The 115,343-nt window shown below is 37.3% G+C and carries 105 protein-coding genes, 7 pseudogenes and 1 CRISPR repeat array (2 of these 113 only partly in view); of the genes and pseudogenes, 25 read left to right on the top strand and 87 right to left on the bottom strand.

All coding sequences use genetic code 11. The features are described 5' to 3' along the window. From murD to RDY04_RS01240, 7 genes are all read right to left on the bottom strand, one after another. On the bottom strand, window positions 1–174 hold the 5' end (the start) of the coding sequence (murD, locus tag RDY04_RS01270; RefSeq protein WP_303953012.1) for a UDP-N-acetylmuramoyl-L-alanine--D-glutamate ligase. 1,179 nt of this gene lie to the left of the window's left edge; 174 of the gene's 1,353 nt are visible here — the first part of the coding sequence; the start codon lies at window positions 172–174; the stop codon falls past the left edge of the window. A gap of 127 nt (window positions 175–301) precedes the next feature. Continuing rightward, window positions 302–571 (bottom strand): DUF3165 family protein, encoded by a 270-nt coding sequence (locus tag RDY04_RS01265; protein ID WP_303953009.1) that lies wholly within the window; start codon window positions 569–571, stop codon window positions 302–304. A 19-nt stretch (window positions 572–590) separates the two neighbouring features. Continuing rightward, entirely contained in the window at window positions 591–2,441 is a 1,851-nt protein-coding gene (typA, locus tag RDY04_RS01260) for a translational GTPase TypA (protein WP_117646873.1), read from the bottom strand. Between the two features lie 138 nt (window positions 2,442–2,579). Continuing rightward, window positions 2,580–3,548 (bottom strand): ROK family glucokinase, encoded by a 969-nt coding sequence (locus tag RDY04_RS01255; protein ID WP_278628632.1) that lies wholly within the window; start codon window positions 3,546–3,548, stop codon window positions 2,580–2,582. Then, a complete protein-coding gene (locus RDY04_RS01250) occupies window positions 3,541–3,747 on the bottom strand; it encodes a YqgQ family protein (protein WP_039976413.1) in 207 nt (68 codons plus the stop codon). The genes RDY04_RS01255 and RDY04_RS01250 overlap by 8 nt, the downstream gene beginning before the upstream one ends. Window positions 3,748–3,928: 181 nt before the next feature. Further along, on the bottom strand, window positions 3,929–4,366 hold the full coding sequence (locus tag RDY04_RS01245; protein ID WP_295495771.1) for a Fur family transcriptional regulator: 438 nt from the start codon (window positions 4,364–4,366) through the stop codon (window positions 3,929–3,931). An 88-nt stretch (window positions 4,367–4,454) separates the two neighbouring features. After that, a complete protein-coding gene (locus RDY04_RS01240) occupies window positions 4,455–4,976 on the bottom strand; it encodes a Dps family protein (protein WP_295495774.1) in 522 nt (173 codons plus the stop codon). Between the two features lie 108 nt (window positions 4,977–5,084). Here RDY04_RS01240 and RDY04_RS01235 point away from each other — a divergent pair, with 108 nt between their 5' ends. Further along, window positions 5,085–5,732 (top strand): A24 family peptidase, encoded by a 648-nt coding sequence (locus RDY04_RS01235; protein ID WP_303953002.1) that lies wholly within the window; start codon window positions 5,085–5,087, stop codon window positions 5,730–5,732. A 40-nt stretch (window positions 5,733–5,772) separates the two neighbouring features. Here RDY04_RS01235 and RDY04_RS01230 read toward each other — a convergent pair whose 3' ends face one another. The 19 genes from RDY04_RS01230 to RDY04_RS01140 form a co-directional block, all read right to left on the bottom strand. After that, window positions 5,773–7,134 (bottom strand): serine hydrolase, encoded by a 1,362-nt coding sequence (locus RDY04_RS01230; protein WP_374110357.1) that lies wholly within the window; start codon window positions 7,132–7,134, stop codon window positions 5,773–5,775. A 96-nt stretch (window positions 7,135–7,230) separates the two neighbouring features. Further along, window positions 7,231–7,836, bottom strand: a complete 606-nt coding sequence (gene sodA / locus RDY04_RS01225) for a superoxide dismutase SodA (protein ID WP_303952999.1) — start codon at window positions 7,834–7,836, stop codon at window positions 7,231–7,233. Between the two features lie 94 nt (window positions 7,837–7,930). Further along, a complete protein-coding gene (holA, locus tag RDY04_RS01220) occupies window positions 7,931–8,965 on the bottom strand; it encodes a DNA polymerase III subunit delta (protein ID WP_303952996.1) in 1,035 nt (344 codons plus the stop codon). 67 nt (window positions 8,966–9,032) lie between these two features. Beyond that, a complete protein-coding gene (ppc, locus tag RDY04_RS01215) occupies window positions 9,033–11,855 on the bottom strand; it encodes a phosphoenolpyruvate carboxylase (protein ID WP_295494768.1) in 2,823 nt (940 codons plus the stop codon). 174 nt (window positions 11,856–12,029) lie between these two features. Next, window positions 12,030–12,425: a DUF4430 domain-containing protein gene (locus RDY04_RS01210; RefSeq protein WP_303952993.1), complete on the bottom strand. Its 396-nt coding sequence runs from the start codon at window positions 12,423–12,425 to the stop codon at window positions 12,030–12,032. Beyond that, window positions 12,422–12,895: a hypothetical protein gene (locus tag RDY04_RS01205; RefSeq protein WP_295494762.1), complete on the bottom strand. Its 474-nt coding sequence runs from the start codon at window positions 12,893–12,895 to the stop codon at window positions 12,422–12,424. Before RDY04_RS01205 ends, RDY04_RS01210 begins: the two co-directional genes overlap by 4 nt. 117 nt (window positions 12,896–13,012) lie before the next feature. Continuing rightward, complete coding sequence (gene htpX, locus RDY04_RS01200; RefSeq protein WP_303952990.1) at window positions 13,013–13,912, bottom strand: zinc metalloprotease HtpX; 900 nt, start codon at window positions 13,910–13,912, stop codon at window positions 13,013–13,015. 1 nt (window position 13,913) lies between these two features. After that, window positions 13,914–14,474, bottom strand: a complete 561-nt coding sequence (locus tag RDY04_RS01195; protein ID WP_002884070.1) for a LemA family protein — start codon at window positions 14,472–14,474, stop codon at window positions 13,914–13,916. Between the two features lie 148 nt (window positions 14,475–14,622). Further along, complete coding sequence (locus tag RDY04_RS01190) at window positions 14,623–15,627, bottom strand: DNA/RNA non-specific endonuclease (protein ID WP_303952985.1); 1,005 nt, start codon at window positions 15,625–15,627, stop codon at window positions 14,623–14,625. A gap of 247 nt (window positions 15,628–15,874) precedes the next feature. Next, window positions 15,875–16,810: an Rpn family recombination-promoting nuclease/putative transposase gene (locus tag RDY04_RS01185; RefSeq protein WP_303952982.1), complete on the bottom strand. Its 936-nt coding sequence runs from the start codon at window positions 16,808–16,810 to the stop codon at window positions 15,875–15,877. 77 nt (window positions 16,811–16,887) lie between these two features. Further along, window positions 16,888–18,492 (bottom strand): type I restriction-modification system subunit M, encoded by a 1,605-nt coding sequence (locus RDY04_RS01180; protein ID WP_303952979.1) that lies wholly within the window; start codon window positions 18,490–18,492, stop codon window positions 16,888–16,890. A 63-nt stretch (window positions 18,493–18,555) separates the two neighbouring features. Then, the gene (locus RDY04_RS01175; RefSeq protein ID WP_303952976.1) at window positions 18,556–19,761 is read right to left on the bottom strand and encodes a restriction endonuclease subunit S; all 1,206 of its coding nucleotides are present in this window, start codon (window positions 19,759–19,761) and stop codon (window positions 18,556–18,558) included. Continuing rightward, window positions 19,745–20,959, bottom strand: coding sequence for an RNA-binding domain-containing protein (locus tag RDY04_RS01170; protein ID WP_374110356.1), 1,215 nt, complete (start codon window positions 20,957–20,959; stop codon window positions 19,745–19,747). Before RDY04_RS01170 ends, RDY04_RS01175 begins: the two co-directional genes overlap by 17 nt. Window positions 20,960–21,096: 137 nt before the next feature. Continuing rightward, window positions 21,097–22,941: an ATP-binding protein gene (locus RDY04_RS01165; RefSeq protein WP_303952969.1), complete on the bottom strand. Its 1,845-nt coding sequence runs from the start codon at window positions 22,939–22,941 to the stop codon at window positions 21,097–21,099. Between the two features lie 8 nt (window positions 22,942–22,949). Then, window positions 22,950–24,011, bottom strand: a complete 1,062-nt coding sequence (locus RDY04_RS01160; protein WP_303952964.1) for an SIR2 family protein — start codon at window positions 24,009–24,011, stop codon at window positions 22,950–22,952. A 15-nt stretch (window positions 24,012–24,026) separates the two neighbouring features. After that, on the bottom strand, window positions 24,027–27,017 hold the full coding sequence (locus RDY04_RS01155; RefSeq protein WP_303952962.1) for a type I restriction endonuclease subunit R: 2,991 nt from the start codon (window positions 27,015–27,017) through the stop codon (window positions 24,027–24,029). Window positions 27,018–27,132: 115 nt separating this feature from the next. Continuing rightward, window positions 27,133–27,264, bottom strand: coding sequence for a hypothetical protein (locus RDY04_RS01150; protein WP_303952959.1), 132 nt, complete (start codon window positions 27,262–27,264; stop codon window positions 27,133–27,135). A 9-nt stretch (window positions 27,265–27,273) separates the two neighbouring features. Further along, entirely contained in the window at window positions 27,274–28,041 is a 768-nt protein-coding gene (locus RDY04_RS01145; RefSeq protein WP_303952956.1) for an SDR family NAD(P)-dependent oxidoreductase, read from the bottom strand. Between the two features lie 31 nt (window positions 28,042–28,072). Further along, window positions 28,073–29,230 carry an Mbeg1-like protein gene (locus RDY04_RS01140; protein ID WP_303952954.1) on the bottom strand — a complete coding sequence of 386 codons (1,158 nt, stop codon included), beginning with the start codon at window positions 29,228–29,230 and terminating at the stop codon, window positions 28,073–28,075. A 109-nt stretch (window positions 29,231–29,339) separates the two neighbouring features. Between RDY04_RS01140 and RDY04_RS01135 the strand changes: the two genes are divergently transcribed. After that, window positions 29,340–29,966: a Pr6Pr family membrane protein gene (locus RDY04_RS01135; protein WP_303952951.1), complete on the top strand. Its 627-nt coding sequence runs from the start codon at window positions 29,340–29,342 to the stop codon at window positions 29,964–29,966. A gap of 36 nt (window positions 29,967–30,002) precedes the next feature. Here the strand turns inward: RDY04_RS01135 and RDY04_RS01130 are convergent, their stop codons facing one another. Continuing rightward, window positions 30,003–30,845 (bottom strand): HAD family hydrolase, encoded by an 843-nt coding sequence (locus tag RDY04_RS01130; protein WP_303952948.1) that lies wholly within the window; start codon window positions 30,843–30,845, stop codon window positions 30,003–30,005. Between the two features lie 151 nt (window positions 30,846–30,996). Here RDY04_RS01130 and RDY04_RS01125 point away from each other — a divergent pair, with 151 nt between their 5' ends. From RDY04_RS01125 to RDY04_RS01110, 4 genes are all read left to right on the top strand, one after another. Then, entirely contained in the window at window positions 30,997–31,392 is a 396-nt protein-coding gene (locus RDY04_RS01125; RefSeq protein ID WP_302545620.1) for a sodium transporter, read from the top strand. Between the two features lie 191 nt (window positions 31,393–31,583). Continuing rightward, window positions 31,584–32,486 carry a glycoside hydrolase family 25 protein gene (locus RDY04_RS01120; protein WP_247918294.1) on the top strand — a complete coding sequence of 301 codons (903 nt, stop codon included), beginning with the start codon at window positions 31,584–31,586 and terminating at the stop codon, window positions 32,484–32,486. A 114-nt stretch (window positions 32,487–32,600) separates the two neighbouring features. Further along, entirely contained in the window at window positions 32,601–33,074 is a 474-nt protein-coding gene (locus RDY04_RS01115) for an aminoacyl-tRNA deacylase (RefSeq protein WP_303952942.1), read from the top strand. A 2-nt stretch (window positions 33,075–33,076) separates the two neighbouring features. After that, window positions 33,077–33,715 carry a histidine phosphatase family protein gene (locus tag RDY04_RS01110; RefSeq protein ID WP_295496973.1) on the top strand — a complete coding sequence of 213 codons (639 nt, stop codon included), beginning with the start codon at window positions 33,077–33,079 and terminating at the stop codon, window positions 33,713–33,715. A 345-nt stretch (window positions 33,716–34,060) separates the two neighbouring features. Here the strand turns inward: RDY04_RS01110 and RDY04_RS01105 are convergent, their stop codons facing one another. Beyond that, window positions 34,061–34,225 carry a hypothetical protein gene (locus tag RDY04_RS01105; protein ID WP_303952938.1) on the bottom strand — a complete coding sequence of 55 codons (165 nt, stop codon included), beginning with the start codon at window positions 34,223–34,225 and terminating at the stop codon, window positions 34,061–34,063. Between the two features lie 281 nt (window positions 34,226–34,506). Between RDY04_RS01105 and RDY04_RS01100 the strand changes: the two are divergent. Beyond that, window positions 34,507–34,653: pseudogene (locus RDY04_RS01100) on the top strand (transposase); the annotation flags it as partial. 38 nt (window positions 34,654–34,691) lie between these two features. On the opposite strand, the gene RDY04_RS01095 reads toward RDY04_RS01100, so the two are convergent. From RDY04_RS01095 to RDY04_RS01085, 3 genes are all read right to left on the bottom strand, one after another. After that, the gene (locus tag RDY04_RS01095) at window positions 34,692–35,594 is read right to left on the bottom strand and encodes an HAD family hydrolase (RefSeq protein WP_303952935.1); all 903 of its coding nucleotides are present in this window, start codon (window positions 35,592–35,594) and stop codon (window positions 34,692–34,694) included. 323 nt (window positions 35,595–35,917) lie between these two features. Continuing rightward, the gene (locus RDY04_RS01090) at window positions 35,918–36,397 is read right to left on the bottom strand and encodes a hypothetical protein (RefSeq protein WP_303952933.1); all 480 of its coding nucleotides are present in this window, start codon (window positions 36,395–36,397) and stop codon (window positions 35,918–35,920) included. Window positions 36,398–36,410: 13 nt separating this feature from the next. Next, window positions 36,411–37,754, bottom strand: coding sequence for a LysM domain-containing protein (locus tag RDY04_RS01085; protein WP_303952931.1), 1,344 nt, complete (start codon window positions 37,752–37,754; stop codon window positions 36,411–36,413). A gap of 226 nt (window positions 37,755–37,980) precedes the next feature. Between RDY04_RS01085 and lysS the strand changes: the two genes are divergently transcribed. From lysS to RDY04_RS01065, 4 genes are all read left to right on the top strand, one after another. Continuing rightward, window positions 37,981–39,471, top strand: coding sequence for a lysine--tRNA ligase (gene lysS, locus RDY04_RS01080; RefSeq protein ID WP_303952928.1), 1,491 nt, complete (start codon window positions 37,981–37,983; stop codon window positions 39,469–39,471). Between the two features lie 52 nt (window positions 39,472–39,523). Then, a complete protein-coding gene (locus RDY04_RS01075; protein WP_303952926.1) occupies window positions 39,524–39,781 on the top strand; it encodes a hypothetical protein in 258 nt (85 codons plus the stop codon). A gap of 161 nt (window positions 39,782–39,942) precedes the next feature. Next, window positions 39,943–40,068 (top strand): hypothetical protein, encoded by a 126-nt coding sequence (locus RDY04_RS01070; protein ID WP_295495571.1) that lies wholly within the window; start codon window positions 39,943–39,945, stop codon window positions 40,066–40,068. Window positions 40,069–40,515: 447 nt separating this feature from the next. Next, entirely contained in the window at window positions 40,516–41,850 is a 1,335-nt protein-coding gene (locus tag RDY04_RS01065; RefSeq protein ID WP_303952921.1) for an Nramp family divalent metal transporter, read from the top strand. A 36-nt stretch (window positions 41,851–41,886) separates the two neighbouring features. Here the strand turns inward: RDY04_RS01065 and RDY04_RS01060 are convergent, their stop codons facing one another. Next, a complete protein-coding gene (locus RDY04_RS01060; protein ID WP_002886106.1) occupies window positions 41,887–42,099 on the bottom strand; it encodes a YdbC family protein in 213 nt (70 codons plus the stop codon). 124 nt (window positions 42,100–42,223) lie between these two features. On the opposite strand from RDY04_RS01060, the gene RDY04_RS01055 reads away from it, so the two are divergent. Continuing rightward, window positions 42,224–42,508 (top strand): hypothetical protein, encoded by a 285-nt coding sequence (locus tag RDY04_RS01055; RefSeq protein WP_303952906.1) that lies wholly within the window; start codon window positions 42,224–42,226, stop codon window positions 42,506–42,508. A 94-nt stretch (window positions 42,509–42,602) separates the two neighbouring features. Further along, a complete protein-coding gene (locus RDY04_RS01050; protein ID WP_303952903.1) occupies window positions 42,603–43,142 on the top strand; it encodes a biotin transporter BioY in 540 nt (179 codons plus the stop codon). 45 nt (window positions 43,143–43,187) lie between these two features. Here RDY04_RS01050 and RDY04_RS01045 read toward each other — a convergent pair whose 3' ends face one another. The 3 genes from RDY04_RS01045 to RDY04_RS01035 form a co-directional block, all read right to left on the bottom strand. Then, the gene (locus tag RDY04_RS01045; protein ID WP_303952900.1) at window positions 43,188–43,505 is read right to left on the bottom strand and encodes a CHY zinc finger protein; all 318 of its coding nucleotides are present in this window, start codon (window positions 43,503–43,505) and stop codon (window positions 43,188–43,190) included. Next, window positions 43,505–44,791: a U32 family peptidase gene (locus RDY04_RS01040; RefSeq protein ID WP_004182776.1), complete on the bottom strand. Its 1,287-nt coding sequence runs from the start codon at window positions 44,789–44,791 to the stop codon at window positions 43,505–43,507. Before RDY04_RS01040 ends, RDY04_RS01045 begins: the two co-directional genes overlap by 1 nt. A 95-nt stretch (window positions 44,792–44,886) precedes the next feature. Then, window positions 44,887–45,816 (bottom strand): peptidase U32 family protein, encoded by a 930-nt coding sequence (locus RDY04_RS01035; protein ID WP_247914043.1) that lies wholly within the window; start codon window positions 45,814–45,816, stop codon window positions 44,887–44,889. Between the two features lie 239 nt (window positions 45,817–46,055). Here RDY04_RS01035 and RDY04_RS01030 point away from each other — a divergent pair, with 239 nt between their 5' ends. Further along, window positions 46,056–46,352, top strand: a complete 297-nt coding sequence (locus RDY04_RS01030) for a DUF3270 domain-containing protein (RefSeq protein WP_303952895.1) — start codon at window positions 46,056–46,058, stop codon at window positions 46,350–46,352. Between the two features lie 52 nt (window positions 46,353–46,404). Here the strand turns inward: RDY04_RS01030 and RDY04_RS01025 are convergent, their stop codons facing one another. The 7 genes from RDY04_RS01025 to RDY04_RS00995 all read right to left on the bottom strand — a co-directional run bounded on the left by RDY04_RS01025 (window position 46,405) and on the right by RDY04_RS00995 (window position 52,113). Next, window positions 46,405–46,845 (bottom strand): YtxH domain-containing protein, encoded by a 441-nt coding sequence (locus RDY04_RS01025; RefSeq protein ID WP_303952892.1) that lies wholly within the window; start codon window positions 46,843–46,845, stop codon window positions 46,405–46,407. Window positions 46,846–46,857: 12 nt separating this feature from the next. Continuing rightward, window positions 46,858–47,256: a DUF948 domain-containing protein gene (locus tag RDY04_RS01020; RefSeq protein ID WP_154864644.1), complete on the bottom strand. Its 399-nt coding sequence runs from the start codon at window positions 47,254–47,256 to the stop codon at window positions 46,858–46,860. A gap of 121 nt (window positions 47,257–47,377) precedes the next feature. Next, window positions 47,378–48,169 (bottom strand): prolipoprotein diacylglyceryl transferase, encoded by a 792-nt coding sequence (gene lgt / locus RDY04_RS01015; RefSeq protein WP_303952886.1) that lies wholly within the window; start codon window positions 48,167–48,169, stop codon window positions 47,378–47,380. Beyond that, complete coding sequence (gene hprK / locus RDY04_RS01010; protein WP_303952884.1) at window positions 48,169–49,098, bottom strand: HPr(Ser) kinase/phosphatase; 930 nt, start codon at window positions 49,096–49,098, stop codon at window positions 48,169–48,171. The genes lgt and hprK overlap by 1 nt, the downstream gene beginning before the upstream one ends. 126 nt (window positions 49,099–49,224) lie before the next feature. Then, the gene (locus RDY04_RS01005) at window positions 49,225–49,488 is read right to left on the bottom strand and encodes a PspC domain-containing protein (protein WP_002885986.1); all 264 of its coding nucleotides are present in this window, start codon (window positions 49,486–49,488) and stop codon (window positions 49,225–49,227) included. Window positions 49,489–49,553: 65 nt separating this feature from the next. Then, window positions 49,554–49,994 (bottom strand): SprT family protein, encoded by a 441-nt coding sequence (locus RDY04_RS01000; RefSeq protein WP_303952881.1) that lies wholly within the window; start codon window positions 49,992–49,994, stop codon window positions 49,554–49,556. Then, window positions 49,981–52,113: a Tex family protein gene (locus RDY04_RS00995; protein WP_303952878.1), complete on the bottom strand. Its 2,133-nt coding sequence runs from the start codon at window positions 52,111–52,113 to the stop codon at window positions 49,981–49,983. Before RDY04_RS00995 ends, RDY04_RS01000 begins: the two co-directional genes overlap by 14 nt. A gap of 278 nt (window positions 52,114–52,391) precedes the next feature. On the opposite strand from RDY04_RS00995, the gene RDY04_RS00990 reads away from it, so the two are divergent. Genes RDY04_RS00990 through RDY04_RS00980 form a run of 3 tightly spaced genes read left to right on the top strand, consistent with a single transcriptional unit; the run spans window position 52,392 to window position 54,246 of the window. Then, window positions 52,392–52,523 carry an SPJ_0845 family protein gene (locus RDY04_RS00990; protein WP_002885949.1) on the top strand — a complete coding sequence of 44 codons (132 nt, stop codon included), beginning with the start codon at window positions 52,392–52,394 and terminating at the stop codon, window positions 52,521–52,523. A gap of 5 nt (window positions 52,524–52,528) precedes the next feature. After that, complete coding sequence (locus RDY04_RS00985; protein WP_303952871.1) at window positions 52,529–53,431, top strand: permease; 903 nt, start codon at window positions 52,529–52,531, stop codon at window positions 53,429–53,431. Further along, window positions 53,431–54,246 (top strand): TIGR03943 family protein, encoded by an 816-nt coding sequence (locus RDY04_RS00980; RefSeq protein WP_303952869.1) that lies wholly within the window; start codon window positions 53,431–53,433, stop codon window positions 54,244–54,246. Before RDY04_RS00985 ends, RDY04_RS00980 begins: the two co-directional genes overlap by 1 nt. Before the next feature lie 41 nt (window positions 54,247–54,287). After that, a CRISPR array of direct repeats spans window positions 54,288–55,312; the repeat unit is 34 nt; unit sequence TGTACAGTTACTTAAATCTTGAGAGTACAAAAAC. A 63-nt stretch (window positions 55,313–55,375) separates the two neighbouring features. Here the strand turns inward: RDY04_RS00980 and csn2-St are convergent. From csn2-St to RDY04_RS00955, 5 genes are all read right to left on the bottom strand, one after another. Further along, a complete protein-coding gene (gene csn2-St, locus RDY04_RS00975; protein ID WP_303952866.1) occupies window positions 55,376–56,428 on the bottom strand; it encodes a CRISPR-associated protein Csn2-St in 1,053 nt (350 codons plus the stop codon). Next, window positions 56,425–56,748 (bottom strand): CRISPR-associated endonuclease Cas2, encoded by a 324-nt coding sequence (gene cas2 / locus RDY04_RS00970; protein WP_002946754.1) that lies wholly within the window; start codon window positions 56,746–56,748, stop codon window positions 56,425–56,427. Before cas2 ends, csn2-St begins: the two co-directional genes overlap by 4 nt. Before the next feature lies 1 nt (window position 56,749). After that, window positions 56,750–57,661 carry a type II CRISPR-associated endonuclease Cas1 gene (gene cas1 / locus RDY04_RS00965; protein ID WP_295495118.1) on the bottom strand — a complete coding sequence of 304 codons (912 nt, stop codon included), beginning with the start codon at window positions 57,659–57,661 and terminating at the stop codon, window positions 56,750–56,752. Window positions 57,662–57,837: 176 nt separating this feature from the next. Then, on the bottom strand, window positions 57,838–61,221 hold the full coding sequence (cas9, locus tag RDY04_RS00960; RefSeq protein WP_303952847.1) for a type II CRISPR RNA-guided endonuclease Cas9: 3,384 nt from the start codon (window positions 61,219–61,221) through the stop codon (window positions 57,838–57,840). Between the two features lie 252 nt (window positions 61,222–61,473). Further along, window positions 61,474–62,088, bottom strand: coding sequence for a DUF2140 domain-containing protein (locus tag RDY04_RS00955; RefSeq protein WP_303952844.1), 615 nt, complete (start codon window positions 62,086–62,088; stop codon window positions 61,474–61,476). Window positions 62,089–62,782: 694 nt separating this feature from the next. On the opposite strand from RDY04_RS00955, the gene RDY04_RS00950 reads away from it, so the two are divergent. The 3 genes and pseudogenes from RDY04_RS00950 to RDY04_RS00940 all read left to right on the top strand — a co-directional run bounded on the left by RDY04_RS00950 (window position 62,783) and on the right by RDY04_RS00940 (window position 64,283). Then, complete coding sequence (locus tag RDY04_RS00950; RefSeq protein ID WP_374110355.1) at window positions 62,783–63,364, top strand: PBECR4 domain-containing protein; 582 nt, start codon at window positions 62,783–62,785, stop codon at window positions 63,362–63,364. 200 nt (window positions 63,365–63,564) lie between these two features. Further along, window positions 63,565–63,984 carry an SP_0198 family lipoprotein gene (locus tag RDY04_RS00945; RefSeq protein ID WP_303952841.1) on the top strand — a complete coding sequence of 140 codons (420 nt, stop codon included), beginning with the start codon at window positions 63,565–63,567 and terminating at the stop codon, window positions 63,982–63,984. Between the two features lie 102 nt (window positions 63,985–64,086). Further along, a pseudogene (locus RDY04_RS00940) lies at window positions 64,087–64,283 on the top strand (bacteriocin immunity protein). A 51-nt stretch (window positions 64,284–64,334) separates the two neighbouring features. Here the strand turns inward: RDY04_RS00940 and RDY04_RS00935 are convergent. The 3 genes and pseudogenes from RDY04_RS00935 to RDY04_RS00925 all read right to left on the bottom strand — a co-directional run. Beyond that, complete coding sequence (locus RDY04_RS00935) at window positions 64,335–64,646, bottom strand: hypothetical protein (protein ID WP_303952839.1); 312 nt, start codon at window positions 64,644–64,646, stop codon at window positions 64,335–64,337. Between the two features lie 141 nt (window positions 64,647–64,787). Continuing rightward, window positions 64,788–65,627, bottom strand: coding sequence for a DUF4300 family protein (locus RDY04_RS00930; RefSeq protein WP_303952837.1), 840 nt, complete (start codon window positions 65,625–65,627; stop codon window positions 64,788–64,790). 133 nt (window positions 65,628–65,760) lie between these two features. Then, a pseudogene (locus RDY04_RS00925) lies at window positions 65,761–65,967 on the bottom strand (DUF4767 domain-containing protein); the annotation flags it as partial. Here RDY04_RS00925 and RDY04_RS00920 point away from each other — a divergent pair. After that, a pseudogene (locus RDY04_RS00920) lies at window positions 65,954–66,694 on the top strand (MFS transporter); the annotation flags it as partial. The pseudogenes RDY04_RS00925 and RDY04_RS00920 overlap by 14 nt on opposite strands. 142 nt (window positions 66,695–66,836) lie before the next feature. Here the strand turns inward: RDY04_RS00920 and RDY04_RS00915 are convergent. From RDY04_RS00915 to RDY04_RS00870, 10 genes are all read right to left on the bottom strand, one after another. Further along, window positions 66,837–67,574, bottom strand: coding sequence for a DUF4336 domain-containing protein (locus RDY04_RS00915; protein ID WP_303952831.1), 738 nt, complete (start codon window positions 67,572–67,574; stop codon window positions 66,837–66,839). 32 nt (window positions 67,575–67,606) lie between these two features. Continuing rightward, complete coding sequence (locus tag RDY04_RS00910; protein WP_303952828.1) at window positions 67,607–68,383, bottom strand: alpha/beta hydrolase; 777 nt, start codon at window positions 68,381–68,383, stop codon at window positions 67,607–67,609. Window positions 68,384–68,452: 69 nt separating this feature from the next. After that, on the bottom strand, window positions 68,453–69,814 hold the full coding sequence (locus RDY04_RS00905) for a hypothetical protein (protein WP_303952825.1): 1,362 nt from the start codon (window positions 69,812–69,814) through the stop codon (window positions 68,453–68,455). Beyond that, on the bottom strand, window positions 69,814–70,341 hold the full coding sequence (locus tag RDY04_RS00900) for a hypothetical protein (RefSeq protein ID WP_303952824.1): 528 nt from the start codon (window positions 70,339–70,341) through the stop codon (window positions 69,814–69,816). The genes RDY04_RS00905 and RDY04_RS00900 overlap by 1 nt, the downstream gene beginning before the upstream one ends. A 324-nt stretch (window positions 70,342–70,665) precedes the next feature. Then, window positions 70,666–71,208, bottom strand: a complete 543-nt coding sequence (locus RDY04_RS00895) for a GNAT family N-acetyltransferase (RefSeq protein WP_303952821.1) — start codon at window positions 71,206–71,208, stop codon at window positions 70,666–70,668. A 165-nt stretch (window positions 71,209–71,373) separates the two neighbouring features. After that, the gene (locus RDY04_RS00890) at window positions 71,374–72,669 is read right to left on the bottom strand and encodes a hypothetical protein (RefSeq protein WP_303952819.1); all 1,296 of its coding nucleotides are present in this window, start codon (window positions 72,667–72,669) and stop codon (window positions 71,374–71,376) included. Between the two features lie 50 nt (window positions 72,670–72,719). Further along, the gene (locus RDY04_RS00885) at window positions 72,720–73,082 is read right to left on the bottom strand and encodes a hypothetical protein (RefSeq protein WP_303952816.1); all 363 of its coding nucleotides are present in this window, start codon (window positions 73,080–73,082) and stop codon (window positions 72,720–72,722) included. A 695-nt stretch (window positions 73,083–73,777) separates the two neighbouring features. Beyond that, window positions 73,778–75,532 (bottom strand): recombinase family protein, encoded by a 1,755-nt coding sequence (locus RDY04_RS00880; protein ID WP_303952814.1) that lies wholly within the window; start codon window positions 75,530–75,532, stop codon window positions 73,778–73,780. A 53-nt stretch (window positions 75,533–75,585) separates the two neighbouring features. Further along, entirely contained in the window at window positions 75,586–75,783 is a 198-nt protein-coding gene (locus RDY04_RS00875) for a hypothetical protein (RefSeq protein WP_303952811.1), read from the bottom strand. A gap of 205 nt (window positions 75,784–75,988) precedes the next feature. Then, window positions 75,989–76,192 carry a helix-turn-helix domain-containing protein gene (locus RDY04_RS00870; RefSeq protein WP_303952808.1) on the bottom strand — a complete coding sequence of 68 codons (204 nt, stop codon included), beginning with the start codon at window positions 76,190–76,192 and terminating at the stop codon, window positions 75,989–75,991. Window positions 76,193–77,042: 850 nt separating this feature from the next. On the opposite strand from RDY04_RS00870, the pseudogene RDY04_RS00865 reads away from it, so the two are divergent. The 4 genes and pseudogenes from RDY04_RS00865 to RDY04_RS00855 form a co-directional block, all read left to right on the top strand. Then, a pseudogene (locus tag RDY04_RS00865) lies at window positions 77,043–78,299 on the top strand (ISL3 family transposase); the annotation flags it as partial. Window positions 78,300–78,332: 33 nt separating this feature from the next. Continuing rightward, a pseudogene (locus tag RDY04_RS00860) lies at window positions 78,333–78,527 on the top strand (hypothetical protein); the annotation flags it as partial. A gap of 474 nt (window positions 78,528–79,001) precedes the next feature. Continuing rightward, window positions 79,002–79,121 carry a class III lanthipeptide gene (locus tag RDY04_RS09515; RefSeq protein WP_369683904.1) on the top strand — a complete coding sequence of 40 codons (120 nt, stop codon included), beginning with the start codon at window positions 79,002–79,004 and terminating at the stop codon, window positions 79,119–79,121. A gap of 58 nt (window positions 79,122–79,179) precedes the next feature. Then, on the top strand, window positions 79,180–79,317 hold the full coding sequence (locus RDY04_RS00855; protein ID WP_303952805.1) for a class III lanthipeptide: 138 nt from the start codon (window positions 79,180–79,182) through the stop codon (window positions 79,315–79,317). A gap of 132 nt (window positions 79,318–79,449) precedes the next feature. Here the strand turns inward: RDY04_RS00855 and RDY04_RS00850 are convergent. From RDY04_RS00850 to RDY04_RS00730, 27 genes and pseudogenes are all read right to left on the bottom strand, one after another. Beyond that, window positions 79,450–80,699 (bottom strand): annotated as a pseudogene (locus RDY04_RS00850) (ISL3 family transposase). 188 nt (window positions 80,700–80,887) lie between these two features. Then, window positions 80,888–81,340 (bottom strand): hypothetical protein, encoded by a 453-nt coding sequence (locus tag RDY04_RS00845; RefSeq protein ID WP_303952803.1) that lies wholly within the window; start codon window positions 81,338–81,340, stop codon window positions 80,888–80,890. Next, window positions 81,330–81,557 carry a helix-turn-helix transcriptional regulator gene (locus tag RDY04_RS00840; RefSeq protein ID WP_021145509.1) on the bottom strand — a complete coding sequence of 76 codons (228 nt, stop codon included), beginning with the start codon at window positions 81,555–81,557 and terminating at the stop codon, window positions 81,330–81,332. Before RDY04_RS00840 ends, RDY04_RS00845 begins: the two co-directional genes overlap by 11 nt. 1,078 nt (window positions 81,558–82,635) lie before the next feature. Next, on the bottom strand, window positions 82,636–84,360 hold the full coding sequence (locus RDY04_RS00835; protein ID WP_303952798.1) for an ABC transporter ATP-binding protein: 1,725 nt from the start codon (window positions 84,358–84,360) through the stop codon (window positions 82,636–82,638). An 89-nt stretch (window positions 84,361–84,449) separates the two neighbouring features. Beyond that, the gene (locus RDY04_RS09510) at window positions 84,450–84,563 is read right to left on the bottom strand and encodes a class III lanthipeptide (protein ID WP_369683903.1); all 114 of its coding nucleotides are present in this window, start codon (window positions 84,561–84,563) and stop codon (window positions 84,450–84,452) included. A 59-nt stretch (window positions 84,564–84,622) separates the two neighbouring features. Further along, window positions 84,623–84,742 (bottom strand): class III lanthipeptide, encoded by a 120-nt coding sequence (locus tag RDY04_RS09505; RefSeq protein ID WP_201448057.1) that lies wholly within the window; start codon window positions 84,740–84,742, stop codon window positions 84,623–84,625. A gap of 128 nt (window positions 84,743–84,870) precedes the next feature. Further along, window positions 84,871–87,432, bottom strand: a complete 2,562-nt coding sequence (gene lanKC / locus RDY04_RS00830) for a class III lanthionine synthetase LanKC (RefSeq protein ID WP_303952796.1) — start codon at window positions 87,430–87,432, stop codon at window positions 84,871–84,873. Window positions 87,433–87,447: 15 nt separating this feature from the next. Next, complete coding sequence (locus RDY04_RS00825) at window positions 87,448–88,131, bottom strand: serine protease (RefSeq protein WP_302683607.1); 684 nt, start codon at window positions 88,129–88,131, stop codon at window positions 87,448–87,450. 224 nt (window positions 88,132–88,355) lie between these two features. Continuing rightward, window positions 88,356–90,236, bottom strand: coding sequence for an SAG1250 family conjugative relaxase (locus RDY04_RS00820; protein ID WP_303952792.1), 1,881 nt, complete (start codon window positions 90,234–90,236; stop codon window positions 88,356–88,358). Beyond that, window positions 90,223–90,588: a MobC family plasmid mobilization relaxosome protein gene (locus tag RDY04_RS00815; RefSeq protein WP_303952790.1), complete on the bottom strand. Its 366-nt coding sequence runs from the start codon at window positions 90,586–90,588 to the stop codon at window positions 90,223–90,225. Before RDY04_RS00815 ends, RDY04_RS00820 begins: the two co-directional genes overlap by 14 nt. 9 nt (window positions 90,589–90,597) lie before the next feature. Then, window positions 90,598–90,957 (bottom strand): SAG1252 family conjugative relaxosome accessory protein, encoded by a 360-nt coding sequence (locus tag RDY04_RS00810; RefSeq protein WP_003093349.1) that lies wholly within the window; start codon window positions 90,955–90,957, stop codon window positions 90,598–90,600. 332 nt (window positions 90,958–91,289) lie between these two features. Beyond that, window positions 91,290–93,308, bottom strand: coding sequence for a UvrD-helicase domain-containing protein (locus tag RDY04_RS00805; protein ID WP_303952785.1), 2,019 nt, complete (start codon window positions 93,306–93,308; stop codon window positions 91,290–91,292). 3 nt (window positions 93,309–93,311) lie between these two features. Beyond that, window positions 93,312–95,570, bottom strand: coding sequence for an AAA family ATPase (locus RDY04_RS00800; protein ID WP_303952783.1), 2,259 nt, complete (start codon window positions 95,568–95,570; stop codon window positions 93,312–93,314). Window positions 95,571–95,583: 13 nt separating this feature from the next. Then, the gene (gene pezT / locus RDY04_RS00795; RefSeq protein WP_303952780.1) at window positions 95,584–96,354 is read right to left on the bottom strand and encodes a type II toxin-antitoxin system toxin PezT; all 771 of its coding nucleotides are present in this window, start codon (window positions 96,352–96,354) and stop codon (window positions 95,584–95,586) included. Next, the gene (pezA, locus tag RDY04_RS00790; protein WP_003093543.1) at window positions 96,354–96,830 is read right to left on the bottom strand and encodes a type II toxin-antitoxin system antitoxin PezA; all 477 of its coding nucleotides are present in this window, start codon (window positions 96,828–96,830) and stop codon (window positions 96,354–96,356) included. Before pezA ends, pezT begins: the two co-directional genes overlap by 1 nt. A gap of 69 nt (window positions 96,831–96,899) precedes the next feature. Beyond that, the gene (locus tag RDY04_RS00785; RefSeq protein ID WP_003093843.1) at window positions 96,900–97,184 is read right to left on the bottom strand and encodes a hypothetical protein; all 285 of its coding nucleotides are present in this window, start codon (window positions 97,182–97,184) and stop codon (window positions 96,900–96,902) included. Between the two features lie 44 nt (window positions 97,185–97,228). After that, complete coding sequence (locus RDY04_RS00780; RefSeq protein WP_003093683.1) at window positions 97,229–97,624, bottom strand: DUF5945 family protein; 396 nt, start codon at window positions 97,622–97,624, stop codon at window positions 97,229–97,231. A gap of 3 nt (window positions 97,625–97,627) precedes the next feature. Then, window positions 97,628–97,852 carry a DUF5965 family protein gene (locus RDY04_RS00775; protein ID WP_303952774.1) on the bottom strand — a complete coding sequence of 75 codons (225 nt, stop codon included), beginning with the start codon at window positions 97,850–97,852 and terminating at the stop codon, window positions 97,628–97,630. 53 nt (window positions 97,853–97,905) lie between these two features. Beyond that, the gene (locus RDY04_RS00770; protein WP_303952771.1) at window positions 97,906–98,994 is read right to left on the bottom strand and encodes a toprim domain-containing protein; all 1,089 of its coding nucleotides are present in this window, start codon (window positions 98,992–98,994) and stop codon (window positions 97,906–97,908) included. A gap of 39 nt (window positions 98,995–99,033) precedes the next feature. Next, on the bottom strand, window positions 99,034–99,672 hold the full coding sequence (locus RDY04_RS00765) for a peptidylprolyl isomerase (RefSeq protein ID WP_303953215.1): 639 nt from the start codon (window positions 99,670–99,672) through the stop codon (window positions 99,034–99,036). A gap of 140 nt (window positions 99,673–99,812) precedes the next feature. Continuing rightward, window positions 99,813–102,389: a hypothetical protein gene (locus RDY04_RS00760; protein ID WP_303952769.1), complete on the bottom strand. Its 2,577-nt coding sequence runs from the start codon at window positions 102,387–102,389 to the stop codon at window positions 99,813–99,815. A 224-nt stretch (window positions 102,390–102,613) separates the two neighbouring features. Beyond that, complete coding sequence (locus RDY04_RS00755; RefSeq protein ID WP_303952766.1) at window positions 102,614–102,904, bottom strand: DUF5966 family protein; 291 nt, start codon at window positions 102,902–102,904, stop codon at window positions 102,614–102,616. A 15-nt stretch (window positions 102,905–102,919) separates the two neighbouring features. Further along, the gene (locus RDY04_RS00750; RefSeq protein WP_003094641.1) at window positions 102,920–103,219 is read right to left on the bottom strand and encodes a DUF5962 family protein; all 300 of its coding nucleotides are present in this window, start codon (window positions 103,217–103,219) and stop codon (window positions 102,920–102,922) included. Between the two features lie 70 nt (window positions 103,220–103,289). Continuing rightward, entirely contained in the window at window positions 103,290–110,111 is a 6,822-nt protein-coding gene (locus RDY04_RS00745; protein ID WP_303952763.1) for a DEAD/DEAH box helicase family protein, read from the bottom strand. A 50-nt stretch (window positions 110,112–110,161) separates the two neighbouring features. Continuing rightward, the gene (locus RDY04_RS00740; protein WP_003094751.1) at window positions 110,162–110,713 is read right to left on the bottom strand and encodes a hypothetical protein; all 552 of its coding nucleotides are present in this window, start codon (window positions 110,711–110,713) and stop codon (window positions 110,162–110,164) included. After that, window positions 110,697–110,888, bottom strand: coding sequence for a thrombospondin type 3 repeat-containing protein (locus RDY04_RS00735; RefSeq protein ID WP_003093624.1), 192 nt, complete (start codon window positions 110,886–110,888; stop codon window positions 110,697–110,699). Before RDY04_RS00735 ends, RDY04_RS00740 begins: the two co-directional genes overlap by 17 nt. Beyond that, window positions 110,889–115,343: the 3' portion of an SspB-related isopeptide-forming adhesin gene (locus RDY04_RS00730; protein ID WP_303952757.1), read on the bottom strand. Its footprint extends 450 nt past the window's final position; the window shows 4,455 of its 4,905 coding nt (coding positions 451–4,905); its start codon lies off the right edge, out of view; its stop codon occupies window positions 110,889–110,891.

Below are 115,343 nucleotides of genomic sequence, written 5' to 3'. Positions count from 1 at the left end.
CTTAATCCCTTCTTCAAGAAGCGCCTGTGCTGATGGATTCTCCTCAAATGGTTTACCATCATTTACTGTGACAATAGCACCCAACTTAGCCAATAGGCGGGCAACTGCTTCACCAGATTTAGCCAAACCAAGGACCAAAACTTTTTTATTTTCAAATTGTGTTACTGATTTCATAATTCGTCCATTCTCTCAAATTGTATCATAATCATTTTACCCTTTATCCCAAGCTATTTCAAGGAGTTACCTCTTCTTGGCAAAAGAAAAAGCCAATCTATTTGATTGACTTTTAATCTCATGCTACTTATTTATCTTCATATTCAGCTTTTTCATGATTAAGCTCTGACATGGCGAAAAAATCTTTCAGGGTGAAATAACTCAATGCAAGCATTCCTACCGTGACAAAGAACTCACCAGGCAAACTGAAGAATTTAATGATTGATAACACTGCTAAAAGCAAGAGCAATGCTAAGGTAGCCATGACAAAGAGAAGATTCATAGTGTTTTTTACCGACTTTGGTGCAATAAAGAAATAGAATGAAGCAATCAATATGGCAACAATCAGATAAAACATCTCTTCTCCTCTCTAAAGATTATTCAGCTTCCGCTGCTTTTTTCTTACGTTTATTAGCTTTATCACGCTCTGCTTTATTCAAAATTTGTTTACGTAAACGGATAGATTCAGGTGTTACTTCCATGTATTCATCATCATCCAAGAATTCAAGTGATTCTTCAAGTGTCAAGATACGTGGAGTCTTGATAACAGCCGTCTGGTCCTTAGTAGCTGAACGCACGTTTGTCATTTGTTTTGCTGTAGTGATATTGACACCAAGGTCATTTTCACGAGCATTTTCACCAACAATCATACCTTCATAAACTTCAGTACCTGGGTTAACAAAGATTGTACCACGTTCTTCAATACGCATGATTGAGTAAGTTGTTGCTTTACCTGTATCGATAGAAACAAGGGCACCACGGTGACGGCCACCAATTTCACCAGCAACAACTGGCAAGTATTGGTCGAAGGTGTGGTTCATGATGCCGTAACCACGTGTCATAGACAAGAATTCAGTAGAGAATCCGATAAGACCACGAGCTGGTACTAGGAAGATAAGACGTGTTTGACCGTTACCAACCATTTGCATATCAAGCATATCACCTTTACGTTCTGAAAGAGCTTGGATGATAGAACCTTGGTACTCTTCTGGAGTATCAATTTGAACACGTTCAAATGGCTCACATTTCACACCATCAATTTCTTTGATGATAACTTCTGGACGAGATACTTGAAGTTCGTATCCTTCACGACGCATTGTTTCGATAAGGATAGACAAGTGCAATTCACCACGACCTGAGACAGTCCATTTATCTGGAGAATCAGTTGGATCAACACGAAGAGACACGTCTGTTTGCAACTCTGCCAAAAGACGCTCTTCAACTTTACGTGATGTCACGTGTTTACCTTCACGACCTGCAAATGGTGAGTTATTAGCCAAGAAAGTCATTTGAAGTGTTGGTTCGTCAATACGAAGAACTGGCAATGGTTCAACAGCATCAGTTGGTGTAATTGTTTCACCAACGAAGATGTCTTCCATACCTGAGATGGCAATCAAATCACCAGCTTTTGCTTCTTCAATTTCACGACGTTCCAAACCAAAGAAACCGAAAAGTTTAGTAACACGGAAGTTCTTTGTTGTTCCGTCAAGTTTTGAAAGGGTAACTTGGTCACCGACTTTTACAGTTCCACGGAAGATACGTCCAATACCGATACGTCCAACGAAATCATTGTAGTCAAGAAGTGACACTTGGAATTGAAGAGGCTCATCTGAGTTATCTACAGGAGCTGGGATGTGGTCAATAATAGTGTCAAAGATTGGAGCCATAGTGTGCTCTTGATCAGCAGGGTTATCTGACAATGATGATGTTCCGTTAATCGCTGATGCATACACAACTGGGAATTCCAACTGATCATCATCTGCACCGAGTTCGATGAAAAGTTCAAGAACTTCATCAACAACTTCTTCAGGACGAGCTGATGGTTTATCAATCTTGTTAACAACAACGATAGGTGTCAAGTTTTGCTCGAGTGCTTTTTTCAACACAAAACGTGTTTGAGGCATTGTCCCTTCATAAGCATCAACGACAAGAACAACACCGTCAACCATTTTCATGATACGTTCAACTTCTCCACCGAAGTCCGCGTGACCTGGTGTATCCATGATGTTGATACGAGTACCTTTGTAAGCAACGGCTGTATTCTTAGCAAGGATGGTAATACCACGCTCTTTTTCAAGATCGTTAGAGTCCATTGCACGCTCATCAAGTTCCTTACGTTCATCAAGGGTGTGTGATTGTTTCAACAATTCATCTACAAGTGTTGTTTTTCCGTGGTCAACGTGGGCAATAATGGCAACGTTACGGATATCTTCTCTAAGTTTAGTCATTTTTTCCTCTTTATTATTTATTTCAACTTTTCAAGTATACCACATTTTCAATAAAATGGCAGAGATCAGATAATTGTAAACGTTTTTCAACAAAAAAAGTGCTACCTTCCCTTATCCGGTTAGGCACACTTTATCTCATTATTTGTCAATACTACAAGCAAGACTAGCAGCTCCAATGATTCCCGCATCATTTCCAAGCTCCGCTAATTTCACTTTTGTTGTACGGCGAACTTGTGGGAATGCATAGCGTGTAAAGTATCCTTCAACACGACTACGCAAGAATTCTCCTGCAGCAGAAACACCACCACCGATAACGACAGAATCTGGGTTAAGAATGTTTGAGATGTTTGCTGTTGCAAGTCCAAGGTATTCAGAGACTTTATCAACAATGCTATTAGCAAACTTATCACCTTCAGCAGCAGCTACGAAGATATCTTTACTTGTCACTTGCTCACCATTGTCTACAGCAGCTTTAATAGAAGAGTTTCCTTCGTATCCTTCTGCCAAATGATGTGCTAAACGTACAACACCTGTTGCTGAAGCTACAGTTTCCAGACACCCCTTGTTTCCGCAAGTACAATCAAATCCTGTTTCAGGTTCAACAATAATGTGACCAATTTCTCCACCAGCACCGGCAACACCATGAATTAAGTTACCATCAGCGATAACACCGCCACCAACACCTGTTCCCAATGTTACAAAGACAACATCCGGATTGTTAGCACCAGCACCAACCCAACGTTCACCCAGTGCAGCCACATTAGCATCATTATCAATGGCGAATGGAATACCAAGTTCTCTTTCAATGACAGAGCCAACTTCTTGAGTTTCTGCCCAGTTCAAGTTAAAAGCACCCGTTACTGTTTTATTTTCTCTGTCAACTGCACCTGGAGATCCCATACCAATTCCAATAAAATCTTCCGCAGTAAGTCCATACATTTCCAAACGGTGTTTCAAAGACTCTACAATGTCAGGAACAATGTGGGTACCATTTTCAAGCGTATTTGTCTCAATAGCCCATTTTTCCTGAACTTCACCATCTGCAGTCAAAATACCAAATTTAATAGTTGTTCCACCAAGGTCAATACCTAAGAGTTTCTTACTCATTTTCTTTCTCCATTTCAATGCGATGTTCACGTCGTAAAATCATTTCAGCAATAAGATAGTTTTCCTTGTCTATCAAAGCATTCTGATAAAGAGCTTCCAATTCAATCTTCATCATCTCGATATCATATAGCCTTTTACCCAAGTAAACTACTATCCCAAACTGCTTCAACAACTGTTGAACGTCATATAATGTTTTCATAGAAATATTTTAGCAAAAAGCTTAAGGCATGACAAGATAATTTTGAAAACCTTTACAGATTATTATGTAACTAGACAAAAAGCCAACAAAACACTCCTGTTTCTAGTTTATCAAAATTCAACAGGAGTGTTTTCTTGTATCTCATTTTATTGGTATAGTGCCGTTTGACTTAGGCTCTTATCTATTGACAATTCGGACAAACGCCATGCAAAATCATCTGCTCACGAGTGATGCGAAATCCTGTTTGCGATTCTACCTCCTCTTTGAAAGACGGAATCGGTAAATCTAAATCAGTAATTTGACCACATTTTTCACAAACAATGTTTAAGTGGTCATGGCCCATAAAATCATAATATGTTGTATTATCATTATTGACCTTAATTTCAGAGACAATTCCCTCTTCAACCAACACTTTCAAGTTGTTATAGACCGTCGCCAAACTCATACCCGGATTATCAGGGAGAAGGTCATAATATATCACATCAGCACTAGGATGTTGATCAGACATCATCAAATAACGGATCACAGCTTTACGAGATTCGGTCAATCGAATCCCTTTAGCTTTTAACTGATTCAGGACATCTTCATAAACACCTAGACTACGTCGATGCTCAGACATATCGCCGCCTCCCTTCTTCTAAAAGTATTTTGTGTCTATTATACACTTTTAGAGGAGCTCTTGACAAACAACTTAACTTAAAATTTGATTATTTCAAGCCTGGTGCTTGCCCAAGTTCTGCAGTCAACATCCAGATTGTCTTATCAATTTCTGATTTTGCTGCTGTAAAGATATCATTTGAAGGAGCATCTCCCTCTTCATCTGTGATATCCAAACCAACTTGGAACAAAACAGACAAGTATTTGTATGTATCTACCAATAACTGAATTTGATCAGACATTGATTTATCAAATGTACCAGTAGTTTCAGTCAAACCTGAATTAGATGAAAACTCTACCAAAGTTGAGTAAGGTTCACCACCAATAGTGATCAAACGCTCACTGATATCATCAAGATGAGCATTCAAACTATCCATCAATTCATCCATCTTTGGGTGAAGATAAAGGAAACCAGGACCACGCATATACCAATGAACCTGATGCACGATAGAAGCTGCTACAGACAAATCGGCAACCGCTTGATTTAATACTGCTTTGGTTTTTGTATTTGTTGGTGTCTCTGCTTGATGGTTAACTGTTTCATTGATTGTTTCTTTAATTGAATGTGTCATATTCTTTCTCCTTATTTAGAATTATTATTGTTTATACTTATATTTTAGAATATTTCTAAATAAGATGCAAGTAAAACGCTTTTTCTGCCTTTTTTCGAATAATTAGGTATGCTTAGTATTTTATATTTTTTTCTTGGTGCCTCTTTAGGCTCGTTTATTGGATTAATTTGTGATCGTTTTCCTGAGAAGTCAATTATTTTTCCTAGAAGCCACTGCGGTCAGTGTGGGCATCCGTTACGTTTTTTCGAAATGATTCCTATCCTATCACAACTTTTCTTAAGGTTCAAATGTCGGTTATGTCAAAGCTCTATCCCATACCGTTACCTCTTCTTGGAATTGTTTTGTGGAGGAATAATTCTTCTTTATTTCTATGAATACCTAGATTTCGGAAGAACCTATTTGCTTCTTTTTAGTCTTTGTGTAACTATTTTTGATTTAAAAAATAAATCATATCCCCTTCTAATTTGGATTCTTGGAACACTACCTCTCCTTTGTTTGGGAAATCACTACCTCACTTTTACCTTAGGAATAAGTCTAGCCGCTCTGTCATATATCAAACGTTTAAATATTGGTGAAGGTGATTTTCTCTATTTGGCCAGTGTCTCCCTCATTTTCCCATTTTCCAAAATACTATTAGCTATTGAACTAGCTTGCCTATTTGGGCTTACGTACTTCCTAGTACGTAGAAACCCTAATGAAACAGTCGCTTTTGTCCCATTTCTTTTTATGAGTGTTCTAATTCTTACCTTCATGTAATAGTATAGAAAAAAAGCCGATAAACTCGGCTTTTTCAGTATTAATTCATATTAACACGGTGCCACTCATTAATAACATAAGAAAGCATTCCCAATTGTTGAAGACCCCAACCACTAATTTCATCTGATTCCTCAGTTGAACCACCTAGGTAACGGGTATAGATTGCAACCATATAAGGTGTGTCTTCCATGACGATAGCATCAACGTTAAGTGCTTCACGAACATAACCTGGTTTTTGATAAATTGTCAGATTAGGAAGATAAGTCTTGTAATACTCATTCGGGAATGACTCACCAATGTAGTTGAGAATATCCTTGTAATCATCTTGATGTTTCCAGAGATAATCCAAAACTTGAATGTAATAATCTGTTGTTGTCTTATTACCATGCATTTGGATAGTCTTCACTTCACCTTTTGATTTACCGTATTTATCGAGCATGCCATAGAATTTTTCCATACCACCAAGACGTTCCGCCAAAGCGTAGGCAGGAGTATTCTCAGAGTATACAAGAGAATATTCTTGCATCTCTGGAATAGTCATTGAACCACCGAAAGCAGCAACATAATTATCATGTTCACCTTGGTATTCATACTCAGTATTAGTAATATCAAAACGTTCAGTTAAAGAAAGTTTACCTTTATTAACCTCATCCATGACAAGCATGTTTAGTGGCAATTTATAAGTTGATCCTGCAGTCATTGGCTGAGTATCATTCATAGAGAATTGCTCATTTGTCTTGGTGTTTTTATATGAAAAGGCAATTTGACTAGACTCAATACCTTGGTCAGCCATAAATGCTTCAACCACTTGGTTCAATGTCATGTTAGCATAATCATAATACAAGCCATTACCATACATGGTATCTGCATCTGCTTCCATGACCGCTTGTTTAGCTTCAGCTGATTTATTAGTCGGAGTTACCTTTTCCTCTTTTTCTTTGTCTTCTTTTTTAGTAACTTTAGAACTAGATCCGAAGATATTTCCAAGGCCACCAGTGTGACCAGCTTGTTTACCACGTCCTGCTAAAGCAAGCATAGCAACAAACAAAAGAATTACCAAAACACCTAGGAAAGCTAAGATAAGATAAGCTTTTTTATCATTACGAGATGATTTTGATCTAGCTTTAGATTTCTTAGAGCGCTTACTTCTAAGTGCCAAGGTTTCAGTTTTTGCTTCGTTTTCCTTGTGTCCTACTGGTACCGATGTTTCCTCAACTGGTTTTTTAGAAACCTTTTTCTTATCTTTTTTGTTATTCTTCTCGTAGCTTCTTTCGACGTCTTTTTTACTATCTTTACTGTCTTTCTTAACGTCTTTTTGAAGGTCTTGTTTTACCGAATCTTTCTTCTTGTATTTAGTTTTTCGGGAGCCTCCACTATACTTTTCACTTGAATATTTTTTCATAATAATAATAGTTTAAGCTATAATATCCTAAAAAGCAAGGAGATTTTACAACCATATTACAAAAAAACACCCTCAAAACTGAGGATGATTCTAGACTTATTTAGCTGCTGCGTAAAGCTCAGCAACTTTATTCCAATTGATGATTTCAAAGAAGGCTTTGATGTAGTTTGGACGTACGTTACGGTAGTTTAGATAGTAAGCATGTTCCCAAACATCAAGTGCCAAGATTGGTTTTTTACCGTCTGAGATAGGTGTATCTTGGTTGGCAGTTGAAACAACTTCAAGTTTACCTTCTGCATTAACCACAAGCCATGCCCAACCTGAACCAAAACGAGTTGTCGCTGCCGCAGTGAAAACTTCTTGGAAAGCTTCAAATGAACCGAATGCTTCGTTAATAGCAGCTACTACTTCTGCAGTTGGTTCTTGTTTTTCTGGTGACAAAAGTTCCCAGAAAAGTGCGTGGTTAAGATGTCCACCACCATTGTTAATAAGTGCTTGACGGATGTCTACTGGAATTTTTTCTACATCAGACAAAAGCGCTTCAAGGTCCTCACCAATTTCAGGGTATTTTTCAAGCGCAGCATTAGCATTTGCCACGTAAGTTGCATGGTGTTTGTCGTGGTGCAGAGTCATTGTTTCAGCATCAATGTATGGTTCCAAAGCATCGTAAGCGTAAGGAAGATCTGGAAGTATAATAGCCATAGTAAAGGTCCTCTTTTCATTTTTTCTTTATTTTATCGTAAAGTGATAGAGCTTTCAAAAATTTTGCTTACAAAATCTTGGAAAGCTCTATTTTTTAGCGGTTTGACGCTATTTTTAAAAGTGCTAAATCAAATAAATAATCTTTATCTAAAGTTCCTGTTTTTATCTTATAGTCTGTCTCAACCAGAATCTTAATCGTTGTCTTTAAAAATGCAACTGATAAATGACGGCTATCTCTTATAGCATAGCGAACCTGAAATGGATTAACTTTCCGACTTAGATAGTCTGAAAGACTTGAAACAATTTGTTGCTCGCTTTTGCCTTGAGCAGACAACAATTTGACTTGCAGATAGGTGCGGAATTGTCCCAACATAACAGCAATCAACTTAATCTCATCTTCTCCTTGCAATCGTAAATCATGAACCAATTCACGAACATCCTGAATCTGTCCTCTCAAAAGAAGTTGAGTCATATCAAAAATGTTATCTTGTAAACTTTTAGGAATAGCCTCCGCAATGTCTTGAAGTGAGATATTCCCTTCAGTTTTATATCCTTTTAAAAACGCCAAATTCTTTTGAATATCTGAAAAATCAAAACTTGACTTGACTAAGAGTTCCTCAAATACCCCTTTATCAAAAATGAGCCCTCCTTGATGTACCTGTTTTTGAAAATAAGTTCTAAGCTCTGCATCCTTTAAAGGATTAGCTTCCAGTACCAAAGCATCACGTTTTAGGAGTTTAACCAACCGACGCTTCCCATCGAGCTTTCCAGAAGCCATTAAGACAAGACGCGTTGTTTCTACAGGTGATTCAAGATAATTTTCAAGACGTTTCAATGCTTTATCATCCAGATAAGACTTTTTAGCAGTGGTCATATCTGCGAAATGATCAAAAATAACCACCTTTTCATCGGCAAAAAAAGGCATACTTTCCAAATCGAGTTCAGCATCCTGATAATCAGTCTCAGACATATCAAAATAGGAATAGGTCAAGTCGCTCGGATCAAAACCAATTTGTTTTAAAAATTTTTCTTTAGCCTGACTATACTGCCCTAAATCCTCACCAACCAAGACAGTTATCATGGGGAGTTTTTCTCTGGTCAGTTTTTCAATCGTTTCCATAGCAATCATGGTTATATTATATCAGAATTTTCATTATAACAAAAAGCTCACCACCGAAGCGATGAACCTCACTTTATTAACCAGAGTTACGAAGTCCTGTTGCAATACCATTAATAGTAATATGAATAAGACTAATTTCGTCATCAGTCAGATTATTATTACGAAGACGTTTAATCAATTCAATTTGGATGTAGTTCAAGACGTTGAAGTATGGCAATCGGAAATCCAAACTTGCTTTAAGAGATGGACTTTCGTCAAGGAAGTCATCATGTTTTTCAATCGCAAGAATGACATTCTTAGTCAGCTGCCACTCATCCAAAATGATGTTAAAGACACTACGAACTTCTTCACTCTCTGCCAACTGTGCATAGTGGAAGGCAATATTCATATCTGATTTTGAAAGCACCATATCCACGTTAGACAAAAGTGAACGGAAGAATGGCCATGTTTCAAACATGTGCTGAAGTTTTTCAAGGTTTCCTTCTTCAGCTTCAATATAGTGATTAAAAGCAGAACCCACACCATACCAACCTGGGAACATGATACGGTTTTGTGACCATGAAAATACCCAAGGAATGGCACGAAGACCTGAAATCTCAGTAATAGTCTTACGAGCTGCTGGACGAGAACCGATATTTAAACTTGATACTTCTTTAATTGGACTTGCTTCAAAGAAGTAATCGTAGAAATGTTCATTTCCAAAGACAAGGTCACGATAAATAACATTTGAATCGTGAACGATTCCGTCCATAACCTCACGGAAATCAACCAATTCTTCTGGATCGGCAATTTGACGTGTCACCATACGGTCAAGAGCAGCTGAAACAAGCATCTCAAGATTGTAGTATGCTGCATCCTTATTACCATATTTATTACCGATAACCTCACCTTGCTCTGTCAAACGGATACGGTCTTTAATAGTACCAAATGGTTGAGATGTAATAGCATCGTAAGATGGTCCACCACCACGACCAACAGTACCACCACGGCCATGGAAGAAAGTAATTTTAATGCCACGCTCTTCACCAATCTTGGTCAATTCATTTTGAGCTTTGTAGAGCGTCCAACCTGAAGATAAGTAACCACCATCTTTGTTTGAGTCTGAGTATCCCAACATGATTTCTTGGTAGTTATTACTGTTCTTAATCCATCGTTTAACAATATCATAGCCAAGGTATTGTTTCATGATTTCATTAGAGTTTTCCAAGTCTTCGATGGTCTCAAATAGTGGAACGATTTGGACACGCGCACGCTCAGTATCAACTAAACCAACTTCTTTAAGAAGGATGGCTAACTCAAACATATCTGAGACGCTCTCAGTGTGAGAGATGATATGTTGTTTGATGACTTCTTCACCAATATAGTCCTTCAAAAGACGAGCAGTACGGAAGATAGCCAATTCTTTTTCAAGTGTTTCAGACTTAGATACATTTGTTGATGATAAGGTACGTGGATCTTCTTGCAATTCTTTGAGAAGAACAGCAACCTTTTCAACCTCTGTCAATTCACTATAGTTGTCAACAATGTTTGCAGATTTAAGCAACTCTGCCACACAAGCTTCATGAACGCTTGAATCCTGACGCATATCAATTGTTGCAAGGTAGAATCCAAAGACTTCAACGGCTTGAAGAAGCTCTTCAAAATCACCGGAAATCAAGACAGAATCATCATTTTCGAGAAGTGAATTTTTAATTGCCAAAAGATCATCATGGAAAGCTTCAGCTGTTTCATAAAACTCGGTAGTTTGTTGTGAGACAGCTTGAAGACTTTGGCTGAGACGTTCTTGCACAAAATCAGCTACTACTTCGCCTGTTGATACTGATCCAAGACGAACATTTTCAGAAAGACGCTTAGCAACTCTTTCCTTGCTAAAGTTACCTTCTTTGAAGAAAAGAAACGTCTGAATCAATTTAGATTGAATGTAACTAAAAGCACGACGGTATGGTTCATTTTCACGGTAAACAGATGTATCTGGAGAAAGTTTCGCCATTTCTGCTACTGTTTCTGAAACTTCAGTCAAACGTGACGAGAGTGAGAATGAGCGATAAAGGTTATCAACTTTTTCAATATAGTAATTGAGGATAACTTCACTTTGTACTGTCGCAGAAAGTTTAAGAGTTTCTGCCGTTACAAATGGGTTCCCGTCACGGTCACCACCAATCCACATTCCCATTGTAATAGGTGTTGGATTATTAAGTTCGATACCTTTTTCAACCGCTAAACGTTTGAATTCATGCGATAGGTTGGTAATTGCCTTAATCAATGAGGAGTTGTAATACTCCATAACGTTAGTGATTTCGTTTTTAACCTTAAGTTTCTTCTCACGAATGATATCCGTTTGCATCATAATTTCTACATAACGACGCAAATCCGCATACCATTTATCCTTGTTAATAAGACCAGCCTTAACGTCACGATGTTTACGGAGAAGTTCGTGAATGTGGTTAGTCAATTCAAGCATGGTTTTACGTTGAACCTGAGTTGGGTGAGCTGTCAATACCGGCACGACATTAACATTTTCAAGAATGTCACGCGCATTGTCGCTTTCAGCGACAACATCAAAGGTTTCAGACAACTTACCTAAATAAGATTCATCAATATTATTTTTGTGGTTGACTTCATAAGCCAAATCCACGTCCTCAGAGATATTAATCAAGAGAGGTAACAAAGAGAAATAACGTGATGCAACGACCATATCGTCATTTGTCATTTCTGAAATGGCTTGTGTAAGGGCCACATAGTCACCTTCATCATAAAGTTCAACCAAATGTTGGATAGTTGTGAGGCCTTGCTCTCCAGCCATTCCTAATGTTGCATCATCCAACAATTCTTTCAAGATACCAACTTCTTCAGAGATGATTTCCTGGTTGTTACTGCTTTCCAATTTGTTAAAAGCCAAACCGTATTCTCCTTACTTTATGTAGTACCCTTTTATGATATCACTTTTAAAACAAAAGTAAACTATTTTTCTGTAAATCGTCAGTTATTTTGCAATTTTCCGACTTTTTTGAAAAAATTATTAGACCTATTTCCGAACTTTATAAAAAAAGACTCTGAATTAGAGTCTAAAATCTTAATTATACTTTTCTTGATAGAATTTGATTTCATCACCATCTTGAACTTTAAGTTGATTAGCGGCTTTCTCACCGATTTTTCCATTGACATCGAACATCCAATAAATCCCCTTCTCCTTGTCTTGAGAAATTCCATCAATTTCAGTAATAAAACCATCATTTTCTTGAACAGGATATATTTCTTTTAAAACATCAAGGACCGTATCACCTTTTTTGAATTCTACAGATTTTTTCTTACTTTCCTTTTCAGTTTTTAAAATCAAGGTAACCTGACCTTGAACCTTAGACTGATGATTGTTTGTGCTACTAGTAAGTTTAGCAGCCTCATTTTTTCCACAGGCAACTAAAGTAACAAGAGAAAAGGCAAGAGCTAAATATATCAATAATTTTTTCATTTTAAAAATCTCCTAAAAATAGACTGAATAAATGGATAAAATAATAATGTCGATGCAGCGTGATAGGTGTCGTATAGAAGACCAGAGATAACAAAAGTTAGACCACTCTTAAACAAGAGACCATAACCATAGTCAAGAAGCACCCCATAGAGAAAAGCAAAGATTGTGACTACAACAATCTGACAAACTAGCGATAGTCTTGGCGCAATTAAACTCCAAAGAGCCATTAAGACCCCGAAAGCAAGGATCTGATTAAAGACCCATGGACCAAAACCGTAAAGGAATCCAGAAATAGACATGGTTAATGCCATAATCAATAGACCATCTACCAAACCTAGATAAAGAACGGCCACAAAAAACATAGCTGTAATAGGCTGAATATTTGGCAATCCTATAAATGCTGACCGCAATCCTACTGCTAGTGCTGACAAAATGGCTATCCGAGCCATTCGTTGAATCGTTAGTTTCATATATCTATTATGCCAGAAATAAGTTGAATTGACTAGGTATGATACTTATTTATTTAATTAAAAAAGAAAATAACTGCTAAAAGAAAGAGACCAATCACATGATTAGCCTCCCCTGTATTACATTTGTTTCAAGCGTTCCACCCGTTCTGAAATTGGTGGGTGAGTATAAAAGAGCTTCTGCAAACCAGATTCCTTTTTAGGATCATTGATATAGAGGGCTGCACTAGCATCATCCACGTGATGTTGCATGGGCGTACTATTATCAAGTTTGAGTAGAGCATTAATCATACCTTGCGGGTTACGTGTCAATTCAACGCTAGAAGCATCAGCTAGAAATTCACGCTGACGTGAAATAGCCAACTGAACCAGAGTAGCTGCCAAAGGCGCAAGGATAATAGCAATTAAAGAAATAATGAGAAGAATAATTTCCAAACCACTACTTCCATTACGGTCATCATCGTTTCTACGACGACCTCCACCCCAGAACATCATATTACGAGCCATCCCAGCTAGCATGGTAATAGCAGATGCTAAGGCAACTGCTATGGTAGAGATTCGGATATCGTAGTTACGAATATGACTCACTTCATGTCCGATAACCCCTTCAAGTTCCTCACGATTCATAACCGCAAGAAGACCTGTTGTAGCAGCCACTGCCGCATTCTTAGGGCTTGATCCAGTCGCAAAAGCATTCATTGAAGGATCATCGACAATAAAGACACGTGGCATCGGTATTTGTGCCACCATAGCCATATCCTCAACCACATGATAAAGGTTTGGAGCGCTTTGTTCATCAACTTCTCGTGCACCATTCATAGCCATAACAACATTTGTTGATTGAAAAATCATGGTAATGGCATAAATAAAACCAATAACTAAGGCAAGAATCAGACCACCAAAGCCTGAACCTAACCAAAGATAGCCGACACCGTAGCCAACAAGGCCCAACAAGAGGAAAAAGACAAGGAGCAAAAGCCAAGTCTTTCTCTTATTTCGAGCAATTTGATCAAATAACATATTAGTTACCTAGTCCACTGAAATCAACCTTAGGAACAGCTTTTTCTTCTTCTGGTGTTTCAAGGAATTCAGCAGCCTTAAAGCTAAACATCTTAGCAATAACATTACTTGGGAATGTTTCCAATTTCACATTGTAGTTACTTGTCACACTGTTATATAGTTGACGTGAATAAGCAATTTTATTTTCAGTATTCGTCAACTCTTCTTGAAGCTGGCTGAAATTGGCACTTGCCTTGAGGTCAGGGTAACTTTCAGCTACCGCAAAGATTCCAGAAACCTGACGAGTCAATTCATCACTGGCACGCATCGCTTCTGCTGGTGAAGTCGCAGCTGCTACTTGATTACGAAGTTCTGCTACTTTTTCAAGCGTTGAACCTTCGTATTTTGCATATCCCTTAACAGTCTCAATCAAGTTAGGAAGAAGGTCATTACGACGTTTCAATTGAACATCAATTTGACTCCATGCCTCCTTAGTCTGCATACGGCTTTTAACCAAGCCGTTATAACTTGCAATAACAAAAATTACAAGAACAACGATAATGGCAATAATAATCCAAATCATATTTTTATTCCTTTCTTGTACTGAAAAAGAGTCAATTAACTTCTCTTTCAAGTATCTTTGATAGTCTCAGTATATCAAATTTTCAGATAAAAGTGGTAAAATGTGAGCCGTTTTACAAAAAAACTGGACAAGATGTCCAGCTTTTGTATTACTCTTTAGACGTGTGTCGTTTTCCTTGGGCTAGGGCATCTGCTTCTGTCATAGTAACAACATTTGCTTTGTTGGTATTGCTAGGCATACTGTTGATGTCATACCAATAAACATCTGCTGTTCCATGACGCGCCACATAAACTGTTCGACTTTCTTCTTGTGCAGGTTGCACAGGCTCTGGCTCAGAACTTGGTTGTTCAGTCACCTGTGAACTCTCAGAACTAGGCTCAGATGGTGCTTCAGTAAATTCAGTAACCGTATTTGTCGCTGTCCCATCTGCATAATTGATTTCTGCATTTGGTGATTGGTTATCCAAGATAACATGCGTAACTCCCTGACTATCAAGAGTCTCCTTATCTCCACCAAGTTTAATTTCTAAGAGATTTCCAGAACTATCAATACCGACATACTGAAGTTCTACTTGACGAGGCAACAACTCATCTCCACGGTAGATAGCTGTTACCTTATAGTCTAACCAATAGTTAGGGTGGAGTGCTAGCCAGTTATCCAAGCGATTCTCATAATAAAGCATGCCTGACTGATTCCCTTCGTCGGTTCCTTTGTAATTTCCAGAATTCAACCAGGCAGTCATAGGTACTAAATTCTTGCCCTCGTCATTGACACCAGAAAACTGATAACCAATCAAATGCCCTCGATTCATTAGCCAAGATTTTGATTTACCATCACCATAATAAAACTTATAGTTATGCCATCCTACAGGATCATATTTTATTTTACCGGGACGCTTATTCTTCGGCTCGTCCTTATCTTGTAACTGTATATGAGCACTGTGGGCACGTCCTAGCTGGTCCTTCTCCTCCATGACAAACTGCTTTTGACCATTAAAAGCCAAGATACCATTGTTCTCATCCGCTTGAACCACTTGAGAACTCACAGCCAAAGATTGTTTGCTAATATCAACTGAAAATCCAAATCCTAAAGTAAATACTAAAAGAAGAAGAGCAAATAAACAAATCCTACTATTTCTTTTTTCTTTCATCATCTTAACTCCTTAATTTTTCTTATCACTTTAATTATACAGGATCAAACCAAAGTAGATGATTAAAAATAAAGAATAATGATATTAGGTATCTTAGAGCTTTCTTAAAACAAAAAAACACCCAATTTAATGGATGTTTCTTACCTAATTTAGTAAGAACTATCAAATCAAATTTGGAAAATACCCAAAAATAAAAAAGAGACAGTAACCTGCCTCTGACTTTTCAAAAAATAACTAACTTAACTAGATTCTACGCTAACAATGACTCTAGTTCTTCAAGCGACAGACCAGTCACATCTGATACAACTTCTAGAGGTAGGCCTTTTGAGAGCATCTTACGAATCAACTCTAAGCGCTCCTCATGACGACCTCGTTCCAATCCTTGTTTAAGTCCACGCTCTAACCCTTTCTCTATCCCTTGTTCCAAGCCTTCTTCACGTGCTTCATCAATTGCTGTTTCCATAGTCATGTCATAATTTTCTTGAATACGTATGCGTTCATCAATCATCGCCTTTTCCTCCTGTGTCCAGCTGGATGAATCCAGTAATGAATCGGCATGCGTGACCGCTTGACTGGGTGCCATTGAAAATGGGAGATTTCCAAAAAACTCTAGCCACTGCCGCCCTTCATCCCTGATATGCTTATCTTTATTATACTTATCCAACTCTAAAAAGGCAATCTGAAGGAGATTCTGACGTTTTCCATCCTTATAGTAAGAATTTAATGGCTTGCCCGTTCGACTATTGGCCATCCAATAAGTATTAATCGGGGACTCCTCATCTGGCAACAAGGTCTTCTCCAAGATAGCTATGCCATAAACTGGCTCCATTTGCTCATACATCTTATGCGTCTGTCCTTGTTGGCGTAATTGCTGCACATTTTCCACCAGCTGGTTAGCCAAATAATAATGAAAACGATTGAGAAAATAATGCTGCTTACGCACCTGAATCTCAATGATAACCTCGGTTCCATCATTCAACTTGGCTCGAACATCCACCGAGGTTGAAAAGAGCTCATCCTCATCAAAGTCCTTTTTATGAAGCTGTATCCCCTCCAAAATCTGAGCATCCACAACATCCAAATCCAAAATATCTCTAATAAATGCCACCGTCACTTCTGGCAAACTAAAAATCTTCTTGGCCATGATGTCCAAGGTCGGCGAGACATGCTTGTGTCTTTTTTCCATCTACTTCTCCTTAGTCAAAAATAGAGGGTTGTCCCCTCTACTTCTATTATTCGGAAAAAGTAAATGAAAGATAGCAACTACCCCTTAAATGCTTCCACAAAAGCCTTGAGTTCTTCATCTGCTTCTGGTGTCGTTCCATGAAGCTGGTCAAGCATGTCAAGAAGTGATGCTGTCTGACTTTCAATCGTCGCATTGGTCTGATTAATCTTAGTCACAATCTCGGTCAAGGGCTCCACTTCTTCTTCCTCAAAGGTATCCACATAACGAGGAATATTAAGGTTGTAGTCATTTTCCACAATCTCTTCAAAGCTAGCCAGATGGGCAAACTTATCCATATCCTCACGGATCTTATAAGCATCAAGAATCTTCTCAATATGAGCGTCCGTCATGATGTTCTGATTTTTACCCTTATCAAACTCCTTAGAGGCATCGATAAAGTAAACATCACGATTGGTGCGGTTCTTTTTGAGAATGATAACCGTCGTCGGAATACTAGTGTTAAAGAAGATATTAGCAGGCAGACCGATAACCGTATCAATAGCACCTTCTTCCAATAAAGCTTTACGAATGGTCCCTTCAGCATTACCACGGAAGAGCACCCCATGAGGTAGGACGATGGCCATAACACCATTGTCTTGTTTCAAGTGATAGTAACCGTGCAAGAGGAAGGCAAAATCAGCCTTAGACTTAGGTGCTAGTTTCCCAAATGGTGAGAAACGAGGGTCATCCATGAAACCTGAACTAGCTGACCACTTGGCTGAATAAGGTGGGTTCATGAGAACACCATCAAAGTTAGTCGGCTCTTGGGTTGGCCAATCCTCATCCAAGGTATCAGCATTGTGTAAAAACTGGTTTTCAATCGGCACACCATGCAGAATCATGTTCATGCGTGCCAGGTTATAGGTTGAGGTATTCAACTCTTGACCAAAGTAAACCACCGTCTGTGGCTGACGTGAATAACGTTTGGCATTAAGCAAGAGCGAGCCTGACCCCATTGTGGCATCGTAAAGGGTAAAGCCTTGCTTGTCCTCACGACCTAAAAAGGCTATCTGGGTCATGAGTTTGGCAACAGGTTGCGGTGTATAGAACTCACCAGCTTTCTTACCCGAATCCGTCGCAAACTGACCAATCAAGTACTCGTAAGCATCACCAAGCATATCACCTGCATGACCTGCCACATCTAGGACAGCCAACTCCTTCATCACAGCCGCAACCGTCTGATTTTGCTTTTGAGGAGTCGCCCCAAGTTTCTTAGAGTAGAGGTCGATGTCTTCAAAAAGGTTTTCATAAAGCTCGTCACTCTGCTCAATATCACGGAAGCCCTGAGCCAAGTCCTCTAGCTGGAAGCTTCCATCATTCACTCGCTCCACCAAGGCCGTAAAGGTCAAGTCAGGATGAATGGCATAGCTCATCTCATCAGTGATGACCGCCAAAAGGTCTTCGTGAGTCTCCTCATCCTCGTAGTATTTGCGATAGACTGCCAGTGCCTCCTCCAAGCTTTCTGTCTCTTCCTCCATGGTCTCTGCCACGAAAAAGAGCATCTTATCCGACAAATACTTGTAAAAGACCATGCCCAAGAGATAAGACTTGTAGTCGTTAGCATCCATCTTAGAGCGGAGCACATCCGCTGAGTTCCACAGGGCTTGATAAAGCGACTGGGAGGTTTGTGTTGTTTCTGACATAATGTTTCTTTCTAAGTTTTACAAATATTCTTTAAAAAGTGGTTCTTAGTAATAACTAACCCTTTAGATAAACATATTCTGTAAGAGTTTCTTTTTGAGTGTTCCTAACTGAGAAATTTTTTCTTGGTGAGAGTTGATGAGGTTATCTAGGTTTGAGAAATAGGCACCGATGGCTTGTTGTTCTGCAATTGTTTGTGGAATTGCAAAAATAGTTGTTGAAACTGACTTCCAATCTGAACGAGGCATTTTAGTACCAGATGTGTCATTAGCAACTTTTTGATAACGACTTGATTGAACTAAATAATAAATAAAATCCGAGTTATTTCCATTTGGATCAAATACCCAAAAATCACCTAAAGCAACACCTTCAAATTTCGGTAAAAGCCAGTTATTCAAATAAGGTCGTAATTTACCATATAATGTATATCCAGGCTTAAAGAGTATCCCTTTACGATTATCAAATTTACTACTAATATCTTTATTAAGTTTTCCCTGACCAGAAATAATATCCTCAAACTCAACTTTTGGTAATGAATCTGAATCGGAGCTTTCAGTAACTCTATTTACAATTTGTATAAATTCCTTCTCTTCCCACTCACCTTCAAAACCATCCAATCGAATCTCAGGAACAGTCTGTCCAGCTTTGGGAAACATCTTCGAGAGCATGGCCGCCTTGAGTGATTGGTAGTTAGCAAGATTATCCTTGTAGCTAGTCAGAAGGTCGTCGAGAGTACGGAAAAGAGAGCCTATGGCAGATTGTTCTTCAACTGTAGGAAAATCCATCTTAAAGCTTTTCATCTCTGAAGCTAAAATATGCTTGATAGTATTACCAGTAGAAATTAAATTAATCTCTTTTCTCTTACTACTAGATTGAAATTGATAATTTAAAAAATGCGGATTTACTTCTTTTTTGTAATCAGTAAAAACTATCAATGCGTGGGCTGCTGTATTATTTAATTCTTTTGGAATAACAGCTGTGTGACCAACATGTCCAGATTGTACCATTACGATGTCATTCGTTTTCAACCACTTATCTCTTTGTTTTTCATAGAATTCATCATTAATAAAAATTTGAGAATTGTAATTAATTTTACCATTTTTAACGTTATTCGATTCTAGATAAAAATGACCCTTTTCAACATAATAAGGAGTTGCTGTCCCGACAAAAGCATTTCTAATAGTCCTGAAAATATTTTTTAATCTATCGCATTCCCATAATTCTTTATAATTGTGAAATCTAATTTGTGGGGTATTACTTTGTTTTTTCATATACCTTCTTTTCCCTATACTCATTTAAGATATTTTTTACAACTTTGGTTACTGCTATTTCTTCTTGATCCCATTTACTTCGTTTCTCATCCCCATCATAATTATACCCCAGGCAAATGTTTTCACTTTCCTTTTTTATTTCCACAAGAATAGCAGATTTATTTTCTTCAATATATTTTTCAATAGCATTTCTTTCTTCATCGTCATAAAAAACAGGAATTAGGCCTAAATGCCTTCTCCATGCTTCACCGTCTTGTTGAAGTAATTCTTTTAACAAATACATCAAGTTTATTTCAACGGAATCAGATAAGTAATAATAATACATAGATGAAAACTTTACATCGTCCATTCCATTGAATAATTTTAAAAAATTATACTTTGGTTGAACAGAAAGCCCCCTATATTCGTCAACATAATGTGAACTAAACTCCAACAAGATTGTTTGGTGATATTTTATGCGTAAAATCTGCCATGTTGTTCTTGCGTTGGGATGGATAAGTGCATAAACTGGGGCTCTGAGTTCATCGTTCTGTGGATCATCAACTAATTCCATTGTATATTCAGGAAATTTCTCATAGTACCAAGAACGAGTTTCATAATTCCCCTTCATCTCAATCCAATGATCATGATCACATATATAATTAATCACACGTTCTTTAGGATAGGGTGTTAACCCAAATCTAAATTCGAATAGCTTTTCAATATCACCTATTTCTGCCTGACTATCAATAGCAGTATTCTTAGAACCTTTTCGAACATAAATTTGATTTTCTCGAACCTTATTACATTTTTTAGTTATGTAAAATGGAACCCTATTTGATTTTTTTATAATTAAAACATCTAACTTTCCATCATGGATCGTTCGGAATTCAACTATCGGAATCATATCTCCAGCCCAAGTTAAATTTTGTAAAAAATCTTGATAATTTTCTTGTGTCCACTTATTCGAAAATTGCTTAGCTCCTGTTATTTTTACTGGTTTATCTTGAATACCCATGATAATATATGCATCACGGTTACTTAAATTATTTGCCATGCAAATTATATCATGGAGAAGGTCTCCTTTCTTTTTATTCTTATCCTTGTCACTTTGACCTTCGAAAAAATATGGTTTTTCTTTAAAATCCCAATATTCACCTTCCACTCCTAGGCGAAGTAATTCCATTATGATTTCATCTAATTGATCATTCGTCAACAATTATCATTTCTCCCTATAAACTTTAATTTCTATTTTGAAAATCCTAATTTAACGTTTCCGATACATAGAGAAACTAGGAATTTCAAAAACAAATTCACTTCATATTAATTATCTGAATTTTCCTTCTTTTCCATAGTTCAGCTCCACAATTTTGTCAAAATAACATCATCACTATTCGGTCTAATTATTTTTTCTTTCTCAACCTTTACAAATACTGGAACTTGAATAGCATTGCCCGTAATTATAACTTCACCTTTACCTAAACTAGGAATTTTATTAAAGGAAGTTTTATCCAGCGTAGGCATAGTATTTACCAACATTCGTAAATCATTATCATTAACCAATCTATGGATGAAATAATTGTGAACTTGTGAAAGAATAGTAGGTGAAATATCTGCTGGTCGTTGACTAGATAAAGTTAAGTAGAAACCAAATTTTCGTCCTTCCTTAATGATTTCCTCAAAAATATTCAATCTGTAGTCCTGCCAAGTATCTCCTACAGAATGATTTTGTTCATTTAAAATATTATGTGCTTCATCAATAATCAAATGACTAGTACATGTAACATCGTTTCCTGCTATTTTCGCTTTCTGTTGGTCATAGACCATCTTAGAGATAAGCATAGGAATTAATCTAGTAATCTCCTGATTAGCATGTACGAGATTAATAATATTTAAACTAGCAAAATCTCCTTCAATGCTATCTTTAACTTCAACAACCTTTTTCAAACTATTTAAAGCTGTATCAATTCTATGAAACAAAGGATTAATATGTTCTATGTTTGTTGATTTCCAAGCTGATTGATGTACTTTTTGAAAATCAAGATGGAACTTTAATTTATCAAATTCTGATAACGAGTCAAATTTAAATTTTAAATTCCTCTCGATTTCATCAATTTTAAGATACTTTATTTCAAAGTCAGCAATTGGTGTATTGGGATTAATAATATAATTATTGTTACCATTAACTACCGTGTAATAAGCTTCTGTATTGTAATTGTAATGCAAATTGCTTTTTAAAACATCAAATAAATCATTATCAATGTACTTCTCTGCAATAGTTATCCAATTATCTTTAGAATCTAGACTTGCAGAATTCCCGGTAGTCAAAATCCTTTTTAAGGTTCCTACAACAAAATGTGCAATACTCTCACCATTGAACTGTCTTTCATTCCAAATTTTAAGCGATTTTCTTAAAAAAGGAACTTGTGTAGCAGAAGTCGCTCCGAATAGAATTGACAAAATATCTGGATCAAATAAATAATCTGAGGTTATCGGAAGTTTAGTCGATGTTAGATTTTTAGTATTAATTTCGAATACTCTTTTTTGATTTGCTACACCAAAACTGTCATCTTTTGTATATTCACCATTAAAATCAATAACATAGAATTTTGAATGCTCTAAAATTTTCTCTTGATACTCTGATCGGAATAATTCTAGAAATAACTTGTGCAAAGTATTAGATTTACCGCTACCAGTATTCCCAAAAACACCAATATGAGAAGCAAAAATTTTATTAATCGATAAAGGGACAACTTGACCTTCCAAGATTGACTTGCCAATAGAGATTGTCGGCTCTGCATCATTAATCCCATATATTAATTCTAAGTCCTTTTTCGAAGTAATACATACCTCATTACCAATCATTGGCACATATTGACTTGTGACTTTGAATTCACCATTTTCAATTACGCCTTTAGTTTTTAAATGAACGATTCGATTTATCGAATTTTTTGAAAAACGATTATCAAATTCTGTACTTCGAATTGTATTTTGTTGATCAGCAACTTTTTCAGTAACAACAGAAGCGATAATTTTTACATTATTCTGTAAAATTGTCAGATATGCTCCGATTTTTGCTCCTTGTAACACATCACCATACCATAGATATTCTGCATCATTAGATAAATGATACATTCCAACTTGAGAAATATCACCATCAACACCTACGATTACACCTAATTTTTTCACAACTCGATTCATTATACTTTTTAATCCTCAATGATAAATAACTTTGTTAGACTACTTATATCCAAATTCCCACTGGTACTTAAAGCGTTCTTGTTTTCGACTTCTAAATCAGATGGTATCACTATCTGAAGATTCCTCGGAATATTATCAAGAGATAAGTTTTTCTTAATCACATTAAAATCGCTGTTAGCATAACAAAAAATATAAATCATTAATTCTGGATTCTTTAAGGCTCTCCTTATCATCTTCGCAATATGATCATCTTGAAACGAGAATCCTATAACAATTAATACTGATTGAGGCTTATCTAACTCTAGTTGGAATACTCTTAACATATCGTGAAAATGATTGTTAAGATAAGTTTCTTGTCCTTCAAGTCCAGTAGGTCTAACAACAACTGGATGATTAACCGTACACGTTCTTATAAGAGTCTGATTATTTTCGCCTCTTTCCCAATTCATAGATCCATGAGGTTTAATTAAAGAGATTGAAGGTAGCTCATTTAAATAATTTTCATTTAACCCTCTATACGCCACACTTTTATTATAATTAGAACTATCTAACACTTTATTGAAATAACCGTTGGACCCATCATTAAATATAAAGTTCTCATTTTTCATCAATAAATCCAAAGAACTTTCAATAAATAAATCATAATTGGTAGTAAAAATATTAACACTCTTTGAAACCGTTCTAGAATTCGAAGTGTAAAGCAATGTAATTGATTTTTCTAAAAACTTTACATATCGTTCTAATACATAATCAATATTGTACTCCAAGGCAATGAAATTCTTCAGCTCATTATAATAATCTATTGAATACAAAGTTTTCTTATCCATATTTTCAACAAAATACTTTATTCTATCGTTATGATTCAAAAGCAAAAAGTAACTTACTTTCCATATATGATTCTCTAAATTAGTATTTGCAACTTCTTTACTTACAGGCATACCTTTTTCATCTTTTGAAAAGAAACTCATTAAGGGAATTGCTGGATATGATACTCCAGAACCAATTAAAATATTCAAATTTTTAGTAAGAACATTTCTTTTAAATTGTTCAATATTAAATTCCTGCACCATTCATCTCTCCTTCCTCTACCTCCCCACTCTCAATGGTTCAATCACCTCTTCAATGAGCTTGGTGTAGGCTTCTTTGATGTGTTTTTTGTAGCTGAGCGGGTTGAGGGCATCAGCTGTTTCTGCTTTGTAGTCTTTGTAGCGTTGGCTCTTGGTGAGCTGGCTTTCTCCGGATTGCTTCTTGGCCCCCTTACGATAGTGTTGAACATAGTAACGAAGTTCATCGAGTCCGACATACCATTCTCTGGCAAGGCGTTTGAGATGGTCGTCGATGATGGCTTCAATCATAGTGTCCAAGACACCAGTGATAGATTGTCCTTGGTAATCTTTAGGATTGGCTTGGACTTCTTTCCACAGATTTCGGATGATTTCTGCTAGTTTGGGATTGGTGCGTTCCAGACTCTGGATATAGTTATCAACCGTTTCGATATCTTTATCACTGAGGGTCTTTGGACTATCCTCTTCCTGCTGAATCATACTTTGAATCAAGGTCAGAATGTAAGCATAGTTAATCTCATCGACTTGGACGGATTCCAGTTCGTAGTGGATGTCAAAGAGATTATCATCTCCATCGTCTTCAGCTCGACTTTTGAGCTCTGCTAGGATATTTTGATAGATTCCTAGATAAGTTTCGAGCTTCTCATCTGATAAGCCAGTTTCAGCATAGATAGCCACTTCATCGTATTCGCTATAGACACGGATAGATGCTAGATACTTGTCAAAGATTTGGTAAGCCTTGGCAATGCGACGGAGTTGTGGGCTAGTGGCCTGCTCAATCGTGATGACATAGTTTTCTACATCTTCCACTTTTACTTGAAAGTCGATCCAAGCTTGGATAAAGTTAGCTTTTTCTTCTGCCCAGTCTGGAGCAGTGACGTCATTTTCACCACCGTTTGAGTAGAGTCTGAGGGCGTTATCCACAGCCTCTTTAAAGGCCTCAGGTCTTTGGAAGGTGATGATATGGCCATAACGCTTTTTACTGTCAAAGATGCGGTTGGTGCGACTAAAGGCTTGAATCAAATCCTGTGGACGCATGGGCTTACGGTCGATGAAGAGAGTGGATAGACATGGGGCATCAAAACCGGTCAAAAGACGGTCAACGACAATGACCAAATCCAACTGCTCATTACGAGGAATGTATATGTCTAACTTTCTAGCTAAACGATTATTGATATCCGTGTTAAAGCCACGCAAATCAGCCATATTAAAATGGGTGCCATACTCTCGATTGTAATCGTCCATGACCTGCTTCATGTGCTCTTGGTAGCCGATAGACTCTTCTTCATTTTCCGACACAGAGTAAGTGACTGTCACCTTTGGAAAATCAGGTAGCACGCGCTTAGCTCGCTCTGACACCTTGACGCGTTCCTGTCCTGCCTTGATACTCTTGAGCAGATTGTAATAGGCCTGAGCCTGTGGAATGGACTTAACGGTTAAGATAGCCTCGTAGGTCTTGCCTACACCATTTGGGAAGCCCAACTGTTGATAACTTTTGTTTAGGATAGCATCCAAGACTTCTAGCATGTGCTCTTTATCTTCATAGACAGAATCTGGAAGGTCTTCTTCAGGAATCGGCGAAATAATGGTATTACGATAGTCAACCTTAAAACCAAGGACTGCCCCGTCATGGATGGCTTCTTTGACCGTATACTCATGGAGGCGTTCGCCATATTGTTGGTGGGTGGTTTGTGCCAAATCACCTAATTGCTTGCGTTTATTTTCCTTGAAAATCGGTGTGCCTGTAAAACCATACCAGAGCGAATTGTGGAAAAAGCCTTTGATGTCTTTTTGCGTCTGTGGTGTGACCGCACGGTGACATTCATCCACAACAAAAGCCACACGAAGGTCCTTGATTTTCTCCGAATCCTTTTGGTATTTACCTTCTTGGAACTTGCGCATCATGGTAGTGATTTTCTGGATAGTCGTCACAATCACTCGCTTATCATTTCCTGCCAAACGCTTAACCAAGTCATGGGTATTGTCCGTCTCATCGATATCAATAACATCGTTAGCGGCGTAAGAAAGAAAGGACGACGTCGTCTGCTGGTCAAGGTCCCTACGGTCCACAACGAAAATCGTCTTTTGAATGGCTGGAATCTGCAAGAGGTTGCGAGCCACCTTGTAGGAGGTTAGGGTCTTACCAGAACCTGTGGTATGCCAGATATAGCCTGATTCCTGACGACGAGAGGCATCTTGAACAGACTCGATAGCATGGATTTGATAAGGACGTAAGAGGATGAGGGCTTTCTTACTATCATCAATAACGGAATACTGCATCACCATCTGATGGGCACGTGGAATAGACAGGACCTCATAGGCAAAGTCCATGAGACTGGTCATGGGTTTATTATCTTTATCCACCCAAGATGTCAAGAATTGTTTATTGAGCTTATCCTCTCGTGCAGCTGCGATATAACGTGTATCCACCTTATTAGTCACAACAAACATCTGGAGGGCAGAATAGATGCCACGTAACTTTCCTTCACGGTCATACTTTTTGATTTGATGAAAGGCATCCAAAAAGGCCACACGAGGACTCTTGAGCTCGATGTGGATAAGAGGAAGGCCATTAATCATCAGAGTTGTATCTAAACGGCGGTCCTGATCTTGCGGATAAGCCTTGTCACGTTCTACTTGATTAACCACCTCGTAACTGGATTTTCCAGCAGCAATATTATCACGCCAGATGACAGAAAGTCGGATAGTACCAAGGCTAGCATCTTCACGCTGTACCTCGACTTTAGCAATACCATTTTCACCTGCCAACCACTTAGCAGCTTCATAATAGTTAATGAAGTTAAGCTGGTTCTTGATTTGGCGATTCTCCTGCTCAGTCAAGGGATGGTCAGCGAGTAGGGCAACGTTATTTTGTGCTAACTTTTCAAAAAAGTTGTCCCATAATTGACTTTCGTTTTTTAATTCTGGGCGATAGGTCCACTGACTCTCACCAGAGGTTAATTGCTCGATTAATTGACGTTCTATCTCAAGTTCTGGAGTAACTGCTGGCATGACTTATCCTTTCAACATTGTCGTAATCCCTTACATTATAGCATTTTCACGGTTTCTTTCATAGTTTTGGGAAAATTCAAACAAAAAACACAGCTTAGTGCCGTGTTTTCATTATCTATTTACGAACCCTTTCCTGAATGAGTTTTTCTACTCTTTGGTAACTGGCTTCAATCTCTTCCTTGCTAAAGAGTTTTGTTTGCAAGTCTTCCCAGCTACTGCCGATGGCTGGATTAGTGGGATTCTTCATAAGCTTCTCCTAGTCTTCCTCCCTATGAATGGTAAACCCTGTAGCTTGTTGGTTAGCCATGATGGTCATGTCTGAAATTTGGACATGTCGTGGTTGCTTGGTAACGTAGAGAACAGCATCCGCAATATCTTGAGCCTGGAGGGCCTTTAACCCTTGATAAACCTTGGCTGCCTTATCCTTATCACCGTGAAAGCGAACTTGTGAAAAGTCGGTCTCAACGATACCAGGCTGAATGGTTGTCACTTTGATATCTGTGGCAATGGTATCGATACGCAAGCCATCGCTGAAAGTTTTCACTGCAGCCTTGGTAGCTGAGTAAACGGCAGCACCTGCGTAAGCATAGATACCCGCCGTAGAGCCCATATTGATGATATGACCCTCATTGGCAGCGACCATACTTGGCAAAATCTGACGTGTCACCATCATCAAGCCCCTGACATTGGTGTCGAGCATGGTCAGCATGTCCCACTCCTCATAGTCTTGGTAGGCTGTTAAACCTAGTGCCAGACCTGCATTATTGACTAAGACATGGACTTGCCCCACACTTTTAAGAATAGCTTGGCAAACATCCTTGACCATGGCCATATCAGTGACATCCAGAGCAAAGGTCCAAACTTTTTGATTTGGATAGGTTGCTTGGAGCTCTTCTTTTAGAGCTTCTAAGCGCTCCACGCGGCGACCTGTTAGGATGAGATTTTCTCCTTCTTCGGCAAAGGCACGCGCCGTTGCTTCGCCAATCCCTGATGTTGCTCCTGTGATTAGTACGTTTTTAGACATAAAATCCTCCACTTCTATGATTCTGCTACCCCTAATCGTTGTTTGTTAATTCACTCAACTTCTTGAAAAAGTCAGGAAGTTCAAGTTTGGGCAGGCTTGTTTTTCTGTTTCCTGACTTCCAAAATATCCAGAGTAACTGGTTGAAACCATCTTGCAGGACCTTCTTTTGTTGATCTGTGTGATTGCCAAATTCTTGCAACAGTTGGCCTAGCTTAGGGAGAGTTTTAATCCCAATATCATCCAGACTTTCAATTCCAGAATCAAGAATGGTATCAAAGAACAAATCACAGACTTGCTTGAGTTCTTGATTTGGCAAGGTCTCAATCCATTTTTGGAAGGTCTCTTTCAAGCGTTGACTCATCTCGGTAGGCTGATCCACATAAATAAAATCCCTTATCTCCGGGTCAACCTGCCAAAGCAAGACATTGTGTTGAGCAATGCCTATACCATCTGCTGCTACTAGCTGAGCAGCCTGATCCCAATAAAGCATGACTCCTACAACAGAATCCTGAGGTCTGATAACTGTCATCTTGGATTTCACCTCTTGGTAAGAAGGCTTTTCTAAAAGTGATTTCATCAAACCTGGAGAATCTAGGAGCAGGAGCTCTGCTATTTGCTCACGTAGAGCAGTCGAGCTTTGAACAGCCGAATAAAGGGCAAGATTACCACCCTTGGAATGTCCAGAAACAGTGATATGGCCACTGAGGTTGAGCAAGTGCTCAGACAGAAAGGCAATAGCTGAGCGATGGGCAGGAATTTCCCGACTGTAGGTCAGTTGAAAATCCTCCTTCCAACCAATAACGCTATCATCTGTCCCACGAAAGACAATCTGCTGGTAGTCCAATTCAGGCAAGTTGAAAATCATAGCCGCAAACTGCTTTTCCACTTCCTTGTCCAAGACACTACAGTAGTCACTTAGATTAAGTCCAGCGAAACGCCTAGACCTGACCATGGCTTCAGCCAAATCTACCCGTTCCTTAGTCACCATGAAGCTGTAGTCTGGATTTAAGTCCTTCCCTTCAGCATAATCATGTAAATTGATGGTCTTCTTTAAATCACTTGCTGAGAGCCATTTTTCATAAGTCAGGTAGCCAATCTCATTGATGCAAACCTTATCCAAGATATTAAGAGGCTCTTTATCGAAAGGCAAATCCTTAACCTTTTCAAGATAATCGATTAAATTGGACATCATTACTCCTTAAAGTCTTTCTTACCTTGATTTTACTAGAATTTTCAATAAATTGTTAGTGAAAAATGTGATATGATAAGAGAGATTATTTATTAAGAAAAGGAAACTTATGACTATTTCACGATTTTACCGTATCTTACTAGCACTTTGTGGGTTTGTGGGAGTCTCTATCCAAATCTATGACGATGGTTGGGGCATGCTGCTCTACTACACCGTTTTGTCCAATATTCTGGTCTTCTCTAGTTTGATTTTCTTTATCATCTATGACTTCAAAAAAGGGGACGCGACGACTAACACCAAGCTCCTGCGTTACAAGGGTGGCGTAACCATGGCCATCCTCATCACTGGAGTTATCTACCACATCCTGTTAGCTCCTATTACAGAACCTGAGAAATACTGGACAGTAAGGAATTTCTTGGTTCACTATATTGTGCCTTGGGGGTTGGTGCTTGATACTCTCGTTTTCGATGCTAAGAAAGCCTTTCGTCTGCGCGAGCCACTTTACTGGTCCCTATTCCCACTGTCTTACTTCGCCTTTGCCCTACTAAATGGACTGGTTCTAAAACTTGCAATTCCAGGTGCTAAAGATAGTCCTTTCGCCTACTTCTTTATCAACGTCAATAAATTTGGTTGGAACAAGGTCATGATAAACGTCCTGGTCATCAGCGCTGGGTATATTGCTGTTGGCTATCTCTTGTATCTCTTGAAAAAATTTATCGGACGTAAATCTGCATAAAACACAAACTGAGCTCCCAAATGGAACTCAGTTTTTTTATTGCAACAAACCCAATTTATCAAATGCCTTATACAAGCCATCAACCTCAACATCGTCTGTGACTAAGTCTGCCATAGCCAAGATTTCTGGCCCACCATTTCCCATGGCAACGCCAACCTCACAGTACTCCAACATAGGGATATCAATCTTTGCATCGCCAAAAGAAATGGTATCCGAACGCTTAGCACCCAAATATTCCAAAAGAACATCAATGGCATGGGCCTTGTTAATATCCTTAACACCCAAGTCACCAAATAAAGCTGTTTCACCTCGACCTCCCCAAGTATGGGCTTCAAGCTGTGGAAAAGCTTCTTTGGAATCCAAGTGATCCTGATAAGACTCCAAAACGAAACTGACCTTGTTTAGGTCGTCACGGTAGAGCTCTCCACCATACTGGAGGCCATGAATAAAATCTTCTGGTTCTTTACCCTCAACAGACTCTGCAGATTGCCCCTTTTGAATAACGTAAGTCTTAAGTGTCTCACGCGCCCGCTCCCGAAAATCAGGACTAGCAAAGAGACCATTATTGCTCTCAAGATAATAGGCCAAGTGGCGCTCTGTTAGCCAATCTACAATCTTTGCTGCATCTTCCTTGGATATCAACTGATGCATGAGAACTTGGCTATGATGCTCCACATAAGAGCCATTGCCACCAATCATCCCATCCAAGCCAATCTCCCATAATTCCGGTTGCATTTCTGCCTTGCTACGTCCGGTACAAACGTAGACCAGATGTCCCTTTTCACGTGCCTGACGAATAGCCTTTACTGCTGATTCTGGAATGCGGTTATGATAATCCACCAATGTCCCATCAACATCTAAAAAAATAAGTTTTGACATGTTTTCACCTCGAGTCTTCTTTTACTTTATTATACCCTGATACTGCTCCAAGAGATAATACTTTCCTCGGACAAAGTGATACTATCCTATGATAGTATTGTCTCCAATCCAAAGCATTGCCATTTCTCCTGAAAGAAGCTATGATGAAGGTATGAACGATTTAAAAACACTACTGAATCACCTGCCCTATAAATTAGCAGCCTATGATGCCCAAGGAAACTTTCTCTACGACAACGATGGCGCTGACGGTAGTTTCTTCCCCCGTGAGCCTGAAAATCTGCCTGATTGGATCATGTCTGAAGTTCTAGCGTCTCCTACCAAAGAAAGAAGTTATCAGATTCCAACTGACAGTTTTGATCAAATCCTCATCCAGACCTACCAAGCCGCTATCGATAATGAAGGAAAGGTCCTAGGATTTTGGGAAACTATTTATGATTTGAAGCAACCTCTCAAGACCTATCTGGATAACTCTGCTCAAGCTCTTGTCGCCTGGTCTGATACCACTAGTGGTGCTAGTTTCAAGGAAGAAGCCGACAATCTAGACTAGGAATCATTATTTAATAAATGATAAATGAAAAATTCACTTAATTCCAGACTAGATCAAAGCACCCCTATTCATAAAACATGCCTAAGTTAGCACTACAAAAGCTTTTTAACATCAGTCACTTTAATATCTCTCACAGAATTTACAAACACTCTATTTTGCAATTTTGCGCTATTTAAGGTAGAATGGGAGTAATGAGAAAAAGAATTAAACCGATCGTTGTTTACGTGGTTCTAGCTCTTTTAGGATTAGCATTAGTTATTGCAAACATTCACAATACGTCTAAACAGCAGGCGCATCTCGAGAACGTGAAATCCGCTATTCCTTCTGCTACTACACCAAAAGCAACAATCAGTAGTACATCTGACAGTTCCGATGAGGAGCTGATACTTAATCCCATTATTGACCTTTCGGGTTGGCAACTTCCTCAGGATATCGATTACGATGTCTTGTCAAATCATATTTCTGGTGCTATTATCCGCGTCTTCGGTGGATCACAGATTAGTAAGGATAGCAATGCCGCCAGCTCAAATGGGGTTGACAAATCTTTTAAAACACATATCAAAGAACTCAAAAAACGTGACGTTCCAGTTGCCGTCTATTCCTACGCCCAAGGTACTTCTGTCAAAGAGATGAAGGAAGAAGCTCGTATTTTCTACAAAAATGCTTCTCCATACAAACCTACCTATTACTGGATTGACGTTGAAGAGGAAACCATGTCTAACATGGAGGAAGGTGTCCAAGCCTTTCGTGCTGAACTCAAACGTCTGGGAGCTGAGAAGATTGGCCTCTATATTGGTGCCTATTTCATGCTTGAGCAAGAAGTTTCAACCAAAAACTTCGATGCCGTTTGGATTCCAGCCTATGGTGCCGACTCGGGCTACTATGAGGCTTTGCCAAATACTGAAATCGACTATGACCTTCACCAGTATACGTCACAAGGAAGCCTCCCTGGTTTCGACAATATCCTAGATCTTAATCAAATCAATCCTGAGAAAAACAAACGTAAAACCTTTGAAAAACTTTTTGGAAAGATTAAGAAAAAAACTACTAAAAATAAGAAGACTACTTCGACAAATTCATCAAGTAGTGAGTAAAAACCAGTGTTTCAGACACTGGTTTTATTCTTGCCCAAATTGACTTAGGCGTGTTTGGACGAATGTGTTATAATGGAAAGTAGAAATTTAAAACTTCGAAAAGGAGATATCATAATGGCTAAGAAAAGCAAAGTCAAGAAGACCTTGGTCGACCAAATTCTTGATAAGGCTAAAATAGACCATGATAGCTTATCCTTCAACGGTTTAGAAGGAGAGCTTCCAAAAGATGTAGCGAGTGAGAGCATTTATAAAACCCTCGCTCTTAAGGGAGATAAGACAGGACCAGTCATCGGTATCGTCCCTATCACCGAGCACCTGTCTGAAAAGAAATTGGCTAAAATTTCAGGGAACAAGAAGGTTCAAATGATTCCACAAAAGGATCTCCAAAAAACAACTGGCTATGTTCACGGGGCTAACAACCCAGTGGGAATTCGTCAAAAACACAATTTTCCCATTTATATCGATCAGTCTGCCCAAGAAGCTGGCTTCCTTATTGTCTCAGCGGGGGAAATTGGGCGTTCTATCCGTATCAATAGTCAAAAACTTGCTGATTTTGTTAATGCTGAATTTGCTGATATTAAGGAGTAATAATGAAACTGTATTTTGTACGTCACGGTAAAACTGAGTGGAACTTAGAAGGCCGCCTTCAAGGTTCCAAGGGAGACTCGCCTTTGCTTAAAGAATCTATCGAACAAGTACGTGAGTTAGGTCACTATCTCAGTGACACACATTTTGACTTGGTCTTCTCAAGTGACTTACCACGTGCTAAAAAAACTACAGAGCTCATCATGGAGTCTCAAAAACCTAAAGCTAAAGTTACCTACACTAAAACTTTGCGTGAATGGCAACTTGGCAAACTGGAAGGGCAAAAAATTTCACTCGTTCAGGCTATCTATCCAAAAGAAATGGATGCTTTCCGTCATAACCTAGCCAACTTCCGTGCTAATGACTTCCAAGCTGAGTCTGTCTACCAGACAACCAAACGTGTAGCCGAATTTGTCAAAACACTTAAAGATAGTGAGGCTAAAAATGTCCTCATCGTCGGTCACGGAGCTAACCTAACAGCTTCTATCCGTACCCTCCTTGGTTTTGAACCTGGCCTTCTTCGTAAGGCAGGAGGTCTTGACAATGCTTCTGTCACAATTCTCGAAACCAATGATTTCGAGCACTTCACTCTTAAATCTTGGAATGATACATCTTATATGGATGAACAAAACAAGATTAGCTAGATCATTGACTGACTTCATAAGACAAGCGATCCTGAACAAGGGTCGCTTTTTAGCACTCAAAAAGCCCTTAAATCTATTACTTTAAGAGCTTCACTTCCATTATTTCCGACTCGGTTCATCTGGCAAACGATCTAATTCGACACCAAAGTCTCGGGCCAAGTCCTCTAGTTTATTTTCAAAAACATCTAGTTCCTGTGATATAGGATCATACTGTCACTCAGACAGCAAACGTTTAAAACGAAGACCTCGGCTTAAGATAAGTTCCACGTCTATTTTGACAATTCTATGAACATGTTCCCAATAGTTATTAGCAAACCCTCTTTTCTTCAGCATTAAGATGGTCCGCTAAGGCATAATAGGAATCTCAACACGCTTCATCTGCTCCGCATCTCTAACACCCTCAAATAGATCATCTTGCTTGGCGTTGAGCGCTTCTACTTCTTTTGTCAAAGCATCACGCTCAGTACTTAGTACTTCAATATCATATTTTAAGTTGTATGTTTCCACCATTTCACTTCTCCCTTTTTCACATGCTATACAATAAAACGGCCTAACGAGGCCGTTTTATTTAGGCTCTATAATTTCTGTAGTAGGTAAAACCACTGTAAAGATTATAGAGCTTCTTAAGTGTACACAAAAAGTCCCATAAGAACTATAATGAAAAGCGACGAAACCATCATTAGGAAGAACTTATGAGACCTATTAAAAATACCACAGAATTAATCGGAATTAAAGACCAAAATATCATTATTTCACTCGTTTTTGAAACTGACACTCACATCGAGATTCAAGCAAAGCTTGAAGCAACTAATAAATTGATCAAAGCTATCAAACGGTTGGGCTTCGGTTTTAGAAATTTTATCAACTTTAAGAAACGTGTTTTCATCACTCTGAACATTCAAAAAGAGAAGACCTATCTGGTCCTCTCAAGATGTTAGCTTTTCGTCACCCACTACAGTTGACAAGGAGCCTTTATTTATCTTCCATATTTCATACGAAGAATTTTTTCCTGATTAGCATCCAAACGAAGGAGAATAACCACCTTGTCAATACTCATATTGCTCTCAAGAAGACGTTCAGCTGCCATCATAAGACCATTGTTAATACCCAGTTGAAGCACTGGATTTTCTTTATCGTTAATATCAAAGATATATTTATTATTGGGAAGATCGAAAAGGACTTTCACAGCTCCAAAGAGTTGCTCAAAACTATCGATTTCCAAGTCAAAGACTGGTTTCGTACCTGGTTTAAGGCTACGTCCACGGTGGTTGAACCACATAGAATGCCAGCCGCCGTTAAAGGCACCCATAACGTCATTGTCGTATGAATCTCCGACGTAGAGAGTCGTCGATGGATTCATATCAAATTGTTCAGCCGCAAGATTGAAGATTTCCTTTTCAGGCTTTTGGAATCCTGTCGCCTGACTGACGATGACACGTTTGGGATCCACGTAATCGTATAATCCCAACTTCTTGACTTTCTTAAGTTGATGCTCTGTTGGTCCATTGGTAATAATTCCCATACGAACATTTTTTTCTTTGAGGAAATCAAGGGTCATGCGCATTTCATCAAGCATAGTAATGTTTTCCAACTCATGCTCGTAAACCTCTTGGAAATGGTTCCCCGTTTCTTCATCGATTTCATGGTAGCCAAACTCCAAAAGTGTTTCTTTACAGCGCCAAAAGCGGAAATATTCGGTTGTCCACTCACCGGCCATTACACGTGGAAAACCGATGTCAGAATAGTGGCGGAAACGAATGTAGGCCTGATTCATATGGGTTATATCAAAGTCAGGGAAACATTTTTCCATGGCAATACGATAAGGTGCCTGTTGGTCGTAAATAGTATCGTCAACGTCAAAAACAATAGAGGTAATCATTTGTCCGTTCTTTCTTATATCATTCTCTTGCCAGAGACTTAGAAAACTAGAAGGTCCGATAACGAAACTGATGAAGCAGTCAGCCCCTAAGCCTAAGTCTTGCAAAAGTTGCTTTAAGTCAACTGTCTATAAGCAGTCATGCATATCTGTTATTTGACTAGCATGAAATTGCCCAAACAATTTTATTATACCGTTTTTGCCCTCTTATTTCAATTTTTGAGCAAAATTAGGAAAATATTATTCGTGATTTCCAGTATTTCAGATAGAAAAAAGGTTTGAAACATGACATTCCAAACCTTAGGCATCTTTTTATCATCAGATGATTATTTAATTTCTTTAAAGGTCATTTTTTGTTTCACTTCACCCTGACCACCTTTGGCAATCTGGTAATAGAAATCCTTTGATGTGAAATGGTCTCCATAAGCAAAGACCTTGTTGTACTGCCATTGTGACAATTGATCATCCTCTTTTTTACCGAGAGTCAAAGTTGTTTTTGTCACGTTATATTCCCATTTAGCTGTTTGGTCACTATAGGCTTTGTCAAAATCAGCCTGGCTCTTAGTGGCATTAACCACTGTCGTACGGTCCTGACTCACTAGTGCCTTGTTACCACCCTCTTGGAAAGCTACATACATGACACGATTATTGACCTCACCATTTAAAGAACTTGAATATTGGTAAACCTTACCAGGTACAACACTATCCAAATGGTGTGACCCCCAGTAATAGAAGACACTAAAACCAGCTCCCGTAACCAAGAGGCAAGCAAGTACAACACTAATAATGATATTTTTCTTTGACATGCTTGGCCTCTCTCTATTCGTCACCAGTTAGGTCAGAGGAATTTGCCCCTGAATCTGTTTCAGTATGACTTGAAGAACTTGATGATGAACGTTCAACATTTGATGAGCTTGAACTCATGCGTGTTTCTGTTTGAGAATCATCACTTGATGAAGCTTTTGATTCAGATGATGTTCCAGTGCTTGATGATGAACTTTCTTTTTCTTTATAAACATCAACATTGAAGACCCACTTATCACTCTTGTAAGTTACCTTAATTTGGGCATATTTTGCCTTGATAAGCTCTGACATTTTGCCACCATTGTTAAGGGTGTCGTAAATCTTTTCAGCGAGTGCTTTGGCATTGGCTTCAGTTCTGGCACCATCTTTAGGACCATTAGCAATGTCTTCATCTTTAGCAGTTTCGCCTTGACGGTAAAGCACTGTTCTTTCAGTGTCCTTCTTAGCGTCAGCATTCAGATCATTCTTATCATCTACATGTGAGAAGAATTTCCATGCAGGTCTATCTGAGCGTTTTTTTTGATAAATATTTGAAACTTCTTCTTGAACCTTGTCTTGGAAAGCATCCTCAGTCAATTCTTTTTCTTTAGAAGTATCTGTACTTGCTTTACTTTCACTGCTGCTTGCTGTTGAGCTTGATGCAGAAGAGTTGGAAGAACTTCTTGAGCTTGATGAGTTTGATGCAGAAGAGTCAGAAGAACTTGTTGAATTTGATGAAGCGTCTTTAGATTCTGATGATGAAGAAGATGACTCCTTGCTTTCTTTAGAATCTTTATCTTTATCACTATTATTATTGTTGTTATTGTTATTGGAGAATGAAATACTGTTATCCGAATTATCTGGAGCGTAAATCATTGTATTCTTAGAGTGGTCATCAGATACAAAAGTACTATTATTGATAATCACTCGGTTATTATTGCCATAATAGTTGTTAATAACAATCTTAGAATGTGCACAACGGTGACCATTACCATTCACATGATAACCTGCTGGTACATCACCATCACGTTTTAAAATAAGGACATCACCAGCAAAGATAAGATCAATATTCTGAATATTGTTATCGTAGGCTAATTTTTCAATAGAGATTCCCGTCGCTTGAGAGATTCCCCACAAGGTATCCCCCCATTGAATCACATATTGTTGACCATCTAACTGTTGTGGATTGATGTTCTGAGTTGTCAAATTATTTGTAATTTGTTGCGGTGTGCTGGCAATCCAGTTTGTAATATCTGCAGCGTGAGCACTTGTTTGATTTTGATAAAAGCTATCTGCTAACACAGATACCGTAGGCAACCCAATAGGCGCTAGTAAAGCGCCAAACATCACGGCTTTACCAACATAATTCTTCTTTTTCATTGTATATTCTCCTTAATTTCATACGAATCCTACCTTGTCATTATACACTTTTTTATTATATTTGTCAATAAATTATATAACTTCCTAATCAATCATTAATTCTAGTTAGCTATTTTTCTTAAAAATAAAGGTCTTTCCCTTTATTTATCTGACATTTAATCATTTGTCCTATCTTTAGAAGGTGATTTATGATACAATAATTACGACTATTTTATGGAGGACTAACATGTCAAATCAACACATGGAAGAATTGAACGATCAACAGATTGTCCGTCGTGAAAAAATGGCGGCCTTGGCTGAACAAGGAATCGATCCTTTTGGTAAGCGATTCGAACGCACAGCTACATCTGGTCAATTAAAAGAAAAATACGCCGACAAAACAAAAGAGGAATTGCACGAAATCAATGAAACTGCTACTATCGCAGGTCGTTTGATGACTAAGCGTGGTAAAGGTAAAGTTGGCTTTGCCCACATCCAAGACCGCGATGGTCAAATCCAAATCTACGTGCGTAAAGATGCTGTCGGTGAAGAAAACTACGACATCTTCAAGAAAGCTGACCTTGGTGACTTCCTCGGTGTCGAAGGTGAAGTTATGCGTACAGATATGGGAGAACTTTCTATTAAAGCTACCCACATCACACACTTGTCTAAAGCCCTTCGTCCATTGCCTGAAAAATTCCACGGACTTTCAGACGTTGAAACAATCTACCGTAAACGTTACCTTGATTTGATTTCTAACCGTGATAGCTTTGACCGCTTTGTGACACGCTCAAAAATCATTTCAGAAATCCGTCGCTACCTCGATACTCAAGGTTTCCTTGAAGTCGAAACACCTGTTCTTCACAATGAAGCTGGTGGTGCTGCTGCTAAACCTTTCATCACTCACCACAATGCACAAAACATTGACATGGTGCTTCGTATCGCAACTGAACTCCACCTCAAACGTCTCATCGTTGGTGGTATGGAACGCGTTTACGAAATCGGACGTATCTTCCGTAACGAAGGTATGGATGCCACTCACAACCCTGAGTTCACATCTATCGAAGTTTACCAAGCTTACGCTGACTTCCACGATATCATGAACTTGACTGAAGGTATCATCCAACACGCTGCTAAAGCTGTTAAAGGTGACGGACCTATCAACTACCAAGGAACTGAAATCAAGATCAATGAACCATTCAAACGCATCCACATGGTTGACGCTATCAAGGAAATCACTGGTGTTGACTTCTGGCAAGATATGACTTTGGATGAAGCTAAAGCTATCGCTGCTGAAAAGAATGTTCCAGTTGAAAAACACTACACTGAAGTTGGTCACATCATCAACGCCTTCTTCGAAGAATTCGTTGAAGAAGCCTTGATTCAACCAACATTCGTCTACGGTCACCCAGTTGCTGTGTCACCACTCGCTAAGAAAAACCCAGAAGACCCACGCTTCACTGACCGTTTCGAACTCTTCATCATGACGAAAGAGTACGGAAATGCCTTCACCGAATTGAACGACCCAATTGATCAATTGTCACGTTTCAAAGCACAAGCTGCTGCTAAAGAACTCGGTGATGACGAAGCTACAGGCATCGACTACGACTACGTTGAAGCCCTAGAATACGGTATGCCACCAACAGGTGGGCTCGGAATCGGTATCGATCGCCTCTGCATGCTTCTCACTGACACAACAACCATCCGTGATGTCTTGTTGTTCCCAACGATGAAATAATAAAAATATCCCATTATTTGACTAATGGGATATTTTTATATGAGATATAAACATGTTCAAAAAATTACAGTCCCTATTTAAGAAAAAATCAAGTGTGCTTGAACAGGCTGATACAAAAATAGAAGAAAGCCAAGTAGACTTTCCCATTGACCGCGCAGATTATTTTTTCGATCATGCACTGGTATTCTATTGCGAAGAAAATGATATCCCTTCAGAAAAACTAAGCCAATCAGATATGCTAGAGATTAGTAAAGGAGCTGCTTTTCATCTCAGTATCTTCGTAGCCTGGTTGCAAAACATGATTTTCTGAATCCCCAAAGTGATGGATTTAGCCTTGAGGATGCACAAAAACTAAAGAATGAAACGATTACAGGTACAGACTATCTCTTTAAACATCTTGATGAAAAACTCTATTCAACTGATATCAGTGACACACTCCTCCCCTTCATCTCTGAATTTTATGAAGATTATATGGATTTCTGTTATACAGTCTTGGTTGATGATGTTGCTAGAACTCAATTTGACTGGAAAATCTATCACTTGGTTGAAGATGACATTGACGAGATGTTCAGTCAATATAGCACTCTCATCAGATAATATGAAAAACGCTTCCCTCAATCGAGAGAAGCATTTTCTTATTTCCAAAATATTGCTTTTGATGCTACGACTCAAGCTGATAAACAAGCTAGAGCTACTTCTGCATAGATATCGTATTGTTTAGAAAGATAAACCGTGCTTTGTTTTCTTTGTACTAAAGAGACTTCCAGAGACCGATGTAATCTCCTGTCAATCCAGGATTTTTAAAGTGCTACATGTAGTTTGATGGTAGATTGTCTGGTTGATTTGTCTCCCTCATCCATTACATAATCTACTTTTATCCTTAGTACAAAAAGACAATTCTGGTAAGTCTCTATGACATCAATATAGGACAAGCCAACGACTTGCAAAACCTTGCACATCTTTCTCATAGTGTTATAATTAGGTTGTCTGGCTGAGTGGTAATGGTGACGCTTCCATTCAGATAAGACTTAGAAAGAGGTGTTTATGACATCTTTAAAAAAGGTTTCACTTTCTGAAGTGAACCAATCAATTGATACACCAAATAATAACCGTTTTGGGCAAAATCTCAGGGCATTCTTAGGCCCTGGGGCACTGGTGGCCGTTGGATACATGGATCCAGGAAACTGGATTACCAGTGTTGTTGGTGGTGCAACCTACAAGTACAGTTTGCTTTTCATTATCTTAGTTTCCTCTTTGATTGCCATGCAGTTGCAACAAATGTCGGGGAAATTAGGGATTGTGACCCAAATGGACCTAGCTCAAGCAACTGCCTATCACTCGCCCAAATGGTTGCGATACACGCTTTGGGTGATTCTGGAGCTTGCCTTAATGGCGACAGATTTGGCTGAGGTACTTGGTTCCGCCATCGCTCTTAACCTGCTCTTTGGTATTCCAATCATGGTTGCTATTCTGGTGACAGTCCTTGACGTCTTCCTACTCCTACTCATCATGAAGCTAGGTTTCAAGAAAATCGAAGCGATTGTTTCTACCTTGATTTTGACAATCTTGATTATCTTTGTCTATCTAGTGGCCTTGTCCGAGCCTAGTATTACGGGAATCCTCGAGGGTTATCTCCCTACGCCAGCGCTCTTTGAGCCACATGCTGCTGGGCACACCAACCAGTTGACTTTGGCACTTGGGATTGTGGGGGCAACCGTTATGCCACATAACCTCTACTTACACTCATCCTTGTCACAGACTCGTAAGGTTGACTATTCAGATGGAAAAGACGTGACCAAGGCTGTCCGTTTCATGACCTGGGACTCCAACATTCAGTTGACTCTAGCCTTTGTGGTTAACTCGCTCCTCTTGATTTTGGGAGCAGCTCTCTTCTTTGGTCACGCTTCCGATATTTCAGCCTTCTCACAAATGTACAATGCCCTTCAGGACTCTAAGATTGCTGGTGCGGTAGCTAGTTCAACACTTTCAACTCTCTTTGCCTTGGCACTCTTGGCTAGTGGGCAAAACTCTACCATTACTGGTACCTTAACTGGTCAGATTGTCATGGAAGGTTTTCTCCACATGAGGTTACCACAGTGGGTGATTCGTTTGTTCACACGTCTCTTCGCCTTGCTACCTGTTATCATTGTAGCTATTCTCTACGGCGATCAAGAAAAGACACTGGATCAACTCTTGGTTTATTCACAAGTATTCCTCTCAATTGCCTTGCCATTCTCTATCTTCCCTTTGATTTACTATACTTCTAAAAAATCACTCATGGGAAAACACGTCAATGCCAAGTGGAATACCTTCCTCGGTTATGCCATCGCTATTGTCCTAACCATTCTCAATCTCAAACTTATCTTTGATACGTTTTAAACAAAAAAATAAGGCCAGCGCCATGCTGACCTTGTTTTAGTTTTTGAAGGCGTCAACGAGAACTTGGAATTCTTCATTGCTGAGGGTAATCCCCTTGCCCATCTTGGTGTGGTCTGGACTCCATGTACGGATGTCATACTTAGCCGGTGCGCCATTAAAGCTCACACGATTGAGTTCTTTAGTCCAACCCTTGTCATTTTCAGACAAGACCAAGAGTTTTTCTTCAATTTCAAATGAAAATTCTGCCATTTGCTTACCTCCACTAGTTTTATTCGTTTTTTTCTGTGAAAATTGTGTGTTTTAGAAAGAAGTTATCCACAAAAATTCACCTTTCATGCTATAATTATTTTATCAAGAAACGAGGGAAATGACCATGATAAACTTTTTAGAAGCGGTAAAGCATCAGCTTCATCAGTTTGTGGAAACAGGTCACAGCAAATCTGTCCACCTAATGCAGAATCAACTTATTAACGATATCTATCATGCTATTGATCATAATCAAATGGTCATGCTAACATCCAATCAGAAAACCTATAAGGGCTACATCAACCGTTATGACAGGGAGCGACAAGCCATCTTTATCGAGCAAGATAAGATCATCAGCATGATTGAACTTAAAGAAATCAAACGTCTAAAAATCATATCACAAGGAGGTTAAGTTTATCAGTCAACCTCATTTTATTATCAGGTTGACTATTTCGAAAACACTTGCTATAATAAGTTAACTATTATTCGCGAGAGGTTAACTAAAAATGACACAAAATCGTACACTGTCACTCATACTCCCTGCCTTTGGTGCTGCTATCATTGCCGCACTGGCTCAAATTGTTATTCCAATTGGTGCAGTTCCCATTACTCTGCAAACTTTTGCTGTTGGACTTGTGGCTGCTGTTTTTAAACCGAGAGAAGCTACTCTCTCTGCTATCCTTTATCTTATCCTCGGCGCTATTGGTTTACCCGTTTTCGCAGGAGGTGGCGGTGGGCTTCAAGCCTTCTTTGGTCCCTCAGCTGGCTATCTGCTTGCCTACCCATTTTTTGCTCTTGTCACATCTGCACTGACTCATGCTAAAACTCCTATTTGGAAAAACTTTTTGGCTTTTGTTTTAGGGGATGCACTTGTTTTTGTCGGTGGTATCCTCAGCCTGCACTTTCTCGGAAAGATGGGCTGGTCTGCAGCTGTAGCTGTTGGCTTGACACCCTTTATTATTCCTGACCTCTTAAAAGGTCTCATCGTCGCTTTGGTGACTAAGCCGGTCTTAAAAGCTCTTAAAAATCATAGTTACTTTAACTAAAAAAGATTGAAGACTTTGTTCGTGTGAACAGAATCTTCAATCTTTTTATTTTTCAAAATAAATATCATAGTGCTTTGAACAAGCTGGGTTGAAGGCACTGTGACAACTGGGACAGGCTACTGCCTCTTGATACTCCTCAATAGTCATCTCATGCTGACAAACGCCACAGATAAGGACCTTGTCCTGCTTCAACTGGCAAGGATAAGCTCGATAGCTATGATCCTCCAAGCGATCATGACACTGATAACAGGCATAATACTTCTGGCACTCGAAGCATTTTAATGCAACAATATCTAGTGGGGAATGGTAGTGCTGACATCTACTTTGGTCATCTACCAGGAACCCATTGATTTGTCTTGTCATCAGGCACGAACAGTCTTGCTTGAACCGTCTTTTTGGTAGAGGTTAATCAAACCTTCTTTAGTTGAACGAATCATGTCACCAGGCTTAACTTCTTGTGGCACGGTAATTGTAAGAAGTTCCATTGGGTTCGGTGCACGGTCAATCTTGTTACCATTGGCATCGTGAAGGTCTTTGATATCACACTCGAAATGACGGAAGCCTGGTCCGTAGAATTCAACATGGTCACCTTCGAGGATAACGTTACGTTGACGGATTGTAGCTGTCATAGTTGCTGGATCAAAGTCTACGACTTCACCAACGAATTTATATTGTGGAATCTTACGACGAGCTCCAAAGAGTTGTTCGTTTTCTGTTGGTGTCTTGTAGTAGAAACCTGTTGCCAATTCACGTTGGGCAACTTTCCAGAGCTCATTAATCAAATCATCTTTGATGGCATAGAAGGCTTCTGCACTTTCCATGTAAGCGTCACAGGCCGCCTTGTAACAGTTGGCAACTGTTGATACATAATGGACAGATTTCATACGACCTTCGATTTTAAGGCTATCAACGCCATTATCGATAAGGTCTGGGATATTTTCAATCATACACATGTCAACGGCTGACATTGAGTACTCTTCAGGAACTTCACCGTGGATACTCTTTCGCTCTTGGCCGAATGGCATGTCGTAAAGATCATATTTCCAACGACAAGACTGTGAACAACCACCACGGTTGGCATCACGGTCTGACATATGGTTAGAAAGGGTACAGCGACCTGAGTATGAGATACACATAGCACCATGGACAAAGGCCTCAATTTCAAGATCCGTACGTTTACGGATTTCAGCCAATTCTTCCATAGTTACCTCACGTGCCAAAACAACACGGGTCAAACCATACTGTTTCCAAAAATGGAAGGTTTCAACATTTGTCGCAGATGCTTGCGTTGACAAGTGGATGTTAAGCCCTGGAGCGTAGGTTGAACAGATTTCAATCAAGGCTGGGTCAGATACGATAACGGCATCGAGCCCCATATCACGCAATTCACGGAACCACTCACCAGCACCTTTTTCATTTCCTTCATGGGTAACCATGTTTGAAGCAACGTGAACATCAACACCACGAGCGTGAGCGTATTCGATACCTTCTCGAAGTTCATCCATGGTGAAGTTTCCGGCACGGCTACGCAAACCATAGGCTTGTCCACCAACGAAAACAGCATCCGCGCCGTAATTTACAGCGACTTTCAATTTTTCCAAAGTCCCAGCAGGTACCAAAACCTCTGGGCGTTTTTTAGTTGTAGTCATAATTTCTCCAATTTGCAAGATTGTCGATTTTAGTTTTTATAAGGCTCCTTCGTTCCCTGAAAATGGAAAACTCTCAAACGAAGGAGAAAGTATGTTTATTTTACACGGTCAGGTTCATAATCATAGAAACCTGTATCCAAACCACGGTTGGCTGGGTGTAATTTGTGAATAGCCTCATCAAAGAGGAAGGCCTGGTCTTGTGAAAATTCGCCAGCCTCGATGAGGTCACGAGCCTTCACAAAATACTCAGTAATTTTTACAAAGTTTTCACCTGGACAATAAACACCGTCCAACTTCCAGTGGTCAAAACCATGTTCAACGAGTTCTGAAAGTTTAGTCATCATATCCAAGTCATTGTTGGCAAAGATATGTGTCCCGTGCATATCCTCATAAACTGAGTAGTGAGATTCTGGGTCACCAGGCTCAGAAAGGAAGAGGTCACGTTCTTTGGTAACAGCTTCATCCGTTTTGATAAAGTTGTAGTAATTTTGAAGAAGTGGACGTTTTGAGTGATGAATGATACTTGCACCATAAACCAAAACTTCAGCTGGAATTTGAAGATTTTCAGCCATGACGAAAAGTTCCGCAGATGGAATTTCACGAGCCAAGACAGCTTCAGAAGCTCCAGCTTGTTTGCCCCAGAAATTAATCTGACGGCTAGAGGTTACCATGGTTGAAGCATCATAAATCATTTTGAAGGGACGTTTGTCACGGTTACAGATGTAGAAAACTCCTGCATCACCAACCGTGATATAATCTGCCTTGATTTCTTCAAGAAAATCAAGGTAGTCTGGAAGAGCATCCATCATACCTTGGTGCATGAGAGCGTTAACGGCAACAGTCAATTCCTTGCCAGACTCATGTACCAGCTCTGCAATCTTTCGCATCTCTGCGAATGAAAAAGGCTTAGGCAAACGAAGGCCAAAAGCTTTTTCGCCGATGTAAATACGATCTACGCCAAGTTCTAGGAGCTCACGTGCCTGCTCGTAGCTCTCAGCAGTCGCTGTAATCACTATTTTTTCCATAACTTACATTATAGCACAAATGACCTGATTATTTTAGAATTTTTAGGTTTAAAGTTCTGTATCTTAATATTTTAAATTAGTTTTTGAATACTATGATTTTCACAAAAATCAAAAAAAACTTTGCAAGTCCAATTTTTTTATGGTATTATTAATGAGATTCTAAATAGTGAAATACTGACTAAATATTTTAACCTACATGGAAAAGTGGTTTAGGTATTTTATATAGAAAGGAGGCAGACATGGCTGACAACTTACACCGTCAATTTGATCACATCGAAGATCTCGAGACTGAGCGTCCTCAAACGACGAATTATCAAGATTATCAAGGTTTAAATAATAATAGTATTAAACTACAAGATATGATTTTCTTTGGACGTATCTCAAGCTTCTGTGTTTCAACAGTCCTAGTTGCCTTCCTTTTCTTGGTAGCACAGGTGGCTTCCTTCTGGGCCTTCTTTTGGGCAATTACCATTAGCATCATTGGTCAGATAGGCATTTATATCCTAATCGAATATTATAAAGCACAAAAACGTTGACTGCTTGGTCAACGTTTTTTTCGTACTAAAAAAGCCTCATGGACTTTCTTTTTTATTTTGCTTCTGCTGCTTCTTCAGAGATATCTTTGATATCAATAACGATATCATCAACGATAGCTTTTGTTTCTGCTTCAACATCTGCTTGCTCAGAAGTTACTTGAGCTGTTTTCTCTTTGATAAGTTCAAAGCTCTCTTTTGCAAAGTCAGCAACTTGAGCTGTTTTTTCTTGAACAGCTTTTGTCAAATCATCTGCAGTGATGTCGCCATTTTCAAATTTTGTTTTATAATCTTGAAAAGTAACGACTGCCAATTCTTTATAGTCGCTAGCTTTTTCCACCACTTGATTTTGATAAGCTTTAGGATCTTCTTTGAATGAAGCGATTTCTTCATCAATACGTGCTTTAACTGCTTTACCTTTTTCAGTTGTGAAGAAATAAGCTGCTGCAGCTCCAGAAGCTGCACCAATAATTAGGGTGTTTAGAAATTTACTCATGAAAAGACCTCCTTATTTTTTCTTGTCTTTTTTACCAAATAGTTTTGAAGCAACCTTGCCGATAGCAAAGGCTGAACCTGCCTTACCGACACTTACTCCTGCTGCACTTGCCTTAGCACCGAGATAACGAGCTTCGGTATTCAAGTCAGAAACACTTTCTGAAAGTTCAGCTACTGCCACAAAGAGAGGATCAATCGTTTGAACTTTTTCATTAACATCTTCAACCAAGACGTTAGCCTTAGCCAAAATTTCATTTGTTTGGTGAAGTGTGACGTTAATATCTGTACGAAGAACGGCAACTGTTTCTTCAACTTCTTTGACAACATGACGTGTGCGAAGTAGAGTTGGGATTAATGCAATTAGGAACGCAGCAAGTGCGATTGCGATAATAAGAAATGCAATTTCTGCCATAGTTTAAGACTCCTTTGACCTGCTTAAAAGGTTAATTCAAAGAAACTGAGTGTTTGACTCCTGTTTCTTATGACCTTTATTATAATTTTCATTTCATTATAACAAAGTCTGAATAGTATGACTAGCTTTTCATTTTATAATCTGCTTTTTGGCGTTGTTTGCGGAAATATAAGAGGACAGCTCCAAGGATAATGATGATAATGCTGACCCATTGTGAGACACGCAAGCCAGCAAACATGAGACTATCCGTACGCATGCCTTCAATGACAAAGCGTCCAAGACCATACCAGATAAGGTAAAATGAAGTCACATCTCCCTGTCGCAATCCCTTCTTAAAACGTCGTAGTCCTAGAATAATGATAAAACCAACTAGATTCCACAGACTTTCATAAAGGAAGGTAGGCACACGGTAGCTTCCATCAATAAACATCTGCTGACGGATAATTTCTGGAAGATAATTCAGATGACTAACTGCTTTTCCATAAGCCTCTTGATTGACAAAATTTCCCCAGCGACCGATACTCTGAGCTATCATGACCCCAGGAGCCGCAATATCTAGAAAATCTAAAACCGAAATAGCATGACGTTTGGCGAACCAATAAAGGACAGCTGCTCCACCAATCAAGCCACCATAGATGGCAATTCCACCATTCCAAATCGCAAAAATTTCCGATGGATTTTGGCTGTAATAAGACCACTGGAAAATCACATAGTAGAGCCTAGCACCAACAATAGCTATAGGAAAGGCTAAAAGAATAAAATCTAAGATATGCTCAGGATTGATTCCCTTTTCAGGAGCCCAACGTTGAGCCAGATAAACTGCAAGTAAAAGACCAGATACGATACAGATGGCATACCAATGAATACTGATTGGACCAAGTCTTAGAGCAATTGGATCAATAGTAGCTAACATTAGTCTTCACCATTCTTACTAATGAGGTTAGTCAAACGGTCATTAAAAGTTTTGGTTGCATCAAATCCCATTTGCTTAGCACGATAGTTCATTGCTGCAGCTTCGATAACGACTGACACGTTACGTCCTGTCTTCACAGGAATGCGGATACGTGGAATCTTAACGCCCTGTAATTCAATCTCTTCATTGCTATTTCCAAGACGGTCGAAGACCTTGCCATTTTCAAAATTCTCAAGATATATGCCCAACTGAACTTGAGATGAATTACGGACAGCACTAGCTCCGTAAAGGCTCATAACGTCAATGATACCAACCCCACGGATTTCAAGAAGATGGAGAAGAATTTCTGCAGGTTCCCCCCAGAGGGTTTCCTCATCCTTAGCATAGACATCTACACGGTCATCAGCAACTAGACGGTGGCCACGTTTCACCAACTCGAGCGCTGTCTCACTCTTACCGATACCAGAGTCTCCTTGAATAAGAACACCCATCCCATAGATATCTACTAAAACACCATGGACACTAGTACGTTCAGCTAATTGAGAGTTGAGATACCAAGACATGTCACCTGAAAGTGATGATGTACCATTACGTCCTTGAAGAACTGCTACACCATTTTCCTTAGCAGCTTGAAGCATCTCTTCCGGAATATCAAGACCACGCGCCACGATAACAGCTGGAGTTTCCGCTTTAAACATATTAGCAAAAACAGAATAACGGTTATTATCAGTCATGGTTTTAAGGTAGGACCACTCCTTCATCCCAACCAACTGAAGTCGTTCCGGTGAATAATAGTCAAAATAACCCGTCATTTCTAAACCAGGACGAGAGATATCAGCCGTTGTTATCGCTTTTGACAAAAGCTCCTCATTCCCATAGACAACCTTGAGTTTAAGCCTATCAACCAACATTTTAACAGTTACAGTCATGTTATTTCCTCCGATTATTTACTAGTTTCATTGTATCATAAAAAGGTTTTCAATGCGGTTCTCAAAGCAAAAAAGACCTATGACTAGCACTAAGGGCAATCATAGATCTTTTCTCTTATAATTTGCTTACCAGTTCCACTCGTCTTCTACAGGTTCAGCGTTTTTACGTTTACGTCCATCCTTGAGTTTGATTTCAGGATAAATATCTTCCTTATAAGGAAGGAGAAAGGCTAAAACCAAGTATAGAAAGATTCCAAACTGCGTTGAAACCATAAGAATGATAGCTAAGATACGAGCTAAAGCTAGATCCCATCCAAATTTATCTGCCAAACCTGCAACAACACCGGCGACAAGTCTATTTTTTCGTGTCTTATAAAAACGATTTGACATGGTCTAATTCTCCCATCATTTCTTTGATTTAATTATATGATTTTTTTAAACTAAAAAAATCAGCCCTAGGACTGATTTAGAAAAATGAGCTTGCCTCGGCACAAACCACAGCCAAATTTCTGTGTATTGACACGGCGTTTGCGACGGTAAATACGACCACAGGATTGGCACTGATAGAGGTAGTAGTTCTCCTCCTGACCTTGCATCTTTGGAGCGTATCTCAGGCCATCGACCTTAGCTAGTAAGTCCTTGAAATCTCTATCAGCATGCTTGTAACCCTTCCCTTGAAAGTAAAGGTGATAATGACAGAGTTCGTGGCGGACGATTTTTCGAAAGGTTTCAAGACCATGTTCTTCATAGAGCTTGGGATTAAAATCTAAATGTCCATCCTTGGGAAAGAACCGCCCTCCAGTGGTCCGGAGACGCTTGTTCCATAAGGCTCGGTGCTTAAATTTCCAGCCAAAATCTTCTATAGAAACAGTCTTAACATAATCAGTTAGATTCACGTGGATTCACCAAGGAAAGATTGAGTTTTTCATGCTCTAAATCAACTTTTGATACCCATACGGTAACCAAATCCCCAACAGAAACGACCTGACTTGGATGATTAACGAAGCTCTTACTCATCTCAGAGATGTGGATAAGACCATCCTCATGGACACCGATATCAACAAAGGCACCAAAGTCCACAACGTTACGGACTGTTCCTTCAAGTTTTTGTCCTACTAACAAATCTTTGAGTTCAAGAACATCTTGACGAAGTACTGGTGCTTCAAAATCATCACGGAGGTCACGACCTGGTTTCAAAAGGTCAGCAATGATATCTTTGAGGGTTTCCTGTCCAAGTCCCAATCCTTCGGCTGTTTCTTTAAGATTAAGAGCTTTCAATTTTGCTTTGGCAGAGTCGTCCAAGTCTGTAATAGCCAACTGCTTGAAGAGGGCTTTTACCGCTGGATAGGACTCTGGGTGAACCCCTGTATTATCCAAGATATTCTTAGCATTTGGAATACGAAGGAAACCTGCAGCTTGTTCGAAGGCCTTGGCACCAAGTCGTGGGACCTTTTTGATTTCAGCACGTGATGCAATCTCACCATTTTCCTCACGGTAGGCGACGATATTTTCAGAGATAGTCTTGTTGAGACCTGAGACATGTGACAAGAGGGTACTACTTGCCGTATTGACATTGACACCAACCTGGTTAACCACGGTATCAACGACGAAGTCAAGATTTTCAGAAAGTTTCTTCTGGCTAACATCATGCTGGTATTGGCCTACTCCGATTGATTTAGGATCAATCTTAACCAACTCAGCCAATGGGTCTTGAAGACGACGGGCAATGGAAATGGCAGAGCGTTTTTCGACCGTTAAGTCTGGGAACTCATGGCGGGCCAACTCTGATGCAGAGTAAACAGAAGCACCACTCTCATTGACAATGACATATGAAGTCTCTGGAAAATCCTTGAGAACTTCTGCCACAAAAGCTTCACTTTCACGACTGGCTGTTCCATTACCGATAGCGATAATCTCAATGGCATGCTTTTTAATGAGGTCAGCCAAGTCTTTCTTAGCTTGGGCAATCTTGGCCTGACTAGCTGGAGCCACTGGATAGATAACTTGCGTTGTAATGAGCTTACCAGTTTGATCAACCACGGCCAACTTAGCCCCTGTACGAAAGGCTGGGTCAAACCCAAGAACCATCTTACCTTTAAGTGGTGAGACTAGAAGAAGGCTTCGAAGGTTTTGAGAGAAAAGTTGAATCGCACCATCTTCTGCTACTTCAGTCAACTCGCTTCGGATACGACGCTCCATAGCTGGAATGATTTTCTTCTTGAGAGATTGGTTGATGACTTCCTCGATATAGTCATTTTTTTGTTTGAAACGGGCACTGTAAAAACGGTGCATTTTCTCAAGATTGTGCTTAAAGGCTACTTTGACAACGCCTAGTTTCTCCCCACGGTTAAGGGCTAATGTACGGTAACCTTGAAGTTTAGACACCTTGTCCTCAAAATCATAGTAGATTTTGAAAGTTTCTTTTTCATCCAAAGATTGATCCTTGAGGGTTGAAGTGATGTCACTGTTGTTCCAGATTTCGTTGTAGGTCCAAGAGCGCAAGCTATTGTCCTCAGAAAAGGCCTCAACCAAAATATCCACAGCACCTGCAAGAGCCTTGTCAGCTGTTGGAAAGGCTTCAGATGTCAGCTTTTCAGCTTCAGCCTTGAGATTTGGACTATTTTGCAAGATAAGACGAGCCAAGGGGAAAAGACCTGCTTCACGGGCAACTGTCGCTTTGGTGCGGCGTTTTTCCTTATAGGGAAGATAGAGTTCTTCCACATCTGCCAACTTCTCAGCAGCTTCAATAGCTGCCTTGAGTTGATCAGTCAATTTTCCCTGAGCCTCAATCTTGTTAAGAACTGTTTCCTTACGGTCCTGAAGAGCAGTCAAGGACTTGTCCATATCAATGATGGCCTTGATTTGCATTTCATCCAGATTACCGGTTTTTTCCTTACGGTAACGGGCAATGAAGGGAATAGTATTACCTTCTACGGTCAATTCCAAAACAGTTTCAACTTGTTGTTTTTTTAGGCCCAATTCTTGAGCCAATGTCTCTAAATTTTGATTTTCCATAAACTCTATTATACCATGAGAGGAGATTTGCTTGGGCAGAAAACCTTGTAGCTGAAGCGAGAATTTTTAAGCAAGAGGTAGTATAATAGAAAAGTAAACCTATTGTTAGGGGCTATTTCTAACAGAAATGACGCCCTTAGTATCTTATGTAACTGAACTCGGGCTATTTCTTTCGGAAAATAGATGCATCTTCCTAGAAGCAGTGCTTCTTCATCTGATGACCTAATTTTCTGTCAGAAATGACGCCCTTAGTATCTTAATTAACTCGGAGGCTTTTTATGGCAGTTATTCAGAAAAAAACAAATGAACTTGAAAGCATGATGGCATCTTTTGCGGCTATCCCTGATTTTGAAAAGGCGGGAACTGATCCTAAGAAGGATAAACGTCTTCAAGAAGATAAGAAGAAATAATTTTTATGGCTATTTTTCATCAACTACCAGATAGCGTTCTGCAGCTTCTGGCAGTTTTTCTATCGATTATTATCGAAGCCCTGCCCTTCGTTTTGTTAGGAAGTATCCTGTCTGGCTTTATCGAGGTCTTTGTGACTCCTGAAAAGGTCCAAAACTTCCTTCCAAAAAACAAGGTCCTGGCTATTCTCTTTGGAACTCTGGTTGGTTTTATTTTTCCCTCTTGTGAATGTGGAATTGTTCCAATAATCACACGCTTTTTAGAGAAAAAAGTGCCTAGCTACACAGCTATTCCTTTCATGGCAACTGCTCCTATCATCAATCCAGTCGTTCTCTTTGCGACCTATACTGCCTTTGGGAACTCTTGGTACTACGTAATTTTACGTTTTCTCGGAGCTTTCTTGATTGCTATGATTTTGGGAATTCTGCTCGGCTTTGTGGTGGATGACCAGATTCTCAAGGACAATCATAAGACCAGTCATGTTCACGACTATAGTGGTTTGTCAGCTGGTAAGAAAACCTTTCAAGCTCTGGTTCATGCAGTTGACGAGTTCTTTGATACTGGGCGTTACCTGATTTTCGGGAGCTTGGTGGCTGCAGGGATGCAGACCTACCTACCTACCCGAATCCTAACGACTATCGGTCATAATTCAGTAACAGCCATCCTTATCATGATGCTCCTGGCCTTTATCCTCTCACTTTGTTCGGAGGCGGATGCCTTTATCGGGGCTTCGCTACTCTCTAGTTTCGGAGTGGCACCAACAGTTGCCTTTCTCATCATTGGTCCTATGGTTGATATCAAGAACTTGATTATGATGAAACACCAGTTTAAGACACGCTTTGTTGGTCTCTTTGTAGGAACCGCAAGTCTGGTGACAATCATTTATTGTCTGCTATTGGGGGTGATTTAATGTTACGTTTTCTCATCTTATCTGGGTATTTTGAGCTCGTCATGTACTTGCAAGTTTCCGGCAAGCTCAACCAGTACATTAACATCCACTACTCCTACTTGGCCTACATTTCCATGGTGCTTTCCTTTATCCTCGCTGTGGTTCAACTCATTGTTTGGATGAAACAAATGAAGGTTCACTCACATTTGTCAGGTCGAGTAGCCAAGGTAGCCAGCATCGTTCTCTTGGCCTTTCCAGTCCTCACTGGGCTCTTGGTGCCAACAGTGACCTTGGATGCCAATACCGTGTCAGCTAAGGGCTATCATTTTCCACTAGCGGCAGGGAGCGATCCTAATCAGGCCGACCAAGAGGGAACGACTATTCAGTACTTAAAGCCAGACACCAGCTCCTACTTCACCTCCTCAGCTTATGAGAAGGAAATGACCAGAGAGCTCTCCAAGTACAAGGGACGTGAGACCATCCAGATTACCACTGAAAATTACATGGAAGTCATGGAGCTCATCTACCTCTATCCTAACGATTTTGTGGGCAAGAAAGTCACCTATACCGGCTTTGTTTACAATGACCCACAAACCAAGGGTTATCAGTTCATCTTCCGTTTTGGGATTATCCACTGTATCGCCGATTCAGGTGTTTACGGACTGGCGACGACAGGAAGTGACCAAACCTTTAAGGATAATACCTGGGTAAAAGTCACTGGTACCATCACTGTGGATTACTATCAAAATCTCAAACAGAGCCTCCCTATCCTTAATTTGACTGAGATTAAAGAGGTTAATCAGCCTGACAATCCTTATGTTTATCGCGTATTTTAAAAAGCCAAGTTCAGTTGAACTGGCTTTTTAAGTTGAATCAAACTGTACAGTTACTTAAATCTTGAGAGTACAAAAACCACCGCCATTACGTCCAAACTTTTCATTGTGTTGTACAGTTACTTAAATCTTGAGAGTACAAAAACCAATTCCTTGGATAAGGGTCTTAAATCTGAGTTGTACAGTTACTTAAATCTTGAGAGTACAAAAACTACTGCTAGACGGTTTACTAGTTTTAGGTTGTTGTACAGTTACTTAAATCTTGAGAGTACAAAAACATCTACGCTTAGCAGCTTTCATTTCCGCATGTTGTACAGTTACTTAAATCTTGAGAGTACAAAAACTAGGTGGTAAGGACCATTGCCATCCCAAGTGTTGTACAGTTACTTAAATCTTGAGAGTACAAAAACTAGACTATGAAGAATAAAGAAAAGCCTGAGTTGTACAGTTACTTAAATCTTGAGAGTACAAAAACGAAATCAAAGGCTTACGGTCTCGTCTGTGGGTTGTACAGTTACTTAAATCTTGAGAGTACAAAAACCGAAGGCTTAGGAGACAAGACCATCACCAGGTTGTACAGTTACTTAAATCTTGAGAGTACAAAAACATGCAAGGGGAGCTTGACTTCTCTAGTGCTGTTGTACAGTTACTTAAATCTTGAGAGTACAAAAACGCTCCTGGTAACTTCCTAAAGCCTTGGCATGTTGTACAGTTACTTAAATCTTGAGAGTACAAAAACTGCAGAGCGTGGATGGTCCGACTTGCTAAGGTTGTACAGTTACTTAAATCTTGAGAGTACAAAAACAAGAACGAGCTTTGCTACTTGCGCTTTAATGTTGTACAGTTACTTAAATCTTGAGAGTACAAAAACTCTCCTCACCGTTTAAAATCTCACGCACACGTTGTACAGTTACTTAAATCTTGAGAGTACAAAAACCTATCGCTGCAGAAAGTGTTTCCGCATGAAGTTGTACAGTTACTTAAATCTTGAGAGTACAAAAACGGGGATTACTACATCGAGGATGACACCATCGTTGTACAGTTACTTAAATCTTGAGAGTACAAAAACCTCAAATGAAATTTTGATGTTTTTATACCCACATAGTGATTATAAAAACAATAACTGTCCTTGTCAATCCTTACTTTCTAAAAATTTCTGTAAAAGTTTTTCATCAGATATTTGGGAATATCTTATACGGTAACTGAAATGAAACAACTGATTTAGGATATTCAATATTACTGAATCAACAAGTGAGAGACTAGGTTGTGTCAACATTTTTGTCAATAAATAAGGTGTCACGGTCTCTAAGGAAATCCTAAATTCCTCTCTCCCTGGAAAATTATTACTTGGATAATATTGGACTACCCTTTCATACATAAACTCAACATCATACAAATGCTCCACCTGGTCAGATAAAATATTGACGAACTTACTATTTTCTTCATCAATCTTTAAATGGCCTTGGTCACTAGGAAATAAAATAAAGGTTAAGTTTGGATACTTTTTGACTAGCTGACCAATTTGCTTATAAAAACTATCATAAGATTCCTTTGAGATAAAGCTATCAATATTTTTTAGCACAATGAGATATTTCTCTGTTGTTTGTGACAGAAGACGGTCTAACATTTCTAAAAAGAAGGTTAGTTTATCGGTATTAGATACCCATTCAAAAGATAAATTCTTATTCTCAATAGCAAAAAATGGACTAAAATTTTTTGTGAGTAGTTGGTCTAGTGTTAGAGGACGATTCTCTAAATGGTATTCCACCTTACCACTGTTTAAGTTGATATGCTGATTCATTGCCCCTTCTATAATCTCTACTTGTTCATTAATTTTCTCCAAATGGTCTACAATATCAACCTGATTAAGAATTTTACTAAGGTAACCCTGAGCAAGTGTTCCTTTCTTATATTCCATCTGCTCAAGTAAATCCTTAAAACTTGAAATGTCGATATAGTGATAGCTACTTCGCTTCACTATTTCTCCAGGCTCATCAAGTATGGTAGGCTCTTCATAATCAAAAATACTTAAGTCCTCACTTGAGTATTTTCTTCCACCAAAATACCAGCTCAAAATCTGCCAAATATAATATTTGAGTTCTTTATTCTGACCAACAATTTGTGTGATTGCACCAATATTCAATTCAATACGTTCCTTGTAAGGATGTTGTACAAAAAATTTCATATAACCACCAACTTATTATCACTGACGATTTCCTCTTGCTTAGTTTTACCACCTATGATTAATGTCATCTCTGAAAATTGCTTTTCAGTAACCGCCAAAAGTCTCACATTTCCAGCAGGCAGATTGCTCATCTTTAGCTTCTTATAAAATTTATTTGCAAAGCTTCTATTAGGACAAGTGCGATAGTAGACCGAAAATTGTAACATTTCAAACCCATTTGAAATTAATTCTTTACGAAAATTACGATAAATTCTTTTTTCATCCTTAGATTCCATTGGCAAATCAAAAAAACATAATAATCTCAACGCTTCATACCTCATCTTATTTTCTCCACTCTAAACTTGATACCACTGGGCAGTGAAATTTACTACTATCTTTTTCCGAAATATATTTGATAAAGCCTTTGACATATTTGTCCATAGCAACTGTCACTGAGCAAGTCTCTTTGCCATATTTGATTTTAGCATTGAGTAAATCTGTCAATCCCAACCTATACTCATACTTAAGGAATTCTTGATCTCGTAGATTATCATAAACCCAAACATCTACAATCTGTCTAAATGGCTCCATCAAGTCATCAACCAAATTAAACTGATTGTATTCATTTTTATGGAAGATTCCTAATAGTCCATTTAAACCATAACCCGCCACTATTCTAGCCATCTGGGCCCTCATGATAGCATAGCCATAGTTTAAGCCAGCATTGATGACATCTGCTTCTTGCTGAGTTACTCTGACAAATTGTTTGCCAAAGAGTTCATTAAAGTAGACCTTAGCAGCATGTCCCTCTCTATTGGTTCTATCACCGGGTTCTATCTGCTCTTTATAGTCTGAAAGTAGTCTAATGTTATCCAGACTTTTTTCAAACATGGCTAGGACATCCTCTTGGTTATTGATTTTATAGTAAGTCACAATCTGCCACACCTTATCCTTTTGCTTCTGCGTCCAGTCCATCTGTTCTTTCAAGCGTTTGTAGGCTCTAAAATGCCCATTTTGTGAGTGATAAATTCCTGTTGGTAAATGTTCGTTATCACAAACGACTAAGGCAATATTATATTTACTTAAGGCACTTAATAGACGAAGGGTAACAACGGTATCCCCACCTTCTGCAACTATTATCGAAATATCACTAAGTGGCACCGTAAACTCTTGCCCCATCTTTTGCACTAACAAGTTATCAAGTTTTAAGCGCATCTTCTCACTTTGACTGACATGTACAACTCTCCAAGTCATTTCTTCTCCTTTTTTAATAACGAAAACACCCTGCCATAAAATGACAGGGTGTTGATTTCGGCATGAAGCCTTATCTTTGTAGCTTCTGCAAGATTTAAGTAACTGTGTAAGGCGTCCCTTACACGATAATTATAGTATATGACAACTATAATTGCAACACTTTTTAACAATTAATATTAAAAATCTAGCTTAGGCTTATCACCCTCATTTTTGATGATATGCTGATTTCCAAGGACATCTGTTCTTACTTTATAAATTGAAAGATTATCTATATTCAAATTTTTTTGTAATTGTGAGGAAGTGCTAGGTAAACTTCCAAAAATTCTCATCTTTTCTCCCTTTTCAAAATGCTCCTTCTCATACGGTTTCAATTCTACTTTATTTTTTTCAAAAGATTTCGGATTATCTTTGCCTGTACGAGAATGAAATCTAAAAAGTTGCTTCTTTCCTGCTTCAATATCAACGACAAGTATTATATCATTCTTATAAAGGGTAAATTTAAATTCTGACTTTTCTGAAACTCCCTCTCTAATCCTTATTTCATTGTATTTACTGGAAGAAATCTCAGCTTTATTCTTACTTTTTTTATATGATATATCAGCATATTTCAATCCTAAAAACTCATATTTCATTGTTTCGGGATTAAAATAAACATCAGTCCTCCATGGATTAAGTTTACGCAATGCAACTGTATTTTTACTATTTTTAGGAGTAATATCAATATGTCTACCTAAAAGTTTGTCATAATATTTAAAACTCTTGATTTCAGGACCATTGCCTTTTTTACTATATTTACGAATATAGTCGCCATGTTCTTCTTTATATTTTAGGAAAGGATTACATGGTACTTCTTTCCCTTTTTCATTCATTTCCTTATTGGGATAGTTCTCTAAAATTGGCTCGATAACTTTCTCAAAGGTTTGTGGGTCGTGACGATACATGAGGAATTTTGACTTATCCTTCTTATAAATCTTCATAAAGGCATCATAACCATCCTGGGTATAGATATCTTTGATTTTTCCTAAAACATAAGTTTCATCCTTCTTATCTTTCCCTACTTTAGCCTGTCTTGTCGCATAAATAGTGGCATCTGATATTTTACGATTAAACTTAGAATCCACTTGATATGAGAATAAGATACTGTCTTCAAATTCTTTACTCTTCAATGTATCAACAAAATGTTGATAAGGGGCTTTGAATACAGATTCCTTGTACTCATCGTCACTAATAAGTTCACCTGTTTCAATATCAAGTAGTTGATCTTCTGAATAACTTACAAGGGTATTCTTTTGTTTTTTCCACAAATTCAACTGACTTGAAGCAGCAATAATCAATGCATCGACAGCATGGTGATGATAAGTAGCACGAGTCTTTTCAATTCCCCAATGGCGTCTCAATTGAGATGTGAATTGACCACGAACCACGGAAACTTTTGTATCAATCTTGTGAGCTCTAAAGTGTTCTTGAAGGGCATTGAGGACAACTCTTGAAGCGTATCTTGTATCTACAAGATTTCGTTCAATAAATTTCTTTCGAACATCAAATTTTGAAATATCTTCTTCCGTAAGAAGATATTCTTTTTTCTTATTTGAAAGTGTTTTTGATTCACGTACAAAGGCTTTTAATTCACGGAAAGACCATGCGTCATCCATACTATCTAAAGCCTGATAAGGTGTTCGTTGTCCTTTTTCTTGGTTAGCAGTTGCATAAACCAAAACCTTATTGGCAAGGCTATCATCAAAGGTAATAGAGAGAGGTAAAATATGATCTATTTCAAATTCATTAGGATTATTAATCAAATCATGGATTGAAATTGTCTTACCAGTATAAAGGCAACGTTCTCCTTGCTGATGCCAAAGGCGGATTTTAGTCGCTAATTGCTTATGACCGTGGAAAACACTATGTGGTAATTCAGCCTTTCCATTATATTGGTTGGCAGCCTTAAGCATTGCTGCATCTTTTTCATCTTTGTTGGCTTTTTGAATCTTTTGAATCGCTTTCTTTTCATCATCTTCATTTGTTTCACGAGCCATTTCGATGACAATATTGTCAAAGTCTCCGTACTCTTTGATTGCTGCATTTACTATTTTTATAGCTTGGCGAACAGACTTAGCAACAACAGGATTATAGATTTCTTCAGTTAATAGTTTTTCATCTATATATTTTGTTTTATTTGAAGATGAAGTTGTTTTTTGTTTTCCAAGTCGTGTCAGGATAGTCATTTGCTCTTCTGACGTCGCATACAATTCTGGGATTAACTCCATCATCAGTTTGACAGAAAAATTATGCCATCCTTTTCCAAAAATGGAACTATTTGCTTTGCGGAATTGAACCAATTCGTCAATTTGCTCCTGGCTAAAGCTACCATCAGCAAACTCATTCTCTAAGGCTTCTTGAATACCTTCCCTCTCAGTGTTTAATGTCAAGACATAGGCTAACTTATCAAGTTGGTCTCTTGCCATTTTCTCAATATCAATGGTTTCAAGCGTCTTCATCTTTCGATAGGCTTCGAAAGTATGAATTTCAGCTTTATCTGATTTATCGATGCGGTATCCTTTGATATCCGCAACATCGCAAGAAAGTAGCTTAGCGATATATTTAAAGAGTTTCGCTGGACCCATCGCCTTTTCATTTTTGACATAGGTAATGATTTGATGTTTCTGTTCTTCACTCAACTTCTTGGTTTCTGTTGGGACTGTCAAATTGTTCAAATCATTTAGCAAATTGAATTCTTGAGCCGTGTAAGATGCTTTTGCTGCTCTAAACTCTTCTGGGTAAAATGTACATTTACCAATTAGGATTCCAAAAATATTGTCTAAAGTTTCTCCAGATGTTCTATAACGACCATAATCAGTCCGTGACTTTTCATTACCTGGTCCATGATAATATTTACGTTTTCCAGTTAGAATTTCGAGATACCGATTAATAAATTCATCGGTAATCTGCGGATTAAATTCTTGCTGAGTTTGCAGTATTCTTAGTGCTTCTGCTCGATAAGCTGACGTTGGAAAGACATTAATTAAGCGATGTTTTTTGCCATCTTCCTCAACAGTAAAATCACCACGTAATTGACCAAATTTTTGATAGCGTTCCAACTGAATCTGTCCCGGTGTCTTAGTTTCTAATTGTTTGCTATTTTCCTTAACAATTTGTGCATAGTCTCCTACTGATGAATTTCCGTCATCGCTGGCATCATCGAGGTAACTAATCCCACGGTGTTTCACCATATTTTTAAGAGCGATAAACAATTCTTCATTAGACAATTCATCGGTCAAGCCCTTTACTCGTAATTGATATGGGTTAAGATTAATTGAAATCTTCGTAAAATCGGTGATTAATCCACTTTCCTCAAATAGATGATTTAAACGAACTCTACGATGTTTTTTACGTCGTGTCAAGCGTCTTCCTTGACGATTCGTTCTACGTACTAAATTATTTTCCGCTTGAGCTGCTGGGAAGATGCGTGAGTTTTTATGGATAATTTCTCCTGTCACCCTATTAAGGATACCTACACCAACAGAGCCTATACCTATATCAAGTCCTAAAACTAAGTCACTCATTTAATAATCTCCTTATGCTTTTTCTAATATTTTACAATAATATCTGAAAATTCACAACCATGTTTGTAAACGCTATAATCTATGTTTTAAAAAATCAATTTAATATCATTTTTATCTAAACAACTCTATTCACCTCATTCCGAAACCTAGAAAAAATATAAGTACTACTCCCTTTAGCGACTTTGCTCATGTAAAAAGCCAAGTCAACTTGGACTTGGTCTTGGGTTTCATTTTTGAACAAAGGAGTTTAAATTACCAACTGGTTGGTAAGGAAATCGGAATGTTAAGCTTGACCTTCATTTTGCTGTTGGTCACAGTGGCTTGCTCAATCTCGTATCCTATTTCGGGAAGCTTGAGCTGAATCTGGTTGTTAACCATGCGAACACCACTGCTGGACTGGGCAATGCTCTTCTTGAGATAAGGCAGAGCCAGTGATTTTGGAACTGGAAGACGACCCAAGTGGGCACCTGCCAAATCTAGTAGTATGACTTTCTTGTTAGTGCTAACCGTAAAATCAAGGCTAAATGTTGATTCAATAGGGCCAAGAGATACGGGAACCTTAGCTGTTAGATAGGAATCATTCAACTCTACGGTACTGTTTTGCAGGGTCTCATCATTAGATTCAGCTATGCTTGCTTTTAGGACTTGACGAAACTGATTACTATCAAGATTAATCTCGGTTGAAAGGCCCCCTGATGATAGGGATGTCCCACCAATACCCGCCTGGACTAAATCAACAAGAGATGTTTGTGTTGATACATTTTTTAATTGGTCCTGACTGTCAATTTTGTCCGGAATGAGCAGAGCCGCCACTGCAAAAAAGAACACAATGACAAGGACGATGAGTCGTTTAAACCACTTCCACATAGGGATACCTCATTTCAATCTTTCACTTTTGACGTCTATTGTACTGGAATCAAGTGAAAAAAGCGAGTAAGAACTGGAAATTCTCTCATATTTTCTTAATTCAAGAGGTAGGGCTCAGGAGCTTCATATACCTTTAAGTAAGCATTGGCATATAGGTGAACGCCGTCATAGGTATGCTCTGCTTTCTGCTCTTTTCTATCATCGACCGGATCAGCATTACAATTAATGAAGGGCAGACATAGGTTTTGGCGATTTCCTCAAGAGTCTTATTAGAACGGTCAAGATTTTCAGGTGTCCGCAATTTCATCCACTGGATAGATACCCGTATCTGCCAAGACAGATGAAGATTGGCTGGGTAAAAAGCTATTAGGTAAATCTTAGTATTTGGCAATATAGCTAGTATTTACTCCAGAGTTTGTCGAAAATTTGTACCGTGAAAATGACTTACCTGTTTTTGGTGGTGGCTATGATAAGACGTTCTTTTCTCTGATTGATGAACAAGGTCAAGAGTTGACTAGATTTAGATATGATGTAGGCAGTGAGACTGCTACCATATCAGAGCAAGTATCTAGCGTTTTAACACAAGACTATCTAAGGCTTGCAGAAGAAGCAGATAGTAGGGTGACTGGACGAGTAGGAGACACAAGAAAAAGCCCCTGATCAAAACCAAGGGCCAGTAGCTGAGGAGTCATCTATGGGGTTGGATAATCTTTCGGTGTCAAATGAAGACACACAAAAAGAGAGGACCAATTTTAGTAAGGGTTCTTTACAGCCCGAAGCTGAAGGTAGCACCGCACCTGTATCAGAAAGTTCTGATACCTTTGAACGCTCTGTTACCAGTCGTCCTACGTTATCCTCTCATCCTCTTCATTTTAGCATAAAAGATGGCTACAAGTCAAGAAAATCAAGGCTTGAGCACTCTGTTGATAAGCAAGATTTGGACAAGATAAATAGAAGAAGTCACGATCTTCAAGAGGCAGCGCAATTTTACCGAGATGAATTGGCAAATTCTACAATCAGTTACTTTACCTCGGATGGAAGTATTGCTCAAGTTAATTTTTTAGAAAAGAATTTCATGCACTTGACAGGACTTAAACCACTTGGAAAGGATCAAGTCCCAGAAAAGACCTTGCATGATTTTGCATCAGGTGGTGAGATTGAGTATGATATCGTCAATACCTCTACTCCTAGCAATTTCACAAATGGGAAAAGCTCCATGAGAGAGGAGCCCGTGAAGAGTGTCTCCCCCTTGATAGCGACCTCATTTAAGTACTGATAGTTTTTAAGTATGATTACTTTTAATTCTTCCATGATAACTTTCTGCTATATTTATCTAAATGAGTAAATAGAGGATAATCTTGCTAGTTGGGAATCATTTGCTAAGGATAGTTGCATCTATTTTCAGAAAAGGCTTTTTTATTGGTTTATGTGTAAGCTTTTGTTATACTTGAGTTATCAAAGAAAGGAGACAATCCTATGACATTGTCCAAAAAACTCACACTTTCTCTTGCCTCTATGGCAGTTCTTGGTCTTTTAGCAGCTTGCTCAAACCAGAAAGCTCAAACACCTGAAAGCTCTGCTAGCACCCAACAAAGTTCAAGTAAGGTTTCATCTTCACAAAGTTCTGAAGCTTCTAAACAGACTAACGAGCTAGATGGCACCTATAAAGGGACTGATGAAAACGATCGTATTACTCTTACCATCTCTGGAAATACTGGAACTTGGGAAGAAGACGAAGCAGATAGCGAGAAGGAAAGCAAGTCTGTAACAGTTAACCCTGACAATCAAAGTCTAACGATTGGGGATGATATCAAGTACTATAAACTCAACGGGAATCAGCTGACTATTGAAGATGATGACCGTGATCCAGATGATACCATTATCTTAACAAAATAATATCAGATACCTTAGCCAAACCACTCTCTCTGGATTTAGCTAAGGTTTTTTATGTTTTACTATATGCAGAAAGAAAGCGGATACAAACAGGGTGGGCTGATGATGATCCAAAGACAATTATGGTTGACGCTATTCTTTTATCAATTAGTGTAACTCTTATTGGACTCGGATTTTCTGTATATAATTATATTATCTTCGACAAACCTTTTATGACTACAACTACAAAAGGTTTTCTAGCTGCATTTTCTCTGTGTGAGACTATGGTTGCCATTAGTCTATCCAAGTCAAATAGGAAGTAAAGATAAGAAAAAGGTATAAGTTTGGTGACTTATACCTTTTTTGGTAAAACATTACTTAATTTTGTGTTTGTTCATTTTCTCTTCAAAAATAGCTGTCATGATTTTACGCAACTCTTCTCCTTCTTTTTCAGGAAGGTCCCCTTGGCGCTTAGCAACAGTATAGAGATCAGGGTATTGCTTGGCTACACGCTCTACCGTCTTAGTCGTCGCATGCCCTCTTACAAAGAAAGGAATGCGTTTAAGCCATTCTTGTGGTACGAGAGCAAGCAACTTCTTCGCAGCTTCCTTGTCAGAAATCTCAGCTGTGCTCAAACCTTGATTGATTTGTTCTTGTTCTTTTTCAGTAAAATCTTTTAATTTCATTACTAATTCCTCTTAATCTTTATATAGTAGATTTTACACTCTTACATGAGATTATACAACTGATTGGGACTGGTGGGACAAGGAATTGACTAGCTCATATGTCATGTTTCTACCCTACTCAAACTTTCGTTGCACGTTAACCTAGTCCATATCCACCCATTTGCCATTGTCCATGATAAAGGGTTTGGCTAGACCCGGTCCGGTGTAGTCCTTGTACTTGGTTGTGAGATACTTGTAGCAGTCCTTCTTGCTAGCAAATCTAATGGCTTGGTAGGGCTCTTCAAAGGTCAACTTTTCAACAAATAGGTAGCCATCTGTCGATGGGGCTAAGACGCCGACGTGGCCGACAAAAAGAGAATCTCCGTCCAAATTATCGTGGACAATAACCGACAGCATGCGTGCCTTGTCATCAAAGGTGAACTGCTTGTAGTAATCCTCCATATGCTTGGCGTGAACCTTGACATTTTGGGTTGGGTTAGTTTTGACCCGTGAAAAGAGAATTTCAAAGTTTGCCTGCTCCTTGGCATCAAAGAGCTTCCCCTTGTCAATGGCATCCTTATCTTGGAAAAGGAGCTCACTATCACTTTTGACTTGTGGAATCTTTATTTTTCCTTTCAGTAGCATGTAAGTGTTAATACGGCAGTTAGTACCGATAAAGTCATCATGCTTGGCTGTCCACAAGCTACTGATTTTTTCCACATCATAGTCGGTTTTAGTAAATGGTTTAAAATCCCCAGTTAAACCAACAGAACCAACGGTATCATTGTAATCCTCGACCAGATTGATAAAATTTTCCACACTCCCCTCGTCCAAATGTTTCGAGAGAATGGAACGTACCTCACTAAGACTAGTCTTACTATTGAGGTTGGAGTAGCTTGGTTGCTTCTCCTTTTTGTGGAAATGTGTAAAAACTGCTAATCCGACAAGGAATAGGCTAGAGATAGATAAAAGAATCAGCGTCTGTTTTTTTAGATATTTCATAGGCGTCTCCTTGGCTTCATTATATCAGATTTTGTAGGCTACTCCTTCTCAAAACGCTCTTCCACAAGAAAAAAACCTCGTTACCAAGACTTTCTTCACTTTTTCAAATTTTTCTTTCTAGTCTCTCAAACCTTCACTTGCCATTCACAATATTGGCGAAGGCTTCTTGAATGTCCTTGTTATTAGTTGGGTACATGTAATACATGTTTTCAGGATTCCCCTGATTTTGCATGGAAACTAGGACCACTGGTTGACCCTTATGGATGGTGAAATGGTAGAGAATCATAGCAGAACCTGAATACCCGTAGCTGTCCACGATGATATAGTCCGCCGTCCCTGTACCAGCGTCTGAAAAGGCAACCTCATGGCAAGGCTTGGTCTGGGTATTGACAGCAGTCTGTACCTTGGCTCTTGTGGTTTGGCTTCCTAATGTCCGTCACAATCATTATTTAGAACAAGATACTTCTACTAGCGAAAACTCAGGCAGTTGGTATAAGAGCGGCAAAGTCTGGGCCATCATGATTTTCGGTGGATTACAGTCACTCTTCTTCTACACCACTATCACTTGGCTTCCAACAATGGCTACTCAAGACGGTGTCGGCGAAGCCAATGCCGGAATTCTAGCTTCCGTTTTCACACTGACAAGTATTCCATTCTCTATGATCGTTCCTAGCCTAATCACTAAACTTTCTGATCGTAACCGCCATTTGATGCTAGTGATTACCGTCCTAGCAGGATTCGTCGGAGTTGCCATGCTCCTAGTCAATACAGACAGCTTTGTGTATTGGTTAGTCCTTAACCTTTTAATCGGAAGTTCTGCTAGTGTCCTATTCCCTTACATGATGGTTGCCTTTTCAATGAAGGCTAGCACCCCTGAAAAAACAGCCCAACTATCAGGTTTAGCCCAAACCGGAGGCTATATCTTTGTGGCACTTGGACCAGTCCTATTCGGCTCAAGCCAACAACTCTTCCACTCTTGGACCCCTGCTGTTTTTATTCTTCTCGTCTTGACCCTAATCATGGGAATAGCCCTCTATAAAGTTGAAAAAACAGACGTTATTTTGTAAGTGAAAAAACAATATAATAAAATGCCCCACAAGTTGTAGCTTGTGGGGTGGTTTTTGTGTGTAGCAAATAAATACTACTTTTAAATACGAAATTTGAAATCTTGGTATTTGTCTTTCGAGAAAGTTTCTTAACAATATAACCCTATTTCTCTAGCCAAAAAAATGCTTGGTTTAACATCTCTTTTGCTTGTCCAATAATACACGGTCCATGAGAAATAATAATATTCTTAGGTTCCCATTTCTTTATTTTGCGATAGCTCCTCAAAGCTTGTTTTTTACCAAATAAGAAACTCATTCTTAAATCTCTTGGTGTTTTACCATTTGGATAGTGATTATCACCTATTTTAAAAAGTAGCTTTTCAAAAAGCGATAAATTCTCAGCTTCTATATTTTCAATAAGATCCGTTAAAATCAAAGTTGAACTTTCAGTATGGAAAAAAACAACCTCTTTCACATAAAAACTTCCCTCAAAAGTCGTAAAAAGAATTTCTTCGTTCCAATTGGCTTTCTCTAGTTTCTGACAATAATCTAAACGCATTCCCGATTTTCTGGCACGCTTTTGAACACCACTGGCTAGCCAAACTTTTGCTTCAGGAAAGAGTTGATGCCACTCATTTATATAACTATAATGTAAGACATTTGGAGCAATAAGGTGTTTTACCTCACCTAATTGCATGATTTCCAAAAGTAAATTGTCACTAGGCTTAGTCGGTGAATGCACCCAAAGACCACCATTCTTCAAACGAACAACGGTCATTCTAGTTGAGAAAGGCACTTTGAAGAATTTGAAATTCATCAGTACTTCTTCCCCATCTACAATCCATAGGTTATCTGCTATCTTTTTTAAGGAATTGAGCGGACTATATTTTTTGACTTCCATGAGACTCTGCTTTCTAAATTAATAAAGTATACTCAATCATTATTCTCCAAAAATGGAACAACTAACGTAATCCACTCTTGAGGTAGGTAGGCTGATAAATAGCCATGATTATAGCTCTTTGCTTCGTACAGGAGAGTGTTGGGATGCAACTGCTGAAATAATTTCGCTGATGCTTTCACACAGTTCAATTCTTTTTCACCGTAGATATACAGAACCTGCGCCTTACTTTTGGAAATCCTACTCTTTAACTTATAATGACCCATATAAGTTTTATAAATGGTCACTAATGTTTTGATAGGCGTCCTTGGCATATCTTCCATATAATAGTTTTTTATTTCGTCTGGATAAGCTAAATGGGGATAGATTTTATTCATTAACCTTAATTGAAGTTTACAGACGGGTTTACTGAACATCAGTTTACCGAATAATGCTACCAGTAGGATGCTAAATCTCGCCAACCTTGGTTGAGGAATACAGAGGCTCCCGTCTATAATTGCCTTCCCAGCTATATCGCTGTCTAATGACAAAAGCTCCATGGCAATTTGACCACCAAGTGAGACTCCACCCACAGCAAATAATTTCCCACCGCAGTTCTGTCGGACATAGTTCAGAATTTCCTGTGCCGAATCTTCCGTTGATATATAATCCTTTTGATACTCCTCTCCGTGACCATTGAGTGTTGGTAGAATGACATGGTATTTATGAGACAAGATACGAGCTTGCCTAAGGTAATTCCACCAAGAACTACCCCCACCGTGTATCAATAAAACGGGAGGCAAATTTTTATCACCAAATTCATGAAATTTCATATCTCAGAACCTCCAAAATATCTCATATATCCACGATTATTCTTTTCTTAAACGCTTCTACCAAACTTTTCAATCAAATATAACAATATTATCTTCTCCTAATTCCTCGAAAGTTCCATTTACTTTATCAAATATTTCTTTAGTTTCTTTGTATATTTGGTTAGAAACATATACATCTCTTAGTTCAGATTTCTCCATTAATACCCATTTTAGTTGAGTGTAAGAATACTTTGCAAAAGTAATCCATTGTGCGTAATTTATTACAATAGGATTTTTTGTAAAGTATATTTTTCCAGCGTTAGATGCTGTAGCTGTGGAATGCCCTATAAATAACATAGTATTTAATTTTGGATGTTTTTCTCTATCCACCGAAAATGGGATAGAGTTTTTTAAAGAAATTCCCTCGTTAATTCTTTTTAAAGCATATCCTAGTCTGATGACAACTTCAACAATCATAGTTGAAATTGCCATACTACTAAAATGAATAAAATCATAACCTTCGTAATACATTCCTTGTACTATTTCTGCTATTGTTTGTTCCTCATCTCCAATTTTTCCGAACTGAAATAAATTGAATAGTCCCATCAATGGAGCAGGCAATCCCATCGATGTTGTAATATCAGATTTAAAATGAATTATCTGCTTAGCAATTGCAGTGAAAATATCACTTTCTTTTCTATCTGAGTAGTTCTCCATAAATTGAGATACTATTTTTCCAGTTTTATCGATAGTAGTCATCTTTCCATTAAGAATATCACACACACCAATCACTAAACCAAGAAGTGGGTCATGTCCAAGAGACAGTAATCTATGATAGTAAGCAGAGAGGCCATTTACATTTACTTTTGTATGACGATTATCCTGTGCATCAAAAGGAACCTTACTAACCTTTGAATTCGCAAGCTTTTCCATTTCCTCTTCGGGAAATCGTTGATTGAACCAATCTCTTACATAATTAGATAAAGGACCTCCTTTTAAACCTTGTGGAGTTTTTTTAGGTATTCCAATTAGAAGAATATCAACTATTGCTGCTAATATACCTGCACCAGCACAAATCGAAATATCAATAGCATCAAGTTTATGTATGTTATTAAAATCTTCATTCAATGCTCGAATAATAGCTTCATTCATTTCTAGCTCTTCATTTGTAAAAAGTACTTCTAAGTCATTCCCAGAACCGACTTCATGTTCAGCATTTGAAATTAAAGCTTCCCATTTAGGAACGACTATAGTTCGTTTTTCTAGTGTCGCACCTATTATTGGTAAATCATCAAGATTATACCGTAACTCTTTCAATAACTCTTCACTTTCTGATATTCTAGCTTCCACTCCTGACATATCAGGTCTTTTTATTAAGTCTAATTCTTTAGACTGATAAACTAAAACATTATTAAAGTGCCGTTCTTCATCAGAATATTTAAATTTACTCATTACGATTTTCCTAAATCATTTTTTAAATCTTTTATCGCTTGTGTAAGAAGAATATTTAAACTTTGTAAATAATCGAGACTCTCTTTGTCTGCATCGGCCTCAGCTTTTAAAGCTGAAATGATTCCTTCATGTTTTTTTAGTGCCTCTTTATATAATCTTTCTTTTTCTTGTTTTAGTTGTTTATTCTTTAAATCTGATGCTAATAATACACCGCCAGCTGCTAGAAGTGCTACAGGTGCTGCTAAAACAAAGACTCCAGCCACCATTCCACCACCAAATATACCACCCGCAGCGGCAAGCCCTGATGTGATACCTGCTGCAGATAAACCCACTACACCCATACCATATAATGCTGCGAAAGAACCTACACCACCTATACTAGCTCCTAAAGCACCTGCAAGTACCTCCGGTATAGCACTCTCTCTTATTGTACGTGTTTTATCATTTACAGCTACAGCTGCCTCATTAATAACATTGACAACTTGTTGCAAAGAATCAACACTCGGAAAAACTATATTCTCACTCATAATTAAATCTCCATATGTTTTATTTCCAATATTATATCACAGATGAGTTAAAAAAAAGCTACAACATCTGTTATAGCTCATTATTGCTGTTTGTTATTGATTTATAAATTTCTAAACATGTCTTTATTATATTTAATAATTGACATCAAGGCTTTTTCTTCTACAGATTTTTCAGATTTCACAAGCAGTAATACTGCATCAACATGAAACGAGTGAACACTAAGTATGTCAAGTAAACCTTTCTGTATGTGGAAACATGTCTATAGAGCTTTTAACGATTGCATAAGGTTATCATTTAAAGGTATTACCTCGACAAACTGGGATTTACTTAATTGAAATCCACTCTGCCTTTGATAAACAGGTTATGTGTTCTGTACGAAGAACACCTTCCAAAGCACATTGAACCTTCTCTTTTGTATGATGATAACGGAACCCACATTTTTCCTGAACTCTCTTTGACTTTGTATTGCCGTCAAAATAACCGCACCACAGTTTCTCCAGATTCAAGTCATCAAATCCATGTCTCATTATCTCTTGAACTGCTTCTGGTATAAGTCCCTGACCCCAATACGGAACTCCTATCCAGTAACCAATCTCCGCCTCAGTATCAGGAATACCTATATTACTTGCAGAGCTAATCATCAACCCTATGCTACCCACTGGCTGCATCGTTTCTTTTAAAACGATAGCGTATGTCTCGGGTGCGGAAAAATAACTTTTTATTATCTCTCTGCTATTTTCAACGCTAGTATGTACAGGCCAACCTGCAATCGGACCAACCTCTGGATCACTAGCATATTGGAATAAATCATTGGCATCTCTTTCTTCCCATGGGCGAAGAATCAATCTTTCCGTTTCTAAAATCATTTTTTCTCCTTAAATTCCAACTGTTTGTAAAATTGCTTAAGATGAAAGTTTTACAATCTTACTATTTGTATCAATGCTATTACTTCAACATGTGCTGATAGTGCCTACCTATACTATCAAACGAAATGCGATGGGACAGTTTTAGAATAATACTATGGAATGGATTTATTTATCTTTATTTAATGCTTTTAGTAGCAGTCGCTCTGTTCTTGAAGAATAAAGATATTTTCTTAACGAATCACTTACTCTCTTAAACCTGTATAGCAACTCCAATTCGTCATAAATAGAACAAGATAAACGATAATGTTCCTCTTTCCTCCTCTTATCAATTTCCTCTTGAGTAAAGTCATACGAAAAAGTAGAACGATTATCCAATTTAGAACTCATCCCTTTTTTAGTATAGAAAGATCTTTCAATTGTCTCTTCATCATTCAATAAAGGAAAATCAAAAAAATAAAGATACCAGATATCAAATTGTTTGACTGAGAATATTCGTGTACATTTACTTAATCTATCACTAGATAATTTACTAATAATTTCTCTAAACTCAGTCAAATCAGTTATCTCAACAAATCTAAATGTCTCAATCTCTCCGGGTATATAATATTGCTTCTCTGCTAATGATATATAGTTAGGAACCTCCTTTTTTAAAAATATCTCAACAATTGTATCTTGGCATTCAATTGCATAATTAAAATTATCAGATAATTTATAAATATGATTATCAATCCAAATCAATAATTTTTCATACAATAAAACAACTTCTTCAAAATATTGACTATTTTTCTTATCAATTATTTTTCGAACATCACGTTTTTGACTATAGAAATAGAAGAAAAAGACGATTGGTAATATCGTCATCAAAGCTACAAGGGCTGGTAATCTTGAAAAGATATCACCAATATTTACTTTTATTTGTAAAATACCTCTTAGAATTTCTTGAAGCTTATGCAAATAAAAGGTAATACCTCCTTTCAATATTCCCAAAGAGAAACAAGCAGATAAAAATGCCAAGAACATCGGTGTACTTATTATAAGTCTAAATATATTAAGTGATAGCTGAGTCAAGGTGAGTTTAGATATCCCTTTCCAGACTGAATTTTTTTCATCGCTACCATAAGTTACCCAACCTACACGTAATAATCGACTTAGTCTTAACAAATAATAATTTACTCTAATTGTGTAAAGTGCAATACTCACCTTTTTCGTTCTTATCGCCCATTGCCCTAGTTCGCTCAAACAATCACTTACTCCATTAGATAACTTAATAATTACTAAATCATATATCACTAATATATAGAGTATTTCTAACCAAAATATAATAGTTAATACAAATAGATTCCCTTTCGAGACTTCCAAATTAGTAGAAACAACAAAATTCACTATAACTTGCCTAAAAAATATTAATAATACTATCGCTATAAGCGACAAGATAATTTTATATATTTTATTAAACTTCATACCTTCAACTCTCTCATAAATTTATTTTAATCTTTCAGCCTCTAGATTCTCTATAATTTCTTCCCAATAATTATACTCATCACAGATGTACAACAGTTTATTAAATAGCTACAAAAATCCGTTTCGTCGATTTCTTTTTCCCAACGGCCGTATCCCACCATATGTGTACTAGGTTCATCTAGTGCAAACCTTTTTGTATCTTTGAGAAAATTAAATAACCAATGCATTAGCCCAATATCGCTAAATGACTTATCGATAAATATAGCATCAATTTCTTCAACGGCTTTATACCCAACTGGTATTTTCTTCCTTGAAGAAATCATTTCGGAAATTCTATTTAATGCGCTATCAATAGCCCAACTGTCCAGAGTGTATCCTGCATAGTAGTTTTGATTAAAGTAGCAATCAACCATTGATTATACTAGGGGACCCGAGTAACGAGGCAAATTTTGTAAGGCAATAATAAAATCCTCATTGTTTAGTTTATCCTGAGAAACTCAATCCATTCGTCCTCCCAAAACAGCTTACCTATATTGGTTATTATAGCACTAAAACCACAAAAAGACTGCAAACATCTCTGTCACAGTCTCTTACAATTCTACCTCAGTCCATCTAAAAATTGAAGGCAATATTTCCCTTTTTATGTGCTAGTTATTCTGTACAATGACTAGCACTTAATTAGCCCATTAAAAACCATTATATTTTCTAAACTAAGAATTTTAATCGTTAACTGAAATAATATTCTAAAAAGTTATTGACTCCTGTCAGATTGTAATACTTACTATAAAATTGCTAGATTTTCTGCAAGAATATAAACTACTATTCTGCTTCTACTTCGCTGAAGCCTCAGCTCGTACAAGCAGTGATACCGCCTCAACATGATGCGTTTGTGGGAGTTCAAAGCTCCAGTGGAGCTTCGAAGCGTCTCGCCTTGAAATCTAAAAGCGAGACGTTTAATTGCGTTTTACCAATAGACTCACACACTCAGCGGTTCGCTGTTACCGTATCGTTTCGTCGTAAACTCCTTACTCTACGACAGCTATCGCATGGGCAGATCATCTACTTCTACTTCGCTGATGTCTCAGCTCGTACAAGTAGTGATACTGCCTCAACATGTGTTGTCTGTTCCTTGAGGATACAATTTTTTATCCTCGTCACTGTTTTGAGGACACAATTTATCTGATTCTAGTTTAGCATTTTTACGTTTACTTTTAAATTGTTTACCGTCCTTATTTTGTGTTTCTCCTGTTTTGAACATAATAGTTAACATTGCAGGGTCTATTTCCCCATCGCTATTAACACCACCTACAATAATTTTCTCAACAATACTTTCAAAAACTGTACGATCAAACTCGGTGAGTAATTTCTGTGAAGATAGTAACTGTTTAAACTCAGTTAGTCTTTTCTTTACATCAATTTCTGACTTCAAAGTTGTTTCAACATTTACTTTTTCTTCTGAAAGATACTCTTTTTCTGAAGAAATTTCAGTGTATTTTTCATTATAAATGGAATCACTAATCTTCCCTTCTAGTTTTAAATTTACAAGATTCTCCTCTTTTTTTAGTAATGTACGAAGTTTATTAGTAATCTTTTTTAGTTCCTTGTTGAGGCTATTGTCATTCAACTCAGATTCAATCGTTTCAAGTAAGTCTGACACTATATTTTCATTCGAATGATAGAGCTGTCTGTAAGCTTCCATAAAAGCTCCCTCAATAGCTAGTTCTTCTAATCCTTTACTATGTTTACAATATTTTTTCCCTTTTTTTATCGAAGTAACGCAGTGCCACACAACTTTGCGATAATCTGAACGACAGTGCCAACTTCTTCTAGACAATAATGAACCACAAAAACCACATTCTAACATACTACTGAAAGCATACATTTTTGAATAGCGTTCACGTTTTCCATTTACATTTGCAGCGGTCTTTTTATTTCCTGACCTACGCAACCTAATCTCCTGAGCTTTCTCAAAGTCCTCTTTAGATATTATAGGTTCATGATTATCTTTGATGTAGTACTTATCTTCTTCACCAAAATTACTCAAACGTCTCTTGCTTATTGGATCAACTGTAAAAGTTTTGCCCATTAGAATATCGCCCTTATATTTTTCATTCTTTATGATTCCTAAGACTGTTGTATCATTCCAATGATCTAATCCTCTCGGAGATTTGTAACCTAGTTCATCAAGTTCCCTTGCTATAACTTTCCCTCCAATACCTTCTAAGTACCTTTCAAAGATATAACGAACTATTTTTGCTTCTTTTTTATTGATAGAAAGTTGCTTGGTTTCTACATCATAGTCATACCCCAAGCACCCTTGAAACCCTATCAGTTCACCACGTTGCATCTTCATTTTTAATCCCTTTTTCACATGTGCAGATGTATTTTCTACTTCTTGCTGTGCAACAGAGCTAAGAATGGTTAGAAGTAGTTCTCCATCCATAGTAAGGGTATCTATATTCTCTTCCTCAAAATATACTCCAATTTGCATATCCTTTAACATTCTGACATACTTCAAAGTGTCTAAGGTGTTTCTTGCAAATCTAGCAATTGCTTTTGTTACAATATAATCAATTTCTCCATTTACACAATCATTGATTAAGCGTTGAAAATCTTGTCTCTTTCCTACTTGAGTTCCTGAAATTCCCTCATCTGCGTAAATATCTGCTAGTTCCCAATCTGAACGCTGAGAGATGTAATCTTTATAATGTCTCACCTGAGATTCATAACTGTTCTTCTGGTCCTCGCTATCAGAACTCACTCGGCAATAAGCAGCAACCTTTTTTAAATGTCTCTCTACATTGACACCTCTACGTCGAACTAAAGAATCAGCTTTTATTATTTCAACATTATTTGTTTTCATACTGAAACTCCTCCTTTTGATTCTATATTACCGCGTTCAAATAAAAAGGTCAGCTATTTTGTGTACTTAATACGCAGTCTTTTTCTGATTTTTTCATACTCATTTTTAGACAATAATTCTTTAGAGTATAAAAAATTAAGCATTGATAACTGCAGACTATATTTTACTACTGATTGTTCCAAAACTTCCCTCCCCTGATAACGTGCTATTCTATAATTTCCTCCGTGGGTATGACTGGTTAAATCATTCATGGGAATTTCACCCGCTGTCCTTTCTCGCTGGCAGCCTGAACGTTCAGAAGTATCATTGTCCTTATTTGTGATCACGGCAGATAGAGAACCACTCTATTTTATAGTTGATGCTAATCGCTCATTTCATTGCGTATCATACTAAAATGCTCGACAAATAAGAAAGTCCCACCTCAGTTTATTCAGTTTTCAAAGGACTTAGGATTTATTAACGACTAAATTTATCCATCTCTAAAATATAATCTGTAGTTACCTGATATAATTTAGCTAATTGTTTCAAAAATAAGGTAGGGATATCTTGCTTACCACTTTCTATTCTAGAATAAGCAGACTGTGAACAACGAAGATATTCCGCAATCTGACTTTGTGACAAATCTTTGTCCTCTCTTAAATTTTTTAATCTGATATACATTAACAATCCTCTTACTATTATTGTAATTCGGAGATAATAAAAATCAGAATTTTATGCGAAATATGCATAAATTAATTTAAAATTCTTTAGAACGATAAACATAAACAAGGCCACTAACTGCGTCTTCTTAATTAAAAATTCAACAATATCTATAAAAATCACAAATTTTACGCTAAAACTAAATATTTTCATTTATGTCAAACATATGAACAAATATAACTTTCAGACAGCGAAGCGTTATGTAAAAAGATTCTTTATCGAAAATATATGCTATATCTCTGATACTAGAAAAGAGTAGCACAAATTGTGAGTAAATATAATTCGTTCCATCCATAATTCTATCCCAGCCTAACTTCTAGCCAGAGAATGTTCTATATCAAACACAGTACAGAGGAGTGAAAATCGTGTTTCAGTTATCCATCTAGCTTTCAATAGTTCCCACTTATTGTGTTTTCTCGCAATTGTCATATTCTTACAGGGAAGGGAGCCCAGAACTAATCTCCCTTTCGTGCCAAAGCATCTCTTAGCTCTTCCACAATATTGTCCGACATGATGACTAACATGTGAGCTTTAAAACCATAGTAATAATTCTTTCGCGAGGAATTCCAAATAATATCTGCCTGCCTACCGATATTACGCCCACCCTTATTCTTCTTGGGAAAGTGGCACAAACAAGAACTACAATAAAATCATCCATCGTTGCTCGTCAAAAGGCACAAGAAAAACGAGCTCTATAATTTCTGTAGGGGGTAAAACCACTTTAAGAATTATGGAGCCTATTTTGTTGTAGAAAAAAAGTCCCATAAGACCTATAATGAAAAGCGACCAAATCATCATTAGAAAGAGTCTTATGAAACAATTAAATCTTATCACAAACTTACTCGGAATAAAAGACAAGAACATCACTATTTCAGACTATGTGTGGATGCTGAAACTCATAAAGAAGTCATCGCTAAGCTAAATTATCCAGCTCCTAAATACCACAACTGCCGTGACCAGATGGCTAGGTATGACCTCAAAAAAGAATCTAAAATTCCCTATCTGGAATGTGCGGGTTACAAGACTCTCATTCGTTTGAAAAAACGTCGTTTCCGCTGTCAAAATTGCAGAAAAATGGCTGTCGCTGAGACTTCTCTAGTCAAGAAGAATCATCAGATACCTGCGCCTATTGTCAACCACAAAATTGCTCAAAAGCTGATTGAGAAGCTTTCTATGACTGCTATCGACGAAAGTTTATCTGTATCTACTTCGACAGTCATTCGTAAATTGAAAGAATTCAAATTCAAGACAGGTTGATCTTTCCTTCCAACTCACATATCTTGGGATGAGTGCAGCTTCAAGAAAGGCAAGATGAGCTTCATCGCTCAGGATTTCGACTTGCAAAACATTCTAGCCATCCTTGATGGTAGAACACAGACAACTATTCGTAATCATTTCCTGTGCGATTGCGGACAAGTTAGAAACCGGATCAAAGTCATCACGATGGACATGTTTAGCCCCTACTACGATATTGATAGAAAACTATTTCCAAACGCTAAAATCGCTCTGAATCGTTTTCATATCGTCCAACATATGAGTCGTGCCTTGAGCCGTCTGCGAATCCAGATCATGAATCAGTTTGATAGAAAGTCGCACAAATATAAGGCACTAAAACGTTACTGAAAACTCATTCAACAAGAGAGCCGTAAACTCAGCGATAAACGATTTTACCGTCCGACTTTTCGGATGCACTTGACCAACAAAGAGATTCTAGAAAAACTACTTTCTTACTCTCAAGAACTCCGTGAACACTATGAACTCTATCAACTCTTACTCTCTCACTTTCAAGATAAACAAGCTGACCATTTCTTCGAGCTCATTGAGGAGAACCTTCCTATTGTACATCCTGCATTGCAGAAGGATTTTAAAACATTTTTGAAAGACATGGACAAAATGATCAATGCCCTTGAACTCCCATATTCAAACGCCGAACTTGAGGCAACCAACAGTCTTATCAAAATCATCAAACGAAATGCCTTTGGTTTCCGGAACTTTGACAACTTCAAATTAAGAATCCTTATCGCTTTGAACATAAAAAGAGAGAAACGCTTTGGTTCTCTCCAGGTTATGACTTTTCATCAACCCACTACAGTTGACAAGGAGCAGAAAAACGACTTCTAAACAAGTCGCGTTCATTGAAAACTGGATAAACAACTATCCAAAAAAAATACTAGTTTATGATCTCCTAAGTTTTTACAAATTGGCTAACTTGGAGTTGAAATTTGCCATTTTCTTTATACATAAATGTACTTTTCATTTCTTTTTACTTCTCGTATTGAACAATAGTATGGTATAATAGATTAAGAGAAAGCGCTAACATATCTTGACACATTTATTTGAATACGATAAATACAAAACAAGAAATAAAGTTTCTTAGAGACTCTTATATAGGGTGCCTGATGACTTATTTTATGTACTCCATGTATTTTCCTTGATTTAGATTTAATTTTGGAAAAAATTAGATAATTTGACTTTCTCTCATTTCCGAAACATCAAATTTGTTATTATAATAATTCTTTTGATAAACTATATAGGAGTCTTAGAAAACAAGATTTTTATTTTATAAGATCTTGTTTATCAAATTATTCCAATCCAACGGAAAGAACAATAAATGAGTGTTTTGGGTTATTTTGTGAAAGAATGTCAATATCATTCAATTCTGGATATCTTCAAGTTGAATTTTCTCACTAACTCAATATTTTTAAGGAAGTCAATACTATTATAATAGATAAATAAGGTAGCTTAACTATAATTAAAAAGGAGAACGAACATGAAAAACATTTTATCTTTACAACAACTCAAAGTAAAGGAAAACACAAAATTAATGGCTAAATCATCAAAAAGCATAAACTGTAAGAACAGTAGTCATGCTAGTTGGTTTATTTGTTAATCAAATTTCCCGATAAGATTAATTCTCATTTTTATCTTAACTTTATAGGAGGGATTTAATGAAGAAAGTATTATCTTTGCAAACTATGGTTTCCACTGAACAAGCAAAATTTTGTAATGCTTCTAATCTCAGTGTAATGTGTAAAAAGCAAAGTTCCATTAGTCTATTTTTATGTGTTAAAACAACAACTAAATAGAAAGTATAAAGCTACTTCTACATATATTATTATATTAGTTTTGAATTTTATGGGTTTCTCAACTATTCTGAGTAATTTATTCGGAATAGTTGGGCTCTTTGTCAACTGTAGTGGGTGACGAAAAGCTAACATCTAGAGAGGACCTGATAGGTCTTCTCTTTTTTTATGTTCAGAGTGATGAAGACACGTTTCTTAAAGTTGATGAAGTTTCTAAAACCGAAGCCCAACCGTTTGATGTCTTTAATCAACTTGTTGGTAGCCTCCAGTTTCGCGTTTGAATAGTCTGTTTCTAGCGCATTCTGGATGTATTGTTTGTGTCTAATAAAAGTCCTAAAGACCGTTTGAAAGTAGTGATTGACCTTGCTCATGTTCTCCTCTATCAGCTCAAAGAACTCATCTACTCTCTTCTCCTGAAAGTGAAAAAGCAAAAGCTGATAAAGTGTATAGTAGTCGGTTAGTTCTTCTGAGAAATTCAGTGTTTTCTCAACGAGTTCATGTGGAGTTAAGGTTTGACCAAAGGTCTTCTAGTGAAATGATTTACAATATAACTTACGGCTGTCCTTTTGGAAGAGTTTCCAGTGATTTTTTAAAGCTCGATAAGGTAGTGACTTCTTATCGAACTGGTTCATGGTTGCAATTCTAGTCTTTAAAAATGCTCTACCAAGGTGCTGGATAATGTGGAAACGATCAAGAACGATTTTAGCGTTTGGAAAAAGTTTTTTGGCTAGTGGAATATAAGCCCCAGACATATCCATCGTGATAAACTGCACCTGTTGGCGAGCTTTCAATGGTTACTTCAAAAAGTAGTTTCGTATAGTGGTTTGGCGGCGATTATCAAGGATGGTTATGAGTTCGTTTGTCTCATAATTCTGCGCCACAAAAGCCAATTTCCCTTTCTTGAACCCAAACTCATCCCAGGACATTATAGCTGGAAGTTTGTCATAATGTTTCTTGAAAGTGAACTGGTCAAGCTTACGATAGACAGTGGACGTCTACACACGAAACCTTCTGGCAATATCAGTTAGTGACACCTTCTCAGTTAGGAGTTGTGTAACCTTTTGTCGGACCAGATTAGAGATTTGGCAGTTTTTCTCAACGATAGATGTCTCAGCTACCATGACTCGTCTACAACTTTTACACTGGAAACGACGTTTTTTCAGACGTAGTAGTGTTGGAGTTCCGGCTTGCTCAAGAAGAGGGATTTTAGAAGGCTTTTGAAAGTCGTACTTGATCATCTTTCCATGGCAATGAGGACATAATGGTGCAGGGTAATCGAGTTTTGCTTGAATCTCGATATGAGTGTCAGTTTCAAAAACAAGTGAAATCTTGATATTTTGGTCTTTAATTCCGATTAATTCTGTGGTATTCTTAATAAGTCTCATAAGTTCTTCCTAATGATGGTTTGGTTGCTTTTCATTATAGTTCTTATGGGACTTTTTGTGTACACTTAAAAAGCTCTATAATCTCTACAGTGGTTTTACCCACTATAGAAATTATAGAGCCAATAGTTGAGGCCCTTTTTGATTACTAACTGTAAGATCGATATAGGTCAAACTTAAGTTGTTTCTTATCATTTTTCTTTTCTTAAAACCAATAAATTATTTCCTGAGTAATTTGAATAAATCTTCACTGAACTAACTGATTCAACTTTTATCTGTTTTACCGAAAAATATGTTTTACTATTATAGCGAATATTGAAATCATGCTCAGATTCTTTTCTAATATTTTTAAAAGAATCATTATTGAGGTTAAATTCTGACTTTCTAATTGATTCAATATTTTCTTTTGTGCTCATTACGTAAATATAACCAGTAAAATCCTTAATAGCTATATCCATTTTTTCACCATTTTTTTGTTCTAATACTTGTTTTATCCCTAAACCTTCAGTATCTTCTTTGGAAGATTCTCGATGGATTTCTGATGTAACATCTTGCACTGTATCTTTAATTCCTAGACCACATGATATAAGTGTTAATGAGACTAAAAAACTAACCAGAGTCATCAGTATCTTTTTATTTTTCATTATCATTACTCCTTTTATTATATTCAAAAATATCACCAGGTTGACAATTGAGTTCTCTACAAATATTCAACAGTGTCAAAAACCGTATTCCCTTAGCTTTACCAGTCTTTAAAATTGATAAATTTGCTTCGGTGATATCAATCCTTTTAGCTAATTCTTTAGATGTAATGTTCCTAGACTTAATCACTTCATCTAATTTTATCTTAATTTCTTCCATATCATCAAATTATCTCCTCGTTTTCTTTTTGTATATGTTCTCCTTTTTTAAATATGATAATCAATAAATAATTCAATATCAAGAACAATACGTTAACTAAATAGTTTTTTATTGAAAAATCAAATAATCCACTAACATTAGCTGTGTTCAAGTAATTAATGATTAGGTTTATTAATAATTGAAAAATTGTTAAACTAAGCAAAAATAGGAAAGAGTTTTTTATATATTTTAAATTTTTAGTATTAAAATATATATTGTTGCTAAAATATAAAAGTAATATGCTCCAAATCTTTAATAGTTTTATAGTTATAAAGCATATAGCTATTGTCATAAAAAGGATCAACAAAGGAAAAATAATTGGAACTTTGATTATAATATTCCCATAATCAAATATAAAGTTTCCATGACTTCTCTGTCCTCCGAAGAAAATTCCCGCTACACCCACTAGTAATAGCAAACCGACGAACCAAACGACATATCGCACAAGGGATAGAATATAGCTAATTATTTTTAAGAATTTATTCATAAAAAACACCTTTATTATTGTGATACAATAATTACCTTTCTGAAATTATTGTATCACAATAATTCATTTGCATCAATTATTTTTAAATATTATTTGGACATAAAAATAATAGCCAATATTCGATCAAATCAGTGCATAACTATTTATTTTTTATATGAGTATTATCCAGAAAATCATACCCCCGTTTTGGTATGTAATTACATATAGTGGGTGGTGGTTTATTTATTTCGCACCTCCGGAGCGAAACGAACTGAAAGTCACATAAAAAGCATCTCAAAGCTATTCTAAATACTGGTATAGCTTTGAGATGCCAAATGTAAAAACAAAAATAGAACACTCCCTCCAAAAAGAATATTAGAAGTAATTAATTAATTAATTAATTGACAGAAGAGATACATACTAGTCATTTATACTTTTTTCCATCCGATTACTTCCTCTTTTTCTTATCTTTAACAAAAAAGTATAAATTAAACGATAACCCCCTCACACCTATCAGGTTTTGAGTTCTTTTAGCTTAAATCTACTATTTTCAACTCATCTTTAAACTTAATTTTAGTGTACACTATCTTCTAATAATTGATTATACAGATTGCAAGATTTTTTTAACTCACTATGCTTTCCGTGATACTCGATTACTTTATTATTCAATATAACAATTTCATCTGCAGCAGTTATAGTCTTCAATCTGTGCGCAATAACTAGAACAGTCTTTCCTTTCAAATATTTCTCTAAAGTAATTTGAACTAATTTTTCTGTGTGAGTGTCCAAAGCTGATGTTGGCTCATCAAGTAAATATATATCAGCATCCTTTAATATTGCTCTAATAAGAGCAATACGTTGTCTTTGTCCTCCCGAAAGAGTTATTCCCTTCTCTCCAACAATAGTATTATAGCCATATTCTAAATTATCAACAAAAGATTTTAGATCAAATTGTTCTACTAACTTATTTACCTCATCCATAGAGTAGTCTGATATGCCATAAGTTAAATTTTCTAACAATGACCCAAATGATAGATCAATATCTTGTGATAAATAGGCAATTTTACTCCTCCACTTTTTTAACGGAATACTTGTTATATCTTTATTCTGAAAAAAAATCCTTCCATTAGTTGAAGTATAGAATCTTTCAATCAGTGAAAATATGGTTGTTTTTCCAGCGCCACTAACTCCAATAATTGCTGTTGTTTTAAATAGTTGAAATTCATAATTTATACCATTAAATATTGTCTTTTCATTTTCACCATAAGAAAACTCAACATCATCAAAAAACAATCCATCCCTATATGTATTAATGCTATTATTAGCTTCTGGAAAATAACTCTTTTCTAAAGGCTCCAAAAGTAACTCGCGTATCTTTTTTACTGAAGCTCTAAATTTTTGAAAGTTAGTGAAAAAAGAAATAATTTGTGAGAAAGGATCAGCTAATTGAAATAAATACACTATACTCGCAACCAATGCTCCGTTTGACAATGTTCCATTTGATATTCGATATGTTCCATAGCCAAATGTTATAACTAGGAGTAACATAACAACCATTGACGATATAGGAGAAAGAATACCTAGTATTTTACCTTCTCGAACCCCAACATTATACAAAGAGCTAAACAGTTCACTCTCTTTTCGAAGTTCCGCCTCCTCTGAGGTAGTTGATTTTACTAACCTAATTTTTGAAAGAGTCGAGGTTAGATTATTTTGCAAATTTGAAATACTCTCTCTATATCTCATAGCAAGAATGTATTCTTGATTTCCAAAATAGCTAGTAATTAAAACAGCTATAGGAACAGCAATACCTAATAATATTGCTAATTTCCAATCTAATACTAAAAGTATTATAATCGATCCAATAATTGTTACAATATTAGTAAAAAAAGAACTAACTTGACTATTTAAAAATTCTGATATTTCCTCAGTGTCATGAATAATATTTGTTACAACAGCCCCTGAACGGTTTTTATCAAAATACGAAATAGGTAAATTCAAAATGTGATACCATATCTCTTCTCGTATTTGCCTCACAATTTTCTCTGATGTTTTATTTATAAAATAAAATGAGAATGCAGTGAAACATAATTCCATAATGAATAGTGAAATAACTAGTATTATATCAGTACCATTAAGTCCATTTTTCATGTTATCAATTAATTTCATAATAAAAATTGGAATACTTAAAGATAAGATAGTACCAGTAAATACTAACAAGCTTAAAAAGAAAAGATACAAACTACTGGGCATATATTTCTTCAAGAACAAGATGTCTAAATTTTTGTTTTTTCTCATAAATTCACACTCTCTAGACTATACAGCTAGCCTTGAAAAATTTTCAAGGCTAGCTAGGGTATTAATAGGTAAATTTTTATAAAATTATTTTAGCAGAAAAACCAACTATTATTACTACTCATTCGACAATTTAAACTCATGCTAGATTTAGCTCTAGTGTTGCCTGTTTTCTTTAATTGTTGTAAAGATAATATTTTCTTCATTAAAACCCCTCCTGTAAAGTTAAGATAAAAATGAGAATTAATCTTATCGGAAAATCTAATTAACAAATAAACCAGCTAGCATGACTACTGTTTTTACAGTTTGTACTCTTTGATGATTTAGCCATTAATTTCGTGTTTTCCTTTACCTTAAGTTGTTGTAAAGACAAAATGTTTTTCATGTTCATTCTCCTTTTCAAATTACAGTTAAACCGTCCTAAAAGTTATCCACTATAAAAATAATGATTTACTTAAAAATACCCTATATTATATAAAATATAATATCTCAATAAATTTTGAAACTCTTCCATTAGAGTAATAAATCTAGTGTTTCAGGGATCAAAGGAAACCAATTTTTCCAACTTCTTCCTCTAATCGCTTCTAGAGCAAGAAGGACACCCGAAGCACCTGAAAATAAGTCTCCCGATAACCTATAACCGTAGTCACCAGGAAGCATTACTTCTTGTCCTGTATCTATCACATACATCTGCATGGTATTAAGCAATGTTAGCGTTTTCTTATCGTCTATTATACCATACTCTTGTTCGATAAGGGAAGAAAAAAGTAAAAAACCAGCGTATCCCCTAAATAACCCACTATTATAGCAACAAATTGTCGAAGACAATGGTAAAGTTTGTTCAAACTTTTTAAAGTAAAATTCATTGTTTGTCTGCTTTGCGAGAGAAAGTAGAGCGATTGCAACACCTACTCCTCCACCTGCTAAATATGGAAGCAGCCTTTGCTCATCCTCTATATGCAGAATTCCCTCGTCATCTAAGGTACAACTATCTAGTTCTCTACTCATCATGTCCTCAGCATAGTTAAGCCACTCTTTATTTCTAGTCACTGTATACAAAGCATTGAAAAAAATCGTAGCTCCACTCCATCCATCAAATAATCCTTTAGAAAAGAAATCAGGATCTTTAGAATAGATATCAACATTGCTACTAAATACTTTTTTAATTATACCAGCAACATTAATCGCCTTCTCCAAGTAAGCGGTGTCATTTAACGAAGAGTAAAATGATAAAAATGCAAGTCCAATCCCAGATAGACCAGTCATGATGGTAATATCTGAAGTTTCGTCTGAAATATTAATTGAATCTATAATTTCCTTTGAACGTTGAATCTCTCCTAACTCAAATAAGATACAAGCAATTCCTGATTTCCCAGAAAAAAGTCCATAATCTAATTCAGATAAATACTTTTCTTTTGAATATCTAAGTGCCCATTCTTTAATGGAAGGGGGAGTTTTTCCAGTCCTAATCAATGACATCACTACCCCAAAACCACCGGTTAAAACATTATATATTCCTCCCGGATATTCAAATTGTCTTATATCCCCCGGAATCAACTGCTTTTTACGAGGTTGTAGGTGCGACACTATCCCTTGACGAACTTTTAATATTAAATTTTCTAAGTCATACTCCTGATGATTGTCTTGATTATCAGAATTATACATACTCTTAGCTAACGGAAGAAGTTTTTTTAAAGTAGTAACGTAATCGTATGCATCTCTACCAAATGTTATTAAAATCCATTTGTCCATTTTTCTTTCATTTTTAATTTCAATATCTTGAATTGGAGCAATTGGAACTAACATAGAATATACAATTCTATAGAAGCTATACCAGTCTGATTGTTTACGTGTTTTAGAGTACTTTGAAACAAATCCCGGAGTAGCTAAACTTGGAGAATACTCATCATTAATTGGCCCGGCAGTTTCAAAATCAATAAACTTGATTTCCAATGTATCATTGTTAATTAGTATATTAGATGGTGATAAATCTCCTATTCCAATATGTTTATTATGTATTTTTTGTAAACCAATCTTTATTTTTTCCGTGATATCCAACACCTTGTGAAGATAAGTTTGCTTTTTTTCCTCCGAACCATTAAACGGATAATGCTGAGCAATCCAAGATTGAAGAGGTATACCGTTCACTACTTCCTCAACCAAATAAACATTCTCCCATGCTTTAAAATATTCATATACATCCACAACTTCATCAACCTCTGACAATTTAGACAGAGTATCAAATTCCGTCGACAATCTTTTAAATCCGTCTTTTCCTGTACTATCTAGACCCGCTTCTGGTCTCCCTTCCTTTATTATCACTTTTTTTCCAGAAGATATAATAGTTGCTTTATAAACTCCACCTCCATTACTAAAATGCATAGCCTCATATATATTATAAGCATCTAATCTACTTGCATCCAAAGACCTACTTTCTTTTTCCAATTCCATCAACTTTAATTTCTCCGGGACTTCAACAAAGGAAGGAACTACATATCCAGGGATACGTTGATCTGGTATGATTTCTCCATATTCATTAATTATACCAGATTGTCCCTCTCGAGTATGCATTTCTAAAAAACCACCGTATCTAAAGTATACATTTCCGAAGAACCAACGATTATCATTTAATATATAAGCTCCGTTTTCCAATCCAGAAAGTGCTTCATTTAATTCATCAAGTAAAGTATAAAATAAATAATCTGTCGCAGGATATATAGTAATAAATTTTCCTGAAGCACTTCTATCACCATATTTTGAATTTTTTACAAACAAATCCCATGTGCTCATTACAAATTTAAAATGAGTATTCCTAGAAATTAATATGTTTGATACAATGTCTAGTGTCTTTTGTGTGTTTTCTAATGTGGAACTAATATGTATTTTCCAGCCTTGTGGAGGTATAGGAATCCCAAATGGACCACAATAGTGCCAGTGCTTTTCTTTATCAATTTTTGAATACCATCCCTCTGGCAAATTTTCCACATGAAGCAAAGTCTTCTTTTTGTTAGCCTCTCCTGCTCGCTTATAAAATTTATAATTTGGGGTTAAATACATTTCATACCGTAAATCCATCGTTTTCCTCCACTTCTATGATTTCCAGCTATGAATTACCATAAATTCTGGTTCTACTTTTTTATCTCCTGTAAGAAAATCAAGAATGATTTCGAAATCTTTATTCCATGGTGCGCACCACAAAATTCCCTTTTCTGATACAAAAGACAAGCTAATCGTCCCAACAATATTCAAACCATCTTTATTTTGACATATTAATGGTCCTCCCGACATACCTTCCTTTTTATTAGTTCTTATTCCTATTAAATTCGAGGAATATAAGCTATCACTAATTCCATTATTATCTTTCTTTATATATAATTTATTTCTGAATATTATTTTTCCAGGAAACCCAACAATCATAAATTTCTTATCAACTAAAGGTGCAAAACATGGTGTCAAATACATCCTATCCAAATTTGAAAAACTATCAGCACAGTTGATATTAAAAAAAGCAATATCGTATTCTGGTGCATATAAACTCGGCCAAAATTTATGTAAAAAAACATCACCAAGGATATATTCCTTATTACTACTTGGCTGAGTAAATTTAAAATCTGTATAGAATGTATCTTCATCTATGTTATAAACACAGTGTGCTGCTGTTGCTAAAATCCATCTCTCCTTATAGTGGAAAATACAGCCTGTTCCCTTTTGCCTTCCGTTACCTATCCCTCTATATGAAAGAATTCCAATATACATCTCGATCTTTTCACGCATACTCTCCTCCGTAAAAGAAAACGCTTACTTTCCTTATTATAACATTTTTTTGCCATTATTCAATCAAGAAGAAACTATATATACAGTAAACTCATCAAAAATTTTTCTCCATTATTATTATTTAGCAATCCCCCTCTTATCTAATAAATTTATAATGAACACAATCTATCTAAAACAAAATTTTCTTTATGTATTTGTTGGAAGCTATATGCTATATAAAGAAATTAATCAATTATTTCATATTTGTAAACTTCTCTATCATGACCGTTTCTCCACTTTAACCCTTGCCTATTTAATATCTTTCTAAATGTTTCCAACCTTCTTACAACATCCTCATACTCATCAAGATAATGACCTAACTTCCCTTGCAATACTCTTATTTCTTCATTCAGCTGCTCTAATGACATTGATTCTGTTAAATTCAGTTTTGAAAAATCATATCTTGCTAATTTTCGACTACTAGGATTTTCACTCTTTAGATTGATAAGCACTTCCGCTATCTTGTTTAAGGTGGCGATTTTTTCATTGGTTTGATTTAATACTATGTCTAGCTCTGCTATTTCTGAGATCAGGTCGTCTTTAACGTCCTGATACTTCTTATCTGTATCAGTTAACTCCATCAAGAGGTTAATCTCAGTAATCTTTTTCTGTAAACTTTCAACTGTTGGCCTTCTGTATGGTATCATCCGACTATCATTGGTCAACTGTCTAATCAAGGTTCGCCCTTTGATGTACTGATTCTTATCCGAGTATTCTTTGTTATAGACAAAGTATGAAGTTGTCTCACGAATATAAACTTTATATTTTTTCTGATTGTCTTCTTCCATAATATCTAGTTGATAGTTGGGAATAAAAACAAGACCACTCTGCTTAATACCAAAAGACACCTTGATATAAATCCCCTCATCAACTAACTTCTCAATTTGGTGTTCTGTAAGTTCCACTTCAAATTCATGAACGGCATCTCTCTTTTCCTTAAATTCCTCAAAAACTTCCTCAATTTCTTCAGTAGATACCTTCTCCTTATCACGTTCTTCTTGAAAAGTATGATATTGTTCTCGAAGACTTTCAACTACTTCTGAGGACACCAACTCCTTATCTTCAAAATAATTCTGAAAAAAGGCAACATCATACAACTTTTTCTCACTTATTTTTTTATGACTCAGACTTATCTGCTTGCCATTTTCTTCAAGAGTAAAGACCACATTTTTTTGTTTAAAGTCAATTGTTAGATTGAATTCTTTTGCTTTTAATAATAGCTCCTCTAATGAATTGACACGCTCCAAAAGAAATTCTAGCCGACTTTCAATTTCTATCTTGGCAAAATGCGTTCTAAAAAAAACTTCATCATATAAATCTCGTTTACTAAGTTGACGCCCTCGGATTGGTTTAGCCATTGCTCTATCCATCATCATGAAGCGACTATGCTTCTGACTAAAATCAATGTGAACATGTAATTGCTCTGCTTTTTCTAAAAAATCATCAAAGGACTTTGACTGCTGCATCAAAAAATAAAGACGCTGCTTCAATTCAAATTTATGACTAGACCGCCTATATTTTTGATAGTCACGATACGAGTAACGCTTCTCGATAATTTTTGCCCCCGCCATTTTAGAAATACGGTCTGAAATCATACGTAGGTTTCGCTCCAAAGCATAATTCCACATCAACTTTTTATCTGAATTACTGTCTATGGCATTGATTAAGATATGGTTGTGGACATGATCTTTGTCTGTATGAGTTGCTACGATAAACTTAAAGCGACCTCCTGTTAATTCCATCATGGTCTCATAACCAATCCGATTGATTTCTTCTGGTGTTAAATTATCCTCAGGAGAAAATGATTGAATGACGTGATGAGCATGAATATTTTGTTGGTGTTTTTCCTGTCGATCATTTCTGGATTCATACAACTTGTCATTATTGGTAAAGTTAACATTGTACATCTCTACCATTTCTGCATGACTAGGGAAGTCCAAATAATTGCTCATGCCAAAATCAGATACTAATTTCAAATTGTCTGTTTTATCTGGATTGAGAATATACTTAATCAAACGCCTGCGATATTTTTTACCATGTGTTGCAAAGTGCTTAGTGACTACCATGAAACTCCTTCAGTCTTTTCACCTCCACTTGAAATTCTTTCTCTACTCCAGTAATCAACTCACTAACTCCCTTACTCAATTCTTGTAACTGTTCCTGAGAAATCAGATAGCTTTGGTTAATAGCACGCGCAATTTGATTGATATTATTTCCAATCCGCCTCAATTCAAAAACCAACTGCTCATAGATATCCGTGTTAATTGTGACAATAGACATGTTTGGATTAAGCAATACTTTCCTAGCATAGACTGAGAAATTTTGACAATTACTCTTAGCAATTCGCTCATTCAATTGATGTAACTCTGAATCTGTTAGAAATACTTTTTTGAGATTGGTACGATAACGATAAACCATAGTAGCCTCCTATCTCATGTATTTTTCACGAAACTCACGACTGAGTGGCTGGGCTTGATTAACTTCCGCAATCAATTCTTGAACACAGGTCAATAAGATTGACACGTGTTCTTGAGTCACTTGGTGATTCTCTCTTGCGACAACTAGAACTTCATGCACATCTCGACTAATTTGTTCAAACTTCTGAGACTGCCAAAGGGAAAACCACTCTTTGGTAGCTAACTGTTTACCATCAATCATCAAAATTTTATCTCTGACGAATGGTGAAAAATGACGATAATTATCAACCTCCATCATTTTTTCAATCTGTTTTAGCTCATCTGCGGTTAGATTTACCTCTTTTCGAATGTCACGGTACTGTTCAGACATCTCTTTCCCTCACTTTCATCCTTTCTCGGGTAACCCCCGACCCCGTGTGTCATACGGGAAATTTCTTAAAGTCCTTGTTCGGTCTTTGCGAGCTCAGGCATTGTGGTCACAATACCCAAAAAATCATATCGCCAGCCGATCAAAACCTTCCAGTTTTGACAACCAACGATAAGATAACTTGGTGGCTTCGCCCCCAAACCCCCAGTGAAAAATCAAGACTTGATTTTCTTAGGAATGATATTAGAATAACAAGGATGATTTGGAAAAGTTATCACAGCATGAAAAAGAGTGTAAGAAAAAAGAGAGCTGGATAGCTCTCGGAAAAATTTAGATTATATTAAATTTTGGACCTTACCAAAAATACTCTCAATATTTGCTAATATGTTTTCTTGTATTTCAGCAATATAAACCACATGAAGATTTATTTTTGCTCTTGAACATGCTACATAAAGAAGATTACGAATTTCATTAAACCGATTAACATCATCAGTTCGATTATCATAATTTTCAAAAAAATATTTACAATAATCCTTTTTCTTAGCAAAATTATCCTGTAACACAACAACTACATTATCAAATTCTAAGCCTTTTGAACCATGTAATGTATAGTAGCTAATCCCCTCATCTTTAAGGTCATCAAAAATATATTTATACCACTTGATAAATTGAGAAACATCTAGCCCAAAAAATTCTTCAATAACTGACAGTTCACTTTCGGAGTCCTCCTCCAAATCTCGGGCATAGTAAAAATAACTATACGCTTTATTTTTAATAGCCAATAAAACGTTTTCAGAGGTTTCATCTATCAAGAATATTTTTCTTAAAATCTCTTCACCTGAGATTGGTTCTTGAATATTAACTATTCCATTAATACATTCACCAATTGTCAAAGTTGACAAACTGATTTCTCTCAAACTACCAATAAACTGTTTCATATTACCAAATGTTAGTGTTGATTTAGACGATGCTATAAACTGAACAATTTCCTTAACAGTTGAATTAGGATCTGATGATTTTTGAATAAAGTCTATGAAAGTTAAAACATCTCTTAAAAACCATCCCATCTGCTGTAAATTCGTCTGCAAAAATTCATTGGTTACATTTTCATAGTTACCTCCACTAAATCGAGGAAACTTTTTCAATGCAGATAATAGTTCATCAAATCCTCGAGCCTTCGAAATATCATCATTTTTCATTAAAAGACAGGCTGTATTATTAATCAAGCTATTTTCCTGTAAAAAAATATCTAAATCAAAATTATCATCTGCGACATAAAAATTATAAGAACCATTATCAAAATCAGTATATATAGATTGTTGACCAAAATTGTCATTCCTAATTTTTTCAATCAACTCTACTATTTGACTAGAAGAGCGGTGATTGAATATTTTTTCTATACTCTTATATTCTTCTTTATTTGGCAGAACACCCACTCCTGAACCGTAAATATTTTGTAAGGAGTCTCCAAAAAAACCTACCACAAAGTTCTGCTTAGAATTTGAGTACTCTCTTATACTATCAATAATATTGACAACTTTTTCATCCGTATCCTGATACTCATCAACTAATACATATGGATATCTATCTGAAAATAATCTCTTTAATAAATTCTGACTCGTAATGATATTCTCACAGTAAAGCAATAATGTATCATGGCTAATAACATAATTTTCAAGTTTATCTCTGTTCTGAACAGGATTATAAATAACTTTTTTAGATTTTTTATCTTCAATCTCCTTCAGTGTAATTCCAAGCTTATACTTTTTATTAATATCCTTAACAAAATCTCTAAAGCTCTTAACACTACTTAGATATGGACTAAAGTATTCATCAAAACCTTTAATCACTTCTTTGAAAGTTTTAGCAGGACTACTAGATACACTATAAAATACTTTTAGAAAATCTTCATCACAGATACGCTCTCGAAATTCATTCTGTTCCACATTGCTAGAAAGAGAATTTCCATTTATTTTTTGTTCAATTTTTTCGAGTTCACCTTTTATTTTATTTTTATGTTCTTCAGTCAGTAGTTCTTGCTGAAGAACAATAAACCCCCAAAGAAATTCATGAATGGTAGATACTACCACCGAAGAATTTTTTCCAAGTCGATCAAGAATCTCATTTTTTGCAGCATTAGTATAAGTAATACACAAGATTTTTTGATTACTTAACTTTAAAATTTCCCCCTCCGACTTTAAAATATGCTCAATTGATTTTTGAAGTGCATAGGTTTTTCCGGCACCAGCACCAGCATCAAAACAAAAGCTCTCAAAATTATCTAAACATTCATTAATTTCTTGCTGAATATCAATCTCTAATTGTTTATTTTCTGGATTAATTGTAAATGCCATTAGTTACTCCTCAAAATAATCACAAAGCAATTTCAAACCTGATTCAATATACTTAGGTTGTTTAAGGTTAAACTCATCATCAGTTAAAGATAAATATATAATTCCAGTAGAAAACTTTGATTTCCCATCAGATAATTGAGCTTGATACATATAAGACTTATCTGCTATTTCTGAAGATTCATCAATATCTCCAAAATATTTCTTCTTTGGATGAACAAATTGTAGAAGTTTAATTAGTGATTGTTTATTTTTATGGCTACCTTCACTGTTTTTAGCATTTGTTAAAATAATTGCTTCCTCAAAGCTAGTAGCATAGTATCGGTTGATTTTACCTTGAGAATATACGGAAATATTTTTATACTCAACAATCAATTCTTCTTTATCAGTTAGCATGTCAATTATCTTGCTATTAATTTCACCAAATTTAGCATTTTCATCATTTAATTCTGTTTTTATAAAATACTGTAAAGTACCATTAGTGGTCAAAGAACTTCCCATTTCTCCATATTTTCCTTCTAAATCATCAATATTTGAAGGAATAATATCAAAATCACTAGGATCTTCAAAAACTTTACTCTTTATTTCAATTTTCTTTTCATCTTCAGATCTTTTTAGATCCAAATCTGTAAAAATAACCGTTTTGATTTCTAACAAATCTAATAAACTAATAAACTGGTGAGCATAAGCTCCATCAATTCTATAAACTTTAATATGATGATTTTTCAATATTGGATGCTTATCAATTTCATATCTTAAATAGGTTTCTTCTGAAACACCCTCAACTAAAATGACTGCATCAGCAAAGAAAATATCTGATACCTCTAGCCTTAAATATTTCTTGATATATTCATAAGCTTTTTTGTCAATACCTCTTCCAGATACTATTGCGTCATCACTTATGTTTTTTATAATATTATTTGCTCCTGCTTGACCTAGATAACTAATATTATTAAGTGTATTTCCTGATTGAATCTTACTGTTCAAAATATGTGTTGAGTGAGTCGTAATAATAATTTGAAATGTATCTAGCTGCTGTTTTTTACCTAATAAGGTAGCGATTGCTTTTGAAATATTCTTTATAAATAGCTCTTGCATCTGTGGATGCATAAATGACTCTGGCTCCTCAATACAGAGAATATTTACTGAACCATTAATATCTTTCTTGCTGTATAATTCAATGTAATCAACAATCTTTGCAATAATAACCATCAAATTTGTATAGCCCATACCAAACTGGCTTTCAGGTATATTATTATTTCCCTCTTGATACTCATAGATAATACTATTTGCAAAAATCTTCTCTAAAGTTACATCTGGATGTAAATTCATCTTTAAATTCTTAGTTGATTCAATGCTTGATACTGCACTCTGAAGAATATTCTTGATATTGGTATCAACCATATCCTTCACTTGATAATTAATATCACCAACTAATTTATCAATTGTAGTTATATCATTATTTTTTATATAAGTTGAGACTATTTTATTGTAAGCTTGCGAAAGTGTCTTGTCATTTTTAACCGTATTTGCCTCTATTGTTTCAACCTTTAGTAATGAAGATAGAGAAAATTCTTTAGCAGGCTCCTCTCTTCCTATAGGATAAAAATTTAATACAAAATAATTACTGCTAAATAAACCTAAAAATTGTCGATATTGAATCTCTTTTTTATAAACGATATTTTTATCTTGCTGATTATCTGTTTCTGAATTACTATTTTTTAGTTTAATAAGCTCTTCTCTAAAAGATTTCTCATCCGCCACTTCATACTTAATATCTATAGTTACTTCCGCAATATCTTGGTTTTCTTGAGTTTCTACTGTTTTTATACCACTTACTACTAATATATCTTCGAAACTTGAAATCAAATCATTTTCATCATCAATTCCTAATACTAGTTGAAACTCCAGAAACGGAAACTTATCAAGTTTTTTTATCTCTTCTTCAGATTTACTCTCAATATTCTCTTGATACCAATCTGACAACATTTTTAAATTAAAATCTGTATACTTAAAAATATTTCGACTACCTGACTTGGTATTTTGGAGAGTATTTAATAATTTTACTATTGTACTTTTACCAGAATTATTTTTTCCTACAATTAATGATGAACTTTTTGATATATACTGTTCTGTTATATCTATTTTTTTTGATTCACTTTCATCATCTGTCTTTTCTGGCCATTTACTATGAGCGAAGTTGATGGTTTGTTCTTTTTCGCCATATTTTCTATAATTTTTTATTGATAAACTTTTTAAATACATTCCATATCTCCTCTTAATTTTCGTTCATCATAGAGAGCTCCCTCAACTGTTCCTGTCCCACTTTCAACATTTCCTTCTCCACCTTGCTCCATTTTCCGAAGAGGCATTCTTGTAGCACTTCTGCTGCTGAACCATCATCAATTTCAGAGTCATAGACACACCGTCTGTCTCTCTGGTAAATTTGAATCTCATCAAAGAGTTTATCAGTTTCTAACTCTCGTAAGTTATCAACTAAATGCTCTACAATACCATCGTGATGTTCTTTAGGGGTTGCTCTAGCTTGATTTGGATTTACGGCATAGACTTCCTCGTAACGAATTAAGGTGCTGAGATAGGACAATTCTGGCTTGGTCGCTATCAAAGCTAAAGAGACTTGATAGCCCCTTGATTTTAATAGCTGCGCAGTTTTTCTTGGGACTTCTGTTGTTCTCAAGGTTCCTTCGATTAAAAAATGATAACCCTGCTTACTTAGCTCATCGACAAGATGTTCTACCATTTTTCCTGCAAATCCTTTGGTATAATCCACGCTATCCTTCCCGTACTCTTCTTGTAAAGTTAAATAATTCGGCTGTAAAAAACGGTAGCTATCACCGTCAATAATAATGATATTCCCTTGAAACTCTTTCTGCTTGATACGGTGTATCGTTGTCTTACCTGCTCCGCTTTGCCCACCAAGTAAGATGGCTTTTGGGGTAACTGATGTCGTTTTACCACGAGTTAAGGAACGCATAGTCCGTTTTAAGGCTATATCAAAGTCATCTTGGCTAAATGCTTCTAAGCTCATTAAGCAACCACCTGATGACGAGCAAGCTCCAGCATCCGCTCAATGCCATCCAAATAACCATTATAACGCTCTACTTCATCAAAGGTATTGACAAGATAAATCTTCGTGTTGATAAGGTCTGACAAATCATCACTCATCAAAATCCAAGGATTAGACTCATCATCAAAAACAATCCCTTGACTATCTTGATAGCGATACAGTTGGGATAAAATCGCTGCGCCTCGCTCTTTAATGATTTCTATTTTTAGCGTTAATTGATAATCTTCTACTGGTGTTAACATCTTTTCTTCCCCTACAATATCGATATACGACACGTTGAATTTCTGACAAATACGGTCTATCAGTTCTGTTGAAACAGAGCTTGTTCCATTTTCATAACGACTAAGGCTATTTCGTGAAATACCCACTATCTTAGCAAACTCTGGTTGCGTCAAATCATGAGTTTTTCGTAAAGATTTGATATTCTCTCCAATCATAGTTAACGACCTCCTATTAGTTACTTTCATTATAACACAAAAAGCAAATAACGCACCAAAAATGGTGCGTTATTTGCTTTTCGGTTTCTTGGCCTGCTTAAACTGCTCTATCCGTTTTTCAAGTTGCTCAGTCCTCAGTTTATTCTTAGCTTCAGTTATAGTCTCATCTAGGGTAGGCTCCTTTTGTAAATCTTTAGGAGCTTTTACGTCATTGGTCGTTTGGCTGATTGAATCAAACACGACATCCAGTAAGTGGTTGACCTTATGTAAGTCAGCTTCAGACATTCCTGATAAGCGATGAATGAGTCGTTTAAAACTATCTTGGTTGTGTCTTTGCTTTTTGAATAACCTCATCTTATCTCCTTATAAAAAGCAGCCCTTGTAAGAACTGCTCGTACTTACAAGTCATCAATAGCTTCTGAAATGGCTTGTAGTTTTTTATTGTGCTTATTCTTATCATCAATCAACTGATGCAACTCTTCGATTTTCTTCTGACTTTGAAGAATGTCCTCATTATTTTGAGCCATGACATTGGCTAAATGTTGCTTGTAGTCACTGGTAATGGTAGAGGATGGAACTTGTCTTGGCTCTATTTTCTCCTGTGGCTTTGGTTGTGAAACAGACTGATCTTTAGACTTTTGCTGTTCCATCTCAAAGGCTGCCACATAATCCACTTCTTCAGGTTCTTGCTGTTTTTCCTGATGAAATAGTGCCGCAATCTTCGCACGTTCTTCTGATGAAGACGTTGGTGTTTTATCATCTAGGGGTTGGTCAAAGGTCCAATCTTTTGTCATGTGTTATTCCTCGTTTCTATTATCGGATAATGTTGGTTGCTCTTCTTGGCCAAAGGCCTGCGTCAATGCTTCATCAAAAGTCCAGGGACTATTTTGTTGGCGTTTGATAAAGGCTTGATACATCGCTTTTTGTAATTGACTGCGATAGGTTTCTAATTTTTCCGTTTCTTTCGCAACCTTCTCCTCTTGCCTAGCTACTCTTTCGTCTAGGCGTTCAATCACACTCATAGGGTGTCCTCCTTATCCCTTTCTAGCTTATGATAAGAAACTTGATTTTGTTATCACAACTCTAAAGTAGTTGTTCTTCTAGGCGGAGGGTTACACCTGATAAGTTGTAACTTGGCCGATTGTATCATGTCCTTTAGAGATAGGTCTCTCTGACTTTTCACGACATCATTCCAATCTGCTTTAGTTTTCAGTTCCTGTAAGGGTGGTAAGTCTGTTTCAATGGGAAGTCCTTTCTCAGATAACTTCCGACAAAAGTCTCGCCCAGCATCATCATTGTCAACAGCCAAAGTTAATAAACCTGGGTGAGTCTTAAAAAAGGTAGTCGTCTCTTGTATAGCATGAAGGTAATGCGTTAATCGACTTGGTTTGACGGTACCTAAAAACTCAAGTTTATCTTTTTCCTCAGCGGCTAATCGTAGGGTCTGATAAGCAATCACAGACAGTTTTAAGCCTTCCATAGAAACCAAACGAACATCTGATAACTGCTTCTGACGAAGTTGATAATAACTCATCAGATCAATCACCGATTCACAAAAGATAAGACGTTTAGGTTTTCCTATATCAAAACTTATTCCTATATAGCCATGAGAACCTTTCATGATTTTCTTGAGGTAATCTCGATCATGTCTCTCATTATTTTTGACAAGTCCTTGCAAACTTGCCCCTTCTAATTGACCCTGATGGTTATAACTCTTAAAGACAAGGACGGATTCTTGAAAGGCCTTTGTCTGATAATAAGCCTGTGCTAATAGACCTTGTCTGCCCAAAGCATTGATGGTCTCGTCACTTAAACCACGAACGTCATTTAAGTAAGTCCGTGCTTGCTCAAATGGTTCTTCACTTAAATAATAACGAAAGGGTTGGTAAGTCTCTTCGACTATCTTAGCTTGTTCAAAGTCTCCAGTTTCAAGGTAGGACAAGGCTTCTTTAAAAGACACTCCTGCCACTAATTGAACAAAATCAATCACATCTCCCTGTATATCACGTGAAAACCATTTAAAGGTATTGGTATCCGCAAAAATTTTAAAGGAATCGTGTTCTGGATGTTCATAGACTTGTCCTGATAATCTTTTAAAAGAATAGCCTAGACTTCCTGCCACGTCTAAAATCGCCTTGTGTTTCACTGCTTCAATTCTTGTCATCTCATCTCCCTATCAAAAAAAGCAGAAGAGTAGCTCCTGCTAGTTGGTCTCACTTGTCGTTGTGCCTTGAATCTTTGGAATGCTTGAGTTAACTCCATCAGAAGTTTCTTTTAAATCCTCTAGTTTCCCATTCCAAATGGTTACCTGATTGACAAGGAGTTTATCTGACATTTTGGCATAAGAGAGTTTAAGAGTTCTTGTTTCTGTCTGTATACTTTTCTGAGCCTTATCGCTGACATCTGACACATAAACAACTTGATAAGTAACCTCTGCAAGGGCTTCATTGTCTTCTGTATTGACATAGATTTGAGCAGATTCGAAGCGATAATCCAACATATAATCCTTATAGACTTGGTTGATAGATTCTTCTTGACGAGCAACTTCTTCCTTATAAGCAGAATCTGTCATATAGGGCTTAATACGGTTGTTGTTCTCGCCCAGCTTTTCCTTGGTATAGTATTGCGTGAGAAATTCCTTGACCAATTCATCAGAAAGGACATTTCCTTTTTCCTTTTCTTTCTCTTTGGTCAACAGTTTATGAGCCTCAGTCTGAATTTGTTTCTGTGTATGATTGGTAACAGACTGAGAACCAATGGTGTAACCCATCATCACCATAAAGCTGGTGACTGCTAGACCACCGAAGCCAATGAGCAACCGAGCCTTCATTTTGTTTAACATCACTAGCGCTACCTCCTTTTTTCATAAGATAGCACCATCATAACAAGATGGACTTGAAAAAGTTATCACAAACAAAAAGGACTACCTAACTTAGGTAATCCAATAATAATTATTATGAAGTCTATATTTTATAATAGCAACTATTCAAGTGATAAATAATTTTCAAAAATTATTTTTTCTACCTCTTTTTTAATTAATTCTTTTTCATAAATACCAATCGTTACACTATCATATTTTTTAAGTTCATCAGCAATTCCATCTAAATACGTATCTAGTGTCAATTGATTTCTATTAAGATGATTAAGTAAAGCAAACTTAAATTCTTTTTTAAAATCTTTATCATTAACAATTCTTAAATATTGATTCCCTTGACCTTCTGTCAATTTTAAAGTGAAAAATTTCAATAAAGACCCATTGAGGCTATACTTATAACCACTCAATCTATGTTTAACTTCTTCTTTTATAAGATTAACCATAAATTCTTGTTCATCGTGCTTATTATCTCCCCACCACTTCCAATATAAAAGTTTTTCAAACAACAAAATTGAACTTAAAGGTAACTGTCCAAAATCATAAGAGTTTAGTAACTCCATATTCTTCAATAAAAACTCACTCATAGATGAATTCAAAGTCTTATTATCATCAGTGTAGCTAGGAAATAATTTAGGGGTTATAGAAAGCCCTCTTATGTATTGTTCAACTAAATCTTTTTTTTCCCATCCGTCTTGCAACTCCACTCTTCTAAAACCATATGTATTGGTAGACAATATACTTTGAACTACTATGAGTTTTAATTTAGGAATCCCTTTGAAATCTTTCAAAAACTCATCATCAAACAGTTCGATATCTCTTGTCTTAAATACCTTTCCAAGAACTTCCGAACCAAGACTCTTACCATATTTAATCTCATTGATTATTGAAACCATATCATTATAGATTTTTTCTCTCTCTTCTTTTCTTGGTGGTAAAACTTCTGATAGAATCTCTATGTAACTTTCAACACTCGAATCCCAATTCGAATTTTCTGGATAAAGCAATTGGTACAAAGCAAATGCTCCACGATAATCAGCAGACATGGTTTTTACCATTTCTAACAAATTCGTAAATTGTGAGTTATTGTTATCGATATATTCAAAGTGATCAGTTAGGTACTTGAAGCAAGTTTTGGAATAACCAATCTTATTATCATAGTCTCGGATGATTACTTCATCACTATCTCCAAAAGAATCTAATATAATTTCAGGTTCTCTTAAATTAGGAAGAAATACATCTGATAGATTATCCGAATCTCTATATTTATCAAAAAGAATATTCCAAACATTTTCTTCATATTCATCATAATAATCTCTAATCTCATTACGTTTAATATAATACTGTCTTCCGTCTTTAAAATGGAATTCAATTTTAAGTATATTTGGATACAAAGAAATATATATATTATTACTATCAGATTTATATTTAATCTCGGAATAGTATGATGAATAAAATACATCTATCTTTTCGATTTCCTCATAATAACTTTTAGAAATTCGGAGATTAGAAGTAGAGATTGTTTTTTCAAAAATAAATGCACCGCCTGAGTTATCCGTTTCCCAATAATTTTCCCTAATATTATTTTGAGAAATCTTTTCCTGAATTAGATGTACCATCTGAGAATTTGATTGTTTATTTTTAGCCATTTTCGCTATTTTTTTAAACATGTAAATATGTATATTATTAATCTCACTTAATTCATACGAATTAAGTGATAATCGTTTGATTTTATGGTTACACTCTACATCTAGAATAGGTTTCTTATTAAAAATACCACCCATGGATTCAAAGATACAATCACTCTCTATCCAGCGTGTATCCTTTTTAATCAATTTATCAAATATTTGAGCATCTAATTTAAATAAAGTAATAGCAAAAGAAATCAATTTGTCATCTTTAAAATCAATATTAGATATTAAATCGTATTTCTCTTTTATAAAGTACTTATAATTGACGATATCTCTATCTTCAAATTTGTCAAGAAGTTCAGTATCTATAATTTTTAAGTAAATAACTTTTAAAAATATAATCTTGTCTGTGTTATTGTCAATATTAGACAAATCCATCTTGACTTGTCTAAAATAACTCTCCCTTGCTCCATAGGAAAATTTTTGTTTGACCAATCTATTAAAATATCTGTTATATCTGTTTTTAATATCCGACTGTATAACGTCTTTCAATCCTCCATCAGTCTCTTTGTTAATAAATATAGTTATTCTAGCTACTTTTAAGCTAAATTTCAAAAGAAAAATAAACAAAATTAATAGGAATCCAACTATAGCTTGCCAAATATATTGATAACGAATATCAACTGATGTGTTAAATTTAACTATAATAGGAATAACAATTGAAAGTAATAAAGAGCCAAAAAATTCCCAACTATTTGTTACATGGTACCAAACATTGCTTTTTGTCAAAAAATCCATTTTTTGATAGCCTAAGTAGGTTCCATTCTCTTTATTATCATACCCAGCCATGAATTGTAGAAAACCGACATAAACTCCAAAACTTGCCCATATTGTCAAGACTAGAGAAAATAGTGATAATAAATCTAAATTGTTATCGCTAGTTTGAAATAATAAAATCTCATATTGATTGCATACCCAATAAATATAACTCACAATTGACCAAAATAATATATGGGAAAAAATTTTGATTTTAACACCTGAAATTAATTCATCCATAAAAATTGAAAATCTAAGCCAAAAGAACTTTATTATATAGGACAGTACAAAAATAATTATTGGAAAATATAGAATTAATTTTTCAAGCAAGCAAAACACCTCTTCTTTTTTCTAATCAATAATGATTATACCTGATATATAGAAGGCACACAATCACTATTACGAGTTCGTTTCAAAAATAATCTATAGAAAAAGGACTACCTAACTTAGGTAATCCCATTACTCTATGCCATCCGACTTCTAACCACTTTGATCACAAACCCTAAAACAAGTAAGATATTGAAACCAATATAGAAAGTCGTAAAACTCAACATACCATTGGTTGCTAAATCTTCGACATAGAGGTATCTTTCTGTAAAAAAGAGGTAAATCCCATAGACTTCTGTGAAAGCTAAAAATCCGATTAATCCAATGATAAATAAGCTTTCAAGCATCTTCGCAATCTGGTAGAGAACAATCAAAATCAGTCCTATTGCTACAATGATGAAAAGGCTTTGAATGATTTGTTCTATCATGTCTTACACCTCTTTCTACACTAATTGCTTGCGATAGTAGTCAGCCTGTCCCTTGTCTAGGTTATCAAGTTGAGCAACCAGATCAAGATAGCCTTCTTTTGTCACCTCATCTAAATCTGGAAAATCATTCTCACGAGTGGTAATGATAATGTCTAATTGACCAATGATTTCTCGCTTTGAAAAGCTGTAATCAAGGGTTTCATCTTCGTATTGTTCCTTTAAGGCTTGGTAGTTAGCTCGGTCTTCAGGTGTTGTAAAGCCTTGTGCTAGCCATTCTTCTAATTGATAACGCATCGCTTCTACTGTTTGGGTCATGAGTTTGTTCTCCTTTGGTGATTTCTTGACTTCATTTTACCGCGTTCACTATTTTTTGTCAGCCTTTTTCTTAAAAATCAAGAGAAAGTTGTTGGTCGTGTTGCGGTTGGATCGTTTCATTGAACTTAGCTAGCGCTACATCTATTTCCTCAACCTCTGCTTCTTGTTCTACCAATGGGGCAAGGATGTCATATTTGGCTTTAACCATCTGATAATCCTCTTCTTTAGGAAAGACCTTTTCCACTTCAACCCTTGCAACTGCTAATTTATCTTTGAGGTTATTGGCCATTTCTTCTGTCTTTTCTTGATCCTCTAGGATATGGTCAATGGCATTAGTAATGCGTTGGATGGTTCCCACATCTGATTTCAAGTCTAAAGAGACAGAATACTGGTTACTTCCTGAAATGGTTAAGGACACTATATCAGGCAAAGGCTCACTAGGGCTTCTTGTTGTCATTTTTAGCTCAAATCCTCTAAAGGTCGCAAGTGTTCTGACTTCTTTGGTTTCAGAACGGTTATAGGTAATGAGTTTACGTAGATAGTCTCCGGCTTCTGCACGGTTATTCATTGTCTGATTGTCAAATCTCATGACAAAATCCAGGGATTTAGTTGCCAAGGATTGAGCAATATCACGGTAATACTGACTGAGACGTTTCTCTAAGATAGGGAGGTTCTGTTCACAGTAAGCAATGGTATGACGATACTCGTCTTTGGTGCGATGAAAGGCACGCTTTTGATTGCCTAAAACGGTCAACTCATTTTCTAGCTCCATTTTCAGTTTGAGATAAGGATTACCTGTTGCCAAAGCCTTAAAGCCTGAAGCAGTCATGGTCTGTTCATCAATGTCTTCTGCCGACCGTACGGGGTCTTTAGAGGTCATGATTTGCGTGATGTATTTGAGTTTATTCTCCTGAGTCTGCCAGAGGTAGTTGTCGAAGCTCCCTTTGGTAATGTAATGGTAAATATCTACTTCTTGGTGCATATTACCCTGACGAATCAACCTACCGTTGCGTTGGACAATATCGCTTGGTCTCCAGGGAACGTCCAAATGATGGACAGCTTTCATACGTGATTGGACGTTTAAGCCTGTTCCACCTTTTTCCGTAGAAGCCATGAGAATTCGTACCTCTCCACTGTTGACCTTACGAGACAGAGAGTTTTTCTTCTCATCGGTATTAGCGTCATGGACAAAGGCAATTTCTTCTTTGGGAATCCCTCTATCCACTAAGAGGTTCTTCAGTTCATTGTAAACGTCAAACCCTTCTTCCTTACTTTTAGGGGTTCCAATATCTGAGAAAATCATCTGTGTAACCTTATCTCCATTACCCTCACGGTAAATCCGTTCCACGTTATCCACCACTTGCATAATCTTCTGATTGTCAGATAAGGTATAGGCTGGGTCAATGAGACGCATATCAATGGCTAATTTTCTAGCTTCCCCAGTAATCTTTAACATGTTATCCTCACTAGAGTCAACGTTGCCTGACTTGATGGCGTCTGAACGGTCAACCAACTCTTCAAGGTAGTATTTCTGAGCTTCAGTGAGTTCGCTCTCCACCGCAATGACTTTGGCTTCAGGTATAGGTAAATCCAACATATCTGACGTTTGAATATCTGTTGTTTCCTTATAAATCCGCATGAGTTCAGGAAGGTTCACAAACTTCTTGAAGCGTTTCTTGGGTTGGTACTTATCCCCTGTTGGGGCTAATTCCATGGAATTTTCGATATTTCCAAAAGCACCCACCCACGAATCAAAGTTAGATACTTGATACCGTTCTAGGACATCTGGTTGAATATAGCTCATCATGGTGTAGAGTTCGCTAATAGAGTTTGAGACGGGTGTACCTGTCGCAAAAACCACGTTACGATAATCATGTTCCCCTTGAACCTGTCTCACTTTCATCTCCATATCTACATTCTTTTTAGAGGTGGTATTGGTAATCCCTGCCACATTACCAAGTCCAGTAATTGGTCTAATGTTTTTAAAATGATGAGCTTCGTCCACAAAGAGAAAGTCAATGCCCAGATTTTCAAACTCAATAAAGGTATCACGTTCCAGTTTTTGGAGTTCTTCCAATTGGTACTCCAACCCCTTGATAGAACGCTCTGCTTCTTTGACGGTATAGTCACTATCACTGCCTTGCTTGATGTCACGGAGTTGTTGTAACTTATCTTGAATATAGGTCACTTGCTTTTCATGACTCATGGGAATTTTCTCAAACTGGGAATCCCCAATGACAATGGCATCGTAGTCCCCTGTGATAATCCGTGAGACAAACTGCTTGCGTTTGGCTTTCGCAAAATCTTTCTTGGTCGTCACATAGACATTCTTCGTTGGGAAGAACTTCATGATTTCTTGGCCAAACTGAGCGGTCAGACTTGATGGCACCACATAAAGAGGTTTATGCACCATACCCAATTCTTTCAGTTTGAATCCTGCCCCAAGCATGGTTAAGGTCTTACCTGAACCCACTTCATGAGCTAGAAGCGCTCTTTTTTCTTCCACAATGCGTTGAATGGCATTCTTTTGGTGAGGGCGTAAGGAAATATTCTGGGCAAGCCCATCAATGGTTAAATGGCTGCCATCATAAACTTTTGAGACTGTACGATTATAAAGGCTATTATAGGTCTCTTCAATCATCTGTTGCACCTCTGGGTAACTGGCCACAAAGTCTTGGAAGAGCTCTTGAAGTTGCGTTTCCTTAGCACGAAGAACCGTTGTCTTCTCGACATCCGTCACATGCTTTTTCTTATCCCCATCTTCCACTTGTTTGGTGATGGTTGGTTGATTGGAATTAAGTAGGTTTTCAAAGATTTTACGACCACTATCATAACGTGACCCAGGCACACCTAGACTCCTGTCCATTGCGGTAGAATACCTAAAGGCAAACTTGGATTGATAGGACATTGTGCCATCAATTGGACTGACTTCAAGAACAGTTGCTACTTCTTGATCAGTCAAGTCAAAAGTTTGTCCCATAAAGATTTCTTGGGCAAATTTCCCATAAACAGCTAGAGGAATCCAGCGTGAACCAATCCGATAATCAATATCAGCCAAAGTCACACGTGGCGGTTTCACATCTTCTAAGAGACCTTGATAATAGACCCAAGGAAAATCAGAGTTGTCTTCTTTAATGAGTAAGTCCACGACCTCTAACTTAGTCTCCACATCCCCTGATAAGAAATCCTGCCGAGACACATAGACCACTTCCCTATCGTTTAGATAGCGTTCTGGGTCTGGAACAATAGCGTCTCCTAATTCCTCAATCAAAGACGCTTTAGAATCCGTCTGATAAATAGACATCATGTAATCCAAATCTACCCCACGACCATCTGCTAGACTAGAATTGAGAGCGTCAAGGGCAGAAGAAACTGCCGTCACTTCCTTTTCAGGACGAACTAGGGCTTTCTCAAAAGCCAGAGACTTGGTATAGATAACTATTTTCCCACTTGGATCAAGTCCTTCATCTTCCAAACTCGCAAGGAGCGAATACTTATCATCACTATCAAAGAGGTTACGGTTCACAGCACTATTCAAGTACCCAAAGCGTTTCACAAAACTATCATAGTTTTGATTGAGTTTTCCAAGTAAGTGTGCAAACTCTTCCTTGTCATAATCATAGTAACGTTGAATGGCGATGACCTCTTGGTAAGCATTACGAATATCAACCATCCCTTTAATTCTTGCCACTTCTTTCTCAGACAAAGGAGCTTCATAAAAGACGGTCTTTTTGAAATACCCCTTAAATCGCCCACGTTTGGTGGCTTCTTCAGTCACATAAACATCAAGAGCAGTGCTATCGGTGACTTCGAGGTCATTAAAGCGGTCAATTTGTTTTTGAGAATGCTTGGTATCCCAAGCCTTAAAGGTCCCCTCTTCGTCCACATAGTAGCTAATCTCCTCAGTTTTTGTCCCTACACGAATGTCCTTATGATCACGGTAGTAAACCGTAGAATCCTTATAACCAAAACTATAACGATCTAAGCTTTCTCTGATTTCAGGTGGAATAGAAGTATCAACGACCTGTTTTTTCATCACATCAGGAGTGATAAGGATGTCAGAGTTATCCACCACTCTAGGGGCTTTAACCTGTTTAAGAGCCATCTGAACATCTGCTAGCAAATTATCAGAATTGCCTTTCACAGAAAGTGTCCCACCGTTAAAGTTTCTAACCTCATAGGACCCAAGAACCTGACTGTTGTATTCCCCATCAAAGTAAGGATTCAGCCAAATACGATCATCCTTGTCATAGCGAATAGAACCTGAAAAAGCTAAATCATCTGCCACATATCCCTTATCCATATGCTTCTGGAAGAACAACATATCTGTTGTGACATTGGTGCCTGCAATGGCGTTAAAAGCGCTATCTGGTAAACGCACACCACCAAGAAAATCAGCCGTCTCACGAATGTCCTGGAGAATGTTTTCTGTCCGTTTGTCCATGGTTCCTGTGGAGGAAATCATAGCGACTTGCCCACCATCATGCACCAAATCAAGGGATTTTTTAACAAAATAATCATGAATCATATAGGGTTTATCATAGCGACTATCCGCAATCCTGATATTGGCAAACGGTACATTTGAAAGAACCAAATCAAAGCTATTGTCATTAAATGCAATAGTCTCAAAGCCCTTTACTTCAATGTGGCTATTCGGATGAAGGTGTTTAGCAATTGCCCCTGTAATCGTGTCTAACTCTATACCATACAACTCACTATTTTCTCTCAGGTGTTTAGGCATTGCCGCAAAGAAATTCCCCGTTCCCATCGAAGGATCTAGCACTCTTCCACCTGTAAAGCCGTCTCGTTCTAGTTTATTCCACATCTCACGAATCAAGAGAGGGTCTGTGTAGTAAGCGGTCAGAGAGGACTGTTTCATGTCTGAATACTCTTTCTCTGTGACTAGCGTTTTTAATTCCTCACGTTCCTTAGAAAACTTTGGGTTGTACTCGTCAAAGAACTCGTTAGCTAAGGCTCCCCAGCCCACATATTTAGCAAGGAGTTCTTGTTCACTAGGTGTGGCTTGACGGTGTTCAGATTCAAGACTTTTCACCAAACGAACAGCAGCCACGTTGGTTTCAACCTTATCTCTTGTTGTCTTAGGGTAAAAGTCTGTTAGATCTTCTGGGAAGTGAAAATCAGTGGCCGGGGGCGTCTCAGTGACTTCTGGTTCCAACTCATCTTCTGACAATGCTTCTTCTTGTTTAGCCTCTCTCTTATTTGATGTTAGAGATGTTGTCACTTGAGAAACCGCCTCTTGAGATTCTTCCATATCCATAAAAGAAAAGAGGTCTAATTCTTGGCTAGGTTCTTCCACTTCCTCTTTTTCTTCGACAGAAGTAACATGAAGAGCTTGAGTGATGTCTTCTAGTGTCCGTAAGAAAAGAACTGGATTTTGTTCAATCACATCTGTGAAATCATTTTGTAATTCAATCCGAATCAGGTTATTAACGCCTGACTCCTCAATGGCCATTACCTGAAACTCTTGCCCCTTATAAGTCACAATCGAAGCAATCGGGTAACGGTTAAGGGCTTCCTCTACGATAGGATTTTGAGGGAGTGATTGAGTCATGATTTCAGGTTTTGTTTGTGAGACGTGTTCTCGCCATTCTCTAAAGGACAGGTCAGGTTGGGACAGTTTGTCCCTTTCAAAGGTTCTAGCTTCTTCAAGAGTGAGTTCTTCACGTAAGAAGGCGTAGGCAATAGGTCTTGCTTCTTCTAAGTCTAGCTGACTCGTCAAGAAAAATTCTGCCTTGTCATGCGTTAATCCCATCTGAAGCAATTCTGTCGCAAGGGCTAATTGAGTGACGGTTGCCTTAGGATAGCCCCCTAATAAGGCTAGGTCGGCATTATTCAAATGAAAACGCCCTGCAGCATCTATCAGTATCCCACGTTGTTGCTCATCAACGTCAGCTAAGTCTATCCCTAAACGAGTCAGTTTTTCGGTATTTTCAGCCAAAATGGTTTGACCCATTTCAGTTAAGATCACTTCTTCTTGAGGTGTTAGGGGACGTTGCAAGTCATAGACTGTCCCATCAGCTTCTAAATAGGTTAAGAGGCTATCGTCTTCATAGATTGGAGTCACTTCCATTTCATGATCAAACTCCCCACGTCTCAAGTTTGGTAGTTTTGGACGGCTATTTCGCACTTGGTCAAAGTGACTTAATATCTCAAATTTTTGGGACAAGTTTAGATGTTCATAGGCTGGTAAATGTTCTGTTTGCCCTGTTAGTAAATCTAGTTGTGATAACTCTTCCTCATCAAGACTTGCAATTATGATTAAACCCTCTTCCCGAAAGGTGATGTCCTGAGAAGGTTCTGGAACTACTTTTTCTTCAACCGCCTCCTCTCTTTCCTCTACCGTTTCCTGGGTGCTTACCCATTCAGGTTCATAGGTGAGAAGAAACTGTTCAATATCACGGCTAATTCGGTCAGACAAATTATTGGCCACTCGGTAGACATTGACCAAATTAGCAGCTCTGCCTTTTTTCAAAAGAGAAGCTACCGAAATGGATTGATAGGCGCCTTCTTGGTCTAAGAGCTGAAAGCGAGTGGCTAGGTTAAAGAGGGCGACTTCAATCACCAAGGCTTTCTCATCACTGTTTAACTGAGGTAACTTCTTTAAGCCAGCCTGACCAAAGGTCTGCGTGTAGCTGCTTAGGTCTGTTGCCTCGTCAAAGGGGCTTGCCTCTACAAAAGCAGAAACTTCTGTTTCAAAGCGAACCACTTGAACAGTTGAAGTGACTACTCCTCTTTGGGTTGTAAAATTTTGGATAAGGCTATCCCAATCCTCATCAAAATGGGCTGCTTGATAGCGTAAAAAGGATTCCAAAAGAATCTGGTCACGTGGCAATCTTGCCCGCAACATCTCAAGTAATTGTTCTTGATTCATACGTTCCTCCAATTAAAAAAAGAGCTGAGAGGTATTCTCAGCCCACTGCTTTAGTCTAGGACCAAGGCTCTTTGGTCTTTTTCTTGTGGCAACTTTTCCATCAAAGTTGTCACATACTGTCGTAAGAAATGGCTTTTCTGGTCTAACAAATCCTTCTGCAAGGCGAGATAAGTCACATTTCCAAAATAATCTTGACTCGTTAAAGACAACTCCTTTTGGATAATGTCCTGCAAGGTTTCTAAGGTGAGAGATGAATAATCCTCCTCATTCAAAACCTCATACTGAGCAAGGGACTCAGAAATATTGTTGGACGCAATCACTTCCATAATGAAACTAGCTCCCTCACCTGTTCGATAGAGTTTATCCAAGAGGTCCGTCATTTCTTCTTGAATCTGTCTCTGAGAACCGTCTGCTCTTAGGCGCAGGTCATCACTGACTAAAGACAAGTCATCAATGTCCCTAAAGTCTTGATAGAGCGTATCAAGAAGTGACTTGTTTTGAATGTTTAGCTCCATGGCTAAAAAGGCTTTGACCATGTCTTCATAGTTTTCTCGTGCCATCTCAGAAAGGGCTCTAGAAATTGTGTCATAATTCCAAGCCATAGCTTCTCTCCTTACCTTGTTGAATCGGATTCAAATCTTGTTGGACTTCTTCAAGGTCTGTCAGTCCATCACTATCCGTATCACTGCTAAAAGGGTTGGTCCCTAGAGCTAACTCCTGAGCATCCGTTAAGCCATCTTGGTCTGAATCCATTGTATAAATGTTTTTGGGTTCCATTTAGTTGTCCTCCATTTTGCGTTTAGAAAGTCCGTAAGCCAAGCCAAGAAGAAGTCCTCCACCGACAAGCGCTAAGAGGGATTGACTCTCCCCTGTATTTGGTAAGACACTTGCTGGAACTGGTGGTTCTTGCGTTGGAATAGGTGGTTGGGGTGGTGTTGGTTGATTCGGAGTTGGTGCCTCTGGTTCAGGAGTAGTTGTTTTAACTGTGTTTGAACTGATGGTGTAGCCATTGACGGTATGTAGTACCGTATTTTCTACTTTACCTGAAGCGATTCGTTTCATTTGCAAGTAAACATCTGCTTGAAACTCGGATTCTTCTGCTAGTTTTTCAAGGAATTCCTGATCAAAACTGATGGTAACCGTTCCTTTTGACGTGTCGACCTGTTGTAGCGTGTACTTAGTCACTTCTGTCCCTTTTGGTAAAACCGTTCCATCTTTTAGAGTGACATCTACCACAGTATAAGCCTTGTAAACACCATTATAGTCGTCATGGCTTTCATCATAATCATCGTCAAAACGGTACTCGATGAGTGGTGTCGCACGATTACCAGGAATAAGTGCTCCCACCAAGCGGTAGTTAAAGACCTGATTCAAGGCAACTTCTTTTCCATCAAGGCTTTTCTCCTTTTGTGACAAATCAATCACCACATCTTTTTGTGGGTCTAGTTTTGGCACATTATTGACCACTGTTTCTGTCACATAAGCCAAACCAAAGTCAATCTGATAAGCGGTGTTTTCATACTTCCCACCAGTCTTTGTCAGCTCATTCTTAATGGTCATTGGAAGGGTCACCACTAAGGTTTGACCAGTTTTAACATAAGCCTCATAGAACGCTTTTGGATCATCTGCGCTTAAAACTTGAATGGCTCCTTTTGGTGTGAACTGACGTTTGGCCATAGCATCTTGAACCACTTTAGGCGCTTTTGACAATGAAGCATAGGCTTTCACCGAAATCCCTTTGACAAGATTTCCGTTCTTATCCATCACTTGGACACCATCTGCATTGAGGCTAAGCGCTTCTTCAGGGTAATCATCTACCATGTAAAAACCTTTTGTAAGAACATCCTCCGTCACCACCAAGTCCTTGTACTGACTGTAATCCAGAACAATTTTGTAGTAATTGACGGTATTTGGAAGAACGGTCTTCCCATCAATAGACACGCCTTCTTTATTGGTATTAGTTTTATGTGGTGTTACTTTTGGCACGTGATTCGTTACCGTATTGGTTTCATAGGCTTGTCCAAAGTCTACTTGATAAGCTACATTGTCATAAGACTTTCCTGAATTAAGCATAGACTCACGAACAGTCATAGGAGTGACGATGGTGATATTTTGACCTTGTGTTACATAAGACTCATAGAAGGCTTGTGGATCTTCTGCCATAAAGACTTGGAAGGCTCCTTTAGGCACAATCTTGCGTTTTGAAAGTGCTGCTTGTAGGTTTTTAGGAGCTTCTGATAAACTCGTGTAGGTTTTTACCGTCACACCTGACACTGCTTTACCATCAGATGTCACAAGTTGAATACTTGCTTCATCTGGTAATAGAGCTTCTTCGGGATAATCATCCACAAAGTAAAACCCTTGTGCAATCTGAGCCTTATCAGCTTTAATGCCACGGTATTGGTCCAAGTCCCATGACAAGGTATAGTGGTTTTGTGAACCGACTACCATAGGTTTGCCATTGATATCCACCTTATCCTTATTCAGGTTTTGTTTCTTAGGTGCTGGGCTACCAAGAGTATTGGTCACCTCATCGGTTTCATAGCCATTGCCAAAATCGACTTGGTAGGCCTTGTTTCGATAAGTCTTCGTCTGACCATAAAGACTATCTTTGACCGTCATTTTGGTGAGAAGGTTTAAAGAAGTTCCTGTTTTGACATACTGGTCATAGAAAGCCTGATTATCATTAGGCATAAAGACTTGGAAAGCCCCTTTAGGAGAAATCTTGGCATGAGCGAGTTTATCTTGAAGGTCTTTAGGAGCTTCTGACAGTGACGCATAAGCCTTAACAGTAATCCCTGATACGGCTTTACCTTCAGGAGTGGTGTTACTTGTTCCCTGGTCTACTAAGTCCAACACTTCTTCTGGGTAGTCATCTACAAAGAAGAAACCACGAGCAATCGTCTCTTTAGAAGACCTATCGCCTTTATATTGATCTAAATCCCAGGTCAAACGGTAATGATTAGTTGTTCCTAAAGCAACTACCATATCGTTAATGACCACACCATCTTCATTTTCATTTTTCTTCTGCGGCTCAATACGGCTAGTGGTCGTTCCATCACCAGGCGTACGCACTGTCACGACATTAGAAGTCACTGTATAGGCATTTGGGGTTTCCTTATTGATAAGGAGCTGATAACTGTTGGAATAGGTTGCTCCATCATTTTGAAGGCTACCATAAAGTTTCGGAGCCATAAGTTGATAAGACTTGGTGAGGTTTTGGTTGACCTCTTGAAGCAAAGTTTCCTTTGCGGTCAAGGTCACAAAGTTCTTAGCCGCATCAAAGGTAAGGGTATAATTTCCATTTTCTGCCTGCGTTTTTTCCTTGTCAAAGGCATAGCCTGCTGGAAGGTAATCTTCAAAGGTAAGGCTGGTAGTTTTCGCACGATTGGGAGAAAAAGCGTCTACCGTTAAAGGGTAAATGACCGTAGAATCCTTTGCGACGGTTTTGTCATGAAGGTTCACTTGGTCGGTATTGACCACTTTTTTCATAATATCAGGAGTTGTTGTTAGACGATAGTCATGGTAATGAACCGTTAGCACTTGTGGTGCTTTTGGCAACGGTTCTTGCGCAGGTTCTTTAGGCAAGGTCACCTTAGTGAGGTTCAGATGAGGTTGTGTCACTTTTTCTAATGGTTTTTCCTTAAAGCTCACAGGTGGCTCTGGCGTAAAGGTCTTTGAGATAAAAGTCTTCGGTACGACCTTAATCGGTTCTAGAATTGGCTCTAACTTTGGTGTCACATGTGGTTTTGGACTATAAGGTTTAACCGTCCGTGCAACTGGTAGGGTGTTTAAGGCAAACCAATAAGAAAGACCAACATTTTGGGGCATATCCCCTTGACCAAAGGTCACTGTATAGGTGTTGCCTGATGTAACCGTTGAGACAATTGCTCCCTTATAGGCATACTTACTATATGACGTATCCCATTCTTCAGGAAGATTTAAATCACTGGCACGGTTTGACCCGAGTGAACGAGCCAAACCTTCGTTAGTCACTTGAATGGTTGAGCCATTGATAGGGACAAACTTGCCTGATGAGTCTTTCACATACTCTAAACCGATGTCATTGTGGTTGAGTGAGGAGTGGGTAAAGACACCTGGTTTTTCCTTGGTGAAGTTCACTTGTGAGCCATCTTCTAAGAAATACTTGGCTTTGACACGAAACTCCATTTTATCGGTTCGCCAATTACCTGTCCCATCATTACGGTAGGCAATAAAGCCTTCTGTTGGGTCATTTGGTACAACCAACTGCACGGCATTAGTTCCAGCTGGAGAAACAAGGTTTGTAATGTCATAAGCTACTTTTGTGATTTTCTTACCATCAAAGCGAGCATTTTGAAGATTTTGATAGGTAAAGGAAAGGGTTTCTCCCGTTTTAAAGGTATCATAGACGAAGAAACCAGTAGAATCTAGGATTTTAGAATACCCACCAAGCATAGCGTCACCCTTAGCAACTATACGATTAGGATTTCTGGTATCAGCTGAATGTCGTGCTTGCGGTTCTCCATTATTCAAGTTAAGTGCCTGAGCAAGAGCTTGAGAGATATAGCCTTCCTCTCCTTTTGAAATCTCAGCTAAATCACGTTTATAGCGTTCCATTTCCTTGGTGTTATAGGCGTCAATGGTATCATTTTCTTTCTTGGCAGCTTCTTCTTTTTCCTTATTGCGTTTCGTGATAGCAGCAATCTCAGCTTCACGGTCTGTCATCAATTTTTGTTGGTCTTTATTATAGACATCAACAGCAGCTTGACCGGCTTTATTTTCATCATCCACTGCTTTTTGACCCACTTGATTGCGTTTGTCAATTGCTTCATTATCAGCTTTTGCTTTAGCAAGACCTGCTTCATTTTCCTTTTGAATCTGAAGGTTTTTTGCGACAATGGCGTCTGCGACTTTCTTCTTTGATTCGTATTCAGAGAGATTTTCCTTATTTTGCTTATCAATAGCAGCTACTGCAGAGGTATAATCCTGATAGCCTGAAACAGTTGAGCCATCTCCTGCCGGAACGGTTTGAGTGGTAACCGTCACATTAGCCGACTGATCTTGGTCTTTGATTTTTGAAGCTGTGCCATCTACTGAACTATTCAAGACCTTTCCGACTTGAGTGGCTTCTTTATGACTAGCAGCCAACGCAGCATTCCCTTGTTCAACACGAGTTTTATCTTGTTCATAGGCGGCTTTATCTGCTTTATAGGTATTGGTCACCTGAGTGATGGCTCCAGCCTGCTTAGC

This window comes from uncultured Streptococcus sp. (assembly GCF_902463925.1).
Taxonomy (GTDB): Bacteria; Bacillota; Bacilli; order Lactobacillales; family Streptococcaceae; genus Streptococcus.
This window is presented reverse-complemented; position numbering and strand designations above follow the sequence as displayed.

Bases quoted from the DNA above. Each gene is read 5' to 3' on its own strand.
- RDY04_RS01070 (WP_295495571.1), top strand. From the start codon at position 39,943: ATGGATTTCTGTTATACAGTCTTGGTTGATGATGTTGCTAGAACTCAA.
- RDY04_RS01230 (WP_374110357.1), bottom strand. From the start codon at position 7,134: ATGAAAAAATATTCAAGTGAAAAGTATAGTGGAGGCTCCCGAAAAACT.
- RDY04_RS00955 (WP_303952844.1), bottom strand. From the start codon at position 62,088: ATGTGGAAGTGGTTTAAACGACTCATCGTCCTTGTCATTGTGTTCTTT.
- RDY04_RS01140 (WP_303952954.1), bottom strand. From the start codon at position 29,230: ATGTCCAATTTAATCGATTATCTTGAAAAGGTTAAGGATTTGCCTTTC.
- RDY04_RS01205 (WP_295494762.1), bottom strand. From the start codon at position 12,895: ATGAAACTAACGATTCAACGAATGGCTCGGATAGCCATTTTGTCAGCA.
- cas9 (WP_303952847.1), bottom strand. From the start codon at position 61,221: ATGAGTGACTTAGTTTTAGGACTTGATATAGGTATAGGCTCTGTTGGT.
- RDY04_RS00810 (WP_003093349.1), bottom strand. From the start codon at position 90,957: ATGTCTGAACAGTACCGTGACATTCGAAAAGAGGTAAATCTAACCGCA.
- RDY04_RS00805 (WP_303952785.1), bottom strand. From the start codon at position 93,308: ATGGCATTTACAATTAATCCAGAAAATAAACAATTAGAGATTGATATT.
- RDY04_RS00890 (WP_303952819.1), bottom strand. From the start codon at position 72,669: ATGAAGTTTAATAAAATATATAAAATTATCTTGTCGCTTATAGCGATA.
- hprK (WP_303952884.1), bottom strand. From the start codon at position 49,098: ATGACTGTAACTGTTAAAATGTTGGTTGATAGGCTTAAACTCAAGGTT.
- RDY04_RS00765 (WP_303953215.1), bottom strand. From the start codon at position 99,672: ATGTTAAACAAAATGAAGGCTCGGTTGCTCATTGGCTTCGGTGGTCTA.
- RDY04_RS01130 (WP_303952948.1), bottom strand. From the start codon at position 30,845: ATGTCAAAACTTATTTTTTTAGATGTTGATGGGACATTGGTGGATTAT.
- typA (WP_117646873.1), bottom strand. From the start codon at position 2,441: ATGACTAAACTTAGAGAAGATATCCGTAACGTTGCCATTATTGCCCAC.
- RDY04_RS09505 (WP_201448057.1), bottom strand. From the start codon at position 84,742: ATGAAAAACATTTTGTCTTTACAACAACTTAAGGTAAAGGAAAACACG.
- holA (WP_303952996.1), bottom strand. From the start codon at position 8,965: ATGATTGCTATGGAAACGATTGAAAAACTGACCAGAGAAAAACTCCCC.
- RDY04_RS01035 (WP_247914043.1), bottom strand. From the start codon at position 45,816: ATGGAAAAAATAGTGATTACAGCGACTGCTGAGAGCTACGAGCAGGCA.
- RDY04_RS01105 (WP_303952938.1), bottom strand. From the start codon at position 34,225: ATGGTGGAAACATACAACTTAAAATATGATATTGAAGTACTAAGTACT.
- RDY04_RS01245 (WP_295495771.1), bottom strand. From the start codon at position 4,366: ATGTCTGAGCATCGACGTAGTCTAGGTGTTTATGAAGATGTCCTGAAT.
- RDY04_RS01095 (WP_303952935.1), bottom strand. From the start codon at position 35,594: ATGATTACCTCTATTGTTTTTGACGTTGACGATACTATTTACGACCAA.
- RDY04_RS00845 (WP_303952803.1), bottom strand. From the start codon at position 81,340: ATGAAAAATAAAAAGATACTGATGACTCTGGTTAGTTTTTTAGTCTCA.
- RDY04_RS01210 (WP_303952993.1), bottom strand. From the start codon at position 12,425: ATGAAAAAATTATTGATATATTTAGCTCTTGCCTTTTCTCTTGTTACT.
- pezT (WP_303952780.1), bottom strand. From the start codon at position 96,354: ATGAGCTTAGAAGCATTTAGCCAAGATGACTTTGATATAGCCTTAAAA.
- RDY04_RS01190 (WP_303952985.1), bottom strand. From the start codon at position 15,627: ATGATGAAAGAAAAAAGAAATAGTAGGATTTGTTTATTTGCTCTTCTT.
- RDY04_RS01030 (WP_303952895.1), top strand. From the start codon at position 46,056: ATGGCTGACAACTTACACCGTCAATTTGATCACATCGAAGATCTCGAG.
- RDY04_RS01150 (WP_303952959.1), bottom strand. From the start codon at position 27,264: ATGAAGAATCCCACTAATCCAGCCATCGGCAGTAGCTGGGAAGACTTG.
- RDY04_RS00935 (WP_303952839.1), bottom strand. From the start codon at position 64,646: ATGAAATTAAAAGATTTTACTGAAAAAGAACAAGAACAAATCAATCAA.
- RDY04_RS01185 (WP_303952982.1), bottom strand. From the start codon at position 16,810: ATGGAAAAAAGACACAAGCATGTCTCGCCGACCTTGGACATCATGGCC.
- RDY04_RS01040 (WP_004182776.1), bottom strand. From the start codon at position 44,791: ATGACTACAACTAAAAAACGCCCAGAGGTTTTGGTACCTGCTGGGACT.
- sodA (WP_303952999.1), bottom strand. From the start codon at position 7,836: ATGGCTATTATACTTCCAGATCTTCCTTACGCTTACGATGCTTTGGAA.
- RDY04_RS00800 (WP_303952783.1), bottom strand. From the start codon at position 95,570: ATGTATTTAAAAAGTTTATCAATAAAAAATTATAGAAAATATGGCGAA.
- RDY04_RS00815 (WP_303952790.1), bottom strand. From the start codon at position 90,588: ATGGTTTATCGTTATCGTACCAATCTCAAAAAAGTATTTCTAACAGAT.
- RDY04_RS00900 (WP_303952824.1), bottom strand. From the start codon at position 70,341: ATGAGTGAGAATATAGTTTTTCCGAGTGTTGATTCTTTGCAACAAGTT.
- RDY04_RS01085 (WP_303952931.1), bottom strand. From the start codon at position 37,754: ATGAAAAAGAAGAATTATGTTGGTAAAGCCGTGATGTTTGGCGCTTTA.
- RDY04_RS01135 (WP_303952951.1), top strand. From the start codon at position 29,340: ATGACTATTTCACGATTTTACCGTATCTTACTAGCACTTTGTGGGTTT.
- RDY04_RS01020 (WP_154864644.1), bottom strand. From the start codon at position 47,256: ATGGCAGAAATTGCATTTCTTATTATCGCAATCGCACTTGCTGCGTTC.
- RDY04_RS01145 (WP_303952956.1), bottom strand. From the start codon at position 28,041: ATGTCTAAAAACGTACTAATCACAGGAGCAACATCAGGGATTGGCGAA.
- RDY04_RS00760 (WP_303952769.1), bottom strand. From the start codon at position 102,389: ATGGATGAATTAATTTCAGGTGTTAAAATCAAAATTTTTTCCCATATA.
- htpX (WP_303952990.1), bottom strand. From the start codon at position 13,912: ATGTTATTTGATCAAATTGCTCGAAATAAGAGAAAGACTTGGCTTTTG.
- RDY04_RS01060 (WP_002886106.1), bottom strand. From the start codon at position 42,099: ATGGCAGAATTTTCATTTGAAATTGAAGAAAAACTCTTGGTCTTGTCT.
- RDY04_RS00885 (WP_303952816.1), bottom strand. From the start codon at position 73,082: ATGGTTGATTGCTACTTTAATCAAAACTACTATGCAGGATACACTCTG.
- RDY04_RS01125 (WP_302545620.1), top strand. From the start codon at position 30,997: ATGAACGATTTAAAAACACTACTGAATCACCTGCCCTATAAATTAGCA.
- RDY04_RS01180 (WP_303952979.1), bottom strand. From the start codon at position 18,492: ATGTCAGAAACAACACAAACCTCCCAGTCGCTTTATCAAGCCCTGTGG.
- RDY04_RS01045 (WP_303952900.1), bottom strand. From the start codon at position 43,505: ATGACAAGACAAATCAATGGGTTCCTGGTAGATGACCAAAGTAGATGT.
- RDY04_RS01090 (WP_303952933.1), bottom strand. From the start codon at position 36,397: ATGTCAAAGAAAAATATCATTATTAGTGTTGTACTTGCTTGCCTCTTG.
- RDY04_RS00740 (WP_003094751.1), bottom strand. From the start codon at position 110,713: ATGGCTTGGAATTATGACACAATTTCTAGAGCCCTTTCTGAGATGGCA.
- RDY04_RS00825 (WP_302683607.1), bottom strand. From the start codon at position 88,131: ATGCGTGAAAAGATCGAGATGTATATTGGAATTCTTTCATATAGAGGG.
- RDY04_RS00750 (WP_003094641.1), bottom strand. From the start codon at position 103,219: ATGACCCAAACAGTAGAAGCGATGCGTTATCAATTAGAAGAATGGCTA.
- RDY04_RS00745 (WP_303952763.1), bottom strand. From the start codon at position 110,111: ATGAATCAAGAACAATTACTTGAGATGTTGCGGGCAAGATTGCCACGT.
- RDY04_RS00775 (WP_303952774.1), bottom strand. From the start codon at position 97,852: ATGAGTGTGATTGAACGCCTAGACGAAAGAGTAGCTAGGCAAGAGGAG.
- RDY04_RS01160 (WP_303952964.1), bottom strand. From the start codon at position 24,011: ATGGTGCAGGAATTTAATATTGAACAATTTAAAAGAAATGTTCTTACT.
- RDY04_RS00950 (WP_374110355.1), top strand. From the start codon at position 62,783: ATGGGGTTGGATAATCTTTCGGTGTCAAATGAAGACACACAAAAAGAG.
- pezA (WP_003093543.1), bottom strand. From the start codon at position 96,830: ATGATTGGAGAGAATATCAAATCTTTACGAAAAACTCATGATTTGACG.
- csn2-St (WP_303952866.1), bottom strand. From the start codon at position 56,428: ATGAAATTTTTTGTACAACATCCTTACAAGGAACGTATTGAATTGAAT.
- RDY04_RS00785 (WP_003093843.1), bottom strand. From the start codon at position 97,184: ATGAGGTTATTCAAAAAGCAAAGACACAACCAAGATAGTTTTAAACGA.
- RDY04_RS00905 (WP_303952825.1), bottom strand. From the start codon at position 69,814: ATGAGTAAATTTAAATATTCTGATGAAGAACGGCACTTTAATAATGTT.
- RDY04_RS00915 (WP_303952831.1), bottom strand. From the start codon at position 67,574: ATGGAAGTCAAAAAATATAGTCCGCTCAATTCCTTAAAAAAGATAGCA.
- RDY04_RS00985 (WP_303952871.1), top strand. From the start codon at position 52,529: ATGGCTATTTTTCATCAACTACCAGATAGCGTTCTGCAGCTTCTGGCA.
- RDY04_RS00910 (WP_303952828.1), bottom strand. From the start codon at position 68,383: ATGAAATTTCATGAATTTGGTGATAAAAATTTGCCTCCCGTTTTATTG.
- RDY04_RS00780 (WP_003093683.1), bottom strand. From the start codon at position 97,624: ATGACAAAAGATTGGACCTTTGACCAACCCCTAGATGATAAAACACCA.
- RDY04_RS09510 (WP_369683903.1), bottom strand. From the start codon at position 84,563: ATGAAGAAAATATTATCTTTACAACAATTAAAGAAAACAGGCAACACT.
- RDY04_RS00895 (WP_303952821.1), bottom strand. From the start codon at position 71,208: ATGATTTTAGAAACGGAAAGATTGATTCTTCGCCCATGGGAAGAAAGA.
- lgt (WP_303952886.1), bottom strand. From the start codon at position 48,169: ATGTTAGCTACTATTGATCCAATTGCTCTAAGACTTGGTCCAATCAGT.
- RDY04_RS01005 (WP_002885986.1), bottom strand. From the start codon at position 49,488: ATGTCAAATCGTTTTTATAAGACACGAAAAAATAGACTTGTCGCCGGT.
- cas2 (WP_002946754.1), bottom strand. From the start codon at position 56,748: ATGAGGTATGAAGCGTTGAGATTATTATGTTTTTTTGATTTGCCAATG.
- RDY04_RS01025 (WP_303952892.1), bottom strand. From the start codon at position 46,845: ATGAGTAAATTTCTAAACACCCTAATTATTGGTGCAGCTTCTGGAGCT.
- RDY04_RS00835 (WP_303952798.1), bottom strand. From the start codon at position 84,360: ATGAGAAAAAACAAAAATTTAGACATCTTGTTCTTGAAGAAATATATG.
- RDY04_RS00995 (WP_303952878.1), bottom strand. From the start codon at position 52,113: ATGGAAAATCAAAATTTAGAGACATTGGCTCAAGAATTGGGCCTAAAA.
- RDY04_RS01050 (WP_303952903.1), top strand. From the start codon at position 42,603: ATGACACAAAATCGTACACTGTCACTCATACTCCCTGCCTTTGGTGCT.
- RDY04_RS01155 (WP_303952962.1), bottom strand. From the start codon at position 27,017: ATGCCAGCAGTTACTCCAGAACTTGAGATAGAACGTCAATTAATCGAG.
- lysS (WP_303952928.1), top strand. From the start codon at position 37,981: ATGTCAAATCAACACATGGAAGAATTGAACGATCAACAGATTGTCCGT.
- RDY04_RS00755 (WP_303952766.1), bottom strand. From the start codon at position 102,904: ATGATAGAACAAATCATTCAAAGCCTTTTCATCATTGTAGCAATAGGA.
- RDY04_RS00870 (WP_303952808.1), bottom strand. From the start codon at position 76,192: ATGTATATCAGATTAAAAAATTTAAGAGAGGACAAAGATTTGTCACAA.
- RDY04_RS01175 (WP_303952976.1), bottom strand. From the start codon at position 19,761: ATGAAAAAACAAAGTAATACCCCACAAATTAGATTTCACAATTATAAA.
- RDY04_RS00880 (WP_303952814.1), bottom strand. From the start codon at position 75,532: ATGAAAACAAATAATGTTGAAATAATAAAAGCTGATTCTTTAGTTCGA.
- RDY04_RS01255 (WP_278628632.1), bottom strand. From the start codon at position 3,548: ATGAGTAAGAAACTCTTAGGTATTGACCTTGGTGGAACAACTATTAAA.
- RDY04_RS01120 (WP_247918294.1), top strand. From the start codon at position 31,584: ATGAGAAAAAGAATTAAACCGATCGTTGTTTACGTGGTTCTAGCTCTT.
- RDY04_RS01055 (WP_303952906.1), top strand. From the start codon at position 42,224: ATGATAAACTTTTTAGAAGCGGTAAAGCATCAGCTTCATCAGTTTGTG.
- RDY04_RS00770 (WP_303952771.1), bottom strand. From the start codon at position 98,994: ATGACAAGAATTGAAGCAGTGAAACACAAGGCGATTTTAGACGTGGCA.
- RDY04_RS01250 (WP_039976413.1), bottom strand. From the start codon at position 3,747: ATGAAAACATTATATGACGTTCAACAGTTGTTGAAGCAGTTTGGGATA.
- RDY04_RS09515 (WP_369683904.1), top strand. From the start codon at position 79,002: ATGAAAAACATTTTATCTTTACAACAACTCAAAGTAAAGGAAAACACA.
- RDY04_RS01075 (WP_303952926.1), top strand. From the start codon at position 39,524: ATGTTCAAAAAATTACAGTCCCTATTTAAGAAAAAATCAAGTGTGCTT.
- RDY04_RS01065 (WP_303952921.1), top strand. From the start codon at position 40,516: ATGACATCTTTAAAAAAGGTTTCACTTTCTGAAGTGAACCAATCAATT.
- RDY04_RS01165 (WP_303952969.1), bottom strand. From the start codon at position 22,941: ATGAATCGAGTTGTGAAAAAATTAGGTGTAATCGTAGGTGTTGATGGT.
- RDY04_RS00820 (WP_303952792.1), bottom strand. From the start codon at position 90,236: ATGGTAGTCACTAAGCACTTTGCAACACATGGTAAAAAATATCGCAGG.
- RDY04_RS00735 (WP_003093624.1), bottom strand. From the start codon at position 110,888: ATGGAACCCAAAAACATTTATACAATGGATTCAGACCAAGATGGCTTA.
- RDY04_RS00980 (WP_303952869.1), top strand. From the start codon at position 53,431: ATGTTACGTTTTCTCATCTTATCTGGGTATTTTGAGCTCGTCATGTAC.
- RDY04_RS00945 (WP_303952841.1), top strand. From the start codon at position 63,565: ATGACATTGTCCAAAAAACTCACACTTTCTCTTGCCTCTATGGCAGTT.
- RDY04_RS01110 (WP_295496973.1), top strand. From the start codon at position 33,077: ATGAAACTGTATTTTGTACGTCACGGTAAAACTGAGTGGAACTTAGAA.
- RDY04_RS00840 (WP_021145509.1), bottom strand. From the start codon at position 81,557: ATGGAAGAAATTAAGATAAAATTAGATGAAGTGATTAAGTCTAGGAAC.
- RDY04_RS01265 (WP_303953009.1), bottom strand. From the start codon at position 571: ATGTTTTATCTGATTGTTGCCATATTGATTGCTTCATTCTATTTCTTT.
- RDY04_RS00855 (WP_303952805.1), top strand. From the start codon at position 79,180: ATGAAGAAAGTATTATCTTTGCAAACTATGGTTTCCACTGAACAAGCA.
- RDY04_RS00930 (WP_303952837.1), bottom strand. From the start codon at position 65,627: ATGAAATATCTAAAAAAACAGACGCTGATTCTTTTATCTATCTCTAGC.
- RDY04_RS00990 (WP_002885949.1), top strand. From the start codon at position 52,392: ATGGCAGTTATTCAGAAAAAAACAAATGAACTTGAAAGCATGATGGCA.
- cas1 (WP_295495118.1), bottom strand. From the start codon at position 57,661: ATGACTTGGAGAGTTGTACATGTCAGTCAAAGTGAGAAGATGCGCTTA.
- RDY04_RS00875 (WP_303952811.1), bottom strand. From the start codon at position 75,783: ATGAATGATTTAACCAGTCATACCCACGGAGGAAATTATAGAATAGCA.
- RDY04_RS01240 (WP_295495774.1), bottom strand. From the start codon at position 4,976: ATGACACATTCAATTAAAGAAACAATCAATGAAACAGTTAACCATCAA.
- RDY04_RS01115 (WP_303952942.1), top strand. From the start codon at position 32,601: ATGGCTAAGAAAAGCAAAGTCAAGAAGACCTTGGTCGACCAAATTCTT.
- RDY04_RS01235 (WP_303953002.1), top strand. From the start codon at position 5,085: ATGCTTAGTATTTTATATTTTTTTCTTGGTGCCTCTTTAGGCTCGTTT.
- RDY04_RS01195 (WP_002884070.1), bottom strand. From the start codon at position 14,474: ATGATTTGGATTATTATTGCCATTATCGTTGTTCTTGTAATTTTTGTT.
- lanKC (WP_303952796.1), bottom strand. From the start codon at position 87,432: ATGGATTTACGGTATGAAATGTATTTAACCCCAAATTATAAATTTTAT.